We start from the raw sequence: 111487 nt of genomic DNA, 5'->3' as shown, positions 1-111487 counted from the left end.
CTGGTGTGCGTGCTCTACCTTCCCAACGCCGCGATCGCCACGCTCGCGGTCCTGCTCGGCGGCGCCTTCGAATATGCCGGCGTGGCAACCTCGCTGTTCGCCACCGGCAACGTGGCGCTGCCCCCGCTGCCGTTGCTTGCTGCGGTGCCTGCGTCCGTCCCGGCGTGGGCACCAGTGGCTATGGTGATCCCGGCGGCAGTGATCGTGGCGTCGCTGTGGAGGGTGCGCCCGAGCCTTGCCGTAGCGGGCGCGATCGGGGCGTGGGGCGGCGTCTACGGGCTCGTGCTTGGCGCTTTTGCTTCCGGCGAGGCGGGTGCCTACGGCACCGTGGGGCCGACCTTCTGGCTGCTCGGTGCCCTGCTGTTCGCGTGGCTGGTGGTCATCGCGGCGCTGGTGTGGTGTGTGGCGTGGGTGCGTGCACGTGGCGTCGACAAGCAAATGGCCCCTGCAGCCGCAAACACCGAGGGCGACTAAGCTATGGGCCGTGAGTAGCCAACCTTTGTCCGTCGTGGTGCTCGTTTCTGGCACCGGAAGCCTGCTGAAGGCGATTTTGGACGATACAGCAAGTCCCTACCGCGTCGACCTGGTCGTCGCGGATCAACTTTGCGCCGGCATCGAGCGCGCGAAAAACGCCGGGGTCCGCACCGCGGTTGTCCCAATGTCCGCCGATCGGGCGGCCTGGGATAAGGAGCTGACCCACACTGTGGCGAAGGTGCGGCCGGATGTCGTGGTTTCCGCCGGCTTCATGCGGATCCTCGGGCCCGAATTCCTCGCGGAGTTTGAGGGGCGCGCCATCAATACTCACCCCTCCCTGCTGCCGGCGTTCCCGGGCGCCCACGCCGTTGATGACGCGCTGAGTTACGGCGTGAAAGTCACCGGTTGCACGGTCCACTACGTTGACGCCGGAATGGATACCGGTGAAATCATCGCGCAGCGCGCGGTGCGCGTAGAGGAGGGCGACACGAAATCCACTCTGCACGAAAGAATCAAACAGGCCGAGCGTACGCAGATCGTGGATCTGCTGCGTCGAGCCTCCATTTCCAACGGGAAGGTAGTCTTCAATGGGAATCCAGATTAAGCGCGCGCTGATCAGCGTCTACGACAAGACGGGCGTGGAAGAGCTCGCCCGCGCGCTGGGCGAAGCCGGAGTGGAAATCGTCTCCACCGGCTCCACCGCTAAGCGCATCGCGGACGCCGGCGTGGCCGTGACCGAGGTCGCCGAGCTGACCGGCTTCCCCGAGGTGCTCGAGGGCCGCGTGAAGACCCTCCACCCGCGCGTACACTCCGGCATCCTGGCGGACCTGCGCAAGGACTCGCACGTCGCGCAGCTCGAAGAGCTGGGCATCGAGCCCTTCCAGCTCGTAGTGGTCAACCTGTACCCCTTCGAGGAGACCGTGGCCTCCGGCGCGGATTTCGACGCCTGCGTCGAGCAGATCGACATCGGCGGTCCGTCCATGGTGCGTGCCGCGGCGAAGAACCATCCGTCGGTGGCCGTGGTGACCAACCCCGCGCGCTACGCTGAGGTGATCGAGGCGGTCAAGGGCGAGGGCTTCGAGCTGGCAGACCGCAAGCGTCTTGCGCTTGAGGCGTTTACGCACACCGCGCAGTACGACGCAGCGGTGTCTTCCTGGCTGGCTGAGCAAATGGATGCTGAATCGGCGGAGGGCGACGCGCTGCGCTACGGCGAGAACCCCCACCAGGCCGCCCGCCTGATCAACGAAGGCTGGGGCATTGCGAACGCCACCCAGTTCGGCGGCAAGGAAATGAGCTACAACAACTACCAGGACGCCGACGCCGCCTGGCGCGCGGCCTGGGACCACGAGCGCGCCTGCGTTGCGATTATCAAGCACGCGAACCCCTGCGGCGTGGCCGTCTCCGACGCCTCGATCGCCGATGCACACGCCAAGGCGCACGCCTGCGACCCGGTCTCCGCCTACGGTGGCGTGGTCGCCGCGAACCGCGAGGTGACCGTGGAGATGGCGAAGCAGGTGCAGCCGATCTTCACCGAGGTCATCCTGGCTCCCTCCTACGAAGAGGGCGCAATCGAGGTGCTCAAGGAGAAGAAGAACCTGCGCATCCTTCAGGTCGAACCGAAGCAGCCGGGCGAGGAGCGCAAGCAGATCTCGGGTGGCTGGCTCGTCCAGGAGCGCGACGCCTACCAGGCCGATGGCGACGCCGCTGAACATTGGAAGCTGGTCGCGGGCGAGGCCGCCGACGAGCAGACCCTGGCTGACCTGGAGTTCGCGTGGCGCAGTGTGCGCTGCGTGAAGTCGAATGCGATTTTGATCGCGGACAACGGGGCGTCGGTAGGCATTGGCATGGGCCAGGTCAACCGCGTCGACTCCGCCAAGCTGGCCGTCGACCGCGCCAACACCCTGGACGAAGGTAAAAACCGCACCAACGGCGCAGTTGCCGCCTCGGACGCCTTCTTCCCCTTTGCGGACGGCTTCCAGCTGCTCGCCGATTCCGGCGTGAAGGCCGTGGTGCAGCCCGGCGGTTCCATCCGCGACGAGGAGGTCATCGCCGCTGCGGAGGCAGCCGGCGTGACCATGTATCTGACCGGCACGCGCCACTTCGCGCACTAAATCGCCGCTTTTCGACGCCGCGTGGCCCACTCCGGGTCACGCGGCGTTTGCATAGGCTGTGTGTCCTTTCCTGCTACCATGCACGTGTCCAGTACTTCTTAAGCAAAGGAGCGGCCCGTGTCTTCCCAGCTCTCTTCCCAGCCCTGGGCAAAGCAGATTATCGCTGCACTGACGGCGATGGGCATTGCCTTGCCCGTGGTCCCGCGCGTGGAGGAGCTCCCCGTTATCGGTGACGCGTACGTGCAGGCCTACAACAACCTGCCGGCAAACATTAAGCAGCAGGTGCCGCCGCAGTTGCGGCCCAAGCAACCGGGGCAGGAGAAGAAAGCCCCGGCAAAACCCGCGCCGGTTGCGCCTGATGCGCAGGCGAAGCTGCATCAGCTGGTCAAAGACGTGGTGGGGCGCCACGGGGGGCGAGCCGCTATTTCTGTGGCGGGTGCGGGCAGGCAGATTACGGTGGGGGACAACCGGGCGGAGCCCGCGTTTTCCACCATGAAGGTGCCGCTGTCGATCGCCGCGCTGCGCCAGAACCCCGCGTTTGCCGGCGACGTGCGCCTGGCCGTCACCGTTTCAGACAACCCGGCGGCGCATCGCATGTTCGCGCAGGTGCCTGCTTCGGCCTACGCCGGCGTGATTGCCGAGGCCGGCTCAAAGACCACTACGCCCGCAGGTTACGAAATGGGCACGCTGTGGACGACCGCAGACCAGGCCCAGTTCGCCTCCGGCTTGCGCTGCGTACGCGGCCATGAACCCGTACTGGACCTGATGGGGCAGATCACCCGCGACCAGCTCTGGGGGCTCGGCCAGATCGGCGGCGCGCGCTTCAAGGGAGGCTGGAATGTGCACGAGGACGGCTACCTTGCGCGCCAGTTTGGCCTGGTCCCAGGGCCGAACGGCGACATTGCCGTAGCAATTACCGCGCACAGCAACGGCGGCTACGCCGAGAGTACGCAGATGCTCAACGAACTCGCACGCGGCATTGAGGGAATGCGCGGCGGTTTACCAACCTCACGCTGCTAACCTCTCCTGAGATCCGAACGGAGACAAGCGCGCTGACGAAGAGCGCGGAGGAAGGCGGTAGCGCGTGGTCGACCCCGAAACGCATCAGGGCGACGATCCGCCTACCGCAGAGCTTCCTGCACTCTCACCTGAGGACGCCAACGAGCAGGATGTGCTGTGGGAGGACGATACGGACGAGGAACCCTCTTCCCTGACCACCGGGGTCTGGGTCGTCGGAGGGATAGTTGCGCTCGCGGCCCTCGTGATTGGCGTACTTCTCGCAGCCTCCGCCACGAGCCTTGCCAAGGGCGGGAAGACACCCGACCCTGTGACGAACACTGTCGTGGTGACGTCTACGCGACTGACTGAAGTAACCACGACGCGAGTCGTGACAACGCAGCCACCAACCTCTTCAAAGACAAGCTCTTCGAAGACACCACCGAAGAAGACAACGGCGAAGAAGGCGAAGAAGAGCGGATCGGCTTCAGCCAAGGCGACGACGACAAGTTCGAAAAAGACCACGACACCGGCGACACCGACGACGACACAATAGCGCACACACCGCATTGCCGGATATTTTTCCGGTAATGTTCATGGAGTGTCCAGGGTTTGGCTATGATCTACTCGTATCCATGTGCAGACATACCCCAAGGCAGTAGCCGGTATCGAGGGAAAGGCCGAGAGTGAATAGCAATTACGGACAGGGCACCCCCAACCCAGACACCGAGCAGTGGGCAGTCCCTGAAGCCGGAGGGCAGCAGTTTCCTTCCCAGGGGTACCCGCCCCAGCAGTACCAAGCGCCCGCCTACGCGCAAAGTCCGTACCCATACCCGCAGCAGACGACCGGGAAGAATGCAACGCCCTGGGTCATTGCGCTCGCTGGTGTGCTCCTCGCGGCGCTCGTGGGCGTGCTCGCATACATGGGAGGCGCCGGGCTTTTCAGCCGTGGCGGTGGTGACAGTCAAGAACCGGTTGTTGTCACTGAGGTTGAGACACAGACGCTGAATCAACAGGTGCCGGCACAGCAGCAGGCTCCGGCTCCCGAACCTGCCCCAGCGCCTGCGCGGTACTCCTACGGGAACTACTCCGCAGCATCCAGCAAGACCTCGGGGCCATTTGCCGCGAATGTCTATAGCGCATTCGTGGACGCGTATAACAGCACCGGGAGCCCGAATGTGACCGTGGATGTGTATAGCCCGGTGACTGGCAATACCTATACCATGTCGTGCAGCGGCGGCAGCACAGTGTACTGCACTGGCGGTAACAACGCACGCGTCCGGATCTGGTAACGGATGCGTCGCGCGAGCGCAGTAGCGCTGGCCGCAGCGGGGTGCGTGCTCTCCGCCTGCGGCCCCTCTGAGGCACCACCAACAATCGTGGTGACATCAACTGAGTTCGTCGCGCCCCAGCCTGAGTCAGCCCCGTCGCGTACCGGGGCGCCGGAAGTACCTGCCGCCACAGATGCACAGGCGCTTGCCGACGCCGCGGTGCAGGCCGCATCTGTCTGGGGTACAGCCGGCATCGCCGTCGGTGGAGGTGACGGTATCGTCGCCGCTGGTTTCCAAGATGCGAGCCCTGCGTGGTCAACAATCAAGGTGCCAATCGCTATCGCGGCGCTTCGGGTCGATCACACGGTTGCTGCCGATGCGGTAGCGGCGATCACCTTCTCCGACAACGAGGCTGCGCAGCGACTGTACAGCGTGGCAGGTTCGCAGGGGACGAACAGCGTCATGGCGGAAGCAGGCCTTTCCACCCAGGTCAATACCGCTCCCGTCCGCCCCGAGTTCTCCACGTTTGGGCAAACGGCGCTGAGTGTCCGCGACGAGGCGCTCATGGCCAACGTACTCGCCTGCGTCTCAGGAGCGGGGCAAGTGCTCCAACTCATGGGCCAGGTCGATCCCGCACAGTCCTACGGCTTGGGGACGGTAGGCGGCATGTTTAAAGGCGGCTGGGGTCCGGATACTGCAGGGATGTATCAAGTGCGACAATTCGGTTTCATCCCGCGTACCGACGGCACGTACGCGCCCGTGGCCCTCACAGCGCTGCCGGCAGATGGCAGCTATGAGTCCGGCCAGCGCATGCTTACTGCGATGGCGCAGACACTGGGGGAGCAGCTCGATGTGCTGACGCCGGCAGGTTGCCAACCGTAGCTGTTAACGCTTCGTCTGACTCGTCTCGCCGCTGACCCTCGCAACCAACTCGAGGGTGCGCTCGCCGCGGCAGGAGGGGAGCTCGGCGTGCAACACGTCGAGGACGGCATCGGCGATCATGACGGAGGGGGCCGGCAGCGCATCGTCGACAAGCGGGTAGGGCGCAATGCCAGTGTTATCGCGCATCTCGATTGCCGCGAGCGTCATGTGGAAGGGCAAGTCAATGCGCGGGTCGTCATCGCCGACGATCTGCGCCGCCAAGTCGCGGTAAATACCCTCCAGCTTCGCACGCGCCTCGTGGTACTCCTGGAACTCTTCCGATTCCAGCGTCGGCAGCTGGTAGAGGCGGCCGATATTCCAATTGGAGGACAAAAGGATGCGCGTCTCCGCAGCGCACAGCGCCCAGAGCTTCAGCGCGGGTGAGGCGTCCGACTCCGCGAGATCTGAAGCCAGATCCAGCGCCGGCTGGATTGTGCCCTTGAGCAGCGTGAGGAAGATGTCGTTCTTGGAGGGGAAGTGGTAATAGAGCGAGGCTTGGCGGATGCCGACGGCCTCCGCGATCTGGTGTGTGGAGGTGGTGGAAAAGCCGCGGCGCGTAAACAACTCCGAAGAAGCGTCGAGGATCTCCTCGCGGGCCGTCTTCCCCCGGCGGCGTGGTCGGTTCTTGCGGGGGCGCCCAACGGTACGCGTCATGCGCTGTTCCTTTTCCATCCAGTCTTCCCTTCAGGTGCCGTATGTGCGTGCCTAGTTTACTGCATGCACACCTTTCATTCGGTTGAAAGGTAGTTTTGCGAGTAAAAGGGCGAGGGCGTGAAAAACGTCCGCCCCGTACGAAAATGTGTACGGGGCGGACGTGTAAGTCGAAAAACTCTACGCTGCTGTCAACCGCTGTTTAGCGAGTGGTGAACGGCAGGAGAGCCATCTCGCGCGCGTTCTTGACTGCGGTAGCAACCTGACGCTGCTGCTGCGGGGTCAAGCCGGTGACGCGGCGGGAACGGATCTTGTGACGATCCGAGATGAACAGACGCAGGGTCTCTACGTCCTTGTAATCGACCTTCTCAATGCCCTTGGCCTTGAGCGGGTTCTTCTTCGGGCGGCGGGACTGCTCCATGCGCGCCTTGCGGTGATTATTGCGCTTCATTGGTCAAATCCTCCTTACCACGAAGACTTACGAACGCCAGGCAGCTCACCACGGTGAGCCATCTCGCGCATACGGACACGGGACAGACCGAACTTGCGGAGGTAACCGCGCGGACGGCCGTCGTGGGAATCGCGGTTGCGCACGCGCGCGGGGGAAGCGTCACGGGGCTGACGGTTCAGCTCGAACTGTGCTTCCAGGCGATCCTCGTCCGAGGTCTCGGGGTTGCGGATGATTGCCTTGAGCTCGTTGCGGCGCTCTGCGTAGCGAGCAACGATTTCCTTGCGCTTCTCGTTCTTAGCGATCTTGGACTTCTTCGCCATGACTTATCGCTCCTCGCGGAATTCGACGTGCTTGCGCACAACCGGGTCGTACTTCTTCAGCGTGATGCGATCCGGGTTGTTGCGCTTGTTCTTGCGGGTGACGTAGGTGAAACCGGTGCCCGCAGTGCTCTTCAGCTTGATGATCGGGCGAATATCGTTACGTGCCATTAGATCTTCTCACCTCGTGCGCGGATCTTTGCCACGACGGACTCGATGCCGTCACGGTCGATGATCTTCAGACCCTTGGTAGAAACGTTCAGAGTAATGGTACGGCCCTCGGAGGGCAGGTAGAACCGGCGCTTCTGCACGTTGGGGTTCCAACGGCGCGAGTGGCGGCGGTGCGAGTGCGAGACGGTCTTGCCGAACTGCGGCTTCCGTCCCGTGACCTGGCAATGTGCCGACATGGGTTGACTTCTTTCTCTTCTGCCGCCCACGCACTGATCACTTGTGAGGATGACGCCACTGACAAAGCGGTGTGAGGGTCCGCGAGAGCGTCGAGTGCAATCGGTTGACGTAGGCGTAAACGTGTACTTCGACAACAGCGAGAGTCAACAATACATGTTTAGTGCCAAATCTCCTAATCTCAGGCGACCGCGCTACCCAGCCACACAGCGAGTGGGGCGAGCACCCACCCGAAGGCGATATACACGCGCCACGGGATGTGTACCCCAGCGCGTGTGAGCTGGCTGTGCCACAGCAGTGTAGCCAGCGAGGCCCAGGGGGTGACCAGCGGGCCGAAGTTCACGCCGACGAGCAGCTGCATCGGTGCATCGGCTTCGAGGAGAAGGTACGCCGGCAGGTTGTTGACCAGGTTCGCAGCAACCGCGCCCGAAAGTGCAGCGGGAGCGTTGGGGTGCAGCGGCGGCAGCAGGGCTACGGCAGATGAGATGGCGACCACGAGCGCCAGCGACTGCCAAGGCACAAGCTCGCTGCGCTTCTCGACGCCTACCGTCAACGCCATCGCCACAGCCCCGACCAGGCTGGTCGCCCAAAAGGGGATTGGAGTGAGTAGTGCGATAATGGTTAGCCCGAGAATCCACATTGCAGCTCCGGGGTTGGGCGGAATACTCGGGGAGTGCTGCTGCTTTTCCGCGGCAAAGATGAAGCGCGCCACGTAGGAAGCGGCGACTGCCACCGCGATGCCGACGAGGGCTGGCCTCCAGGATGCAGCGACAAAGTCGTATGTGCCCGAGTAGTGCTTCAGCGCCAAAAGATTGGTCAGGTTGGAGACGGGGAGCAGCATTGAGCCGAGGTTCGCGATCCACACCACTGAAAGTGATAAGGCCGCAACGCTCAGTCCGTTGCGCCGCGCCACTGCCACCGCGAGCGGCGTGAGCATGATCGCCGTGGTGTCCAGGGAGAGGAAAATGGTGACCAGGACGCACAGGAGGAGAAACGCTGGCCACACGAAGTGGGTGCGCTCGATCCACGCGGCGAGTGCCTCGAACACCCCTGCTTGTGCCGCGAGGTTAACCATCGCGGACATCGCACCGGCAAAAACGAGGACGGGCAGCAGGCGCGCCGTCTCTGTCATTGCGGCAGAGGTGTCCGTCAGTGCCAGGGCGGCGAACAGTACGGCGGCGGCTGCGGGCCAGAATATAGAGGTAAGGCGCACGGTGAAAGAGCTTAGATCCCCAACGCCTTGGCTAGCCTCAAGGCGAGCACCGTACGGTCTCGTGCTTCGAGCTTCCGGAGCAAGGCAGATACGTGGTTTTTCACTGTGCCCTCAGCCAGGAAGAGTGCCCCGGCAATCTCTTGGTTGCTCATTCCTTGTGCGACCATTTCTGCGACGGAGCGCTCAGTCGGGGTAAGGATCGCCAACTGCGGATTCCCCGCAGCGTAGCGGGCGATGCGTGGGTCGAGGACGAGGCCACCTTGGGCGGTAGCGACGATGGCGTTTGCCAATTCTTCCGGGGACACATCTTTCAAGATGTAGCCGGAGGCACCAGCGTCGAGCAGGCTCGCGACCAAGTTCGCGTCGTCAAAGGTGGTGAGTACGAGGACGGGAACGTGAGGGCTGCAGGCGCGCACGACTTCGAGCCCGTCAGTTTTTGGCATGGCGGCGTCGGTGACAACCACATCGACGTCGTAGCGGCTGGCGAGGCTGAGCGCTTCCGCTCCGTCGGTAGTTGTGGCGGCAACTTCAACACGGTCGTCGGTGTCCAAGATGAGCCTGAGGCCGCGCAGGAGCATCTCGTGGTCGTCGATAAGTAGCGCGCGTGTGGTCATGATTTCTCCTTGAGGTGCAATTCGATGCGGAAACCTCCGTCAATGCCGCCGTGGGCGAGCGTATTGATTTCACCACCGAGGCCTGCAGCGCGTTCGCGAAGCGACGTGATACCGAAAGCTTCCGGCCCGGTCATGCCTACTCCGTTGTCGGTCACGGCCAGGGTCCGGCGGTCAAGCACGATCTGTGCCTTCGTTGCGTGCGAATGGCGCAGCACATTGGTCAGTGCCTCTTGGCAAAAGTGCAGCATGAGCATTCGTTCTTCGGTGGAGTACTTCGCCTGTGGTGTGTGAACAGCGTGAGAAAACTCAACGTCCAAAGAAGTGGTGGCGAAAGACTCCGCCAGATGGGACAGTGCGGACTCGATGTCCTCATCGGGATGCGCGGCAGGTTTCATCGCGCGGACCGTCGCGCGCATCTCTTGTAGAGCCTCCGAGACGCTTGCGCGTGCATGCGCGATCTCACTATCACGCTTTTCCGCGTCGGGGATCCGGAGCGCGTAGTCGAGGCTCAGCCCGATGGTGGTGAGGCGGTGCCCGAGGGCGTCGTGAAGCGTGGCCGCGATCCTTTCACGCTCCTTCGCCACCGCCATGTCCTGCTGGTGCGCCTCGTACCAGCGCTGGCGGGAGACCGTGGAGGCAAGATTCAGGGCTGCCGCAGCTGCGGCAGCGCCGGCGAGCGTTTCAAGCGCGATCTTGCTTACCGGAGCTTGGACCTTGAGCTGCGCGAGAAAAGCAGCCGCGACGATCGCACCTGCGTAGACATACGCCGCCCGCTTGCCCAGACTCATGTGCACTGCCACGACTGCGCACCACAGCACAAGGATGCTGATCGGGTTATTCGCCGTGGCGAAGACGGCGAACGCGCATAGGGAGAAGCACACCGCGGCAACCCTGTGTTCTGTCCTGCGCCACGCCACCCACGCCGCGACGGTGAGTAAGGCGACCGCCAGGAGAATTCCCTTACGCGCGAGCGCCGCTGACGTGAAGTTGATATACAGCAAGATGGCGAACACCAAGATGCTGTCCAAAAGGTAGAGGTGGACGCGGTTCATGGGGCCTAACCTACCGGCTGACACCCGTGACTCGGGTCATGGTTTTTGGTGACCGCATCCACTATTCACGTTCGCGTGCACTCCATAAAGTCGTGCACCATGAATCCAAGAATTCCTGTTAACGCATTCGGTCTCTTGCTTCGTGCTCTCATCGCTGCGGGCGTGCTCATGGGCGCAAACTTCGCCAGGGTTCCGCTCGCCTCATACGTGGACGAGACCCTCTTGTTCTGCCTCACACCCGTCCTGGTGGTCGCGTTCGTCGTCGTGTGGGTGCGCTATGTTGAGCGCTCCAGTATCAATTGGAAAGGGGCCTGGGGGCTTGTCGGCGGCACGCTCGTGGTCGCCGTGCCGATGCTCATGGGCTGGGCGGTGCTCGCAGCTCTTCTTGGTCGCGGTCCGGCGGTGCCTGAAGCGGCTGACGCCGGCGGCTACCCGCTGGCCGCAGTCCTGGCGTGGATCCTCGTGCGCGCCTACTTGCTGCAAGGCATCCCCGAAGAGTTGCTCTACCGCGGCTGGCTGTTCGATCTCACGCGGCACCGAGAAACTCTCACCATTGTCTGGACGACTGCCGCCTTCACGTTGATCCACCTGACTTCTTCCGGCGGGCAACAAAGCGCGCTGGACCACCTCGTCTACCTGGCGATGCCCTTCGGGATGTCCATCCTGGGCGCGGCGCTGGTCTACCGCTTTGGCAGCTTCTGGTGGGCTGCAGGCTCGCACGGCGGGATGCACCTCATGCTTGCGGTACTGAGCTTGGCCTATCCGATTGAGCTGGGCAACGTTGCGTGGGTCGTGCTCGGCCTGGCGCAGGCGTTGACTGGGGCGGTGGTGCTGTGGCGTCGAAAAGCGAACATGCGCGATTAGGAAAAAGAGCCTCGGGGAAGTATAATTCTGCAGGTTGTTCAGCAATCGCTGTGCACTTGACCATTTTCGCACCCAACTCAGGCACGATCCCTTATGAAGTAGGGAACCGACCTGAAGTTCAATCCTGAGGGAGACGAAGTAGATGAAGAAGGACATTCACCCGGATTACCACCCGGTGATTTTCCAGGACGCGAACACGGGCCACAAGTTCCTGACGCGCTCCACCAAGACCTCCGACCGCACCGATACCTGGGAAGACGGCAATGAGTACCCGCTCATCGTCGTTGACGTGACCGCTGAGTCGCACCCGTTCTGGACCGGCGCACAGCGTCTCATGGACACCGCTGGCCGCGTTGAGAAGTTCAACCAGCGCTTCGGTGGCATGGCTCGCCGCAAGAAGAAGACCAGCAAGTAAGGCGTAGAAGGAGGATTTGAGAAATGGCTACACCGAAGTTTAAGAAGTCTCGCGCAAACACCCGCATGCGCCGTTCGCAGTGGAAGGCTGACAACGCGCAGCTGCAGGTTGTCAAGATCGACGGCAAGGAAGTTCGCATTCCGCGCCGCCTGGTCAAGGCTGCTCAGGCTGGCCTGATCGACGTCGAGCAGTTCTAGTTAGCGATATACAGCTTTGCAAACGGCCGGATTCCTAGAAAGGGACCCGGCCTTTTGTGATCTTGTGTACGAAAAGATGATTGATAGGCCATAATAGATTCATGAAAATTTTAGTGGCTGACGACGAGCAGGCCGTCCGCGATTCGCTCAAGCGCTCCCTCCGCTTCAACGGGTACGAGGTATGCCTGGCCCAGGATGGGGAAGAGGCGTTGGACATGATCCGTACCGAGGAGCCGGATCTGACCATCCTCGACGTGATGATGCCCAAACTTGACGGCCTCGGTGTGTGCCGTACCCTGCGTTCTTCCGGGTACGACCGGCCGGTGCTCATGCTGACTGCGCGCGACGGAGTTTCCGACAGGGTCGCAGGTCTTGATGCTGGTGCTGACGATTACTTGCCGAAGCCCTTCGCGCTCGAGGAGCTCCTTGCGCGTGTCCGTTCGCTGCTGCGCCGCGCCCGAGCGGACTCGATCGAAGATAACTCGCACGAGTCTTCGTCGCTCAAGTTCGAGGACCTCTCTTTGAACCCGGAGACGCGCGATGTGACCCGCGGGGCCCGCACCATTTCGCTGACGCGTACGGAGTTTGCGCTGCTGCACCTGTTGATGCAGAACCCCCGCCGGGTGCTGTCGCGCCAGACCATCCTGGAGGAAGTGTGGGGCTACGATTTCCCCACCTCGGGCAACGCGCTTGAGGTCTACATTGGCTACCTACGTCGCAAAACCGAGGCGGCGGGCGAGTCTCGTCTGATTCACACGGTGCGCGGCGTCGGTTACGTGCTGCGGGAGACTGCTCCGTGATCTTGCGGCAATCCGCCGAAACCTACAAGCGTGACCAGGACGCTTGGCAGCTTTCCGACGAGGAGATGCAGCCAGCGCAGTTCCGCAACTCGCGCTTCCTCGGCCTCGGCCTTTCCCTGCGCCAGCAGCTGGTGGTACTCACCGGTGTGATGGTGGCGTTTGCCATCTTGGTCACCGCCGTGGTCAGTTACTGGGCCGCGACGACAGCGATCACCAACTCCATGGACAACGAGCTGGGCATGAAAGCTTACGCCATGGCGCGAGATGCGGAGACGAGTACCGAAGCCGAACTCGAGGCGGAGATTGCGGAATTTAAAAAGTACAACCCGGGTATGAAGGCTGCCGCCTCGCCGGCTGGTTCCAATAAATACTTCGGCGACGCCGTGCCGGTCGGCGGTGACTTCCATTCGGGGAAGGAGGGCGAGCAGCTTTCCACCCGCACCGCTGGTGGGGAGCGTATCTTAGTCCTGCGCCTGGAAAGCGGCGCCGCCGTTGCGCTCGCCGAGCAGATCGATCCCTCGCGGCGACTGCAGGGAAGCTCCGGTGCCGCGCTGCTGGTCATTTTGGGCCTGGGCATCATGATGGCGTGGGCGGTGGCCACGATCGTCGCCGCGGCCGCGCTCTATCCGCTGCGACGGTTGCACCGCGCGGTGGACGAGGTCACCCGGACCGGGGAGCTGAAACCGCTGCCCGTGGAAGGTGACGATGAGCTGGCGAAGATCAGCGCCTCGTTCAACGAGATGATGCGTACGCTCCAGGATTCTCGCACGCGCCAAACGCAGCTCGTCGCCGACGCGGGCCACGAGTTGAAGACGCCGCTGACCTCTATGCGGACGAACATTGAGTTGTTCATGATGATGTATAAGTCCGGGCATCAGGACATGATCTCGCAAGAGGAGCGCGACAACCTCGAGCGCGATGTGCTCGCGCAGATGGAGGAGATGTCGACGCTTATCGGCGACCTGGTTGACTTGGCTCGCGAGGACTCTCCGAACACTGAGTTTGTCGACCTGCGCTTGGACGGCATTTTGGAAGAAGCGCTGGACCGCGTTCGTCGCCGTCGCCCCGATGTGACGTTCCAATTCAGTGCGGACCCGTGGATCATGCAAGGCGATCACTTCGCCATGGGGCGCGCGCCGATCAACCTCATCGACAACGCCGCGAAATGGTCGCCGCCGGGCGGCACCGTGCGGATTTCGTTGAAGGCGGCCACGACCAAGGCCGTGCTGATTGTCGACGACTCCGGCCCGGGCATCGCCCCGCGGGAGCGCGAGCGCGTGTTCGAGCGCTTCTACCGCGCCCCTGAGTCGCGTGCGATGCCGGGATCCGGGCTGGGGTTGGCGATTGTCAAGCAGGTGCTCGATCGTCACGGCGCGGAGATTTTTGTGGAGGAATCCGACGACGGCGGCACACGTATGCGCGTCGTCTTCCCCGGACGGCTCCCCGCCGAAGACGAGTAACTTGCCCCAGCGCAGCGTACACAGTAAGTGTTCAGGAAGTGTTACGTTGTGTAGGGTCGAGCCTCAAGTCGGCCTGCAGCGCTAGCACGCATAATGGGGCACATGACTTTTCCGGATCAATCGCGCAACCGTCCCGAGTACGAGGGCAACGCAGAAGGCGCGAATCACACCCAGCAGACTGTCTACCACGTTGCGAACCCGCCGCAGCAGGTCTCGTCCGGGAATCGTTTCGGCGCGGGTGCGCTGATTGCAACGGCCCTGGTCGCCTCGCTTGTAGCGGGCGGCGGGGCCGGCTACATCGCCGGTAGCCGTGGCGCGGAGCAATCGGGTGAGTCCTACAATGCGCTCGAGGCGCAGCCTGAATCGGCACGTGACTCCGGTAGCGACGCACCGAAGGCTCCGAAAGGTTCCGTGGAAGACGTGGCGGCCCAGGTGCTTCCCGCGGTCGTCTCCATCATGGTGCAGACACCACGCGGAGGCGCTGAGGGTTCGGGCTCGATCATTTCCTCCGACGGCTACGTGCTGACAAACCACCACGTGGTCGGCGATGCCCAGAGCCCACAATCGCGCATTCAGGTCACGCTGAATGACGGATCGCGGCACGAGGCGACCTACGTGGCCAGCGACGTGAACACGGACGTGGGCGTGATCAAGATCGAAAATGTGAGCAACCTGCCGACGATGCAATTTGGCAACTCGGATCAGCTCAGCGTGGGGCAGGAGGTAGTCGCGGTTGGCTCGCCGCTCGGGCTCTCGGCAACGGTCACCAGCGGTATCGTCTCTGCGCTGAACCGGCCGGTGCGCGCGAACCAGGGCAGTGGCGAAAGCTCGCTCATGGACGGCATTCAGACCGACGCCGCGATCAATCCAGGCAACTCGGGCGGCCCGCTCGTGGATATGCACGGCAACCTCATCGGCATGAACTCCGTGATTGCCTCCCTGTCCGCAGGCTCGTACGGCGGGCAGCAAGGCGGTTCGATCGGCCTCGGCTTCGCAATTCCCTCGAACTTTGCCAAGCGGATCGCGCAGCAACTCATCGACCGCGGTGAGGCCACGCAACCCATGCTCGGTGTGCGGGTCAATGCGCTTGACGACGGCACCGAGGGCGCCCGGGTTGCCTCTGTGGAACCGGGCAGCCCCGCGGAGAAGGCCGGCCTGCACTCCGGTGATGTGATTGTGAAGCTCAACGACCGGCTCATTGACTCGGCGGACGCGCTGATCGCCGCGACGCGTTCACACGACTTCGGTGAGACCGTCACGCTGCAGGTGGAGCGCTCGGGGGAGGCGGAGCCTGTTTCCGTAGATGTGACGCTGAGTTCCGAGTAAGTTAAGGGCTAAGTTTTAGGGCAACGACTCCGGTGCCCGCCGGAGCGGCACGTCGAGGAAGAAGGCTATGGCGAAAACCACGAGTACGACGAAGACACTGGATGCTTTTGACGGCGCGGAGCCGGATGACTCGTTCCTGCGCGCCGTTGAGCTCGCAGAGTCTGCGCCGGTACAATCTCGCGCGATTGTGGTGCTCGTCGGCGATCACCGCTACGAGGCACCAGGAGACAACACCGACAAGATGATCGCCGAGCTGCTCGGCGAGTACGGCTACCACGTCGATGGGGTTGTGCGGACCAAGTCAAAGAAGTCGGAGATCCGCAAAGTGATCGAGACCGGCGTTGTCGGTGGCGTAGATCTTGTCCTCACGCTCGGCGGCACTGGTGTGGGCCCGCGGGATAAGACGCCGGAGGCCACCCGCACCGTGATCGACAAGATGGTGCCGGGTGTTGCGCAGGCGATTCGCTCCTCGGGGCAGTCCTGCGGCGCGGTGGACGCTGCCACCTCGCGCGGTATCTGCGGTGTGTCCGGATCGACGGTGGTAGTGAACCTCGCGCCGAGCCGCCAGGCCATCCGCGATGGCGTCGCCACGATTGCTCCGCTGGTGGAGCACCTCATCGGCGAGCTCAACAGCTACACGGTGCAATAAGCATGGCGCGGCAACGACGCAGAGCGCGGCGCATCGCGGACGTGGACTACGACCGGGCCGCGGACACTCCGGACGGACCGTTTCGGCGCGAGTCGCGCGGCGCGGATGGCCTGCGTGAGGTCGCGTTAGAAGACGGGGCCGAGCCGGAGCTGACCGGTCTTGCGTTTTACGAAAACGAACGCCCGCCGCACCACGGAGAGTAGGTGCGAGCGGGCGTGCTGCGAAGCGTATGAGCGCTACTTCGCGTCTGGGGTCCCGTCCGTTGCCGGCGGGGTGGAGCTGCCAGCCTGCTGCGGGGTCTGGCCAGCGAGCATGTCGCGGATCTCGGTGAGCAGCTCGGTCTCGGTCGGAGCCGGGGTGTCCTCGGAGATGCCGCGGTGACGCTTCTGCATCTCGTCGAGCTTGTTCATCGGAGCGACGATGAAGAAATAGACCACTGCAGCGATGAGCAGGAAGTTGATGATCGCGGAGACCAGCATACCCAGGTCGAGCGCGGTCTCGGGGCGGCCCGGGATGACCGGGATCTTCCAGCCTTCGCCGACCTCGGCGTCGCCGAAGATGTTCAGCAGCGGGGTGATGATTGCGTCAGAGAATGCGGTGACAACGGCGGTGAACGCAGCACCGATGACCACACCGACAGCCAGGTCGATGACGTTGCCGCGGAGAATAAAGTCGCGGAAGCCCTTGAGCATAGTAAACACTCCTTGTTTGTGTCATGGGGGGGAGAGACAACACCATGGAGGCTTGGTCGTACGATTATCCATGGCAAATGTCAAGACTACGGATTCTAGGCCGAAGTTTCATCCGGAGTCAAAACTACCGCCAAAGGCTCCGACAACGATGCGGCCGCGACGACCGCTGCCTGCGACTGCCTCAGCAAGATGAGCACCGTATCTTTGCCGTTGTTCGCGCCGCCTTCAGCCTCATTGACGGTGACGATGCGGCCGCCTGTTGCGACGGTGCGTGGGCCTTCCGTGACAATTTCCACCCTCGCCCCGTGGTGCAGCATGGGCAAGATGTCGGGCTCGGCGAGCGGGATCGGCACCATAGTGAACGGCTCACCCGCTGGTGCGTCAGCGACGAGGTCACTGACGAGGTCGGGGCCGACCAGGCGCGTGGTGGTGACGATCTCTCCGGCGGCGGCCGCGGCCGCAAGGATATGCGCGTGGGCAAGGGAAGTGTCCGTTAACGCGTTGGCGGGCAGTACCTCTTTGGGGACTCGGACGATCTTGACATCCTCGGCAGCCAAGCGGGTGCCTGCGGGGACATCGCGCGCAAACACGACGGCAACCGGGTCGGTGTGCGAGGCGCGTATGAACGTGCTGCACAGGGCTGCGATGATGAGCAGGGCGGCAAGCACCCGCCGCAGCAGTACCGTGCGGCGATAGCCTGGGGTGCGCAGGCGAGTAGCAATATCCATGCATATTAGACGCGCCCGGTGCCCCCGCGGTTCCCTGAGAAAGGCTAGCGCTTTGCTGCCCACCACCACCCGGAGGGAGTAATGACGGCTTGCACGGGCGTATCGTGCGCGTCGTGGGGTACGCGTTCGACGACGTTATCGTCGTAGACCACTGCCGCAGCCGGGACCTTCGTGTGCGCCAGCGCCCTGTCGTAATACCCGGCACCTTTGCCGATCCGCATGCCGCGCGTGTCTACGCCAAGGGCGGGCACGAGCAACGCGCCGCAGGAGTCGAGCACACGCGAGGTAAAACGCGGGCCCGAAGGCTCGGTAATACCAAGCGCGCCGCGTTGCGCTCGGGCGGGGTCGCACTCTGCCCATCCAAGCACGCCATTGGGCAGGGACAACGGTACAAACACTCGGCGGGCATGGGCTCGTAGCTGCTCAGCAAAGTCCACCGCTCCCGGCTCCGAGGGAAGTGGATTGTACGCCGCGATGTTCGTGCTTTGCGCGCCCACGGCGTGCAGAAACGCTACGGCGTGTGACAGCAGGGAAGCATCGAGCGCGGCCTTTTCCTGGGGACGATCACGCAACGCGCGGCGGGTGTGGGTCAGCCGCGCGCGCAGTGTTTGCTTTGCAGATTGCGTGGACTGCGAGGGCATTGCGGGCGGTCCTTTCCAACTGGAGTGTAGAGGGCGGAAGCGCGAAGTTTCGCGTTGACGGGAGTCGCAACAAAATAGCAGTTACGTGCGATGTAGGCTAGGTATTTATGCGGAATTCTAGCGAAACGACCGCCGCGCCGTCTTTTGGCGCGGTGAAGACAGTTGTTGTGCCGGCGGCAGGTATGGGGACCCGCTTTTTGCCTGCGACGAAGACTGTGCCGAAAGAGCTTTTGCCGGTGGTGGACACCCCGGGCATTGAGCTGATCGCAGAAGAAGCGGCCCAGCTGGGGGCGCAGCGGTTGGCGATTGTGGTCGCGCCTCAAAAAGAGGAGATCATGGCGCACTTCGGCGAGTTTTCCACCCTGCGTGAAACGCTTGCAGCGCGCGGCAAAGACGAGCAGGTGGAAAAGGTTGCGCGCGCGGCTGATTTGATCGACGCGATTTCGGTAACCCAGGACAAGCCGCTTGGTTTGGGTCATGCGGTCGGGTGTGCAGAGGTGGCCTTGGACGATGACGAGGACGTTGTGGCCGTCATGTTGCCGGATGATTTGGTGTTGCCGGCTGGTGTGATGGAAAAGATGGTCAAGGTGCGCCAGCAGTTGGGTGGTTCGGTGCTGTGTGCCTTTAACGTCACGCCTGAAGAGGTGTTTAACTACGGCGTCTTCGATGTGGCTGATGCGGACGCTGAGGTTGAGGGCATTGAGGTCAAGCGGGTGCTTGGCATGGTGGAAAAGCCTGCGGTGGAGGATGCGCCGTCGACGCTGGTTGCCACGGGCCGCTACCTACTTGATCGGGCAGTGTTTGACGCGTTGCGCCGGATTGAGCCGGGTAAGGGCGGCGAGCTGCAGCTGACTGATGCGATCGAGCTGATGATTACGGAGGGCCACCCGGTGCACGTGGTGGTACATGACGGGAAGCGCCACGATCTGGGTAACCCGGGTGGTTATATTCCGGCGAATGTGGACTTTGGTCTGCGTAGCGAGAAGTACGGCCCGGCGCTCTACACTGCGCTGAAGCAGATTATCAGCGACTTCGAAGCAGAGAACCCCGACGTTGTCCGCTAAGTATTACTAGGATTGGCCCAATGCGCAGCGTTGAAGACCAGCGAGCAATGGTGGTTGACGCGGCGGTGACGCCTGAGCCGATCCGCGTCGGAATTCTGGATGCACTCGGCCTCATGTGCGCCGAGGAGATCGCCGCCACCGCACCACTTCCCGGCTTTGCCCAGGCCGCAGTTGACGGTTACGCCGTCCGCGCGGTCGACGTGGGTGGCACCGCTGGCCTGCGCACTACGCGCGAAGTGAAGGAAGTGAAGGACGCAGACGGCGAGGAGCCTTCGCGCCGGGACCGCACCTTACCGGTCGTGGGCGAGGTGGCCGCGGGTTCGCAGAAGCCGCTGCGCCTGCAGCCGCGCCAGGCCGTCCGGGTGGCAACTGGGGCTCCGCTGCCCACGCTTGCCGACGCCGTGCTGCCCCTGGAATGGACCGACCGCGGCCGCAAGCGACTGACTCCAACCCGCACGGTGCGCACGGGCGATTTTGTGCGTAAGCCGGGCTCGGATATTCAACCGGGCGACGTCGCTGTGCGTCAGGGCGCAGTGCTTGGGCCGGCCCAGATCGGGTTGGTCGCCGCCGCCGGCAGGGAGAAGGTGCTGGTCTACCCCCGCCCGCGCGTGACCGTGATCAGCTTTGGCCTGGAGCTCGTGGACGTGGACCGCACGCCCGGCCTGGGGCAGGTGTACGACGTGGCGTCCTACGCCGTGGCCGCGGCCGTCGAAGAAGCGGGTGCGGACGTGGTGCGCGCCGGACTGATCCAGGCGGAGCCACGCCGGCTCCGCGAGACCATCGCCGGGCATGTGACCCGCTCAGAGATGGTGATCATTACCGGCGCCGTGGGCGGTTCAGGGGCCAATGTGATTCAGGACGTGTTGCGCGAGATGGGCGAGATCGACACCCAGCGCGTGGCCATGCACCCAGGCTCGGTGCAGGGCTTCGGGCTGTTGGGCGAGGAACGCACACCAGTGTTCCTGCTCCCGGCAAACCCGGTCAGCGCGCTCGTGATCACGGAGACGATCGTGCGCCCAGCCATCCGGCAAGCGCTGGGCAAGGCCCAGGTGCAGCGCCGCCTTGTGCAGGCGCGTTCGGTGCGCGCCATCGAGTCCATCCCGGGCAGGCGTGCCTTCATTCGCGCACGCCTGATGCGCGACGTAGAAACCGGCGAGTACCTGGTCGAATCGCTCGCCACCGCCGAAGGGGGCGCGGCCCACCTGTTGGCTGGGTTCGCCGAGGCCAACGCCATGATCTGCCTGCCGGAGGACGTCACCGACGTGCGCCCGGGCGATGTGGTCGACGTCGAGTTTTTGCAGCAGCGCAGCTAGCCAGCAATGACCCTGTTGTCCCTGTTCCGCGAGCCAACGCCAGGCTGGCCCGAGCACACCCCGGCGGTGTGCATGCACGATGGTTCGGATGTGCGGCTGCGCCCGCTGAAGTCCGGCGACGGCCGCGTGTGGCGCGAGACGCGCATTCTCGACGAGCAATGGCTCAAACCCGTCGAGCCGACCGTGTCCGGCTCGTGGGAGGAAGCGCACTCCGCGCAGGCCTGGCGCGCCAATTGGCTGAATTTGCGCAAGCTGGCGTGGGCCGGTGCCGTCGTACCGCTGGTGATCGAGGTCGACGGGCACTTTGCCGGTCAGGTCACGCTGGGCAACATCCAGCATGGCGCGGTCGGCGAGTGCTGGATTGGCTACTGGGTGCATTCGCCGTTTATGGGGCGCGGGATCGCGACGGTGGCGTGTGCATTGGGCACGGACCATGCCTTCGGCAGGGTGGGGCTGCACCGGGTGACGGCGACCTTTCTGCCGGACAACCCGGCGTCGAGAAGCGTGCTTGCGGCGAATGGCTACCGCGAAGAGGGTTTCTTTCGCAAGAACCTGCACATCGACGGGCAGTGGCGCGACCATCACTTCGTGGCGCTGAATGCGGAGGACTTTGCGCAGGGCGCGGTCGAGCGTCTGCGGGCACAAGGGCGCGTGCGCTAAATTCTTGCGCCGGCACTCGGCGTGCCTGGCGGGGCCGTGGCGCTGACGCGGTTAGCGTAGGTGCAGTTTCTTGTCTACATTGCCGCAATCAGTCGCGTTGAAAGGTGGCTTTGCCCATGGGCAGCCTGAGCTTGATCATCGTCCTCATCCTCGTCGTGTGGATTATTGTGCTGGCCCCGATGCTGTCAGGGGGAGTGAAGAAGATCCGCCGCTCCGGCGAGGGCTACGAGGAGACGCGCGTGCTGCACGAAGGCGGTAGCGAACCTGTGGTCTCGCGGCGCCGCCCGAAGCTGACGGCCGCGGATGTGCACCAGCACGCCGCGTCGGATGATGACGTGGAGCTCGTTGAAGCCGAGGATGAGCAGGTGCTTATCGACGACGCGCCGCCCCTGCGCAGCATCTTCCGCAAGGATGTCGCCGCGACTGAGGAGACTCCCGTGGTGATCGATGCTGAGCCGGTCGAAGATGCTGAAGACGCTGAAAACACTGAAAATGCTGACAACGTCGACCGCACTGTCGAGGCTGTAGAGACTGAGGACGCGGCTGCCGAGGGCGGCTCGACGCGCGTGGAATTGGATACGGAAGACTCTGCGGACTCTGCGGATGAGGAGCGTTACGAGCTGCGCGAGGCCTACGAGTCCCCGGCCGATTTTGGCTACGTCGATGAAGTCGATGAAGTTGACGAAGCAGAGAAGGCCGAAAGCTCGCGCACCGAGGTAGAAGCACCCGCGGTGCAGGCGCCGGTCGGCGCGGACGCTCTGGAGCCGGACGACAGCGATATCGCTTTCGCGAAGACGCGCCGCGGTCGCGGCGGCTACGATCCGGAACGGGAACGTGCCGCGCGCGCGGAGCGCTTCCGTCGCCGCCAGCGCACCTTCTTGGGCCTCATTGCGTTGTTCGTGGCTACCTTCGTGTTGGCCTTCGTGGCCGGAGGCTGGACCTGGGTGTTGCCGGCGATTGCCGTGGCGCTCAACGTGTGGTTCTTCATTGCTGCCCGTGGCGTGGTGCGGAAAGAACGCGCACTGCACCAACGTCGCGTGCGTCAGCTGCGGCGTGCGCGGATGGGCGTGGACTTGGCGCAGCGCCCACAGTCGGCCCCGGGTGAGCGTCGACGCATCGGTTCCGTCATTTTGGACTTGGACGAGGAGCACCCGGATTTCGAGTCGCTCCCGTCCTACCGCCGCGAGCCGGAGTACGACGACTATTCCGACGACCGGCGCCACTACACTCCGCGTGCAAGCTAGTTGCTTTCACCGCTCCCACCAGCCGATTTCATCAGTTGGTGGGGGAGGAGTAACGTTTAGCCACAGCGCGGGGCTATAGCTCAGTTGGTAGAGCGTCGCGTTCGCAATGCGAAGGTCAGGGGTTCGATTCCCCTTAGCTCCACTGGATGAAACCTCCAGGTCACGTGACCTGGAGGTTTCTTCGTGTGAATGCTGGTAGTGGGGGCACTGGTCTAAATGGAGCTAGCTCCGTTTGGGGAATCTGGTTGAGTGCGACCTGGTGTTTTGTGTCGGGGTAGGCCTAAACGGAGCTAGCTCCGTTTAGGGTGAAAGATACCTGGCACCACGGGACGAAGTACGCACTCACCGGCACAGATACGGAGGGGCTTCGAGTCTTGCCTCACAGGGATACGTCAGCGTATCCTTGCACCGTTATTACCGGCCCGACAGGAGGAAACCTTGACCACTGAGAAGCTTCGCCGCGCGGTGCTTATCGTCGCCCTGTTGAACCTCGCCTACTTTTTCGTGGAGTTTATTGCCGCGCTGGCGATTGGCTCCGCCTCGCTCGCGGCGGACTCCGCAGACTTTCTCGAGGACACGGCCATTAACCTGCTCGTCTTCTTCGCCGTGGCGTGGCCGGCGCATCGCCGCCGCGTGGCGGGCAGCGTGCTCGCGGGGTTGATCCTCATTCCGGCCATCGCGGCGATTGTCATGGTGGTGACCAAGATCATTAACCCGGTCCCACCTTCGCCCGAGGGGCTAACCGGCGTTGCCATCGGCGCACTCGCGGTCAACCTCATTTGCGCGGTGATCCTGCTCAAGCTGCGCGACCAGGGCTCCTCGCTGGCGAAGGGGGCGTGGCTGGCTGCGCGTAACGACGCGCTGGCCAACGTGCTCATTATCGTCGCGGGTCTGCTCACCTTCGTGTGGCCGACCGCCTGGTTCGATATCGTCGTCGGCGCGATCATTGCCGCGATCAACCTCTCGGCGGCGAAAGAGGTGTGGGAGGAGTCCCGCGAGGAGCACGCCTCGGTCGAGGAGGCCTTCGAGGACATGGGTGAGTGCTAGCTGCTCCATACACCTGAGGCACCGCAGCGCCAGGTGCCAACCAAATTGGTGTCGACTATCCCCACCGATTCCATAAGCGCGTACATGGTGACCGGACCGACGAAGGTAAAACCCCGCTTTTTCAAATCTCGCGCGAGCGCCTTCGATTCGGGCGAAGAGGTGGGCACTTCTTCAGCAGTACGGGGACGCGGCGTGGTCTCGGGCTTGTACGACCAGATGAACTCGCCGAGGTGGGTGCCTTCCTCGCGCAGCGCCAGCGTGGCTTTCGCATTCGTGACAGCGGCGTTGAGCTTCTTCCGGTTGCGGATCAGGGCGGGGTCGTCCAGCAGGTGATCGACCGATTCCATCGCGGCGACTGTATCCGGATCAAACCCGAAGAAGGCATCTCGCAGGGCTTCGCGCTTCGCCAGGATCAAACGCCAGGACAGCCCGACTTGGAATCCTTCGAGGCAGAGGCGCTCAAAGAGCGACGCTTCGTCGTAAAGCGGCATGCCCCACTCGGTGTCGTAGTAGGCGCGCAGGAGCGGGTCGGTGGCGGCCCACGATGGGCGCACCAGGCCGTCGTCACAGGTGATGGGCGTGGACTTGGGTACTTTGTTGAAATTGCTCATATATATTTGACTCAATTTATGGCGCTTCGGTTCCATCGGTAGGGTAATTGGCATGAACAGGCCCGCCGTTCGAGACTTCGCCCTCCTGCTGATGCGCCTGGTTGTTGGGGCGGTTTTCATCGCCCACGGCTACCAGCATTGGTTCGCCTCCGGCATGAGCGCAACCGCGCAGCAATTCGCCCACTTCGGGGTGCCGCAGCCCGCCTTAAGCGCCTACGCCACCGGCACGGTCGAGCTTATCGGCGGCACCTTCCTCGTGATCGGCCTGCTCACCACGATCGCTGCCTCGCTGTTGCTGTTGCTCACGATCGCGGCCACCTACTTCGTGCACCTGGGCAACGGCTTCTTCGTCGCCGACGGGGGTGTGGAGTACACGCTGGTGCTCGCAGTGGCGCTGTTTGCGCTCGTGGTCTTCGGGACGGGGCGCGCGAGCCTGGATGGGGTGTTGACGCGTGATTAGCCACGAACAGGTCCAGGCCGCACTCTCCGCGCGCATTGACGGCGAGGCACCGGGCCTCGAGGACTCGCTTATCGACGCCCACCTGGCCTCCTGCGAGGAGTGCGCCGCATTCTGGGAGCGCTCGCTCGCGCTGTCGAAGCAGGTCAGCTTCGCCGAGGTCGACGGCGGGATGGCACCGCCGGGGGATCTCTCCGAGGTGATCCTGGCTGGGGTGGATGAGAAGTGGCGAAAGCTTGCGCAGCGCCGTTTGGTCACCCTGGCAATTGGGCGCATTGCGCTGGTGCTTGCCGCTGTGGTGTGGGCCGTGTGGGCAGTGCAGCCCCTGCTGGGCAGCGGAGCGGCTGACGGGCTGATGACGTCGACGGCCGCGGTGCGCTTCGGCGTCGCCCTAGCGTTGGCGGTGAGCGCCTGGCGCCCACGGCAGATCCCAGGTGTGCTGCTCATCGTGGGCACGATGTTCACGTTTACCGCCGGTTTTGCGGTGCGTGACTGGGTGCTCTCGATTGGCGAGTTCGTGCCCAGCATCGTGCTGATCCCCCTGTTTACGCTGATTGGGCTTGTGTGGACCTGGGTGGCGGACCGCGGTATCGAGATTCGCCGAGCCTGGCACCTGCTCGACGCCAACCCGAGCTAGCGCGCTACTTCCAGCTGGGCAGCCACATGAGCGACTGGAAGTAGTTTTCCGGGATCATGTAGCCGTAGAACAGCGGCGAGAAGTACACAAAGTTCGCCACCACGAGCGCCAGGTAGGCGAGCACCGCCAGCTGCCCCGAGCGCAAGTCTGCTCCCGCGACGCGGCGCACGAAAGCACTGCCGCTCGGCGCGCCCTTTTGCGCAAGATTGCCCAGCGCTAGGCCGAGCAACACTGCGGTGAAGGGGACCAGCGCGGTGGCGTAGAAGAAGTACATCTGGCGGTCAAATGCCGCAAGCCACGGCAAGAACCCGGCCATGAACGCCACCAGCGGCACGATGACTCGGTAGTCGCGGCGGGTGAGCCACACCCACGCTGCCCACAACAGGATCGGGATGGTCAGCCACCAAATCGCAGGCGTGCCGAAGAGGTAAATCATCTCCCGGCACGTGTTGCCGTTGCCACAGCTTAAGTCGGTGTTGGAGTAGTAGAGGATCGGGCGCGAGGCCACGAGCCAGGCCCAGGGCTTGGAATCCCACGGGTGGGAATGCCCGGACGAGGAGGTCAGCGAGCTGTGGAACTCGAGCACCGAGAAGTGGTAGTAGAACCATTCCGCCGCCGGCGAAGGCAAGTGTGTCAGCCACGGCCAGTCAGAGCCTTCCACCGTGCCGTCGGCGACAGCGTGGCGGTACACGGAAGTCTCCGAGGCGAACCACGCGCGCCAAGACCAGAGGTACAACACAGCGGGGACTACCACGATGGAGGCGAGCGCGGACGGCACGTCGCGAAGCAGCGCACCAGCAATCGGCTTTTCGACGCCATAGCGCTTGCGCAGCCACACATCCCAAAACGCGGAGAGCAGGCCGTAGAAAGCGATGTAGTACAGACCCGACCACTTCACCCCAAGCGCGAGGCCGAGCAGCACGCCGGTGGCGAAGCGCCACCAGCGAAAGCCCAGGCGCGGGCCCAGCGGGCCGGACTCGTCGAGCTTGCCAGTGAGGTAGGCGTCGTGCCAGCGCCGGTGCACCTGCTGCATATCGCCGGTGAGGGTCCAGGCAGCGGCGACGACAAAGAAGACCTGAAAGATGTCGAGCATGCCGAATTTGGCGGCGACGAGCAGCACACCGTCGAAAAGCGCGATGGTGCCTGCGAAGATGCCGACGCTGGTGGACTGGCTCAGCCTGCGCGCGATAAGAAAGACAAACACGATCGTCGCCGCGCCGAAAAGCGCAGTACACAGACGCCACCCGAGCGGCGTGTAGCCAAAGAGCTGCTCGCCCCACGCAAGCAGCTGCTTGCCCAGCGGCGGGTGCACCACCAGGCCGTAGCCCGGGTTGGACTCGATGCCGCCGAGCACCGGGTTGATGTAGTCGCGCACCATGTCCCAGGCCTGCGGCACGTAGTGCTTCTCATCGAAGACAGGGGTGCCCTCCGAGGTGGGTTGCGTCAGCCCCAAAAAGCGCGTGAAGAGCGCCAGGACCCCGATCACGCTTGCGGCGATTGTGTCGTGCCGGGACCAGGGCACCGTGATGGGCGCAACCGGTTCGGGGCGTTTCGTTCTCAACGCTTTTGGGGTAACAGGGGACACTTGGGTACTCACGGACAAGGATCTTACTGGGTCGTGCGTATGCTTGAGGTTTATGGTTGCCTCCACAGATTTGCCCCAGGACGCGCTGCCCACACGTGGGGTGGTGCTCGCCGCGACCCCGCTGGGCAACATCGGTGATGCCAGCCAGCGGCTGCGCGACATGTTGGAGCGCGCTGAGGTGATTGCCGCGGAAGACACGCGCCGCACCCGGGCGCTGGCCGCAGCTTTAGGCGTGACTCCACGCGGCAAGTTTGTCTCCAACTTCGACCACAACGAGGCCACACGCGCCGACATGTTGCTGCACGCGGCACGTAGTGGGGTGGTGCTGGTGGTCACGGACGCCGGCATGCCGATTGTCTCGGATCCCGGTCTCGACCTTGTCGCCGCCGCGCACGACGCGGACATCCCAGTGACCTGCCTGCCCGGCCCAAGCGCCGTGACGACGGCACTCGCCCTGTCCGGCCTCAACGTGGGGCATTTTCTTTTCGACGGCTTTGCGCCCCGCAAGCCGGGCCCGAAAGATACCTGGTTGCAGTCGTTGGTTGGGCAAGAGCGGGCCATCTGTTTCTTCGAATCCCCGCATCGCACCGCCGACACCTTGGCGCGCGCCGCAAGGATTCTCGGCGCGGATCGCCGCGCCGCCGTGTGCCGCGAGCTGACGAAAACCTACGAGCAGGTTAAGCGTGGCACGCTCGCGGAGCTCGCGCAGTGGGCAGAAGAGGGCGTGCGCGGTGAGGTCACCGTCGTCATCGAGGGCGGGGCCGCGTCGGTAGAAGAACCTGCAGACCTGGTTGGGGAGGTGCTCGCCCGTGTGGAGCGCGGCGAGCGGATGAAGGACGCGTGCAAGGCCGTCGCCAAGGCGCACGGGGTGAAAACCGGCGAGTTGTATGACGAGGTGCTCGCGGCAAGGAAATAGGAAGGGCTGTCCTTCAGTTCGTGCCTTCAGTTCGTGCTGAGACTTTATTTACGTTAACCTGCAAAAGTCATACGAGTTAGTCAATAAATTTCAAGGAGTGATCGATGTCTCAGCGTGAGACTGGTCTGGATCCGCACGATCCGGACGCAGAGCCGCGGAGCGAAGATCCGCAGATTGAAAACGATTCAACGAACCCCACGCCTTCGGCGGTCGGCGAGCTCGCCTCGTTGCTGGACGCAGACAGCGCTGGCGAACGCGGCAATTACCTCGACCCGGAGGAGCAGGTCGAGCGCAAGGCAGACGCTGCAGAGGCCCCGATCGACTGGGGGATCATCGTCCCGATCGCCGTGCTGGTGGTCGCCATGGTCTCCTGGGGCTTGCTTGCCCCAGAGCATTTCTCCAACTTTGCCGACGTCGCTTTCGGCTGGGTCATCGACAACCTGGGTTGGGCCTTCGTACTCGGTGGGACGGTGTTTGTCCTCTTCGTCATTGTGATCGCTTGCTCGAAATTCGGCACGATCCGTTTGGGAACCAGCGATGAGCGTCCGGAGTTTAAGACCAGCTCCTGGATTGCCATGATGTTCGCCGCAGGTATGGGCATCGGCCTGATGTTCTATGGCGCCTCCGAGCCGCTGTCGATGTACCTCGACGGCGTTCCCGGTCACGAGCCACGCGAAGTGGGCACGGGCATGGCGCAGACCATGTTCCACTGGACGCTGCACCCGTGGGCGGTCTACGCCATTATTGGCCTGGCTATCGCGTACTCCACCTTCCGCCTCGGCCGTAAGCAACTGCTGTCGAGCGCCTTTATCCCGTTGATCGGTGAGAAGGCTGCTGACGGCGTGCCTGGCAAGATTATTGACGGCTTCGCCATCTTTGCCACCATCTTCGGCACCGCCTGCTCCCTGGGGCTGGGCGCGCTGCAGATTAGCGCCGGCCTGGAGGCTTCGGGCTTTGTGGACAATCCTTCCGACACGCTGATCATCGGCATCGTCGCGGTACTGCTGCTCGCCTTCTTGCTCTCCGCGATGTCGGGCGTGTCCAAGGGCATCCAGTGGCTGTCCAATACCAACATGGTTGTGGCTGCCGTGCTGGCCATCTTCGTGTTCGTCTTCGGCCCGACCGTCGCTCAGCTCAACATGCTGCCCACTGCAGTCGGGACCTACCTGCAGAACTTCTTCGAAATGGCTGCCCGCACCGCAGAAAGCGCTAATGGCGAAGCCGGTGAGTTCCTTTCCGGTTGGACCATCTTCTACTGGGCATGGTGGATCTCCTGGTCCCCGTTCGTGGGTACCTTCCTGGCGCGTATTTCCCGCGGCCGCACCATCCGCGAGTTCTGCCTTGGTGTCATGCTCGTTCCGGCCGGCCTGTCCACCGTGTGGTTCGCCATCTTCGGCGGCACCGCGATCAAGATGGAGCAGGAAGGCAATTCCATCTACGGCGAGGGCACCTCGGAGGAGCAGCTGTTTAACCTGCTGCACTCCCTGCCGGGCGGCGTAGTCATGGGCGTGTTTGCACTGATCCTGCTGGCCACCTTCTTCATCACCTCGGCGGACTCCGCGTCCACGGTGATGGCGTCTATGTCCCAGAACGGTAAGTCGGACGCGAAGCCGTGGATCGCTGCGATGTGGGGCGTGGCCACCGCTGGTGTGGGCCTGACCCTGCTCATCTCGGGCGGCTCGGATGCACTGAACTCGCTGCAATCGGTGACCATTGTCGCAGCGACGCCGTTCCTGCTCATTCTCATCCTGCTCATGTTTGCGATTGTGAAGGATCTGTCGAACGACACGATCTACCTCGATCGCAAGGAGCAAGAACGCTTCGCGCGCCAGCTCGCTATCGAGCGTCGCATGCACCGCGACCAGCTCGAGCTGGAGCAGAAGAAGGAGCAAGTCAAGCGCGCTTTGGGTGGCAAGCGAAACTAATCGCGCCACGCTTGGCATTTCCCCAGCGCCCCACACAGTGAGGGGCTGGGGATTTTCTATGCCCGGATTCGACGCTGATTGCAGGTTGATTATGCTTAATTACCATGACTGCATCTGAGAACGTTCTTGTCTGCGTCGCCTGGCCGTACGCGAACGGCCCGCGCCACATTGGTCACGTTGCTGGCTTCGGAGTGCCCTCCGACGTGTTCGCTCGTTACCAGCGAATGTGCGGCAAGAATGTGCTGATGGTCTCGGGCACCGACGAGCACGGCACGCCGCTTCTGGTGCAGGCAGACAAGGAGGGCGTGAGCGTCAAGGAGCTCGCGGACCGCTACAACGCGCAGATCGTGGAGGATCTGGCCGGCCTCGGCCTTTCCTACGACCTTTTTACCCGCACTACCACGCGCAACCACTACGCGGTGGTGCAGGAGCTGTTCAAGGGGCTGTACGCCAACGGCTACATGCTCAAGGAAACCACGAAGGGCGCGATCTCCCCGTCGACGGGCCGCACGCTGCCGGACCGCTACATCGAAGGCACCTGCCCGATTTGCGGTGCCGATGGTGCGCGCGGCGATCAGTGCGACGACTGCGGCAACCAGCTCGACCCCGCGGACCTCATCAACCCGGTGTCGAAGATTAACGGCGAGACGCCGGAATTCGTCGAAACCGAGCACTTCATGCTGGACCTGCCTGCTATGCACGACGCGCTCGCGCAGTGGCTGGATACCCGCAAGGAGTGGCGGCCCAACGTGCTGAAGTTCTCCTTGAACCTGCTGGAGGACATGCGCCCGCGCGCGATGACGCGCGACATCGACTGGGGTATTCCGATTCCGGTGGAAGATTGGCAGGATAACCCGTCGAAGAAGCTCTACGTGTGGTTTGACGCAGTGGTCGGTTACCTCTCTGCCTCGATCGAGTGGGCCGCGCACACCGGTGACCCGGAAGCGTGGAAGACCTTCTGGCAGGATCCTGCCACCGAGGGCTACTACTTCATGGGCAAGGACAACATCACCTTCCACTCCCAGATCTGGCCGGCCGAGCTGCTCGGCTACGCGGGCAAGGGCGCAAAGGGCGGTAAGGTTCACCAGCTCGGCGAGCTCAACCTGCCCACCGAGGTCGTGTCCTCCGAGTTCCTCACCATGTCGGGTTCGAAGTTCTCATCCTCCAAGGGCGTCGTCATCTACGTCAAGGACTTCCTCAAGGAGTTCGGTCCCGATCCGTTGCGGTACTTCATCGCGGTGGCGGGCCCCGAAAACAACGACACCGACTTCACCTGGGACGAGTTCGTCCGCCGCGTGAACAACGAGCTGGCGAACGGCTGGGGCAACCTTGTCAACCGCACCGTGTCGATGGCGCACAAGAACTTCGGCTCGGTGCCGACCCCGGGCGATCTCACCGATTCGGATCGTCGGATCTTGGATTTGGCCCAGCAGACTTTCGCTACCGCGGGCGAGGACCTTTCCAAGGCACACTTCAAGGCGGCAATCACCAAGATCATGCACGTCGTCGGCGAGGCGAATGCGTACATTGCCGAGCAGGAGCCGTGGAAGCTTGCCAAGGAAGATTCCCAGCGCGAGCGCCTGGCTACCGTGCTGTGGACCGCGCTGCAGGTGGTCTCGGACTGTAACGCCATGCTCACCCCGTTCTTGCCACACATCGCGCAGCAGGTCCACGAGACCCTCGGCCGCACCGGCGTGTGGGCCGCCAGCCCGCGTATCGAGGAGGTCACGGACGACGCGGACTACGAGCTCGTCGGTGTAGGCCTGCCGGAGCAGGGGCAGAAGTACCTGACGATTACCGGCGACTACACCAGCCAGCAGGCAGTGTGGCGTCGCGTGGAGGTTGAGGCGGGCACCGAGCTTGCCAAGCCGAAGCCGTTGGTGGCCAAGCTCGACCCGAAGCTGGGCGAAACCGGCCCCGAGTGGGCTCCCGTCCAGTAGTCGATGCCAGCGCAGCCAACGCGTAAGCACTCGCTGGAATTTGGCGGGCGCACGCGCACGTGGATTGAGGTGCCCGGCGAAGACACCGGCACCCTGATCCTGTTTTTGCACGGCTCGCGCCAGTCCGGCAACGTCGCGCGCAACTTCACGGACCGCACCTTCGAGTCGCTGGGGCATACCGTCATCTACCCGGACGGTGTGGGGCGGCACTTCAACGACGCCCGCCGCGGCTTCCAGGAATCGGCGCGTACGCTCGGTATCGATGACGTCGGCTTCCTCACCGAATTGCTCGCGCGCTACCCGCACGAGCGCGTGATCGGCTGCGGCTTCTCCAACGGAGGCCAGATGCTCATCCGCATGCTTCTCGAGGCCCCCTCCGCCCTCAGCGCAGCTGCGCTCTTTGGGGCGTCCATGCCCACCGAGGACAACACGCTGCCTCCACAGAACCCGGAGCAACCGTGGCACCCGACCCCAATCCTGTGCGTGCAGGGCACCGCAGATCCGCTTGTCCCATACGAGGGCGGCATGGCCGGCATCGGCGGCAATAATCGCGGCTTGACTCGTTCGGCCCAGGACTCCGCCGAGTATTTTGCACGGCGAAACGGAGCAACCTTCGAGGGCCGGACGCAGCTAGGCGAGCATGTGTTTACCGACACCTGGAACGGGGATGCCCCAGTCCGCCTGGTCACCATCGAGGGCTTCGGCCACATGGTGCCGTGCGCCAAGGACCTCGACCCGCGCCTTGGCCCGGGGACCCGTGAGGTGACGGGGGCGGGGCTCGTCGAAAAGTTCTTGCTTTAGCGCGTGTGTAGGTAGAGGTCCGTCGCGGTGTCGGACACGAATTCCTCGAAGCCGCCGACTGCCTCGACCTCTGCGGCGCACGCACGCCACACCCGCGACAGCTCAGTGCGCGGGCCCGTGTGGCGGTGGACAAGAGAAGATGTCTGCGCAAAGTGCACCAGCTCGACGCGCTCGTCGCCGGTGTCGCCGGCGAAGGGTTCGACGAGGGGCAAATCCAGATCGTCCACCACGAAGCCGACGCCGACGTCGAAGGTGCCGGCGGGCTCGGAGAGGATGTAGGCGCGCGCGGGTCCGGGCTCCGCGCCGGTGGAGATGAGGAATTCGCGCAGGTTGGGCAGCGCCTCGCGGGTCAGCGCGGCCATTTCGGTGGGGCTGACGGTGTCGCGCACGACAATGGCGGTATGCGCAGGGACGGTTGCGCGATCAAAGGAATGCATGGCTTGAACCTAGCAAAGTGCTCACAAAAATTGCTGCACGAAGGTGGTGAGCTTGCCGGCTTCTTCGTCCTCGAAGCGGGCATCCACGATGACGAGCGGGGCAGCGTATTTGGGCTCGGAGCTTTCCACGTCGCGGGCGACGACGAGGTCGGTGCCGTAGTCGTCGATAAGCAATTGCCACGCGAAGCCATGCTCGCGCACGAGTGCTGCCCCGAGCGCGGTGCCGAAGATGCGGGCGGTCTCGCCGCGCGGGTAGCTGCGGCGCACGTCGGCGGGCAGGGTGAGGTAGTAGGCGAGCGTGTCCTCGAAGCTCTTTACCACGGCGTCGACGTCGCCATTGATACCGCGGCCCGCAGCCTCGGCCAAGTCGCGGTCGAGCTGGGCTTGGGTCTGCGGGTCCAAATCTGTAAATGCCATAGGCTCTACTGTATGAGCAAAAAGAAACCACGCCCCACACCAGTTCCCGCCGAGCGCATCGCCACGCTTGTCGACGCCCACACCCACCTCGCCTCGACCGGCGCCCGTACCCAAGCGGAAGTGGATGCGATTGTGGCTCGGGCGCTCGACGCAGGGGTCGAGCGGATGTGCACCGTCGGCGACGATTTGGAGGAGGCCGAGCTAGCACTGGCGGCCGCGCACATGAACGAGCGGGTGTTCGCCGCGTGCGCGATCCACCCGACTCGCGCCCACGAGCTGGATGAGCATGCGCGCACCCGCCTGCGCGAGATGACGGCGGATGAGCGCTGCGTTGCGGTGGGGGAGACCGGCATCGACACGTACTGGCTGAAGCACGACGCAGAAAAGACTGCCCCGATCGAGGTCCAGGAGGAGGCGCTGCGCTTCCACATTGACTTGGCTGTGGAAAGCGGCAAGACGCTGATGATCCACAACCGCGAGGGCGACGCGGAGCTCATGCGCATCTTGGCGGATGCGCCGGCACCGCGCGAGGTCATGCTGCACTGCTTTTCCTCGCCGGTGGAGGTAGCGCGCGAGGCGATTGAGCGTGGCTACGTGCTCAGCTTCGCGGGCAATGTGACGTTCAAGCGTAACGAGGGGCTCCGCGAGGCGGCGAAACTCGCGCCTGCCGGCCAACTGCTCATCGAGACGGACGCGCCGTACATGACGCCGGAGCCGTTCCGGGGCGCGAGGAACGAGCCGGCGCTGATTGGGCATACCGCGAAGGTGGTCGCAGAAGCGCGCGACATGTCAGTAGAAGCGCTTGCGGAGGAGGTCTCGTCGACCTTCGACCGCGTGTTTAACCTGTGATCAAAGTTGCCTCTGAGGTGCAAGAAGGGTCGTGTGGGGTCATGGTGTGTGATGCGACACGCGGCAAGGTCACAATCTTGTAAACGCCGCGTTGTTATCGTATTGTTACCGCAGTACTACATGGCTGTATCACGAAAAAGGAATGCACCCCGCTTATGTCCCGCACTACTTCTCGCACCCCCGCCGCCAAGCGTGTCGTGGCCAGCACCGTGGCTGGTGCCGCGATCGTCGGTAGCGCGACCGCTGCCGTCGCCGCTCAGAAAGACATCACCGTTGACGTCAACGGTGAAGCCACGACCGTCTCCACCTTCTCTGGTGACGTGGACAAGGCGCTGCAGGCTGCAGGCGTCGAAGTCACTGACGCCGACCTGGTCTACCCGGCACCAGGGCAGAAGCTGGCCAATGGAGACACGGTGACGGTGCGCACCGCGAAGCCGGTCGCTGTCGTGGTCGATGGCGTGGCGCAGGAGCTGACGTCGACGGCCGCCACCGTCGGCGACCTGCTGGACGAGGCCGGGATGGCAGCGAACGCCGCCACGGACGTGGACCGTGACCAGCCCGTCACCGAGGGGCTCAACGTGGATGTGACGACCCCGAAGATCGTCTCGATCAACGATGGCGGCGCAGTGACCTACACCTCGGCTGCGGCGAAGACGGTGGGCGACCTGCTTGCTGAGCGCGGCATTACCTTCGACTCCAACGACCGACTCAACGTGCCGCTGGACGCACAGGTCACCCCGAACATGCAGATCAACCTGGATCGCGTGGAGATTGTCAAGGACCGCGAGGTCGTCGACGTGAAGGCGCCTGCCAAGTACATCGATGACCCGGAGATGGAAGAGGGCACCGAAGAGATCCGCGAGGAGGGCGTCCTGGGTGAGAAGCAGGTCATCCGCCACACGGTGCTGGTCAACGGCCAGCCGGAGGACACTTTCGTTGCCTCGGCACACGAGACCCGCGAGGCGAAGCCAGCCGTGATCGTCCGCGGCACGAAGAAGGCGGAGAAGGAAGGCAACACCGGTGCGGCAGCCCCGGCTGTGGCTGATGGCTCCGTGTGGGACGCGATCGCCCAGTGCGAGTCGGGCGGCGACTGGTCCATCAACACGGGCAACGGCTACCAGGGCGGCCTGCAGTTCAACCCCGGCACCTGGGCTGCCTACGGCGGCACCGCCTACGCCCCGACCGCGGACCAGGCGACCCGCGAGCAACAGATCGCGATCGCGGAGAAGACCCAGGCCGCGCAGGGCTGGGGCGCGTGGCCCGCCTGCACCGCGAAGCTTGGTCTGCGCTAGGCGCGTATGACTTCGTCCCAACTTTTGGGCCCGGTCGAGATTCGTGAACTCGCCGAGGAGCTCGATATCAACCCGACGAAGAAGCTCGGTCAGAACTTCGTCCACGACCCAAATACGGTCCGCCGCATCGTGGCCGCAGCCGAGCTTTCGCCCCAAGACTCCGTGGTGGAAGTCGGCCCTGGTTTGGGCTCCCTCACCCTCGCGCTGCTTGATACCGCAGCGCAGGTGACCGCGCTAGAAATTGATCCTCGCTTGGCGCAGCGGCTGCCAAAAACCGTGCACACCTACGCGCCTGCGCACGCTTCGAAGCTGACCGTGACCAACATCGACGCGCTCACCGTCACGCCCGCCGACGTGGAGGTCGCCCCGACGGCGCTGGTGGCGAACCTGCCGTACAACGTGTCCGTGCCGGTGCTGCTCCACTTGCTCGAGCAGTTCCCCTCCATCCGCCGGGTCCTGGTCATGGTGCAAAAGGAAGTCGCCGACCGCTTGGCGGCCACGCCGGGGTCAAAAATCTATGGCGTACCGAGCGTCAAGGCCGCCTTCTACGGCGACGTGAGCCGTGCCGGCACGATTGGCAAGCACGTCTTTTGGCCGGCCCCAAACATTGCTTCCGGCCTTGTGCGCATTGACGTCACCGCGGACAGCACGCGCCGCGCGTCACGCGAGGCGGTCTTCCCGCTTATCGACGCCGCGTTTTCCCAGCGCCGCAAAACCCTAAGATCCACGCTTGCCCAGGTCTATGGCACCCCGCAGGCCGCCGAAGCAGCCCTCCGCGCGGCCGGCATCGACCCGGGCCTGCGGGGCGAAAAGCTTGGCGTGGAAGACTTCCTCCGGCTGGGCGAGGCGCGCGATGCCTAAGACACCCACGAGCTTTCGCGCCTCGGCACCCGGCAAGGTCAATCTGCACCTCGGCGTCGGCGAGGCCCGCGCGGACGGCTACCACGAACTCGTCACCGTGTTCCAGGCCGTGGACCGGCGCGAACAGGTCACGCTGCGCGTCGTCGACGGTCCGGCTGTGGGGACGGGCAGCGTGGTCCGCGGCATGCACACCGAGTTCCACGTTCAGCGCCCGGCGGAAGACATTGATACCCCGGCAAACCTGGCATGGCGCGCGGTCGACGCTGTCGTCGACGAGTGCCGGAAGTTTGCTCAAGGCTTGCCGCCGGTGCGCATCGAGGTGGAAAAGCACGTCTTCGTCGCTGGCGGCATGGCGGGCGGCTCCGCGGATGCCGCGGCCGCGCTCGTTGCGGCGGCGCGCTACGCGGCTGCGTATACGGGCGTGGAACTCGGTGCCGATCGGCTGCACCAGCTCGGCGCCGAACTCGGTGCCGACGTACCGTTCTGCCTGCGCGGCGGCACGGCCTTGGGTACCGGCCGCGGGGACGAGCTGGTCGATATGCTCACGCGTGGGGATTCACACTGGGTGTTTATTAACCCCAAGATGGGTATCTCCACGGGGAAGGCGTTCGGGTTGCTTGACGACATGCGGCACGACGACCCAGCCCTTGTCCCGCATCTGCGCACCACCGCGCTGAGCCAGACGCTGGCCCGCGGCGACCAAAAGGCATTGGCACAGCACTTGCACAACGACCTGGAGTCCGCGGCGCTGCGGATGCAGCCTCGTTTACAGCACGTGATTCGCGCTGCGGAGGAGATCGACGGGGTGCTGCGTGCGATCGTCTCCGGTTCTGGACCCACGATCGCCGCGCTGTGCGCAGATGCACACGCTGCTGCATCGGCGCGCGCAGCGATGCAGAAGCGATTTCCCGAATATGAGGTAGTTACCGCCGCTGGGCCGGTGCCTGGCGCACAGTAGACTTGGGTTCCTATGGTGAACCTGATCAATCTGGAAAATGTATCCAAGACGTGGGGGCTGAAAACCCTGCTGGACGGCGTGTCGCTTGGCGTGCAGTCCGGCGATCGCATCGGCATCGTCGGCGTCAATGGCGGCGGTAAGACGACCCTGCTCGAGGTACTGACCGGCCTCGAAGCGCCGGACGCAGGCCGCGTGTCCCACAACTCGGATCTGCGCATGGCGGTGGTGACCCAGCGCTTTGACTTAGATGAAACATTGACCGTAGGCCAGGCGGTGGTGGAGCCGCTCGGCCTGCAGACCTACGAGTGGGCGTCGAACGCCAAGGTGCGCGAGGTGCTCAAGGGCACCGGAGTCGCGGAGCTCGGCTTGGATACCCAGGTGGGCAACCTGTCCGGCGGCGAGCGCCGTAGGGTCAACATCGCCGCAGCGCTCGTGCAGGACTTGGACCTGGTGGTGCTGGACGAGCCGACGAACCATTTGGATGTGGAGGGCGTGCAGTGGCTCGCTGAGCACCTGATGGCGCGCAAGGTCGCCGTGGTCGTGGTTACCCACGATCGCTGGTTCTTGGACACTGTCGCCACACTGACCTGGGAGGTCCACGACGGCACGGTGGACGTCTACGAGGGCGGCTACAACGACTGGACGTTCGCGCGCGCCGAGCGCGCACGGCAGGCGGACGCGATCGAGCAGCGCCGTCAAAACCTGGCGCGCAAGGAGCTCGCGTGGCTACGCCGCGGCGCTCCTGCGCGTACCTCCAAGCCGCGCTACCGCATCGAGGCCGCCGAGGCGCTGATCGCGGACGTGCCGGCTCCGCGCGACAAAGTCGAGCTCATGGCCTTTTCCAAGCAGCGGCAGGGCAAAGTCGTCATCGAGCTGGAGGATGCGCGCATCGACGCCCCCGACGGGCGCACCTTGGTCGACCACCTCACCTGGCGGCTCGCCCCTGGAGAGCGAATCGGCCTCGTTGGGGTGAATGGTTCGGGCAAGACCACGCTGCTGCGCACGCTCGCCGGCGAGTACCCGCTTGCGGCGGGCAAACGGATCGAGGGGCAGACCACCCGGATTGGCTGGCTGCGCCAAGAGCTCGACGACCTGGATCCCTCGCGCCGGGTGATTGACGCGGTCGAGGACGTGGCCAATTACGTACACATCGGCAATAAAGAGATTTCTGCCTCCCAGCTGGCCGAGCGCCTCGGGTTTAGCCCGAAACGGCAGCGCACGCCGGTCCGGGATCTCTCGGGCGGCGAGCGCCGTCGCCTGCAGCTGACACGTGTGCTCATGAGCGAGCCGAACGTGCTGCTTCTCGACGAGCCGACCAACGACCTCGACATCGACACGCTCCAGGAGTTGGAAAACCTGCTCGACACGTGGCCCGGCACCCTGGTGGTTATCTCGCACGACCGCTACCTCATCGAGCGCATCGCCGACAACACCTACGCCCTGTTCGGGGACGGGCAGCTGACGAACCTGCCTGGCGGCATTTCGCAATACCTTGAGCGCCGAGCAGCTACCGAGGAAGACACCGGCCCGCTCGACCTGGGGGAGAAGAATGATGCACCGCAGGAGGCCCACCCCGGTCTGAGTTCGCAGGAGGAGCGGGAGCTGCGCAAGAAGATGAAGGCGCTGGAACGCAAGATCGGCAAGGCCGATGAACAGATCGAGGCGGTAGAGGCGGAGATTGCTGCCATGTCGAGTACAGGCGCGCCGGATTTTTCCGCGATTGGAGAGAAAACTCAGCAGGTTGGCGCGTTGAAAGGGGAGCGCGACGAGCTGGAGATGCAGTGGCTGGAGCTCGGTGAACAGCTCGAAGGCTAGCTAAATGGGCTCGCCGTCGTTGATCTTGGCGATGAGCTCGTTGACGATTCGGCCCTGCTCCTCCAACGAGGCCTGGAGGTAGTCGGAGGCTTCCTGGCGGCGTCCCTCGACCAGCATCTCAACAAGGCGTTCGTTGACGGTGATGAATTGGCGGTTGAACGTTGGGGTGCGCTGCACAATTGGGAGCGTGGCCAACCGGAGAAAGGCGTCAAGCTGATCCATCGTGTCGCCGAGGGTCTTTGACCCCATCGCGGAGAGTACGACGTGGTGGAAAGTCTGGTTGATCGCCGCCACGAGGTCATCGTCGTCTTGGGTTATCGCCTCGCGTGCCTCCTCGTTGAGCTCGTGAAGACGGTCCACGTCGAGGTGCTCGCCCCAGAGGAGAGCAGCGGGTTCGATCGCGGCGCGGGCACGATACGTGTCGGTCACAAAGTCTGGGGAGGGTGTGGCCAGGAAGACGCCGCGATTGGGGATGCGTTCACACAGGCCTTCAGAAGTCAGCATGGCGAAAGCCTCGCGCAGAGTGTTGCGGGAGACGCCAAAACGTTCAGCCAGAGCTACTTCGTTGAGCTTCTGGCCGGGCGAAAACTCGCCGCGCGAGATGGCGCGGCGAATTTCAGCGGCGACGTTTTGAGCAAGCATGGCATCCGTGTGTGGTGGGAAACAGGGGCAGTATTGAGTTAGTGCTTTCGCGGGCTAAAAGGCGCAAAGCAATATTGTAACGGTACCTCCGCCCAGTTCTTACTTCTGCTGGGTGTGGTCCGCTCTCAAGCCTATCCCAGAATTGTTCAACGATTGGAATTTCACCAACGTTTGCCGTGCTTCTCCTGCTATGCGTCCAAACTTGTGACAGAATATGACGTATGGGAACTAACGGACATAATTCTTTCAAGTTTCGTCGGGTGCTCGCCGCGACTCTCGGGCTCATGCTCGCCGGCACCGGAGTGGCCGCTGCGGCAGAGGGGTCCAGCGAGCCCGCACCGCTGGTTTCGCTGCAGCTCGATACCCTGTCGTCTTCGAATACCTTCAAGGTGCCAACCGTGGCGCCCATTGAGGTGCCACAGCACGTGCGCGAGGCGGCGGCACGCGCCGGTATCGAGGTGCCGGAGCGCATCGTCGTGGATCCGCGCACCACGGCAGCATCACGCGCCAAGGTCGATGCGCAGCTGGAGGCGGACTCCGAGACGCAGCTGACGCGTGAAGGTCACCACAAGGATGCGCGTGCGGAGGCAATTGCTGCCGAGTGGGCGCAGCAGGCTGTCGACGGCACGGCCACCTTCAACGGCGATGTCGGCCGCGGTACAACGCATGCGGAGGAGGGAACTGGCCAGATCTACCGGCTGGATGATGCGGCAGCACAGCAGCGGCTCGACTTCCTCAACCGCGAGAACGTGGAAACGACCCCGCACCCGCACCCGAGCGGTTTCGGTGTGGCAGTTGCGCGCAGCGAGGACGGCACCACCGCGTACTTGGTGGAGTACTTCCTGCGCTAAACACGCGAGATCGCTAGGGTGGGGCGCATGATTCTTATCAACGTCCGTTTCCGGCCCCTGCCCGAGTACGTCGACAACTTCCGCGAGGTGGTCGCTGAGTTCACCGACGCGAGCCGCGCGGAAGACGGTTGCCTCTTCTTTGACTGGTACCGCTCCACCGATAACCCGGACGAGTACCTGCTCATCGAGGCGTTCAAGGACGATGCTGCGGAGGCCCACGTGAACTCGCAGCACTTCAAAAACGCCCAGGAACTCTTCCCCAAGGTGTTGAAGCAGACCCCGACGATCATCAACACGCTCATTGAGGGCAAGACCGAGTGGGACACGATGGCTGAGTTCCAGGTGCCCGCCCAGGATTAACCTGTACGCACGCTTTGCTTACATGCATAACGCCTGAGTACGGTGAAGTGTATGAGCGAAGAATTTGCGGGGAAGAAGCCGCCGAAGCTTTCCAAGAAGGCCTATGAGAAGGAGCTTTTGCGGCTCCAGGCAGAGCTCGTCCAGATGCAGCAGTGGGTGGTGCGCACCGGTGCCCGCCTGGTCATCGTGATGGAGGGGCGCGACGCAGCTGGAAAGGGCTCCGCGATTAAGCGGATTACCCAGTACCTCAACCCGCGCACCTGCCGTATCGAGGCGTTGCCGAAGCCCACGGAGCGCGAGTCTGGCCAGTGGTACTTTCAGCGCTACGTTGAGCGCCTGCCTGCGGCTGGCGAAATCGTCATCTTCGACCGGTCCTGGTACAACCGCGCAGGTGTGGAGCGCGTGATGGGCTTTTGCACCTCGCAGGAGTACCGCCGCTTCTTACACCAGGCACCGATCTTCGAGCGCCTGCTCGTCGAGGACGGCATCATGCTGCGCAAGTACTGGTTCTCTGTCTCCGACGAGGAGCAGTACAAGCGCTTCCAGTCCCGCAAGGAAGACCCGCTGCGCCAGTGGAAGCTCTCGCCGATGGACTTAGAGTCCATCACCCGCTGGGAGGACTACTCGCGCGCAAAGGACGAGATGTTCGTCCACACCGACATTCCTTCCGCGCCCTGGTACACGGTGGAGAGCGAGGATAAGAAGCGCTCCCGCATCAACGTGATTTCGCACCTGCTGTCCACCGTGCCTTACGAGCACGTGGAGGTGGAGCTGCCGGAGATTCCGGAGCGCCCGGAGATCACGGATTACTCGCGCCCGCCGCGTGAGGAATTCCGCTACGTGCCCGACGCGGCTGCCAAGCTGGAAGAGCGCCACGTCGCGTCGAAGAAGACGAAGAAAAAGAAGCACAAGTAGGTCACAACTTTGGGCGCCCACGCGGGGTGGACACCGTGGGCGCGTTGGGGATCCAAAATCTCAACGGTGCATCGGCGTTCTTACTGATGCCGATGCGCGGCCCCGCAACCCATTCGGGTTCGGCCTCGCGCTCAGTCAGTGTGACCGGCGTGCCGTTGTCTTCCAGGCTCAGGCCCAGTGCCTGCCCCAGATTGCCGGGCCCGCGAGCTAAGTTAGCAAAAGGAATTCGTTTCCGCTCGGGCTTTTGCCTCCGCGAGCGCGCGAGTGTTTCGCCCTCGATGATTTCGCCGCCGCGCATGAGGCAGCCCTGCCCCTGGCCTTCCGGCGCGCACACAATGTTGCCGTTGAGGTGGATGCCGTAGGACAGGTAGACATACAGGGTTCCGCCTGGGCCGAACATCGCCTCGTTCCGCGCGGTTTTCCCCCGGTGCGTGTGCGCCGCCGGGTCATTCGCGCCGGTGTACGCCTCGACCTCGGTCAGCCGCACGGTGACACCGTTGTGGGTAATCAGGCAGCCTAAAAGCTGGGGCGCAACGGCATCAGCGGGTTGGGAAAAGTCGATCATCTGACGGCCCACTGCGCCAGCTTCTCGACGGCCGCGTACTCCCCATTCGTGCCGATCACCTCATCTGCCACCTGCTTGAGTGTCGGGTGCGCATTGCCCATCGCGACGGCGTAACCAGCGGCCTCGAGCATGGCCGAGTCGTTGAGATAATCACCGATCGCGGCGGTCTCGGCGTGCGCGATCCCGAGCGTATCGGCGAGGGCAAGCAGGGCGTTTCCCTTCGAAGCTGCAGGTGGCATGATGTCGAGCCAATGGGCAGAGCTGACTAGTGCGTGCAGCTCGGGGGCGAGCGTGTGCACCCAGGGCAGGCCGAGGCGTTCCGCGCCGCCGTCGACAAAGAGGGCGATTTTGACGATCTCGTGCAGTGGGGCGTCGAAAAGCGAGCGCACTTGCGTGTTGGCCAGGTAGTACTTGTCCACCTCGCGCTGTACCTCAGCGGGGGTTGAGGCGCGCGTGTACGAGGCCTCGGGCGCGCACAGTACCGGGTGGACGATAAACGGTGTGCGCTCGAGCGCCTCCGTGATGCTGCGAACCGTCTCCTCGGGGATCGTGGAGGTGGCGACGATCGTCCCTTTGTGTTCGACGACCGCGCCATTTTCCGCGATGAAGGTATCGGGTGCGTTGCGGGCGAACATGCCGCGCAGGGTGGCAAGCTGCCTCCCGGACGCCGGCGCGACGGTCATACCGGCTGCGTGGGCTGCGTCCAACGTCGGCCAAAACGACTCGGGGATTACCCCCTCGGGGGTGAGCAGCGTGCCGTCCATATCGAGAGCTACGAGACGTGGGATATTCATTGGCTCCAGCCTACCCGTGGAAAATTGCTCGACCATTTTTGTGTGATGTGCAACACTGGTGTGCATGACTGCATTCTTAGACACATCCATACGAGGCACGACCGGCATTATCACGCTTGACCGCCCCAAAGCGCTGAACTCCCTGAACGACGAGATGATCCACGGCATCTACAGCACCCTCAAGGGCTGGGAACGTGACGATGCCGTCACCCAGGTAGTAGTGCGATCTAGCTCCAGGCACTTCTGCTCCGGGGGCGACGTCAAACTTGCGCGCGAGGAGATCCTTGAGGGGAATCGGGAAGATGTGAGCGCCTTCTTCGCCGAGGAATACGAGATGAACCACTACATCGCGAATTACCCCAAGCCCTACATCGCGCTCGTCTCGGGGGTGGACATGGGCGGAGGGATGGGCATCTCTGCGCTTGGCTCGCACATGGTCGTGCAGGAGGGGGCGTTCGCCTCGATGCCGGAGATGAACATTGGCTACGTCACTGACGTCGGGCAGTCCTGGAAGCTGCAGCATTTGCCGCAGCGGCCGTCGCTGGCGCTGGGCAAGTTTTTGGGGCTGACCGGATACCGCTTGCAGGCCGACGACATGCTCGACCTGGGGCTTGCCTCGCACAAAGTGGCAACGCTTGAGGGACTTACGGAACGGATCGTCGAGGAAGGGCTGGGCGTCCTCGACGAGGTCGCGCTACCGGCTGGGAGGAACAGCCTGGAGCAGTGGTTCGAACAGATAGAGGAAGTCTTTGTCGGCTCGTGGGCCGAAATCCAGGCGCGTCTCGACGGCGCGGGTGCGTTCGGCGAAGAGGTGAAAAAGCTCACGTCTCAGGCCTCGCCCTCCGCGCTCGTGGCCGCGGCTGAGCTTTTTGAGGCGAACGCCGCCCTGGGCCTGAAAGGTGCGCTGGAAAACGAGCGCGTGCTTGGAGAGCTCATCCGCCACGAGCCGGACTTTGCGGAGGGCGTGCGTGCCGTGTTGGTAGATAAGGATCAGTCGCCATCCTTTGCGCCGCAGCCTGATCCCGAGAAATATCGGGCGGTGCTTCGCTAGAACAGGAGCATTTCGACTGCGCGCACGATGGAGTCCCACAAGCCGATCACGGAGTGGCTCAAATCGTTGAGTGATGCCTGCCAGGAGGCAGGAAGGAACTCGGTGGCTGGGGTGAACAGGGCGTCACGCAAATCCTGCGCGCCGGAGTGCATATTGGCGTTCAATTGAGAGCTTAAATCCATGGCAATCATGCTACGCCTAAGTAGCGCCGCTCACGCGGGGGCACGCGGGTGTAATTTGGGCGCACTTGAAGCTTGAATATATGGGAAACGCGCTAAGCTAGGGGTCATATGGGCCCTCGGAATGCCCCCGAAAGGCACATTGCTTGTACACCCACGACCGTATTTGAGGATTATAGTGACACAATCGACTACCCCCGCCGCTGACTGGAACCACAAGCTCACCCTTGCGCAGGAAATGCTGCCGCTGATCAGCCAGCTGCACCGCGAGCACAACGCCGTGACCTCCATCTACGGTCGCCTGCTTCTGGGGGCGACCGACATCGACATCATTAAGGCCCACCGCTACGCGCGTCGCATCGTCGAGCGGGAGCTGCCTCTCGACGACACGCTGCCCATCCTGCAGGAACTGGTGAAGATGGACCTGGGCACCGCCTCGATCGACCTGGGGCGCCTGGCCAAGAACTACTCCCGCACCGAGGGCAAGGATCTGCGCGAGTTCCTCGAGGAGGAGCTTTCCGAGGTCGTTGGAACGTCTTCTGAGCTGCAGGCCCGCGACGTGGTGTTGTACGGCTTCGGCCGCATCGGCCGCCTCCTGGCTCGTATCCTCATCGCGCGTGAAGCAGCATACGGCGGCGTGCGCCTGCGCGCAGTGGTTGTGCGTAAGAAGGGCGAGGACGACATCGTCAAGCGTGCCTCCCTGCTGCGCCGCGACTCCGTCCACGGTGCCTTTGACGGCACTATCACTGTGGACAAGGAAAACGAGATTATCTGGGCCAACGGCACCCCGATCCAGATGATTTACGCCAACGATCCGGCAGAGGTGGACTACACCTCCTACGGCATCAACGACGCCATCGTGGTGGATAACACCGGTGTCTGGCGCGACCGCGCGGGCCTGTCGCAGCACCTCGAGTCCAAGGGCGTAGACCGCGTCCTGCTCACCGCGCCGGGCAAGGGCGACATTCCGAACATCGTCTACGGCATCAACCAGGACATGATCGGTGACGAGAAGGTGCTTTCCGCTGCGTCGTGTACTACCAACGGCATCACCCCGGTGCTCAAGGTGATCAACGACCGCTACGGCGTCAACCACGGCCACGTGGAAACGGTGCACGCCTACACGAATGACCAGAACCTGGCCGATAACTTCCACAAGGGCGACCGTCGCGGTCGCGCGGCTGGCCTGAACATGGTGCTCACCGAGACCGGTGCGGCGAAGGCGGTTTCCAAGGCGCTGCCGGAGTTCGAGGGCAAGCTCACCGGTAACGCGATCCGCGTGCCTACGCCGGATGTGTCCATGGCGGTGCTCAACCTCGACCTGCAGAAGGACGTAGAGAAGGACGAGGTCAACAACTTCCTGCGCCGCGTGTCCACCGACTCCAACCTGCGCCAGCAGATCGACTACATCCAGTCGCCCGAAGTGGTGTCCACGGATCTTCTGGGTACCACCCACGCATCCGTGGTCGACGGCCTTGCCACGATTGCTTCCGGCAACCACCTCGTGCTCTACGTGTGGTACGACAACGAGTACGGCTACTCCCACCAGGTCGTCCGCGTCGTCGAGGAGATCGCAGGCGTGCGTCCGACGATCTACCCGGCGCGTAAGGCACCGGAGGATATTAAGTAAAACGATGTTTCGTACCCGAGTCCTTGCCATCGCTGGCGCATTCGCCCTGGCGAGCTGCGCTGCGCATGGCACGGACCTGGGGCTGCAAGACGCCGCGCTCGCTGGAGACTTCGCCGTCGCGGATGTGGCGGGGCCGGGGGTGGAGCGGGCGTACGTGTTCTGCCCGTACACGGACAAGACCGAAGCGCAGCGCCTCGGCTTCAACCCAAACGACGTGCCCGGCATTGACAGCGATTCCCAGGCGTGGGAGACCGCCTCCGGCATCGGTGTGATCGCAGACGGCCGCGCAGATATCGAGTGGTTCGACCCGCGCAAACTCGATGCCTGTGGTCCGGGTGTGACCCCTTACCAGGAAATTGATCCTTCGGCGACAGTGAGGACAGCGACGGAATCCCGCGAATACGAGGGCGGGGAGACCGCCGAGGTCACCGTTTTGCGTTTCGAATAACTTCCTCGTAGTACGTGACCACCTGCTCCGAGGAAGCGCGCCAGGTCCAGCGCTTCGCCTCGGCCCTGGCTGCGGCTGCGAGCCGGTCGTGGGCGGCGTCGTCCCGCAGTACGCGCACAATTTCTTCGGCCCACACGGCATCGGGGGAGTCGGGGTCGACGAGGATGCCGGTTTTCCCGTCGTCGATGACAAATGGCAGGCCACCAGCGTTGGCGGCCACGACTGGAACTCCCGAAGCAAAGGATTCTAAAGCCGCGAAGCCGAGCGTTTCAGTCGTAGACGGGAAGAGCAACACATCGCCGGAAGCATACGCAGCCGAAAGCTCCGCCCCGGAGAGATAGCCGGTAAACGTGGCCCAGTCGGGGGCCTTGTTTCGAAGTGCCTGATACTGTGGGCCTTCGCCAACGAACGCAATGCGTGCGTCGGGGATGCGTTTGCGAACTTCCTCCATGATGGGGATGCAGCGCTCCACGGACTTCTCCGCAGAGATACGGCCGACGAAGAGCACGAGAGGTCCGCCGCCGAGACGCTCACGCATCGACGCGGAGCGCGCCGCGGGGGTAAAGCGTGTTGTGTCCACGGCTTTTGGCCAAAGCTTGACGTTGGGGATCCGGTATTCGGCCGCCTTCTCCATCATTGGCCCGGAAGTGACCAGGTTGATAGCCGCGCGGGAATGGAACGTGCGTAGCCCCCACTTCGCAATGGGTTTGACCCACGGAATGCCCAGCTTGACGCAGTATTCGGGCACGTCGGTGTGGAAAGACGCAAGCATCGGGAAACGGCGCGCGACGACGAGCGTCGACCAGCCCGCGGTCCAAATTGGGTTGACCGCGTGCACGATGTCCGGGTCGAACTCGCGCAGGCGGCGCAACGTCTTCGGCCCCATCATGCCGTGCTTGACCTCTGGGTACACCTTGAGATCTCGCGACGGGATGGAGACAACCTCAAAGCCCGCGTACTCGGCGGGCGGATTGCCCGGCGCAAAAATGAGGACCTCGTGCCCCATCTCGGCCAGTTGATCGAGGTGGCGGGTCAGTCGCGTGACCACACCGTCAATCTTGGGAAGGAAGACCTCGGTGAGGATGGCGATGCGCATTAGCGCTCGCCCGTGGGCACGCCAGCGGCCTGCTTCGCCGTCCACAGCGAGCGCGCCGGGATCTTGGAGCGATCCGCACGCTCGGCGTACTTGCGCGCTACGTCCTCAACCTCGCTGAGCAGGCCTTCGGCCAGCTTCGTCGGCTGCAGGCCAAGACCGATAAACGTGTCGTTTTTCACAAAGAGCTCGTTCTCTGCCGACTCCTTGCGTGGGTTGGGCACCATCTGGACCTCGGCGCCGGAGATCTTCGCCACGAGTGCTGCCAAGTCGCGGACGCGGTGCGTTTCCGTCATCTGGTTAAAGATCTTGACCCGCTCGCCACGCGCCGGCGGGTTTTCGAGGGCGATCTGGATGCACTTGCACATGTCCTGGATGTGGATGAATGCGCGAGTCTGGCCGCCCGTGCCGTGCACAGTCAGCGGGTACCCCACGGCAGCCTGCATGAGGAAGCGGTTGAGTACCGTGCCGTAGTCCCCGTCGTAGTCGAAGCGGTTGATCAGGCGCTCGTCGCGCTGCGTCTGCTCGGTGTGGGTGCCCCAGATGATGCCCTGGTGCAGGTCGGTGATGCGCAGCTCGTCGTTCTTCGCGTAGTAGGCGAACAAGTTCTGGTCGAGCACCTTTGTCATGTGGTACACCGAGCCCGGGTTCGTGGGGTAGAGGATCTCCTGCTCCACGGTGGTGCCCTCGTCCGTGTGCACTGTGATATCCAGGTAGCCCTCTGGGATCTTCATGCCTGCAGTGCCGTAGCCGTACACGCCCATCGTGCCGAGGTGGACGACGTGCACGTCCAGGCCCGACTCCACGATTGCGACGAGCAGGTTGTGGGTGGCGTTGACATTGTTGTCCACCGTGTAGCGCTTCGTGCGCGGGGTCTTCATGGAATACGGCGCGGCCCGCTGCTCGGCAAAGTGAATCACTGCGTCGGGCTTGAAAGAAGTGATGAACTCGAGCAGCCCATCGTAGTCTTTCGCCACGTCGATGTTGCGGAAGCCGATGGTGTTGCCGGAGACTTCCTCCCACGCGGCGATGCGTTCTTCTGTGGACACGATGGGGGTGAGGGACTCAACGCCTAACTCCTCGTCGATGGCGCGGCGGGAAAGGTTGTCTACTACCACCACCTCGTGGCCGAGGTCAGACAGATGCAGCGACGCTGGCCAGCCGCAAAACCCATCTCCGCCGAGTACCGCAATTTTCACGTTGAGTAAACCTTTCCACGTTGAAGCTGTTGCGCGTTACGCGCTTTTATTCACGATACCTACCAATTGCTCGTTGTGCTGGCTATCTACGTCTGAGGAAATATACAGCGGGAACGGAGGGATCATCTAGGAGTGATTATGCGCGTGAATGCGTTGTGACGTGCGTTTTTTGTGTATTTGTAGTTCAATAGTGTGATTAGCAGTGTTAAAAGAATATGAGAGTCTGGGAGTTTGCATGGTGCGTGGTTTCTGGGGCCGTTCTATTGCCATTGCTGCGGTCGCAGCCTGTGCTGCTTCCGGAGTCACTGCGGTGCCCGCCATACCCCTGACTGTCGCCCACGCTGCCGAAAAGTTTGACGTGAACGACGGCGACTTCAGCCTCACCGTCTCTACAGGTGTAAAGGAGTCCATCGCGACGGATTGGCGCGCTATCTTCCGGCTTGCCGACGGCGACTACGAGCCGAAAACTTTCCGCTCCGTGCGACTCTACTTCTATGTCATCGGTGGTGACGGGAAGAACTTCCCGGCCGAGGATACGTACGCGGTCAAGCTTACCCACGGCACAACTGAGGTCGAGGATTTCGGGGAAGTGACGGGCTACGGCCATATCGACGATACGGGCACGCGCTGGATGGACTTTACCTTTGAGAAGGATGTGACGCTCAAAGACGGCCAAACGCTGATTGTGGACAAGAAGGGTGGGGCGGGCACGCTTCCGGTGCGTGGATCTGGTTCGTCGCAAAGCGCAGGCGGAAGAGGTTTCATTGACCCGATCAACCCAAAGCTCGCAACTTTAAGCGGCAACGTCGCCGTCGATCGAGAAAGCGGGAAATTCCCGGAGGGGCTCGAGGTCTCGCTTCTCGACGGTGCCGGCACCGTCACCGACACCACGAAGACAGACAAGGACGGCACCTACAGCTTCAGCAACGTCAAACCAGGCATGTACTCCCTCAAACTCGGCACTGTGCCGGGCTACCTTGCGCCTGAGCCGTTTACTGTTGAAGCCAAAGGCGAGGTTGCAGTCCCAGAGAAGGATCTGATCCCAATTACCGCGACGGGTCGCGTGATTGACCGGGACAATCAGCCGCTCGAAGGCGTCGAAGTGTCCGTCGGGGAGCGCAATGCGATCACCAACGACGAGGGAAAATACACGCTCACCGGCGTTCCGGCGGGTAGTGCGACGCTGAAGGTTGCGGCGTCGGAAAAACACGACACCCGCGGCGATGAAAAGACCGTTGAGATCCATGAGCGGGCGGTCAACGAGTTGGAGGACGTCAATGTGCTCCCTCAGTTCGGCTCGGTCGCCGGCCAGGTGGTCGACGAGTCGGGTGAACCAGTCGCGGGGGTTTGCGTGATCGTCGATGGCGGAGAAGAATGCACTGCCACTACCGATCAGCACGGCTTTTACACACTGGAGAATCTGCTGCCTGGTGTTATCGAAATTACCTTTGCGGAAACCAAACTGACTCAGGCTGCGTTACGGCAGGGCGTTGTGGTCCGCTCCGGCGAGGAGACCACCGTTGACATGCCCCTGAACGCGAAGGAACGCAAGGGCAGTGTGCGATTCCGCGTTGTGGGGGAGGGCGGTGAGTCCCTGCCCCACGCGAAGGCGCACATCACCCCGGGAGACATACGCCTTGTTGCGGACGCCAATGGTGTCTTCACCCCACAGGAACTACAGGAGGGGGAGTACACGGTGCGTTTCGAGGCCGATGGCCACCTCCCAGATGAAGCCGAGTTTTCGATCCGCATGGGCCAGCTCACCGAGGTACACAGGAAGCTTGACCTTGTTCCCGTCCTCACCGTGGAGCCAACCCCCACCCCAACTTCTAGGACAGCACCAACGCCAAAGCCGTCACACACTTCCACACCGACTCCAACTTCAGCATCAACACCAAAGCCAAAACCCACGAAAACTGCAACGACAAAACCAACACCCACACCAGCACCGAAGCCAACCCCGAAACCGGCGGTGTACTTCACATGGGATGCCGTGACTGTGGCTCCGGGCGGTGTCGTGAAAACACGACCGAAGGAAAAAGTGGCTGCAGGGATTACCTTCGGCCAGCCGGTGGTGCAGCGCTCCGGATTCACGATCAACGGCGCCGATTGGGCCACCGTTGACGCGGCAGGCACGGTGGTGATCGCGCCGCCCGAGGTTGTGACCCCAGGCGAGTACCTCATTGAGGTACCTAACTCCACCGCAGGGACGGGCACCGTTGCGGTGACGGTGACAAAGCCTGCCTCCTTGGCTTCGTTGTACAAGGTGTCCTACGCGCCGCGTATCGTGCGGGCGGGTGGAAGCGCCGTGAGCGCGGCACCGATTGCGCGTCGTGGTGCCTACGATTGGCAGCCGCTTCCCGCAGGCACGAAGTTCAAGGTTGAAGGTACCTCCAATGCCACTGCTGATGTGGACGGCAGGGTGACGTTCAGCGCACCGCGCGGTGCGAAGATCGGCGAAATCCTCCCGGTCGATGTCTTCGTGACCTTTCCGGATGATTCCACGCAGACAGTACGTGTGCCCTTTGAGGTCGCCGCGGCGTCCATGTCGCAGGTCACCGCGCCGCGCTATGAGATGGGGGTACTTGTTGGCCCGGGGCAAAGTACAGAGTTGAAAATCGCCAACCCCACCTCTCTGCCAGCGCACACGGAGTTTGCGCTGCTCCCAGGAGACCTCCAGGCCTGGTCGGCGTCGGTGGACGCGACGACAGGTACTCTGCGGATGACCGCGCCGACCGGGACGGCCAAGCCCGTGGTGGTGCCGGTCGAGGCACGCTATCCCGATGGCTCCACGCAGACTATCGAGGCGTACGTGGGGGTAGCTGCGGCACAGGCACCGGCGAAGCGCGATGCACCTAAGTTCCCGGTCTCCGTGGTCAAGGTGGGCAAGACAGCAATGTCTACCCCAACAGGAAAGGTGCCTGCTGGCACCGAATTCACGCTGGCTGATGATGCTGGTCTGCGGGTGAGCGTCGATAAGCACACGGGCAAAGTGCGTGTGGAAATCCCCGACAACGCCCCGGTCGACGCCTCGTACACGGTGCAGATTCGGGTGCAGTACCCGGATGGGTCGGTGACGCTCATGCCCGTCACCGTGCTGACAAACTCGCAGGCGCGTGAGCAGGAGACAGCCACCGCACCAATGGCACCGAAGGGAACAACCTACGGGCTGGCTGGGGACTTTTCCGCCCCGGGTTGGAGCATCAATATCAACGCCGTCACCGGTGAAATAACCGCGCGCGTGGATTCGAGCGTCGCTGAGCACGCCTCAATTGAGGTGCCGCGCGTGGTGACGTACCCGGACGGCTCGCAGCGCACGCAGCGGGTAACCCTTTACGCGAAAGACGCTGCGAGGCCGGCACCTGCGCCGAAGACTTCATCGAGCGCGACGTGGCTGCCCATTGTGCTCGGACTGCTCGCCGCGCTCGGCGGCGCAAGCTATGCTGCCATTGTCAACCAAGACCACATCCGCCAACTGCTGTCCCAGTACGGTATCCGGATTTAAAAGGTAGAAGAAGATGCATTTCTCACTGAAAACCGTTGCCATTGCCACCTGTGCGTCGCTCGCATTCGGCGCTGTGGCTGCCCCGCCAGCAGGCGCTTCTACCACGCAGTCCGAGATCACGGTGAGCGTGACCGGCGAGACTTCGCGGCCAACGGGGGAGCGGATCGACGCAGAGTTGCGCAAGGACTCCCGCTCCCGCTTTACGTTCGTCCACCCGGCCGCGGCCGTGGGTGTGCACGAGTTCAATTTGCACACCGTGATCCGCACCGGAGGATACCGCCTGCCGCCGTTTTGGGGTGCAGATACAAGCACGCACACCGAAGATGGCGCGGACGTGGTGGAGTTCAAGTTCACCGACCCGCGCACCCAGCTTGAGGTCACGCGCACGTTCCGGATTAAGGATGGCACCGTGCGCGCCACCGTGCAGGTGCGCAACGTGAGCGACGCGCCGGCCGACATCACGATCGACCTGGCAAATGAGTTCGTCAACCCGGGTGGGATGCATGCACAGGTAAATGCAAGCGGGGCCTTTGAGGTGGCCGCGGAATCCGAGGGCTACGAAACGACGGTTGCGTTTGCTGATCCTGCGAGCTCTGCCTCCATGAAGGACATGCGCGGGGAGATCGAGGTGGGCAAAACCGGGGTGCTGGGCGGCGATACCCCGCGCTTCCAGATGGCGCGTTGGGAAAACACCCTCGCCCCGGGCGACGTCCTTGAAGGTGGGGTAGACATCGCGGCGGCTGCGCAGGACTCCGCGATTGATACCGACGGTGACGGGCTGCGCGACGAGTGGGAAGTCAAGGGAGTGCGCCTGCCGGACGGCACCGAGCTGCCTATTCACCGTTGGGGAGCCGACCCCAAACGCCCGGACCTGTTCTTGCAGTTGAACTGGATGGAGGCCGAGTGGGAGACGATGCAGTGCTCCCGTCAGCACGCTTTCGCGCCGACTGCGCCTGAGTTTGCTCAGTTTGCGGGCTGCGCCACTGCGAATGTGAACTCGTACCGTCCCACCACTGCCACGCTGCGGGAGCTTGAGGGAGTGTTTGAAAAGAGGGGCATTGCGCTGCATATCGACGCCGGCGACTCCTACCAGTCCGAGTCGCTCGTGGGCTTTGATACACCGCGCGGTGGCAAGACCGAGCCATTTGAGAAGTACTACTTTGACGCAAAGACACAGGGTGAAAGGCTCATCGAGGAGCGCGACCGCCTCCTCGGCGACCGCAAATCCGTCTTCCGCCTCGGCATCATCGGTGACCGCATGGCGGCGAATAACCGCTCCTCCGGCGTGGCACTGGTGAGCGATTCGGCCTTCTACGTGTCGAACCACAAGGATATGACCACGCAGGAGCAGTTGCGCAACACGATCTTCCACGAGTTCGGCCACACTCTCGGGCTGGGGCACTCGGGTCCGCTGGTCCCGGAGAACCCCCTGCGCGGGGATCTCTCGCTGCCGGACTACAAGTCGGTGATGAACTACCAATACCAGTTCGGCAAGCTCTTTGACTACGCGGGTGAGGACACCAAAACCAGGGTGAATGGCTGCCTGCAGTCCGGCGAGTGCGGCGAGCACGACGTGGTCATTCCCGCCGACTGGGCGAACCTCGACCTGCCCGGCTTCAACGTGGGCAAGGGCGACCTGACCACCGGCAGCGGCGAGATTGACGAAGACGAGCATCATGAGAAGGACCCGCGGAGGCTAGCTGCCAACGCGGCCGCGGAAAACTCGGGCCGCGCCGGGTTCTACATGGACACCACCCGCGATGGTGTCAACGGCATCGTGACTTCGCGTTCCGACAACGCGCTGCGGGGCACGATCAGCAACCTGGGCGCGGACGTGGAGCGTTTTACCGTAGAAGCAACGTACCCGGGCGGGCAGCGCCACAGCCAGGTCGTCGAGTTGCCGGCAATCGGGAAAGCCGGCGATGAGAGTGAGATCCGCATCCCAATCAAGAACGCGGCGAGCCTGACCGGCCCAGTGATGCCGGTGCACATCCAGATCACCAACCACAGCGGCGAGCGCGTCTTCGCGGAGCGCTACGAGGTCTCCGTGCTGGACTACACTGCGGAAGAGGCGCGCCGGGTGCTCGACGAGGTGCTCGCCTCCGACGCGAGCCTTGAGGTTAAGCGTCTTGCAAAGTCGAAGCTGGACGGGATCGAGGATCCCGCGGCGGCGAAGCCCACTAACCAACACACCAAACGGGGCGCGGACGGCACGCAGAAGGAGAAGCCTGCTGAGGGGCCCTCCAGTGTGGCAATTGTGATTGCTGTGCTGCTTGCGCTTGGTGGTGTCGGCGCTGCTGGCCTGGGGTGGGCGATGAGCCAGGGCCTTATCTAGGGTGTGAGCAAAATCATAAAAAGGCGTATTTTCCGCGCGGCCCGTGAGGTGTGAAGAGGTCTCTCTTTAGTGTGTGTCACATTACTGTGTTGGGCTGCATAACACTGCTGTGGTGCCCGGACTGTAACCTGAGTGTGCGTTTAGCCTCGCCTGGCTGGTGGGGGCGAGCTTTCTGGGAAAATCACGCCCAAATATGTGAGGCATCAACGTGCCTCTAGCTGGATAATGCCGCAGCGGGTGAATATTATGCAACGAAAGTGGAAAATCATTGCCATGAAAAGTTGGTATACCACTGTCGACGACCGGGCCATTTATTGTTCAACACATTGTTTATTGTGGCGTTTCCGGTAACTTTAAGTTCCAGTAAGCGCGGCCCTCCCTGCATTAAAAGTGCATAAAACTTGAGGTGCGGGGTAAGCGGGCCGTGCATAGTTTTTCGTACAAGGAAGGACGTGCCGCATGAAGAGGCTGGCAAGGGCGTGCACCGCGGCTGCGATGGGGGTTGCGTTGGTGCTCGGTGGGCAGCCAGTCGTTGCGCATGCGGCCGTCCCGACCTCCAAGGTTGAGCTGGATGCCTCCCGTTTGGCCCAGTTGACCTACAAGGATGAGGATTCGGTTGCTGGGAAGCTCTGCAGCACGCTGTACACCGACATCATGGTCGAAGGGGCCCGCAGTATGGCCCCTGCAAACGCTGTTGTCGAGGACAATGCCGTCGAGTACGAAGACGCCGAGCGCCAGGTGCGCGTGAAGAGGGAGATCCACACGCGCGGTAACGTCGTTGACGTCCAGGTCACCGTCACGAACATGGGCGCAGAAGAGCGCTACCTCCAGGTCGACCTGACCAACTCCATCAACACGGACCGGGCGCTCGCTGGTACTTTTGCCGACGGCCGCTTCAGCGTTGTCCCTGAGTACGGCGGCTACGACACCGTCATTGCATTCCCGGGCGCACACTTCTCGGGCGTCGCGCCGACCTTCAATGGTACGACTGCCTCCCGTGAGCTCGGTAGTATCGCCGCGGGGAACGCGCAATTCCAACGCGGACGCTGGTTAGCGCAGGTAGAGGCTGGCGAGACGCTTACCGCAAGCGCGACGTTTACGTTTGAGACCCAGGAGTCCGCAATCGACAGCGATCGCGATGGCCTTCCGGACCTGTGGGAGGAACAGGGGGTCACGCTTGCCGACGGCACGCGCTTGCCACTTCACGAGTGGGGTGCAGACCCGCACCGCCCCGACATCTTCCTGCAGATGAATTGGATGCGTTCCGAGTACGAGACCCTCGACTGCTTTTCCCGCCCCGAGCACGCTGAGTGCTTAGAGGCAAAGACCACCAGCTATCGCCCCGCGCGCAAGAGCTTTGATGAGCTTGTTGAGCGTTTTGGCGAGCACGGCATCGCACTCCACATCGATGCGGGTGAGTACTACTCCAACATTCCGAACTACGGCGCGCGCCACGGTGGCGAAACCGAGGACTACGAGGAGTACTACTTCAAATCCACCATCCCGGGTTTGCGCATGGTCAACAACGTCAACCGCTTGCTGGGGCAGCGCTCCGCCGTATTCCACTCTGGTGTCGTGGGCGGCATGATGAACCCCGGTAACTACTCCGTCGGCGTTTCTCTGCTGGGGGATAATGGCTTCTATGTGGCCAAGCACGAGCGCGTGACAAAAGAGAGCCAGTTGCGCAATACGATCATGCACGAGTTGGGGCACAACCTGGGCTTGAACCATAATGGTGCGGCAGCAGCGGCCGGTCAGGTGCCTGATGTGGACTACCTGCCGAACTACAAGTCGGTCATGAACTACCTCTACCAGTTCAGCTACTTCGACTACTCGGACGAGGAGTCAGTGTCGGGCGGACCACTGCCTGTAGAGTGCAACCGCGCTGGCGTGGACTGCTACACGGGGGACTACCGCGTCCCGGCAGATTGGGACAACATTGCGTTCAACTCCGCGCGCCTCGGCCAGCCTGTGGGCACGGCCGGCGCGAAGGCAGAGCAGGTAGATGCCCGCGCCCTGGAACAGCGTGATGCGCAGATGGCTCTGGCGGAAAGCGAGAACGGCCACGTTGACGTCGACGTCGTCGATGAGGGCGAGCTGACCGCTGGTGAAGCGGGAGAGGTCACCCTGGAGCTGAGCAACCCGGGTCTGGATATTGGCCGCTTCAACGTGGTCGCAGGAGAAACCACCACCCAGGTCGTGCTCGGTGGCGTGCGGACAGGTAATAACACCACGACGATTCGCGTGCCTGTGACTCCGACGGCAGCGGGCAACATGCCGCTGGATGTGCGGGTCAGCACGGTGCATGGGGGAACGGCCTTCGAGGATCGCCTCGTTATCCCGGTGCGCGCCGGTGAAGCGCCCGCGACGACGACGGCGATGCAGGGAGCGGAGCGTCGAGAAGCAACGCCCACGCCGACGCCGAAGGACCAGCCCAAGCAGAGCGAAAAGTCAAGCTCGAGCGCGGCGATCGCGGTGCCGATCGTGCTGCTCCTCGCACTCATCGGCGGGGCGGCGTACGCCTGGACCAATAACCTCATATAAGACATTTCTCACTACAAAGGGGCTTTGCAATGCATTGGATGCCGAACCCTCTCGCGGCACTGACGGTGGCCGCTGCCGTCGCTGTCGCCCCAGTCGCTGTGGCGCAAGAGACCGTGGAGTTCACGCTCAACGTGCAGAAAGCAGGCGACCCCATCGAAGCTGCGGTAGTCGAGGTGGTAAACAACGACGACCCAAATGTGAAGCTGAGCGGGGTCACCGACTATGCGGGGCGAGTCGCCTTCGACGTGCCGCGCGGCACGTACACGTACCGCGTGATTACCGAAGGTAGTGAGCCAGTCATCGGGACCGTGGAACTGAACCGGCCGCAGGACACGACGACAAGGTTTACTGGTCCCGAGCGCGAGGTGGACTTCACCTGGTCAGATTTCACCGTCGTTGCGGGCGGCAGGTCTGCGATCCACCCACAGATCGAGGGGGACGCGAGTGGTGTGACCGTTGAGCAGAAGGCTGGCCCGCAATGGGTGGAGGTCTTTGACGACGGCACGATCGAGGCCATGCCGCCAGCGAGCACGGCACCGGGGGACTACGAAGTCGCTGTGCGTACGTCCGCCGGCCAGGTCAGCACGGTGAACGTGAAGGTGACGGGCCCGGAAACGCTGCGGGCGCTGCAGTACCCCGTGACCTCCGTGGAGCAGGGCCGCAAGGCGACAAGCGCTGCACCGATGGCGACCATCTCGCACCAGGGGAGAGACTTTCCCAGCCAGCCGGTCCCTTCCGGGGTGGTGTTTTCTACGGATGCCACCAACGCGCAAGTGGATGCGCGTACCGGCCGAGTCACGCTGGATACCGCCGGCGTGGACGCGCGGGTGGGCGAGACCATCGAGGTACCGGTGGTTGGCACGCTGCCCAACGGCGAGACAACGACCGCGAAGGCGGCGTTCCACATCACCGCCCTGCCTGCTGCGAAACGCTACACCCCGGGCTGGGGGCCGGTGACGGCTGCCCCAGGCGAGCGCGCTGAGGTGGAGCAGACCGGTGAGCAAACGATGCCAAAGGACGCGGAGTACTGGTGGCTGCGTGCCGATAACCCGGAGCTTTCCGGTTGGCGGATCTCGATTGACCCGGCCACCGGAAGGATCTCCGCGACTCCGAGCCAAAGCGCGCAGGAGGGTGTGTTGAAGGTACGCGTGAGCTACGCGGACGGCTCCCAGTCGCGAGTGAAGGTGCCGCTGAAGCTTGCCGCGCCTTCCGCTCAGCCCCAAGAACGCACAGCGCAAGTGCTTCCGCCAGGGAAGGAAATGGAGATTTTCGACGCGGCCGAGTCCGACGTCGAGATCATCGACAACGGAGGGGTTCGCCTCGACGTTGATAAGGCCACCGGCAAGGTGTCGGCCACCGTTCCCGAGGATGCGATGCGGGGCGCGGACTACGAGGTCACACTGCGCGTCGATGGGCAAGACAAGAAGGTCCGGCTCACCGCGGATACGCCGCAGGACGAGGTTGCTACCTCGAGCGTGCGGGATGCGTGGTGGATTCCGCTGGTGATGGTGGCGATGGCGGCGATAGGCGCCGGTGCCCAGTGGGCCTTGAGCCAGTTAGGCGGTGGAAAGTGAAACACATGAGCAGGCGTGTCGGCGCTGCCGCGCTCACAGCAACAATGCTGATGACGCCAGTACCGACTTTCGCAGCGGTCAAGGACATGCCCTTTGGCGTGCACATGACGCCGAGCGGCGACGAGGAAGGGTTTGCCGTCGTCGACGTGTCGAAGGGGCGCGCCACCACATTCACGTTTGAGCACCCGTACTCGGTTGCCGGTCTGATGTCTGGCAGCTTCGACATGGCGATGCAGGCAGATGGGGTGAAGGTGCGCTACCTCCCCAGCGATACCGCAGTGGAAAAGCACACGCGCGGCGGCGCGGACGTGATCACCTTGACGCACGAGGACAATGCGCGAAACGTGCGGGTCACCCGCGTGTTTACGGTGGAGAAGACCAAGATCACGGTCGATGTCACCTTGGAGAACCTGGCTGATGAAGCACGCGAGTTTGCCGTCGACATGAATTCGCGCCTGATGGACTACGAGGAGCAGCAGGCGCGCTTTCACGACGGCGCGTTTGTCCTCGCCCCGGCCGAAGGCGGCTACGAAACGACGCTGCGCTACCACAACCCCGCTGCCTCCGGCGTCGACAACGTCCAGGAACAGACCACTGCTGCGGGCAAGGTTGGCCACGTCGGGGAAGGGGCGTCCTACCAGCGTGGCTCGTGGAAGGAGACAGTAGCTGCACAAGGTTCGCTCACAGCCACGATGGAGATGGAAGTCACCACCCAGGAGTCCGCAGTGGATTCCGACCGCGACGGCCTTCCGGACGCATGGGAACGCGAAGGGTTTACTACCGCCGACGGCGACCAGTTCCCCCTCCAGCTGTGGGGCGCTGACCCGGAGCGACCCGATCTATTCCTGCAGTTGAACTGGTCGAAGTCGCAGTGGGAAACGCTGGGGTGTGACCGCGATCAGCGTTACGGTGCAGATGCTGAAGGGTTTCAAGACTTCGCCGAGTGCGCAGCCGCGAACGCAAACGTCTACCGCCCCTCTCGGGCCGCGCTGATCCAGCTCGTCGAGCTCTTCGATAGCAGAGGCATCAACCTGCACATCGACGCAGGCGAGATGTACACCAACATCCCGAACTACGGCACTCGCTACGGCGGCGCGACCGAAGACTTTCAAGAGTTCTACTTCAAAGGCGACAACCACAACGCCCAACTCGCGGCCGACCGCGACCGCCTCCTGGGCTCGCGCTCGTCGGTGTTCCGAGTCGGCATGATTGGCGACCGCCTGGAAGCCAACGACTATTCCACCGGCATGGGACTGGTCAGCGATTCCGTCTTCTACGTGGCGAAACACGACTACCTCACCGGCCAGGACCAACTACGCAACACGATCCTGCACGAGTTCGGCCACAACCTTGGCCTCACGCACACGGGCTCCGTACTTTCGCCCACGCGCGTGGAGACCGAGGACCTGCTGAAGAACTACTCGTCGGCGATGAACTACCTCTACCAGTTCTCCAAGTTCGACTACAGCACCGAGACCTCCAAGGGCAGCCGCGAAAGCAGCGTCTGCGGCGAGTACTCCTGCTACACCGGCTCCTATGCTGTCGCCCCTGACTGGGAGCACCTTGACCTTGGCGGCAAGTTCATCGGCAGGGTGAAGGCAACTGCGGGCACGGATGACACAGTTTCCAGCCACAAGGACGTCACCGCCCGCGAGCTGGAGTTGGCCGCCGCGGAGGACAATGATGGGCAAGCGGGCTTTCGGCTTATCGACGCCGAAGTCAACTCCATCATCACCACCCGCAACGACAACACCGTCACGGCCGAGTTGCGCAACCTGGGCCTGGACCTGCACGACTTTGACCTCTCCGTCACCTACCCAGGCGGCGAGTATTCCGAACGGATCCGCGTGCCGGGCCAGCTATCTGCGGACCCTTCTGTGAAGTTCGATATTCCGATCACCGGCGTCGCGGGCCTAAAGGGCGCAACCATGCCGTTGGAGGTCCGCGTCCACAACGCCGACGGCGACGAAGTGTTCACTGAGCACTACGATCTGTCTCTGCTGGACTACTCCAAGTCGGAAGCAACGCGTGTCCGCGAGCAGATCCTCTCCGACCCGAACGCCTCGGCGGAGGTCAAGGAACTCGCGAAGACGAAGCTGGGCGCAGAACTCGGGGAAAGCGAACAGGACGCGTCCCCCCAGACATCGAAGAACCGGCCCGCGAACTCGACCATTATCTTGGCCGTGCTCGGCGCAATCGGCGGGATTGTCGCGCTGCTTGCAGGCGCGGCGTGGGCCTCCGGCATCTTCCCGATGTAGGAAATTCCTTTTGCCCGGTCAAGGGGCCTCCCGATAAACTTGGTGTGGTAACACTAATTGGAGAAAGGGAGGTCGCCCGTGACATCGGCAGCCACAGCACCTGCGTCGCAGGAGCAGGAACAAGGGGACAAGGAGGCGTCGAGAAGCAAGGGCAAGATCATCTCGTTCTTCCTTGCCTTTGTGGCGCTGGCCGCGGTGCTGCTCATCCCCATTGATGGGATCGAGTGGCAGGGGCAAATTGCGCTGGGCATGCTGGCGTTCGCCGTCATTATGTGGGTGACCGAGGCTGTGAGCTACCCGGTGAGCTCGGTGCTCATCATCTCCTTGATCGCGCTGTTGGTCGGGCTGTCCCCGGACCCGGAAGCCCCCGGCGAGGTTTTCGGCACCGGGCCGGCGCTGAGCATGGCGCTTTCCGGGTTCTCGAGCGGCGCAGTGGCGCTTGTGGCCGCGGCGCTCGCGCTGGCCACCGCCATGCAGGCGACAGGGCTGCACCGAAGGATTGCACTCTACGTGCTCAAGGTGGCGGGGGAGAAGACGTCGCGCATCGTTGCTGGCGCGATCATCATTTCCATCATCCTCGCCTTCTTCGTTCCCTCGGCCACCGCCCGCGCGGGTGCCGTCGTGCCGATTCTTTTGGGTATGGTCGCCGCCTTTGGGCTCGCCGTGGACTCGAAGCTTTCGGCGCTCCTTGTCATCACCGCTGTACAGGCCGTCTCGATTTGGAACGTGGGCATCAAGACCGCAGCGGCGCAGAACCTGGTGGCCATCGGGTTTATCGAAGACCAGATGGAGCAGACAGTGTCCTGGGGCCAATGGTTCATGTGGGCAGCGCCGTGGTCCGTGCTGATGTCGATCGCGTTGTACTTCATCATGCGCGCGGCGATTAAGCCCGAAGTCGATCACATCGAGGGTGGTCGCGCGCTCGTCGAGAAGCAGCTGGCTGAGATGGGGCCGATGACGGGCGCGGAAAAGCGCCTCACCGCGATTGCCGTGGTCCTCCTGCTGTTCTGGGCGACGGAGGGCTTCCTTCACCCGATCAACTCCTCGACGATCACGCTCGCCGCGATCGCGATCATGTTGCTGCCGGGCATCGGCGTCATGGATTTCAAATATGCGCAGGACCACATCAATTGGGGCACGCTCATCGTCTTTGCCGTGGGTATTTCCCTGGGGTCTTTCCTCCTGGAAACGGGCGCGGCAACCTGGCTGTCCGAGCGGACTTTCGGTGCGCTGGGTATCGCTTCCATGCCAATTTTGGCGACCATCGCCATCGTGTCGCTGTTTAACATCATCATCCACCTGGGCTTTGCTTCGGCGACGTCGCTCGCTTCCGCGCTGATTCCGGTGTTCATCGCGCTCGCCGCGACGTTGGACGTGCCTAACGGCGGCATCGGCTTCGTGGTCATCCAGCAGTTTGTCATCTGCTTCGGGTTCCTGTTGCCCATCTCCGCGCCGCAAAACATGCTGGCGTACGGCACCGGTGCGTTTAGCACACGCCAGTTCCTCAAGGCAGGCATTCCGCTGACCATCGTCGGATACCTGCTGATCTTGCTCCTTTCCGCGACCTACTGGCAGTGGATCGGTCTGGTGTAGCTCATTCCAACACCAACCCGAGGTGAAGCGAGGAAAATTCGTGCGCCCCGGGCCCCTCCGGTGTTGTCGCAATTTCACGACGAGTCGCCTCAGTGACCGGGATCAGCCACCCAAGCTTCGGGTCGAGCAAAGGGTTCGCCCGCTTCTCGACGGGCACGAACGTCACCGGGCGAGCCCCCACACACACCGCCTGCACCGGTTCAGGTGTCTGCTTGAGCACGCTGAGCAGGGCAGGGGTAGTGGTGATGATGACCAGCACCTCGTCGGTGTCCGGCGACAGGTTCGCAGTGTGCACGTGGAGGCGGGGGACTTCCACGCGCTCGAACTCTTCGGGGTACTCGACGAGCGGGGCCTCGTTGTCTCCCGCAAACAGGGCGCGGATGCGTTCAAGAAAAGCCATGGTGAAAGTCTATCCGGCCGCCGGCAGGGGAAGATTTGCGTCGTCGATGCAGTAGTTATCCGGGTTGTTTTCGAACTCGTAGTCAGGGAACGGGGGTTCCTGATCGTCCGGGGCTTGCTGCGGCACCATGGTTTCAGGGTCCGGGTGGAACTGGAAACGCATGCCGAAGGCTTCTTCCAACTCTGCGAGTGCGAGTTCGCAGCTCACTACGTCGCCGTCACGGTCGTATTGGTCCATGATCGTATGCCCGCGGGCGTTGAATTCCGCCGTCTTGGCCCGATTACGCTTGACTGCCTCCAGAGAAGACATCCACCGCGGGTGTGGAGCGCCGAGTTGGTGCGTGAGGATGCCTTCCGGTTCAGTGATTTCGTAGTGCCCGTCGTCGTAGAGCCAGATAATGTCGCCGGTGTCCGGGTCGGGGACATAAAACGCCCGCTTATCGGTTTTTACGTTGTGATGCTTTTGGCACAGGCAGTGGAGGTTGTCCACGCATGTCTCGCCGCCCTCGTCGAAGGGGATTCGGTGATCCAGCTGGCAGCTCTGCGCGGGCCGGTTGCATCCCGGGTAGATGCAGGTGCCATCTCGCGCTTCTGCAGCGGCGCGCATCGCCGCCGTAGGAACGTAGCTGTCGGTTTTTGCTTCCTTCGCTTGGTCCAAGTCGACGGTGTGGGGCGGGACCGCATCGCAGATCTCGTCGAACGCAACCGTGGCCTCTGGGTCCGTCCACCCAAAGCCGGGGATGAATACGGGCTCGCCGGCTTTGCGGCCTTTGGGTGTGTAGACCTGAATGCTGGCCTTTGCGGCCGGAACGTGGGTCCCGCTGAGTAGCCCAACGACTGCGTCGTGCAGGCTGAGACTGTGCTCTCGTGCTGTTGCCTCCACAAAGGCGCGCACAGAGGACAACGTCGTCGTGTCAGTGGTGAGGAAGAGGACGCCCTTACGCCGGCCACCGAAGGATTCGTGCGTAAACTCTGCGGTGTTTTCTCGTTGCGCCTCACGCTGCCGACGGCGGCGTGGAAGGTAGCTCAGCCCTGGGTCGATGCGGCGGATCTCCTCGCGCAGCTTGCGTGTCACCGCTGCGGGGTCGGGGAAAGGCTGATTCTGCTTAGTCGGGGTAAAGAGTTTGGCAAGGTAGGTGTCGATGTCCGCGAGCAGGCCGGTGTCTACCTCTGTCCCGAGTTCGTCGATCTTGCGATGAATGGCGCGCAGGTGGCCGAGCGAGAGCCGCATGTGGGCATCCTGGAGATCTCGAAGACGGGGTAGATCGGTGAGCCGGTTATAAGCCAGGATCCCGCTGCGAATCACGGTTTTCGCGTGCCCAGTTTGCTGCGCTATGCGGTCGACGGAGAGGTCAAAGTCTTCGATGCACGCGTCGTCCTTGCTGAAGGGGCTGAATAATGCATGCTCGGCTTCCCTCAAGGCGCGCCCGAGCATGCAGTTGGCATCGCCTGGTCTGTCGATTCGAAAATATGGGTCTTTGGTGCGGTCTGGGTCAAAAGTTTTCATGCACCGCACTCTACAAAGCATGTCGGACAAGGGTTCGAAGATTTAGCGCAAATTCGAACAGGCATTCTAAAAATGCATTCGTTGCAGGCGTTTTCTCCAAGTCGTTGTTCGAACTGCCCGCGACTTCCCTGGAATTGGTGCTCGGGGGCGATACGCTTGCAGCATGGATGATGCCGACAAGGGCCCTGAGGGCGTATCGCGCCGCATCGATTTCCTGCTGCCCTACGGCATCGGCGAGCTCGATGTCCCGCCCCCGCCGGAAACAATGCCGAATCCGCTCGACAGAAGCAACCGGCTCACCAAGCCCGGGTGGGTGCTAGTGGGCAAGCGCGTTATCGCCGATTTTTCCAACGACGCGATGGTGGACCGGGGCGCGACCCTGACCTACTACACGGTGCTTTCGCTTGCCCCGATGGTGGTGTCCGCGTACGCGATCGCCACGCTCCTGCTCTCGCGCGACCCGGACGCAGTTGATCAGCTGCTCGTCGAGGTAGTCCAACGGTACGTGCCAGAGGCGCTACGTGGCGAGGCGATGAATTTGCTGGAAACGATTGTTGGCACGCCGTCGCAAAGCACTGTGGCCCTGATTGTTTCTTTGGTGGTATCGCTGCTGGCGGCTTCTGCGTACGTGCGAAGTTTCTCGCGCAACGCGAACTTGGTCTACGGGCGTACCGAAGGGCGGCCCATCGTGGTGACATGGCTGAGCATGTGGCTGATTACCGTGGTGCTGGTCGTCGGTGCGGTGGGGATGCTGCTGGGGGCGCTTCTGACTGAGTCGATCGTGGAGGCGGTGCTCGGGCCGGTGGCGAGGCCGCTGGGGTTAGAGGGGGTGCTGGACTACCTGACCGGGAAGTTCTTGCCGGTGTGGGTGTATCTGCGGCCCTTTGTCATTGCGCTGACGGCGATGATTCTGCTTTCGCTGATGTACTACTTCAGCCCTAACGTGCGACCGGGCAAGTTCCGGCTCCTGACGCTGGGGTCTGCGCTGGCCCTGCTCGTTGGCTTCCTCCTCTGGTGGGGATTCGGGCTGTACCTTTCGGTGACCGGGGTGCGCAGCGCCTACGGGGCCTTCGGCACGGTGCTGGCGGTGCTGGCGCTAGTTTGGGTGATGAACATCGTGCTGCTCGAGGGTGTGAAGATTGACGCGGAGGTGCTCCGCGCGAAAGAGCTGCAGGTTGGTTACGACTCCGAGCGCACCATTCAGGCTCGTCCGCGCTCGAGCGAGGGGGCGAAGTGGCGCCTGAAGGTGCAGCGATGGATCGCGAAAACGGAGCGGGAAGTGAAAGGTGCGCGGCTCGACCTCTTAGGATAGAGCTATGCCAACTGAGCCCGGAATCGACGCCCGCGACGTCGCCCTCATCTTCGAAGGCGGCGGCACCAGGAACTCCTATACGGCGCCTGTGGTGGAAAGGCTCATCGCAGAGCGCGTGCAGTTTGGTTGGGTGGGCGGCGTTTCTGCGGGTGCGAGTCACGTGCTCAACTTCGCGTCGCGCGACGCGTACCGCTCCAAAAGGTCATTTACTGACTTTGTTGGTAACCGCGAGTTTGGCGGTTGGCGCACGGTGGTACGCGGGAAGGGCCTGCTCAACGGCGAGTTTATCTACGAAGGCTACGAGAATCAGCTCCCCTTTGATCTAGAGACCTTCCACCACACGGAAGAGCAGATACACATCGAGGCGGTCCGCGCCGATACGGGCGAGACCGTGGTCTACACACGCGATAAGCTGCGCACGATCGAGCAGATCAACATTGCCGCGCGCACGTCATCGACCCTGCCGCTGGTGATGAAAATGCGCGAGGTGGACGGCGTGCCGTACGTCGACGGGGCGCTCGGCACCTCCGGCGGCATTCTTATTCAGGCCGCGAAGGATGCCGGGTACTCCCGCTTCCTCGTCGTGCTCACTCGCCCGCGCGACTATGTCAAGCCCCCGGAGAAGCGGGAGCGCGCTTTACGACGCATCCTGCGCAAATCCCCCAAAGTCGTCGACGCAATGGTCGCGCGCCCCGCAATTTACAACGAGGCGCGCGCCGAGGTGATGCGTCAGGAAGAAGCCGGCAACGCCTACGTCTTCTTTCCGGAACATATGGGGGTGGAATCCACCGAAATGCGCGTGGAGAGGCTGAAGGCGAACTACGCGGCAGGGGCGGACCAGCTCGAACGTGAGTGGCCCGCCATCCGAGACTTCCTTACTTAGGCCTCGACGGTCTTGAACGAACGGCCGAGTGCGGTGCCGAAGATCGCCAGCGCGATGGTGATGAAGATGTGGCCGAGGTTGTAGATCCAGAAAAATGATGTGAACAGCTTCTGGTTCCGCGAGACGGCGAAGACCTTTTCCAGCGCCAGCAGGTGGGTGTGGGCGACGCCGAGCCGGGTGATTGCTGCCCGGTAGAGGGATTAGATAGCTGTCTCCTTTTTGGCAACAGGATGTCGTTACGTGCACCTACTTTTGTGCCAGAGGGGTAATCAAAAGGTGGAATCTGGGGGTAGGTCTGCCAAGCGGAACCGGGGAAGTGGCTTTAGACTCATGGCCCATGATCGATGCGCGTGATGTGGCCCTGATTATCGAGGGTGGCGGGATGCGCAATTCCTACACCGCGCCCGCCATCGTCCGGCTCATCGAGCGGGTCAGGTTCGGCTGGGTCGGAGGCGTATCGGCCGGCGCGGTGCACGCGCTGAATTACGCGTCCGCAGATACGTATCGAGCCCGTGCGGTGTTTACCGAGCTCGCCGCGCACCCACATTTCGGCGGTGTCCTCAAATTTGCCAAGGGCAAGGGCTACTTCAACTCGGACTTCCTGTACGGGCAGGCAGAAAAGCTCTTGCCCTTCGACTTCGCCACCTTTGCCTCTTCGCCCACGCACGTGCACGTGGAGGCGATGCGCGCGGACACCGGTGCCACGGTGAGCTGGGGTAGGGAGGACTTTCTACGAGACTCTTCACTTGTCGCCCGCGCAGCTCGGGCGTCATCCACCGTGCCGAAAGTCATGCCCATCACGATGATCGAGGGTGCCCCCTTCGTCGACGGGGCGTTAGGGAGCTCAGGGGGCTTGCTTTACGACGCCGCGCGTCAGGCCGGGTATCAACGCTTCGTCCTACTGAGTACCCGCCCCCGCGACTATTGGAAGAAACCCCTGGTGCGGCCGAGCGCAGTGCGTGGGATGTTCCGCCGCTACCCGGAAATTGGCAACGCCTTGCACCTGCGCGCCGGGCGCTACAACGCCTCGAAGCGTGCCATCCTGCGGGAAGAGGCCGCTGGTAACGCCGTGACCTTCTTCCCGGACAACATGCAGGCCGAGTCCATAGAACGTCGGCCGAGCAAACTCCAGCGCAATTACAGCGCCGGCCAGGCCCAATTCGAACGGGAGTGGGAGGTGTGGACGGAGTTTTTGGCCGCCCCCGCTGCTAGTCGGCGATAAGCGGCTCGATGGTGAGCTCGGGGTGCTCCTTTTCCACGAAGGCGAGCTTCCACTTGTCGCCGAACAGGGCGATGAGTTCACCGTCGCTGCGGGTGAAAATCTCCACTCCGCGCTGGCGGCCGAGGGCTTCTGAAGACTCTGCATCGGTACGGCGCGCGACGGAGTAGGGGACCGGCTCCGTGACCGTTTCCACGTTGTACTCCACCTCCATGCGGGCCTGCATGACCTCGAACTGCATGGGGCCGACTGCGGCCATGATCGGTGCGGCATCGCCGCGCACATCGTTGCGCAGGATTTGCACCACGCCCTCGGCGTCCAGCTGGTCGAGCGCCTTGCGGAACTGCTTGTACTTGCCCAGGGACTTGGCACGCAGCGTACGGAAGTGTTCGGGTGCGAACTGCGGCATCGGCGGGTATTGGATGGCCTTGCCCGTGTAGATCGTGTCGCCGGGGGCGAGCGAGCCGGCGTTGACCAGGCCGATAATGTCGCCGGGATAGGCGGTTTCCACTGTGTCGCGGTTGCGCCCGAACACGGTCAGCGCGTATTTCGTGGAAAATGTGCGCCCAGACTGCGCGTGCGTGACCTGCATGCCGCGGTCGAACTCGCCGGAGACGACGCGCATGAACGCGAGGGTGTCGCGGTGATTGCGGTCCATGCCCGCCTGCACCTTGAAGACCACGCCGGAAAACTCGCCGTCGATCGCTCGGTCTTGCTTTGGCTGAGGCGCGGGGGCAATGGCGCACAGCGTGTCCAGGATCTGGTGGACGCCGAAGTTCAGCATCGCGGAGGCAAAGATGATCGGCGAGGTCACGCACTGTTCAAACAGCTCTTGGTTGTGCAGCGCGCCGTCGGCAGCGAGCAGCTCCACCTCCTCGACGGCGGTGTCCCATGCCTCGCCCTCCCTGCTCGAGGCTTCGTCCGGCGAGTAGTGTTCCTCCGGGGCGATGGTGGAACCGCCGGCCGTGCGGATGAAGTGGACGTAGGTGTCCGCCTCGCCCTCGTCGCTGATATGGGCCAGTCCGCGGAAATCGCCCGCCTCGCCGACAGGCCAGTACAGCGGAGTGGGCTGCAAGTCGATCTCGTTGACGATCTCGTCGACAAGCTCGAGCGGTTCGCGGCCGACGCGGTCCCACTTGTTCACCACGGTGACGATGGGGAGCCCGCGGGCCTTGCAGACGCGGAAGAGCTTCAGGGTTTGGGGCTCGAGGCCCTTCGCGGCGTCGATAAGCATGACCGCGGCGTCGACGGCGGAGAGGACGCGGTAGGTGTCCTCCGAGAAGTCGGCGTGGCCAGGGGTATCCACCAGGTTGATCACGTAGGGCTCGCCCTCGTGGCCGGCGGGCGCATACTCGAACTGCAGGGCCGAGGAGGCAATCGAGATGCCGCGATCCTTTTCCATGTCCATCCAGTCAGAGACCGTGGACTTACGGTTGCCCTTGCCGTGGACTGCGCCGGCTTCCGAGATGATGTGCGCGTGCAGCGCCAGCGCCTCGGTAAGCGTGGACTTACCGGCGTCAGGGTGGGCGATGACTGCAAAGGTGCGGCGGCGCGTGGCCTCGGAAGTGACAGAACTCATGGCGCAAAGTCTACGCGGTGGGTCGAACAGGTCTATAGTTCGAGAACGTGAAGCAGTTGCTTGCGAGCCCCGCGCGGCTCACTGCCTTCGGGTTTCTCCTGCTCATCATTGTGGGAAGCGTCCTGTTGATGATGCCCTTTGCGGGAGGCGCCTCGTTTCTTTCTGCCCTGTTCACGGCGACGTCGGCAGTCTCGCTCACCGGTCTTGTCGTGGAGGATACAGCCACGTTTTTCCACCCTGCGGGCCAAGTAATTATCCTCGTGCTGATTCAACTTGGCGGGCTCGGCATTATGTCGCTGGCCTCGCTGTCCGGGTACTTGCTCACCGGCCGCATCAGCTTTAAGGCGCGCAAAACCGGAGCCTACGAAGGGCGGCCGATTACGTCTGGGGGTATTCGTCGGACCCTCATCTTTACCTTCACGTTTACCGCGGTGGCAGAGGCCACTATTGCAGTGGCAATTGGTGCGCGCCTGATGCTTGGGTACGGGTACTCCTTCCCTCAAGCGGCGTGGGAGGGGGTCTTTCACGCCATCTCCGCCTTTAATAATGCGGGCTTTTCCACGCATAGTGACAACCTTGTGTCATTCTCCGCCGACGCGTGGATCCTCCTGCCGCTGGCCGCGGCGCTGATCGGCGGTGGTTTGGGTTTTCCTGTGTGGGCAGAGCTGGTTCGCCGCAAGGTTTCTATGACCGCGCGGATGACGCTGTGGGCCACGGCGATGCTGTTGACGATGGGGATGCTCTTCTTCGCTCTTGCAGAATGGCACGGTGTGCTCTCATCGATGCCGCTGGGGCAGAAGCTGCTGAATGCCTTCTTCGCGTCAGCTTCACCTCGCACGGCGGGGTTTAACGCCGTGGACTATGGGCAGGCGCACCCGATCACGCTCATGGGCACGGACATGCTCATGTTCTTGGGCGGAGGGTCAGCAGGTACCGCGGGCGGGGTCAAGGTGACCACGTTTTGTGTCTTGCTTGCCGCGATGGCCGCCGAGTTTCGTGGGCAAACCGTGACTACTATCGGGCACCGCAGCGTGCCGCACACGGTGACCCGGCAGGCGCTCGCGTTGAGCGCGGCCGGCGTGGCGGTGGTTGTCGTGGGTGTGGCGACGTTGCGCATTTTTGACCCGCAGTTTACGGCGGACCAGGTGACCTTCGAAGTTATCTCCGCCTTTGCTACCTCTGGGCTGTCCACGGGTATTACCGCGGAGCTTTCGGCAACGTCGAAAGTCGTGCTCTGCCTGATCATGTACCTGGGCCGAGTCGGCCCAACCACGCTGGTGGCGGCGTTGGCGGCGCGGACAGTCGACCGGCGCTTCAGCTACCCCGAAGAAAGGCCCTTCATTGGCTAAATTTCTGCGCAACCGCGCACTCATCGATATTCCCCCTGTCGCGGTGATCGGTCTTGGAAGGTTTGGCACTGCGCTGGCTCGCGAACTGATGGACAACGGCGTCGAGGTCCTCGGCATCGACATCGGAGAAAAGGAGGTTCGCGAGCAGGCTTCCGCGCTGACCGAAACACTCATCGCCGATACCACCGACCCGGAGGCCCTCAGGCAGTTAGGTATCGAGGAAGTCGAACGCGTCGTCGTGGCGATCGGCTCGCACTTGGAGGAGTCGATCCTGACCGCCTCCAACCTGGTCGAGATGGGGGTCAAGGACATTTGGGCGAAGGCGGACTCGGAGGCGCATGCACGCATCCTCGCCCAGATCGGTGTGCACCATGTGGTGCGCCCGGAACGCGACACTGGCCGGCGCGTGGCGCACCTGTTAAGCGGGTACTTCCAGGATTTCGCGGAGATTGCGGAGAACTACGGCGTAACGAAGCTGTGCCCGCCGGCTGCAGTGGTGGGAAAGCCCCTCGATCCCGCCCAGGTGTGGAGAGCCTTCCACGTCCAACTGGTTTCGGTGCGGAAGGCAGAAGGGCAGTGGGTTCCACTTGCTGCCGGCGTCGAGCTCAGCCGCTCCGATCTCATCGTCGCCGCGGGCAGCCCGGCAGACCTGGAAAAGTTCTCACGGTGTTAGACTGGGCTTGCACCCAATGTAGACACGTCAACAAATGTCTGGTGAAGGAGAACAATGATGAAGATCGGTGTCATCCTCGGTTCCATCCGCAAGGGACGCGCAGGTGAATCCGTGGCCAAGTGGGTCATGGACAACGCAGCAGGCCGCGAGGGCTACGAGTACACACTGCTCGATCTCGCAGAGTTCCGTGTCCCGCTGCTGGAGGCGGAAACAGTTCCCGGGGCGGCAAACAAGCAGTACGCTGACGAGGCCACGACCGCATGGTCGGCTGCAGTGGACGCCTGCGACGGCTTCATCTTCGTCACCCCGGAATACAACCACTCGGTGCCGGGGCCGATGAAGAATGCGTTTGATTCCCTGGGCGGGGAGTGGGCCGGCAAGCCCGTGGCCTTCGTCGGTTACGGCGCTGACGGGGCCGTGCGCGCAGTGGAGCACTGGCGGCAGATCGTCGCCAACTTCTCCATGTTCGGCGTGCGCAACCAGGTCGCCCTTTCGCTTTTCGACGACTTCCCAACCCCGCGCAGCCAGAAAAACAAGGACTTGACCACGGTGCTCGGCGACATCGAGCAGGCGCTGGCCTAACTCCTCGCGTGGATCTCGTTTTGGGCTGAACTTATACCCCGCGAGCACACGAGGCGGGCCGCCTCGGCGGCGGTCTCGATCGCCTCTTTGCCGCCTAGGGGGCCAAGCACCCAATCGGGGACAGGGACTCCCTTCGGCGGACGGCCGATCCCGACGCGCACGCGCACGTAATCGCGGGTGCCCAGGTGCTCGGAGATGGACTTGAGCCCGTTATGCCCGTTTTCGTTCCCGCCGAGCTTAATGCGCACTGTGCCAGCGGGAAGATCGAGCTCGTCGTGGATCACTACGATGCACTCCGGCGCGACCCCGAGCTGCTGTGCGAGGGGGCCGACAGCCTCGCCGGAAAGATTCATGAACGTGGTGGGCCGCACCCACGCGACGTCGCCAATATGCTGCACCGTCGCCTTGACGCCCCGCACCGGGGCTAAGTTTTTGGCAGACTGGTCGACAGCGAGGGCACCGACGTTGTGCTTGGTGGTCTCGTACTCGGGGCCAGGGTTGCCCAAACCAACCACGAGCCACTCGGTCGCGGGAGACGGAGAGCGGAAACGCTTGAGAAAATCGAACACGAGGACAAGCATAACCATGGAACTTCCACGCATCGTCGCCGCACCAATGGCCGGAGGCCCAACCACACCAGCGCTGGTCAACGCCGTGACCTTCGGCTTCTTGGCGCTGGGCACCTGCACCGTCGACCACGCCCGCACGTGGCTGAGGCAGTGCGAGCCGCCTTTTGGTGTCAACCTCTTCATGCCGCAGCCGGAGCCCTCGCTTATCGACGTCGAGATGGTCGCCGCCGAGCTCGGCGCAAAGGTCCCACAGGCCGATGTCACCAGCGGTTTCGAGGAGAAGTTCGAGCTCGTAGTTGAAACGGCACCACCGATCGTGAGCACGACCTTCGGGCCACTTCACCCGGAGCACGTCGAGCGGCTGCACTCGGTGGGTTCGGAAGTCTGGGTGACGGTGACTCGCATCGAGGACGCGCGGGAGGCGATGGGCGATCTGTGGAACGCCGACGGCCTGATCGTGCAGGGGCTGGAGGCCGGCGGGCACCGCAGCACCTGGTCGCCGGAAGAGGTGCCGGACACGCTGTATCTGGACACCATCGTGGAGGAGGTCGCAGAGCTGGGCGTGCCATTCATTGCCGCGGGCGGGGTGCGTGGGCCGGAGGACGTGGAGCGGCTCCTTGGTTTGGGGGCTGATGCTGTTGCTTGTGGCACGGCGTTCCTCTTAGCTGATGAGGCAGGCACGAGCCCGCGCAACCGGGAATTGCTGCGCACTGATCGACGCACCGTGGTGAGTCGGGCTTTTTCCGGGCGGCCTGCGCGCGGGATAGAGAACGAGCTAACCCAGCGCTACCGTGACATGCCGCCGATCTACCCCTACCTGCGTCCGATGACGCCCGACGCGGACTACTGCCTGGTGGGCAAGGATCGCGGCGAGCTCATGGAAGCCCCGGCGAAGGAGATCGAAGCCTACTTGGCCGGGTAGACGCGGGTGGTGTTCTCGATCGCGCCGAGGCCCTCGATCTCCACTCGTACGGTGTCACCGTCGGCGAGGTAGCGCTGCGGGTTTCTCGCATGCCCCACGCCCGCCGGGGTGCCGGTGGCAATCACGTCACCGGGCTCAAGCGGGTAGAGATGCGAGATGAACTCGATGAGCTTCGCCGGCGAGAACACCAGGTCGTCGGTGGGGGCCTGTTGCATGATCTCGCCGTTGACGGTGGTGGTGAGCAGGGGGCCGGGTGCCCACTCGGTGTCCAGCCAGGGGCCGAACCCAGCAGTCTTTTCGAGGGATTTTCCCTGGTGCCACTGTTTGGTGCGCTTTTGGATGTGGCGCTGGGTGTAGTCGTTGATGAGTGAATATCCGGCGATATGTGCGGATGCCTCAGCCTCTTTGACGTGGCGGGCATATTTCCCAACCACCACGGCGAGCTCGCCCTCGAAATCGAGCGTGTCGGCGTTGAAGCTCGGCACTTCAGTGTCGTCGTAGGGGCCGATGAGTGCCTCGGGGAACTTGATGAACAGGGTGGGGACGTCGGGGCGCTCATGTCCCATTTCCTCGATGTGCTTGGCGTAGTTGAGGCCAACGCAAATGATCTTGCCCGGCCGCGGGATCACGGGGGCTAGCTGCTCCAGGGTGAACTCGACTCGCTCGCCTTCCTGCCACGCCGAGCTGTCGCCGGCCTTCAGGAGGGCACCGACGTCCGGGTAGCCCGGGAACGTGACAGCGGTGGTGTCGGATTCCACGCGCGCGGCGACGGTGAGATCGTGGTCGGGGACTCGCAGTGTGACTAGACGCATGCCCCTAATTTATACGGATTCGAGCCACAGGTCTGCGGCATCGGCGGCGGCGATTGCGAGATCGATCTGTTCTTTGGCAGAAAAGGGCTTGAGCACGTAGTCGGCAGGGGCCATTCTTCCCGGCGGGCGCCCGATCCCAATCGCCAGTTTGTGGTAGGGCTTGCCGCCCAGGGACTTTGTGACTGATTTCAGGCCGTTGTGCCCGTGGTCGCCACCACCCTTGCGTAGCTTGACCTGCCCCAGGTCCAGGTCGAGTTCGTCATAGGCGACGAACACGTCCTCTGTGTGCACGCGGAAATAGTCGGCAAGGGCTTTGACGGGACCGCCGGAGAGGTTCATGTAGGCGCGGGTGCGCGCCAGGATCACTTGTCGGTTGCGCAGGAGCCGGCCGGCGGCGAGCTCGGCGACCTCCGTATTCGTGCGCTTGTGTGCCGCAAGCTGTGCGGGCATGGGCGTGGCGCGGGAGCACAGCTCGTCGATAAGCGCGATGCCCGCATTGTGGCGGGTACCTGCATATTTCGGGCCTGGGTTGCCCAGGCCAACAACTAAAATAGGGGAGGAAGACACACCCCAAGCATAAAGAAACGCCCACTGCGAAAGCACAGTGGGCGAAACTTCGTAAGGATTTACTCCTCGGAAGCACCTTCCTCGACGGACTCGGCACCGGCCTCGGCGCCGCCCTCCTCGGCCTCCTCGGCAGCCTCCTCGAGCTCCTCATCAACCTGCTCGTAGGTGAAGTTGACCAGCAGGTCCTCCGGGTCGGAGAGCAGCTCTGCGCCCTCCGGCAGGGCAACGTCGCCAGCCAGGATCTGGTCGCCGATTTCCTTGCCCTCGATGGAAACCTCGAGCTCGTCCGGGATGCTCAGGGCGTCGATCTCGATCTCGATGAGGTCGTTCTCCACCAGGACCACAGCGTCCGGGTGTGCCTCGCCAGTGGTGACGACCGGGACCTCGACGTTGACCTTCTCGCCGCGCTTAATGCCCAGGACGTCGATGTGGTCGATATCCAGGCTCAGGACGTTCTGGTCGACGTGCTTGACCATGCAGAGCAGCTTCTCGCCCTCGTACTCGAGCTCGAGAATGGCGTTGACGCCCTCGTTGCGGATGATCGCGGAGATCTCGATGCGGTCCACGGAGAAGTGCACGTTGTCGATGCCGGCCTCGTAGAGGACGCCGGGGATGCGGCCTTCGCGGCGCAGACGGCGCGCGGCACCCTTGCCAAACTCTTCGCGCTTTTCAACCTTGACCAGGATCGGGGTAACAGCCATGTGTGACTCCTTGTACTTTGTAGTATTTGGGCCACAGGAAAAGCCTGCGACCACTTGATCGGAACAGGTGCTCGTCGAGTGATCGCAGGCTTGAAAAATAAGTCTGGATACATATCGCGTCGATAACGGCTTTTAAAGCCCTCGCCGAGACCGTGCAAGTATATCCCACCTGTGCTGCTAGGCCAAACGTTCCGACGTGCGGATCGCCGCCCGGTGTCGAATGCGTGCATAATCCCCGAGCAGCTCCTCGATCGCGTGCGTCGTCTCCAGCACTTTTGTAATCGACATCTGGGCGGGCCAGGTGCCGCTGGCCGCGATCATGTCCCCAACGTAGCCGGCAAGGTATTCCGGGGAATTCGGGCGAATCCCCAGACGCGAGCAGACGAGGTAGGCCACCGTTTCCGCTTCGAGCTCCTTGATCTCCTTCGACAGAAAGAGTCGCTCCCGTTGCTCCGGAGTCCAGCGTTGGGGTGCGCCGGGAGCATCGTTCATCGGGCCGAGGTGCCCGAGAAGGATGTGCGCGAACTCGTGGACCAAGGTGGCGCACTGGACAGCAGGTTCGGCCTGGCTCTGGTAACGGACATAGAAGATGAGCCGAAAATGGTGCTCCACGTGCGTGCGCTTGATGACTCGGGTTCCACGGTTTTCTCGGCGCACGTCACCGCCAAGTCGCTCTCCGACGTGAACCGCGTGGACATCGGCGCCGATGTGGCACGCGTGGTCCACGAGAGTGCGCACAACGTCCGCCGCGTCGACGCCGCCTGCTGTGACTGCGGTAAACGATGGGGGCTGCTCGAGCACTTCGCCATCGAAGTAGGGGATCGGCTCAGTGTCACGGAACTCGTAGACCGGGATGACTGGGGCGAAAGGCTGGAGGATCAGCACGGCTGGCACGTTGGGTTTTGGCTGCCGTCCGTATTCCTGCCACTCGTTCAGTCGTAGCATCGGGCTGGCACCTGGTCGCTGCTGCTCTACGAGGAACGCGTTAAACGGGGACAGTTGCGGCGGGCGAACGATCACTGCGCGCAGCATGTCCGCGTACTTCTCGGCAATGAGCTCTGGGTTGCTTAAGCGGCGAAGCAGGTCTGCGAGGACAGCGTCTACGGTGTCTGTGTTGAAATCCATGGCCGTCAAGGTACTGGAGGGGGCCAACATAGATTCTGCAGTGTTCGAAAGCCCTATCGGTTTCGCTCTGGTAAACCGGTAACAAGACGGTACCTAGTGAAATGAGGAACACTTTATGGACATCCAACACATCTTGGGCGAGGTCAACACGCACCTGTACATCAATGGCGAGTGGCGCGACGGTGCACAAGGCGAGACGTACGAGGTGCTCAACCCCGCCACCGAAGAGGTCATCGCCACGATGGCCTCCGGCACCCGCGAGGACGCGCTCGACGCGCTCGCTGCCGCAGACGAGGCACAGAAGACGTGGGCGCACACGTCGCCGCGCGAGCGCGCCGAGATCCTTCGCAAGGGCTACGATCTGGTCAAGGAGCGCAAGGAAGCATTTGCGGCCATCATGACCACGGAGATGGGGAAGTCCTACACCGAAGCGCTCGGCGAGGTGGACTACGGTGCGGACTACCTGTTGTGGTTCTCCGAGGAGGCCAACCACTTCTTCGGCCACACCAACCGCTACCCGGCGAAGGGCAACCGCATGGTCACGGTGCGCAAACCCGTCGGCCCCTGCCTGCTCATCACGCCCTGGAACTTCCCGCTTTCTATGGCCACGCGTAAGATCGCGCCTGCTTTGGCAGCGGGCAATACCGTGGTGATCAAGCCGGCCAAGCTGACCCCGTTGACCATGCAGTACTTCGTGCAGACCATGGAAGAGGCGGGCGTGCCGGCGGGCGTGATCAACCTCGTCTCTGCGAAGTCTGCTTCCGACGTCTCGGAACCGATCCTGAAAGATCCCCGTTGCCGCAAGCTCTCGTTCACCGGCTCCACCCCGGTCGGATCCGCCTTGATGAAGCTCGCCGCGGACAACGTCGTGAAAGTTTCGCTTGAGCTGGGTGGCAATGCGCCCGCGATTGTGTGTGCAGACGCCGACATCGACGGTGCCGTCGAGGGCGTGAAGGCCGCGAAGATGCGCAACATCGGCGAGGCCTGCACAGCCGCCAACCGCATCCTCGTCCACGAGTCCATTGCGGAGGAGTTTGCCACCAAGCTGGCCACGGCAGTCGGCGAGCTGAAGGTAGGCAACGGCATGGACGAAGGCGTCGATGTCGGCCCGCTGGTGGAAAAGAAGGCGCAGGAGCACATGCAGGTGCTTGTCGACGATGCGGTGGCCCACGGCGGCACCATCCTCACCGGGGGCAAGGCCGTTGAGGGCAAGGGCTTCTTCTTCGAGCCGACCGTGATCACCGGAGCCTCGACGGATGCGAAGGTGTTCCGCGAGGAAATCTTCGGCCCGATCGCCCCGATCTTTACTTTCAGTACCGAGCAGGAAGCCTGGGCGATGGCCAACGACACCGAGTACGGGCTCGCCTCCTATGTCTTCTCCGAGGACCCGGACGTGATGTGGCGCGCCTCCGACCACCTGGAGTTTGGCCTAGTGGGCTACAACACCGGCGTGGTCTCGGATGCCTCCATCCCCTTCGGCGGGGTCAAGGCCTCCGGCCTGGGCCGCGAGGGCTCGCTCGAGGGCATGCTGGAGTACACCGAGGTGCAGATGATCGGCGTGCGCGACCCCTACGCGCGCTACTAGTCCAGTACGCGCTGCAGAGCGCTAAGGAGCGCGTTCGTCTCTTCCTCGTTGGTCACCGTAATGCGGGTGCCTTCGGGGAAGGCGCGCACCAGCACGCCGTGGGCGGCCATGTCGGTGGCAAAACCCTCTGGGGCATTTGGCAGCCACACGAAGTTGCTCTGTGACTCAGGCGTGCCGTACTCCTTGAGCGTATCTGTCAGGCGCGAGCGCTGGGCGCAGGTCTCTTCAACGCGTACCGCAAGCTCGTCACGCGCCTCGAGCGAGGCAATTGCTCCTGCCTGGGCCACCGAGCTGACGGAAAAGGGCACGGCAACCTTGTTGATCGCCTCGATCAGGTCCGCCGGGCCAAATGCATAACCCACGCGCACGCCGGCGAGCCCGTAGGCCTTCGAAAAAGTGCGCAGGCCCACCACGTTGGGGTACTTCAGGATCTCCTCGGTGGCGACCGGGGTGTCGTCCGCGAGGTTGTATTCAAAGTAGGCCTCGTCCAGCGCCACGGTGACATGGCCAGGCACCTTTGCCATAAATGCATCCCACTCGGCGGTGGTGATGGTGGTCCCGGTCGGGTTATTCGGGTTGCACACGAAGATCAGCCGGGTCGCGTCATTGATTGCTCCAGTCATTGCCTCCAAGTCGACGCGGTGCTGTGCATCAAGCGGGATTGGACGCGGGGTCGCGCCGGCGATCTGCACGAAGATGGGGTAGGCCTCGAAGGAGCGCCAGGGGAAGATCACCTCATCGCCCGGCTGCGCGGTCGCGCACACCAGCTGCTGGCACAGGGCCGAGGAACCGGTGCCCACCGCGACCTGCTCGAAGGAGACGCCGAGGTGCGCGGCGAGGGCTTGACGCAGATCCACCGCGCCCATGTCCGGGTAGCGGTTCGCCCCGGCGAGTTCTTTGTTCATTGCCTCCTGCACCGCAGGCAGTGGGCCGGCGGCAGATTCGTTGGAGGAGAGCTTGATCGTCTCTGGGGATGCTTCGCGCGCACCGGGGACGTAAGCGGGTAGGGAAGCGAGGTCGTTTCGAATCATGCCTGCCTATTTTAGGCCGCGTGTGTCCTCGTCGCCCCAATTATGCTCAGGCCAATGACCCAGGCGATCAGCGCGCCAAGCCCCACCCGGTAGTCCGGCAAGAACGCCATGAGCACCAGCACGAGCACGTAAAAGCCTGCGCACAGCCAGTTGGCGTAGGGATAGAGCGGAGCGGCGAAGCTCGATTGACCGCCGTTCGCGCGGAAGCGCAGGTGCGCAAAGCTTATCGACGCCCACGTGATCAGCTCGGAGCCCACGATGATCGCCAGGAGGATCGCGAAGACCTTCCCCTCGAAGAAATAATTGAGGATGACGACGACGCCCATGAGCGCGGCGTCGAAAAGCAGGGCCCTCAGCGGCAGGCCCTTCTTTGTTGTTTCGCCGAAGAACTCCGGTGCCTGGCCGTTGCGCGCCAAGTCGCGCAGCATGCGGCTGCCCGAGTAAGTCATCGTGTTGCACACCGAGGCCACTGCCACCAGGATCACCAGGTTGAGCAGGTGGGCAGCGCCATCGACGCCGACGGCGGTAAGCACCCGGATGAACGGGCTGGCTGAATCGCCCTGCTCGTCCCATGGCGCGAGCAGCAGGATGACGCTCATGCCGCCCAAGTAGAACAGCAGGATGCGCCAGATGACGGAATTGACCGCGCGCGGGATCGTCGTAGAGGGGTTTTCGGCCTCGCCCGCGGCCGTGCCGATTGACATGATGCCGCCGAAGGTAAACGTCACCGCGACTAAAGAGAAGAGCACGCCGGTGGCGCCGTTCGGGAAGAAGCCGCCGTGGATAAACAGGTTCTCCGTGCCCACCGCGGGCTCGGGCCCCAGGCCGAGGACGAGCACGAGCCCCAAGATGATCATCAAGGTCAGAGCGACGACCTTGATAAAGGAAAGCCAGTACTCGGCCTCCGCAAACACGCTCACGCGGGCGGCGTTGATCACCACGACGATGGCCAGGGTGACCAGGGCGGTGAGCCAGTGGGGGATGTCGGGGAACCAAAAGTCTAAGAAGGTGCCCATCGCGGTAAGCTCGATCATACCCACCACGATGGTGGTAAACCACCAGTTCCAACCCACGATGAAACCGGCCCGCGGGCCGATAAAATCGCGCGCGTAGGCGGCAAAGGAGCCGGAGACCGGGTGCGCGACCGCCATCTCGCCCAGCATGCGCATGAGCAGGTAGACGATCGCGCCGACGATGACAAAGCCGAGGAGCACCGCAGGACCAGCGTAGTTGATCGATTCCGCGGAGCCCAGGAACAACCCTGTGCCGATGGACGAGCCCAGGGCGATCATCTGCATGTGGCGGGTTTTCACCCCGCGCTTCAGACCTCCATCGTCGACCGGCGGGGCGGTGAACTCACTCACCTATGCCTGGCCCTCGAAGAGGGTGGTCACCGAGCCGTTTTCGAAGATCTCGCGGATCGTCTTTGCCAGCAGCGGGGCAATGGACAGCACCGTGAGGTTCTTCCAGCCCTCGGTGGACTGCGGCAGGGTGTCGGTGGTGATGACCTCTTCCGCGCCGCACTCGCTCAGGCGCTCACGGGCCGGGTCGGAGAACACACCGTGGGTGCAGGCAATGACGACGGACTTTGCGCCCGCCTCCTTGAGCACGCCGACGGCACCCGCGATGGTGCCGCCGGTGTCGATCATGTCGTCCATGAGCACGCAGTCCTTGCCGGCAACGTCGCCGACGACGCGGTTGGACACCACCTTGTTTGCCGCATCGATGTCGCGGGTCTTGTGCACAAAGGCCATCGGGGCGTCGCCCATCGCGTTGGCCCACTTCTCCGCCGTCTTCACGCGACCTGCGTCGGGCGAGACAACCACGAGGTTGTCCAGGGAGTACTTGGACTTGATGTAGTCCACCAGGATCGGCTGGGCGTGCATGTGGTCGACCGGGCCGTCGAAGAAGCCCTGGATCTGGTCCGTGTGCAGATCCACCGAGACGATGCGGTCCGCGCCAGCGGCGGTGAGCAGGTCCGCGATCAGGCGGGCCGAGATCGGCTCGCGGCCGCGGTGCTTCTTGTCCTGGCGGGCGTAGGGGTAGAAGGGCAGGATCGCGGTGATGCGCTTGGCGGAGCCGCGCTTGAGCGCGTCAATCATGATGAGCTGCTCCATGAGCCACTTGTTCAGCGGCTGCGCGTGCGACTGCATAACGAAGCAGTCTGCGCCACGGACAGACTCCTCGAAACGGATGAAGATCTCGCCGTTGGCGAAATCGCGAGCGGTGGTGGGCACCAGCTCGATCCCGAGCTCCGCGGCCACCCGTTCAGCAAGTGCCGTATGTGCGCGACCAGTGAAGACCTTGAGGTCTTTGTGGCTTTCAGTTGAGTATCCAGTCATTGCGATCCTTTAGTTCTCGCGTGCGTTTTTCGCCGCTTCCGCAGCGTCGGTTCCGGGGCGGCGCTTTTCCACCCAGCCCTCGATGTTGCGCTGGCGGCCCTCCTTGATGGCGAGCGCGCCAGACGGGACATCTTCAGTCACTACTGTACCCGCGGCGGTGTAGGCACCATCACCGATGGTGACCGGAGCGACGAACATGGTGTCAGAGCCGGTCCGGCAGTGGTCGCCGATGGTGGTGTGGTGCTTGTTCACCCCGTCGTAGTTGGCAAAGACGGAGGAGGCGCCGATGTTGGATTCGCGGCCGACGGTCGCGTCGCCAATGTAGGTCAGGTGCGGGACCTTCGAGCCCTCGCCGATCTTGGCGTTCTTGGACTCGACGAAACCGCCGAGCTTGCCGCGGGCGCCCAGCTCGGTGCCCGGGCGGATGTAGGTGAACGGGCCGACGGTAGCGTCCTCGCCGATCACGCCGAGTTCGCCCTGCGTGCGCACGACCTTCGCGCCAGCGTGCACCTCCATGTCGGTCAGCGTGGTGTCCGGGCCGATCTCCGCGCGGTCGCCGATGACGGTGGAGCCCCACAGCTGGGTGTTCGGGTGGATGGTCACGTCCTGGCCGATTTCCACGTCCACGCCGATCCACGTGGTGTCCGGGTCGACTACAGTCGCGCCGGCGCGCATTGCCTGCTCCACGAGGCGGCGGTTGAGTTCCTTGCCGGCAGCGGCCAGCTGGACACGGTCGTTGACGCCGGCGAGCTCGCGGGCGTCCTGCGCGATGAAGGCAGCCACCTTCTTCCCGTCGCCGCGGGCGATGCCCAACACGTCGGTGATGTAGAGCTCGCCTTGTGCGTTGTCCGAGTTGATGCGGGTGAGCGCGTCGCGTAGCACCGCGCCATCGAAGGCGAAGACGCCGGAGTTGACCTCGTGGACCTGCTTCTGTGCTTCGTTGGCGTCCTTTTCTTCGACGATCTCGCGGACGTTGCCCGCCTCGTCACGGATGATGCGGCCGTAGCCAGTCGGGTTGGCAAACTCCAGGGAGAGCACGGTCACGGCGGCGTGGGCCTGCTCGTGCTCTTCGATCAGCGCGTCAATAGTTGCCGGCTGCAACAGCGGCACGTCGCCGTTGGTCACAACCACGGTGCCCTCAAAATCCGGGATCGCCCCAAGGCCGCACTGGACGGCATGGCCGGTGCCGTTTTGCTCCTCCTGCACGGCCTGCAGAATCTGGATGCCCATCTCTTCAGCGATCGCATCGACCGCAGGGGAGACCTGGTCGCGCTGGTGGCCGACCACGGCCACGACGTGCGCGGGCTCGACCGCCGCCGCAGCGTGCAGCGAGTGCGACAGCAGGCTGCGCCCGCCGATCTCGTGCAGCGTCTTCTGCTTCGTCGACTTCATCCGGGTTCCGGCACCGGCCGCGAGAACGACGACGGCGCGCTGAGAGTTGTTGGCCACGCTTAGCTCCTTTAATTCACTACATAAGGGCAGATGTCTTCTTACGTTAACGTATCCACCGCTACGCGGCGCCGCTGGAGACGTCTTTGAGGTTCGCGGCGGAGGCGACGCCGATGAAACCGACGATGGCCAGGAAGATCAGCGTCGTCTGCGGCCCAAACACGGAGATAGCCGAAGAAAGCGCGCCGACGAGCAGCAGCACGACGCCCATCACGGTGTTTGCGGCACCGGTAATCAGAGTGCGTCGGTCGCCATCAGCCATATCCACCAGGTAGGTTTTGCGGCTCACACGCACCGCAGTGTGCGCGAGGTTCACCACGAAAAAGCCGATCGGCATGATCCACGCGTTGGCCGCCGCGGGCAGCAGGTTCGCGCTCGCGACGAGCAGGAGCAAGCTTGTCGACGCCACCCCGGCCGCCCACGCCATCGTCGTCTTCGAAGAACGGTCCGAAAAGACACCGGAAATACGCCCGCCGAGCAGCGCGGCGCCGCCGGAGGCGATAATGAACGCGCCCAGGCTGGACAGATCCGCGCCCTCCGTTTGCGCAAGCACCACGATGAACGGGGTAGACAGCGCGGTGACCAGCATGAGCGAGCGCACGACGAGGAATCGCTGCAGCTGCCGATCGCCCTTGACCAGGTCGTAGGTCTGCTTGGCCCAGTTTTCCTTGGACTTCGGGGAAGGATCCTCTGCGGGCTCCTTGATGGAGCGGAAGACGAGGGAGGCGAACGCCCATGTGGAGGCACCCACAGCAAGGAGCGCCACGATCACCCAGCGAGGCAAATCGTTCGGCAGGAAGGATAAAAACAGGCCGATTGCCAGGGTAAACGCACCTGAGAGCGCGGTGGCGCGGCCCGTGATCACACCGCGGGTGCCTTTCGCGATGGTGCGGCCCTGGACATCTTTGCCCGCAATTGAGCACAGGGCACGGAAGATCGATAGCGCGGCGAGCAGGACGAGGACGATGACGCCGAGCAGGGCGCCGTCGAAAAGCATGGCACTGAGCGCGATGAGCGCGGCCGAAGCTGCCTGGCCCCACGAGCCGATGAGCCAGGCGCGCTTGCGTTTTGCCTGCGCGGTGACCCAGGGGGTAAGCGCGGCTTGCGGGAGCATCGAGCCAGACTCGCGGATCGGCACGAGCAGCGAGGTAAACGCCGGCGGGACGCCAGCTGCGGTGAATAACCACGGCAGCACCGTCTTTGCGGCGACAATCTGATCGCCGATGCCCTGCAGGCCGTTCGACCAGATAAAGCGGCGCGCGTTGTACTCCTGGTGCGGCATTGCCGAATCGGGGGATGTGCTCATAGGCCCAAATAGTAGGGTTGATGCAGAACATGCGCGCGTATTAGGCGCACCAAACTCGCGAATAAGCAGGAGGTAAGGCATGGCACGCGGATTTTCCCGACGCACATTTTTCAAAGGTATGGTCCTGAGCGCCGGAACGGTGCTTGCGGCTTGCTCAAGGAGCGACCAACCCACGCCGAAAGGCGCCGATAAACCTGCGCGGCCGCTGCCCATCCCGCCGTTGTACGAGGGAGAACTCGACGGCAACACCCGTACTTTCGAACTGACCGCGCAGGAAGGCACCCACGAGATCCTGCCCGGAGTGACAAGTAAGACTTGGGGCTTTAACGGCGCTTTCCTCGGCCCGACGCTGTACATGCGCAAGGGCGAGCACATCCGCATGACCGTACGCAACGAGGTCCCCGAGCCGACCGTGGTGCACTGGCACGGCATGCACCTGGCGGCCGACGCCGACGGCGGGCCAGCGTTGACGTTCCCGCCGGGGGAGACCTGGACGCCGACGTGGACCGTGGAGCAGGACGCGGCGACCTTGTGGTACCACCCGCACCCGCACGGGGTGTCCGCGCTGCACGCCTACCGGGGCTTAGCCGGTGGCATCGTGGTCGCCGACGAGGCCTCCGATGCACTCGGGTTGCCGAATACGTACGGCGTGGACGACATTCCGGTGGTGCTTACTGATGCGAAGTTCACCGACGATGGTCAGCTCGACGAGACGATCGACCCCACCTACGGGTTGTTGGGCGATACGCCGCTTGTCAACGGCATCACTAAGCCGGAACTCGAGGCGCAGGCCGGGCGTCTGCGCCTGCGGCTGCTCAACGGCGCGACCATGCGCTTCCACAACCTGAGCCTGGGCGTGCCTTTCCATGTGATTGCCACCGACCAGGGGCTGCTGGAGCGTCCCGTGGAAGTGGATTCCATCCTGCTCAGCCCGGGCGAGCGCGCCGAAGTGATCGTGGACCTTCAGCCGGGCAAGGACCTGGAGTTGCGCTCCATCGGCGTGCCCGACCGTGGGGGACTGCCCGACGAGGAGGGAGCCAACGGCTTCGGGCTCACCGATGTCTTCGACCTCATGCAGATCAAGGTGCCGGACACGCTTGACCAGGAAGCGTCTCCAGCACTGCCGGAGACGGCACCGGTGAAAACGGCCGACGCCGTGGCCGAGCGGGAATTCCGGCTCAACGGCTTCCAGATCAACGAGCAGTCCATGGACATGGACCGCATTGATTTTGAAAAGACGGAAGAAGGCCCAGAAATCTGGACCGTGACCAACGAGAACGCAGACTGGCCGCACAACTTCCACATCCACAACGCGCGCTTTCGCGTGTTGGATGTCGAAGGCGGCGAGGTGGAGTTCACCGAGGGCTGGCACGACACCATCTACGTCCCGCCGCTGTCAACGGTGCGCCTGCACGTGGACATTCCCATGCACCGCAACGACGACTACACGTTCATGTACCACTGCCACATGCTCTTCCACGAGGATGAGGGCATGATGGGCCAGTTCAGAATCCCTACTTCGGCCCCTCGGAGCTGACTTCGGCATCTTTCGGGATGTCCGCGGTTTCTACACCGGCGGGGAAGGCGTTCGACGGTCTGCCGGTTGCTGCGGTGGGCCACATGACGCGGATGCCGTCGAGTGCAGGGACGTACTTGGTTGAGCTGTGAATCGGGCGGGGCATGGACAGCGAACCTTCCAGTGGGGCGATAAACCGATGTCAGTTTAGACGCGCCTGAACATGTAACAGTGCCCGGCCCGCGTACAGCGCGGGCCGGGCACTTGCTTCCCCACCAGGACTCGAACCTAGAATGACGGTACCAAAAACCGTAGTGTTGCCGATTACACCATGGGGAACAGCAGGCACTCATTCTAGCGCATGGTTGCCAAAACCTTAAATACCAGGCCGTGGTGCGCGGTACGTAAGCTGGAATGCATGGCCCGTCAGCGAATGACCGGCGCGCAGCGCCGGGATCAACTCATCCACGTCGGTTGCGCCGCGTTTGCAGAACGCGGCCTCGACGGTATTTCTGTCGAAGAACTCGCCGCGCGTGCGGAGGTGTCCAAGCCCGCCATCTACGAGCACTTCGGTGGCAAGGAGGGCCTGTACCGCGCGGTGATCGAGCAAGAGATGGCCAAGCTGGAGGAGCGCATCTTTACGGTGATCCAGCACGGTCGGTGGCGCGAGCGCATTGAGAAGGGCGTGGTCGCCGTGCTGACGTACGTGGAAGAGGAAACAGACGGGTTTATCATTATTGCGCGCGGTCAGCCGCCGGGGGAGAAGCCGTCGTATGCCACACTGCTCAACCGGGTGACCTCGCAGGTCTCGGCGCTGTTGGAGCAGGCGTTTCGGCAGCGCGGATTAGATGCGTCGGTGGCCATGTTGTACGGGCAGGCACTCGTTGGCACGGTGTCGAATACCGCCCTGTGGTGGCTGGATAAGCGGCAGCCGGACAAGTACGAAACGGCCGCCCACATTGCCAACATGTGTTGGAACGGGCTGCGCGGTTTAGAGGCGCAGCCGCACATCGTGCCGTTTGAGATTGAGCCTACAACGGGAAGTAGTAAGGACGAATAAGTACATGGCAAGCACTGTTGCTTCGGCGCCTGCGCTAGGCGGGCTGCTCACCATGGCCCTGACGGACCCCAAACTCAAGGGGCTGGTGGCCAACATCGGGATGGACACGCTGCACGTGACCGGGATCGACCAGGTGCGTGCCTGGGCTGCCGGCGCGCTGGCGCGCGAGGTGCCGCTGTTGGTTGTCACCGCCACCGGCCACGAGGCGGAGGATCTGAGCGCGGAGCTGGCAGCCCTGCTGGGGCCTGACAAGGTCGCGCAGTTCCCGGCCTACGAAACGCTGCCGCACGAGCGGCTGTCGCCCGCGCCCGACGTGGTTGGTCGCCGCGCCAAGGTGCTGTGGGAGATGCCGCAGGTGATTGTCGCCGCCGCGCGCGCCGCCTGCCAGCCGGTCCTGCCGAAGATCGCCCCGATTCGCGTCGAGCGCGACCACGAGTACGACTTCGAGCAGCTGACCGAGCAGATTGCGCACTACGCTTACGAGCACGTCGATATGGTGTCGAAACGCGGGGACTTTGCCACCCGCGGCGGCATCATTGATGTGTTTCCCACAACCGCCGAGCACCCCGTGCGCATCGAGTTCTGGGGCGATGAGGTCACCGACATCCGCAGCTTCGCGGTCGCGGACCAGCGCACCATCGAGGAGGCCGAGATCGTCGAGATCTTTCCCGCCAGGCAGCTGCTTATCGACGCCACCGTGTCCGAAAAAGCCGACGCTCTCGCCCGGAAGTTCCCCTCCAACCCCACCCTGGTGCAGCTTTTGACCCGCGTGTCCGAAGGCATGCACGCCGACGGGATGGAGGCGCTCATCCCCGCGCTGACCGATCAGCCCTACTCGGTGCTGCCCGAGCTCATGCCCTCCGGCTCCATCTGCCTGGTGACTTCGCCGGAGAAGGTGCGCTCCCGGATCGCGGATTTGGAAGCCACCGACCACGAGTTCCTCGAAGCCGGCTGGGAGGCCGCTGCCATGGGCGCCGAGGGCCCGCTCGCCGTCGAGGGGCTCGATGTTTCTGCGTCGTCGTTCCGCTCCTACGAGTCACTGGAAGTGTCGGCAAGAAACGCTGGTAACGCGTGGTGGACGTTTGCCCCTCCCGGCATGTTCACCGCAGACGACACGGAGACCCTTCCCCTGGAGTTCGAACCCGCGCCAGCACCGAAGGGCGATCCGAAAGCGATCGAGCAGCTCTACGCCACGTTGAAGCTGCATGTGCAGCACAATAACGGCAAGGTCGCCTTTGTTGCACCTGCCAAGGGCACCATCGAGCGGACCGCCGAGCGGCTGCGCGAGCATGGTGTGTCTGCCCGCATCGCCACCGACGGTCTTGAGCCCGTCGAGGGTGCGGTCACCCTCTATCAGGCGCTGAGCCACGCAGGCGTGGTTATTCCCGGGCCCAACCTCGTGGTGGTCACGGAGACTGACCTCACCGGCAACCGCGTCGGCGACATCGCTGGGGCGAAGCGGCGCGCCCCGCGGCGTCGCAACCGCGTGGATCCATTGGCGTTGTCCCCGGGCGATTACGTCGTGCATGACACGCACGGCATCGGCAAGTTCGTGAAGATGGCCGAGCGCACCATCAAGACCGGGGACGAGGACTCGCGGCGCGAGTACATCGTGCTGGAGTACCAGGCGGCCAAGCGCGGCCAGCCCGGCGACCAGCTCTGGGTCCCCATGGAATCGCTCGACCTGCTCAGCAAGTACACCGGCGGAGAAGAGCCGCACTTGAGCAAGATGGGCGGTTCGGATTGGAAGAACACCAAGCGCAAGGCCCGCGCCGCCGTGCGCGAGATCGCCGGCGAACTCATCGAGCTCTACGCCAAGCGCCAAGCCGCGCCGGGGCACGCCTTTGCCCCGGATACCCCTTGGCAGCAGGAGATGGAAGACGCCTTCCCGTTTGTGGAAACCGAAGACCAGCTCGCTGCCATTGAGGCGGTCAAAGACGACATGGAAAAGCCCACACCGATGGATCGCGTCATCGTCGGTGACGTCGGCTTTGGCAAGACGGAGGTAGCGGTCCGCGCCGCATTCAAGGCGGTGCAGGGCGGCAAGCAGGTCGCCGTGCTCGTGCCGACTACCTTGTTGGCCCAACAGCACTACACCACCTTCGCCGAGCGGATGGAGGGCTTCGGCGTGACGGTGCGCGAGCTGTCCCGCTTCACCTCCGCGAAGGAGGCCAAGGAAATCACCGCGGGGTTGGCGGACGGCTCCGTCGACGTGGTGATTGGCACGCACCGCCTGCTGGCCACCGGCGTGCACTGGAAAGATCTCGGCCTGATCATCGTGGACGAGGAGCAGCGCTTCGGCGTGGAGCACAAGGAACACATCAAGGCGCTCAAGAGCCACGTGGACGTGCTCACCATGACCGCGACGCCAATTCCGCGCACCCTGGAAATGAGCCTGACCGGGATCCGGGAGATGACCTCGATTACCACCCCACCCGAGGACCGCCACCCGGTGCTGACCTATGTGGGGCCGCAGGAGGACAAGCAGGTGGCGGCGGCGATTCGTCGTGAGCTGCTGCGCGACGGGCAGGTCTTCTACATCCACAACAAGGTCTCCGACATTGAGAAAACGGCGCGCGCATTGCGCGAGCTTGTGCCCGAGGCACGCGTGGTGGTCGCACACGGACAAATGAGCGAGCAGGTGCTCGAGCAGACCGTGCAGGGGTTCTGGGACCGTGAGTACGACGTGCTCGTGTGTACCACGATCGTGGAAACCGGCCTGGACATCGCGAACGCGAACACACTCATTGTGGAAAACGCCCAGAACATGGGCCTAAGCCAGTTGCACCAGCTGCGCGGCCGCGTGGGGCGCTCTCGCGAGCGCGGCTACGCCTACTTCCTGTACCCGAAGGAAAAGACGCTCACCGAAACCTCCTACGACCGCCTGGCCACCATCGCCCAGAACAACGACCTGGGCGCGGGTATCGCGGTCGCGCAGAAGGACCTGGAAATGCGCGGTGCCGGCAACGTGCTTGGTGCCGAGCAGTCCGGCCACATCGCCGGCGTGGGCTTTGACATGTACGTCCGCCTGGTCGGCGAGGCCGTCGAAACCTTCAAGACCATGTTGGACGGCGGGCCCATCGACGGCACTGACCAGGGGCCGAAGGAGATCCGGGTGGATCTGCCTGTCGACGCCCACATCCCCGAAACCTACGTCAACGCCGAGCGCCTGCGCCTGGAGATCTACCGCAAGCTCGCCGAGGCGCGCGAGGAAGACGACCTGCGCCGCGTGGCAGAGGAAATGGTGGATCGTTTCGGTCCCATGCCGGTGGAGGTCGACCGCCTGATGGCCGTGGCACGGCTGCGCCACCAGGCGCGCAAGGCCGGCATTGCAGACATCTTGGTGCAGGGTACGCGCATCAAGTTCCACCCCGTCGAGCTGCCGGATTCCAAGCAGGTGCGACTCAAGCGCCTGTATTCCGGGGCGAACTACCGCGCCGCCGCGAAGACGCTGCAGGTGCCCATGCCGCGCGAGTCGAAGGCGATCAACAGCCCGAACCTGCGCGACATCGAACTCGTGCAGTGGGTGGCCGACTTCATCTCTGCCATGTTCGACGTCGACACCATCGACGTGAACGGGGTGAAGCAGAAGGAGAAGAAAAAGAAGAAAGTGATCTCGGTTAGCGAGTAAGCAGCAGCGGCAGCACCAGAGCCATGGAGGTACTCCACGTCAGGTGCGCGGCGATTGGGGCGAGGCACCTGCCGGTGCGCGTGGCGAGCACGAAAGCCAGCGCGCCCAACACGCACGCGCCGACGAGTAGGAGCGGCACGCCCATCGCAACGGTGATCAGTGTGTAGAGCAGCGTGGAGAAAATACCCGTGGCGTGAATACCCATAGCCCTGAGTTGGCGCGGCACCATGTCGCGGTAGACCAGCTCCTCGCCAACCCCGTTGAGCACGAGCACGGCAAGGGTGGGCACAAGCCCACCCTTCTGCGTGGTGGCGAGCAGCTCGGTTGCGGGTTCGGCCAGAAACGGGATAAAAGCGACGACGAGTGCGCCGAGGAAGAACACGAGGGCGAGCGCGAGGCCGGATACGACCCCGAGCGCGACGTCGTGAAGCTTGCGCGGCCCGGAAAGCGCCGAAGGATTTCCCCACACCCACCAGGCGAGACCGTAGAGTGCGGCGGTAGCGAGCGTGGCGGCGAAGAAACCGGGGGAGCCGTCGCCTGCGCGGCGGGCGAGGAAGAGCCCGAGCGCGCCGAGGGCGCAGGGCAGAAGGAAGAGCCATTGGCGGGGCATTGGGGTACAGATAGTTAGACCGATAGGTCGAGCGGGAGGTCACCGATATCTCGCAATCGGTTGCCATGTACCAGTGTCTCGAGGAGCTCCTTCGCATCATCGCTGCCTTCATCCTCGATTGCGAGCATCAGCTCATTGAGCGCGACGTGGTACACCATGTCAATGTCGCCGGTGCCGAGGGCAAGGCTAGCGATTCTGCTCATCGTGGGTTCGTTTGTGACAGCGATGATGTGCGGGGATCGTCCTTTCCTGTTGCGGATGAGATTTAGTGCTTCCGCGCGTGTATTTTGGGATCGGTCGCTGCGCATTGTCCACTTGCAGGAAATAACCGCGTGAACGTGCTGGGTTGGAGAATTGCGGTTTGCAGCACGCACTGGGGAAAGCAAACCTGAGTGGTCATCAACTACCTTGAGGTCTTGATTCAAGGTGCTGTCGGGTAAGGCCTCCCGCAGGACGAGGATGTCCGGGGAAATGACGTAGTTATTGCCAAGCGAGGCACCGATTTCGGGGTTTAGACGAATCGCTTCGGCGAGGTCGGCCAGATGTGTGTAAGGCTCATACGCGGAGAGGTGATCTTTTCGCCGAGAGCTACCTACGTTAAGGATTGTCCAATCCCCTGGACGAGCAGATTGCATCTTCGGAAACGTAGCCCGCAAGAAATCGGCGACGATGCGTTCGAATCCTGCACCGGCGGTTTGGCCAGCGCTTTTTACCGCAGTATGCGCATGAAGCTGCTCGGCGACGTGCAAAGCGAGTCGGCGGGAGGTTGCTTGGCTCCGATCAGCATTTGAAGCTACCCGGCCAAGGTTCGTTTCCGTAATGGTCAACGTTCCGCTATCGATTAGCTCCCGGTGGAGGTTCTGCCGCGCAGCGGTGATGAGCGCAGGGTGCATTGTCATGATGAGAGTTCTTCCAAGAGCGGCAGGTCGGGGATAATCGGAGTCGCGGGAGCGAGCTGGGCTAGGGGCTCTTTTCGCAATGCAGCGGCGATGCGAGTACCGATAGCTCGTGCGACCGGTGGCGGGAATGCATTTCCTACTTGCTTCCAGGCGGCGGTTTTGCCGCCCTCCCACTTCCACTCCGAAGGGAAGCCCTGGATTACTGCGCCCATCCTAACAGTCAGGCGAGGAAGCTCCTCTTGGAGATCTGTTGGGAAATCGGCGGTGGGGGACTCTTCCGCGATACTGGTACCACGCACGCCGAGCTTCTTCCAAGCTTCCCGGGCCCGTGACGGGCCAACGTCAGGGCCCCCATGCTTCTTCGAACCGCCAACGAGGGTTGGGCCTATATTGTTGGCTTGCTTTGCCCAGGCCTTTGCGCCAGGCCAGCCATTCTCGGCCATGAGCGGCTCAAGCGCTTCTCCCACTGTTGTTCTGGTGCCAACCGGCTCGGGCCAAGCGAAGTACTCCGCGTATTCTTCTTGTAGCGCGACGAGGATAAAGCGTGGTCTTAGTTGGGGCACCGAATAGTCAGCTGCGGTGATTAGTTCCCAATGCGATTGGTAGCCCAAGTCCGCAAGTTGGTTGACGAGCTGGCTTCGATATGCCTCAAATCGGGGCTGTGCCAAGCCCCTGACGTTTTCAAGCATTACAGCTTTAGGGTGGGCCTCGGCTATCAGCTCAATTGCACGTGGGAAAAGATCGCGTTCGTCGTCCTGGCCGAGCTGCTTACCGGCAATGGAAAAAGGAGGGCAGGGGACACCTCCAGCAAAAAGATCGAGATCTTCGGTGTAGGGGGAGATGTCGAACTCTAAGACGTCCTGGTGGATAACATTCCATTCCGGACGATTGGCGCGAAGCGTTGCAACCGCGTGGTTGTCAATTTCTACAACAGCGCTGTGGTCGAATCCAGCCTGTTCCAGGCCTAATGCCTGACCGCCGGCACCTGCGCAAATCTCAACTGACGTCAGCTTTTCCTTCATCGTGCAACCTACCTTGTATTAACCCGTTTGTTTTAACGCATGAGTGTAATGCGGGCGCAAACATTGGAAGCACTTCAATCGAACAATCATTCGCTTGTTCTTCCGCTGGGTGTGTTTCTACCTTACCCAGGGGGCCGCACGGTGCCGATTCGGGGTGAGACGGTGTGGGCGGGTACGATATTTGCCTGTTGCCCCCATAGCCCAATCGGCAGAGGCAGTCGACTTAAAATCGATTCAGTGTGGGTTCGAGTCCCACTGGGGGCACCAAATCTGCCCTTTTTCTAGTTCAGGGCCGAAACGGTCTCTTCGAGCGCCTGGCGGGCCTCGTCCGGGTCCTGGCCAGAGGTAGAAATGGTCACCACAGTGCTGCCGAAGCGGGCAAACAGCATGCCGCCGCTCTGGCTGAGCGCGCCATCCATGGTCACGTTGTTGGAGAAGGAATCGTCCGCGCCGTCGAGGGAGAGGTCGTTCTTCTCGAAGGTCTGGTGGGCCTCAAACGCGCCCTCGCCCTCGCCGTTCGTGACGGTGATCTCGGAGCACTTGCCGTCGTACAGGTCGCTGCCCTCGAGGTAGGTCTTGGCGTCCTTCTCGTCGGCGAAGTCGTGGATGACTAGGTCGATCGAGGTCGCATCCATCGGGGGAATCCCCATATCGTCCTCGGCAGGTTCAGAGCCGCCCACGGTTGTCGAGACCAGCGTGCCGAAGGAGCGATCGGTGGCCAGCGTATCCAGCTCCTCAGTCTTATCGGAGAAGTCGCACTCCGGCGGGTCCACCTTCACGTCTGGCTCTTCGGGCATCTCCTCGGTGGCCTGTTCCATCTGCGCGTACAGCTCGTTGAGGTCCGTCTCCTCGGCGTCGGGGTAGTGCTCCTTGAACGCGGCGATGAGCTCCTGGGCCTTCTTGCTGTGCTCGGTGGGGGCCTCGCCGGAGTCGTCCTCCTTCGGTGCGGAGGCTTCCGCCGATTCAGCAGTTCCTGCGGACTCTGCAGACTCTGCAGACTCAGGTGCTTCGGCGACAGGGGCATCGTCCTCGGAGCAGCCGGCCAGGGTCAGGCCGATAGTGGTCACAAGCGTTGCGGCAATTGCTGCGTGTCGTTTCATGGGCCCGACCATACTTAAAAATCGGTTGGCAGTGGGCCGGAACTCCTGTCACCCCGCAACCGTTTGAGCACGTTTTCCGCGCTGATCAGGCACATCGGCACGCCCACCCCGGGCACCGTTGTCGCGCCGGCGTAGTAGAGATTCTCCAGCTTCCGGGAGGCGTTGCGCCCGCGCAGAAAGGCCGATTGCCGCAGCGTATGCGCCGGGCCGATCGCCCCGCCGGACCACGCGTGGTAGCGCGCGGCAAAATCGGCCGGCCCAACTGTCTTTCGCACCACGATGCGCTCGTGAAGGTCCGGGATGTAGCACCACTGGGCGATCTGGTCCAGGGCAGCATCGGCGATCGCTTGCACGCTTGCCGACGCCCCCTCGCCGTACGCATCGCCTGCCCCCAGCGCCGCCGAGGACGGAGCCGGAACGAGGACGAACAGGTTCTCGTCACCCGCCGGGGCAGTGCTCGGATCGGTGGCGGAAGGCTTCGACACATAGATCGACTGGGAGGCACCGAGTGGGCGCTCGGTGACAGGGCCGGCAAAGACCGCGTCGAAATCCGTGTCCCATTCGCGGCTAAACAACAAGTTGTGGTGATCCAGCTGGGGGAGTTTCCCACGCACCCCGCACAGCACGAGCACTGCGCTGACCCCGGGGTCGCGCTTGCCGAAGTAGGGCTCGTCGTAGGTGCGCCTGTCCGGCGGCAGCAGGCGTGTCTCGGTGTGGTGGAGGTCGGCGGCGGACACGACGACGTCGAAAAGCAACTGCTCCGTGCCCACCTGCACACCGGTGGCGCGCGAGCCCTCGAAGGTGATCGCGCTGACCTCAGTGCCCATGCGGAAATGCACGCCCTGCTCGCGGGCGATGCGGTAGACCGCCTCCACCACTGCAGCGAAGCCGCCGAGCGGGTAGCGCACGCCCTGGGTGAGATCCGTGTGGCTCATCAGGTGGTAGAGCGCGGGGGTCTTCGAGGGGTGCGAGGAGAGGAAGACGGCGGGGTAGGTGAGCATCTGGCGCAGTCGCGTATCGCGGAAACGGCGGGCGACGAAGCGGTCGAGCGGGGTGGTGAGGAATCTGGCTAAATCCGCGTAGCCCGCGCGCACCTCCGGGGTGAGAAACGCCGCAGGCGAAGAAAAGGTGGTGTAGAGGAAGTGCCGCAGCGCCAGGTCGTAGGTGCGCTGCGCGGACTCCAAATACTCGGTGAGTGCTTCGCCGGCCCCGGGCTCGATCGACTCGAAAAGTTGCGTGGTCTGTGCCGGATCCCGGGGTACTTCGATTGGGGCCTGGCCCTGCGGGAACAGGCGGTAGGCGGGGTCGAGCGGTACCAAGTCCAGGAGTTCCTCGGTGCGGTAGCCGAAGAGCGCAAAGAAGTGGTCAAAGGCATCCGGCATGAGGTACCACGACGGGCCCATGTCGAAGCGAAACCCCGCAAAGGTTTCCTCGCCAGCGCGACCGCCGACAGCATCGAGGCGGTCGATGACTGTGACGTCGTAGCCCTCGCGGGCAAGCAGCGCAGCAGTAGCGAGGCCAGCGAAACCAGCGCCGATGACGGCTGCGCGTTGGGGTGAAGTGGACACAGGATCGCTTTCTAGATGGAGGTGTAGCCGCCGTCGACGAGGTGGTAGGAGCCGTTGATGAACGAGGCTTCGTCGCTGAGCAGGAAGCGCACCAGCGCGGCGACCTCTTCGGGTTTGCCAAGTCGGTCCTGCGGGTGGCGGTGCATCAGCTCCTGGCGCTTCTCTTCACCCAGGCGCTCCAGCAGCGGGGTGTCGATGTAGCCGGGGCCCACGCAGGTGCAGCGGATACCTTTGTCCGCGTAGTCGGCGGCGATAGATTTGGTCAGTCCGATCACCCCGTGCTTGGCGGCGGCGTAGGCGGCGATGCCGCCCTTGCGGGCCACGGATCCGTGGATCGAGGACATGTTCACGATTGCGCACGGCACGCCGTCGTCTTGGTCGAGCATCTGGATGAGCTGGTAGTGGCAGCCGTAGGCCACCCCGTTGAGGTTCAGGTTGATCAAACGATCCCAGTCCTCGAGCTTCTTCTCGGCGAGCGGGACCTGGTCGCCGATGCCCGCATTGTTCACCGCGAGATGCAGCGCGCCGAAGTGCTCCACCGCGAATGCGACCGCGGCGGCGTTGTCTTCCTTACTCGAGGCATCCTGGGCGAAAGGCTTCGCGACGCCACCTCGCTCCGCAATCTGCGCAGCGAGCTTTTCGACGGCCTCAACGTTGATGTCACTCGCCACCACCTTGGCGCCGTGCGCGGCCAGGTCCTCGGCGATAGCCTTGCCGATGCCGGAACCTGCACCCGTCACCAGTGCGACCCGATTGTCAAAGATGCCCATGGGGTGTCCTTTCCTCTGCGTGATCCTTCTCCACCAACTCTAAAAGCTCCGGCGCTTACGTGCTGGTGTCTACCACGTGCAGCGTCAGCGGTGCGCTGACAAAGGAATACTTGCCCGGACTCGCGTCCAACGTGGCCAGCAGTTCGTTGCGCAGCGTGTCGGGGGTCTGCACACGCAGGCCCTGATCCTGCGGGGTCAGCGCGGGATCTGCGGCCGGCTCGAAGAGCAGCCACGCGCTGCCGGCTGCCTCCACCAGTGCGAAGCTGCGGCCAAAGGGCAGGCGGTGGCGCATCGCGCGCAGAATCGCCCGTGCGCCGGAGGCGTCGACGTCGATACGCCCGCCCGGCTCTGCACCGAGCAGGCGCACGCTTGCAGCGCCGATGCTCGATCCCTCGGCTTTGGTCGCAGCGATGATACGGTCTGCAGCTTGTGCATCCGCGGCGACGTCGGCACGGTCTGGGTCGCTTAACCCAAGGGGGAAGACGTCGCCGAGCACGCCCGTGAACTTCAGCGGATCCCAGGCAAGCGCTGCGTGCAAATCTGCGGTCGTCAACCCCACCGCGTAGGTGAACTGGGTCAGAGCCAGCGGCCCGTCGACAATCCCGAGGAGCGGGTCGGTGACGAAACTCAGCCCCGTCAGCTGGGAGCCTTGGCGTACCGGTCGGTGCAAGTCCATGTAGTGCCCCTGCTCGATGCTGACGCCGCGCTGCCGGATGTGGCGCACAAGGTGCGCGAGTAACGCAGCGGGCCAGTCCGGGGGTAGGGGAGTGCGACTAACCGGCACGCGAATCGTCAGCTCGGTATGCGTGCCCGCCAGCGGCTGCGAGGATCGCACCGGCGCGAGCCCGAAGGTGGAAAACAACCAGTGGGGCAGTGGCGACTCGACCCGGAAAGCGAGGATTTCCACGTCGCGGTACATCGTGGCAAAAGGATCCGGGTCGCCGGTGCACGCAAGAAGCTGCTCGCGCAACGCATCGCCCACCAACGTGGGGCGAAACCTCTGGGAGCGGGCGCGGGCAAACAGTGCAGGCGCGCCCCAACTGGGCAACTGCATACCAACACTTTAGGCCCGCGTGGGAACTTTCCACGACAGTGGTGCGTTACACATTGTGAACAGGCGCTGATGTGGCGCCAGATACACACGTGAACACGTACACGGAAAGGACTTGACCAAAAGGTGCGAAGTAACAACCCAGTACTGAAGAACTTGCCCCAAGCCGACCAGCAGGGCTACGGCTACCAGAGCCCGCAGGTCACAGACGCCGAGCGCCCGATGACCATCGATGACGTGGTGAGCAAGACCGGCATCACCCTTGCGGTCATCGTCGTCTTCGCGGTTGCGAACTTTATGCTGGGCCTGTCCAACGCGGGCCTGGCCATCATGCTTACCTTCGGCGGTGCCATTGGTGCCTTCATCACCGTGCTCGTGCACGCGTTTTCGAAGAAGTTCGGCTCCAAGACCCTCACGCTGATTTACGCCGCTTTCGAGGGCCTCTTCGTTGGCGGGTTCTCCTTCCTCTTTGCCGGGATGCGGGTCGGCGATTCGTCCGGCAGCATGATCGTCTTCCAGGCGATTGTCGGCACGATCGGCGTCTTCCTCGGCATGCTCGTGGTCTACCGCACCGGTGCCATCCGGGTGACCCCGCGCTTCAACCGCATCCTCACTGGCCTGATCTTCGGCGTGGCGATTATGGCGCTGGGCAACTTCCTCCTCGCCATCTTCACCGGGATTAACCCGCTGCGCGGCGGCGGCACGCTGGCCATCATCTTCGGCCTCGTGTGCGTGGTGCTTGCGGCGCTGTCCTTCCTGCAGGACTTCGATGTGGCCGACAAACTGGTGCGCACCGGCGCGCCGGCTCAGGCTGCCTGGGGCGTGGCACTCGGCCTCGCAGTGACCCTGGTGTGGCTCTACACCGAGATCCTGCGCCTGCTGTACCTCTTCCAGGAACGCTAAGCTAAGGCACGCAAAAGCCCGGTACCTTGCGGTACCGGGCTTTATGCTTGTGGACTAGTTGCCCTCGGGGAAGACCGGGGTGCCGTCAACCGTGATATCGGTGTACGCCAGCACTCCGTTGACCAGCTGCGGGTTGCTCAACGCGATAGCAACCTCGGGCTGCTGCGCGTCCGAGTCCTGCGTGACGCGAGTACCGGTGCCGGTAGCAGACTCAGCGCCCCAGGAATCCCAGGTGATGTTCTGCAGGACGTCATCCTGGCCCTGGCAGTCAAGGTTGAATTCGGTCGGGCGCTCGAGCTCGACCTCGCCGCAGTTCGCGATAGTCGGCGTTGCATCAGCCGGGGCGCTCGAAGCCGCGGTGGTGGCGCCGTAGGACGCCAGGGACTCAGCCTTCTGGCTGGTTGCGGTGTCGATCTTCTGCTCGGAATCGACCTGGTGCGGCGGGTGGCAGGCGGCGAGGGACACAGCTGCCACAGCGATCAGACCGGCAGCGGCGGGGCGGGAAACGGAAATCACAGGATCAGTCCTTCTACGGTTCAACTCAAAACTGGGGGTGTTAAGCGCGCGGCGTCGACGCCTTAACTGAATCATACGGCTCCGCGGAGAGAATCGTCACCGAAATCTCGCGGCCGTTCGGGGCCGTGTAGGTGCGGGTCTCGCCCTCGGAAGCGCCAACCACAGCGGCACCAAGCGGCGAGTTCTCGGAGTAGGTCTCCAGGTCCTTATTGTCAGTGGACGCGGCGCGGGTACCGATGAGGAAGGTCTCCTTATCGTTCTCGTCGCCGTCGTAGTAGACGTGGACGACGGAACCCACGTGCGCGACACCCTCGACAACGCCGGTGCGCTCGGTGGTGGAGTTGGCCAGCAGCTCGGAGATCTGCTTGATGCGGGCCTCTTCCTGGTCCTGCTGCTCGCGTGCCGCGTCGTAGCCCGCGTTCTCCTTCAGGTCGCCTTCCTCGCGGCGCTCGTTGATCTCGGCTGCGACGACCGGGCGGTTATCAATCAGCGCCTGCAGCTCTGCCTCGAGCTTGGCCTTCATCTCTGGGGTGATGTACTGCTTCTGCGTATCAGCCATGCGGTTTACCCTTCCCTCATACGTCAAACGAGCCCGCCTGGTATGCAGATCGGGCCCAGTCCGACGGAACAATTACGTGCTCGTACAAATATACAGGCGGGATTTTAGCACACCTGCCAGGCACTACCGCGCAGAGTAAAAGGCGCTCTGTGCATCCATGTAGGTCGGTATCTCATCCGCGCAGCCATAGACGCGGCCGGAAGCGAGATCGCCACTGACCGGCATGTCTACCGCGATACGCTGCATTTCCTCACCACCGGCGGGCAGTACCACCTCGCGGCGGCCGATTTCTGCGTGTTGGTAGTCCACGGCGATGACGATGCAGTAGGCCGGAGCCTCCGGGTCGTCACGGGTCACGTCAATCCACAGGCGGGAGGTGTCATCGTCGATGCGCTCTTGGGAGATGAAGTCTGCGCTGATGGGCTGCGCCGAGCGGTCGCTCACCACGCGTGCGACGGCGAAGATCATGAACCCCACGAGCAAGATGGCGGCGATCGCCATGATTCGCCCGGGAAGGTTTGAGGGCTTTGTTGCCTCTGAGCCGTAGCGCTGGCGGGCGGAGGGGGAAGAAGGTTGCGAACTCGAGCTAGACACTACGGTGACCTCACAAACTGCTGCAGGCGTGAAAGATGACTTCGCCCCTGATCGTACTAAGATGGGCCGGAGTTAACGCACTGCCCCCTACAAAAGTTGGAGTTTCTCAGTGACTGGTTTGCGGTTATTGGCAATCCACGCGCACCCGGACGACGAGTCGTCCAAGGGAGCGGCGACGATGGCGCGGTACGCCGCTGAAGGTTACCGCGTCAAGGTGGTGACCTGCACCGATGGGCGGCGCGGCGATATCCTCAACCCAGCGATGGACCGGCCGGGGGTACTCGACAACATCATTGCCGTGCGCGAGGAGGAAATGGCGCGCGCGGTGAGCGCGCTCGGTGTCGAGCACGAATGGCTCGGCTACCAGGACTCCGGGCTACCCGAAGGGGATCCGCTCCCGCCGTTGCCGGAGGGGTCCTTTGCGGTGCAGGACCCGGTGCAGGTGACCGAGAAGCTGGTGGCGTCGATACGCGAGTTCCGGCCGCACGTGATCATTACCTACGATGAAAACGGCGGCTACCCGCACCCGGACCACCTTATGGTGCACACAATTTCCATGCTTGCCTGGGAGAAATCGGGGGATCCCGAATTTGCGCCTGAGGCTGGCAAGCCGTGGACGCCGTTGAAGCTGTACTACAGCCATGGCTTCATCTTGCAGCGCATGAAGCTGCTGCAAGAACGGCTCATTGCCCAAGGCAAGCCCAGCCCCTACGAGCTGATGATTGCCCGCTGGGAGGAAAACAAGGCGGACGTGATGGGCCGGGTGACTACCCGCGTCGAATGCAGTGAGTATTTCGCGCAGCGCGCCGAGGCGCTGCGGGCGCACGCCACCCAGATCGACCCGGCCGGCGCGTTTCTGGCAAGCCCGGTCGCTGACCAGCAGGAAGTATGGCCGACCGAGGAGTTTGAGCTCGCGCGCAGCCGCGTGGAGACCGAACTGCCAGAATGCGATCTGTTCGCCGGCATACCCACCGCAGAGAAGTAACGAAGTGAAGGACACCTAGTAACAATGAGCTCGATGTTTTCCACGCTGGCCGCCTCCGCCACCAACGCCTCCAGCTACGTCCTCGCCCAGGCACCGGCGGAAACACCGGTTGGGCCCGACTTCGGCAAGGCCTCACCAGTGGGCCTGCTGATCATCGTCGTGCTGGCCGTGGCGATTCTTGCCCTCGGCTTCGCTTTCCACCGGCGTTTCTCTCGTTTCCGGCGCCGTCAGCAGTTTGCGCAGGCGCACGGCATTGACCCCTTTGATACGCAGGCCCTGGACCAAGCAATGCAGGAAGCCGGCGTGCTCGACCGGAGCAAGAAGCACATCTTCTAGGCGTACGTGCCAAGGGTAAGGTGAGTGGCGTGACTGTGCTGGAAAAAATCCTGTACCCGCTATACGAGTACCGTTTGCGGCGTGAGCTGCGCGGAAAGAAGCGGCCGAAGCACATCGCCGTAATGGCCGATGGCAACCGCCGCTGGGCCCGCGAGGCCGGGCTCAGCGATATCTCGCAGGGGCACCGTGCAGGGGGCGCAAAAATCGGTGAGCTCGTTCGGTGGTGCGCCGAGATGGACGTGGATGTGGTCACGCTCTACTTGCTGTCCACTGAGAACCTCCAGCGCACCTCCGAAGAGGTCGAGCTGCTTTTCGACATCATCTCGGACGTCATCGACGGGCTTGCCACCGAGCACTACTCGTGCCGCGTGCGCCTGGTTGGTCACCTCGACCTGCTGCCGCCCGACGTCGTCGAGCGGATGCAGCGCTCCGCGGCCTCGACTACCGGCAAGGCGGGGCTGACCGTCAACATCGCGGTGGGCTACGGCGGCCGACAGGAGATCGTCGACGCGGTGCGCGAGCTCATCGGTGACCAGGCGGCAAAAGGTGCGAGTGCTGCGGAGATCGCAGAGGCGGTTACGGTCGATTCCATCTCCGAGCACCTTTACACCTCCGGCCAACCCGATCCGGACTTGGTTATTCGGACTTCGGGCGAGCAGCGTCTTTCCGGCTTCCTGCTGTGGCAGGCCGCCTATTCGGAGATCTGGTTCACCGACACGTACTGGCCGGCGTTCCGCAAGATCGATTTCTTACGCGCGCTGCGCGAGTACTCGCAGCGTTCGCGGCGGTTCGGGAAGTAAGCCTTAAATTTTGCGCATGCGGACTCGCTGCACAGTGTGGTCGAAGTCCTTGCGCAACACGAGCGAGGCCCGCACTTTCGTCGGCAAGATGTTTTCCACCAGGTTAGGCAAGTTGATCGACTGCCACAGCTCGCGGGCTTCCCGCGACGCCGCGGCGTCGTCAAGGCCCGCATAGTTGGCAAAGTGCGCACCCGGCTTTGTAAACGCCGTGTTGCGCAGCTTGAGAAAGCGCGAAATGTACCAGTGCTCGATGTGCTCGGTCGCGGCATCCACGTAAATAGAAAAATCGAAGAGGTCCGAGACCATCAAGGTTGGCCCGGTCTGCAGCACGTTGAGGCCCTCCAAGATGAGGATGTCTGGCTGGCGGACCTCGATAAATTCGCCGGGCAAAATGTCGTAGGCGTTATGCGAATAGATCGGGGCTTTCACCACCGGCTTTCCCGACTTGACCTCGGTGACAAAACGCATGAGGTTGCGGCGGTCGTAGGATTCCGGGAAGCCCTTTCGCGCCATGAGGTTGCGCTCCTCCAGGACTTCGGTGGGGTAGAGGAAGCCGTCGGTGGTAATGAGATCGACCCGCGGGTGCGAATCCCATCGCTGCAGCAGGACCTGCAGGACACGCGCGGTCGTCGACTTTCCCACCGCAACGGAGCCCGCCAACCCGATAATGAAAGGCACGTGCCCCGGGTCGCCGCCGATGAAGGTCTCCGTGGCGTTGGTCAGCTTCTGGCGCGCCCGCACCTGTAGGTGGATCAAACGCGACAGTGGCAAATAGATGTCCGCGACTTCCTCGAGGTCCAGGTTCTCGCCGATACCGCTGAGCTTTTCCACCTCGTCGGCGGTGAGCACTTGCGGCATTTTCGCGCGCCGCTTGCGCCAATCATCGCGGTGAAAATCCAGATACGGGCTGGAATCGAAGCCTCGTGCGCCTTGAGCCATGCCAGCCATTGTTCCATCCGCGTATGCGGGCGGGTGAATACAGGTGGCCCCGCGCGTCGCCTTAGCCGTTTATACTGCTAGCCAGCGGCCCAAATCACACGGCTGCGCAGAAATGCTATCGAATACAAGTGAAAGGACCCGGAGCACGTGTCTGAAGACTTCCGCTACCAGGATCTCGCCACCTTTGACCCCGAGGTGCACGACGCCATTGTCAACGAGCTGAGCAGGCAGCGCAATACTCTGGAGATGATCGCCTCCGAGAACTTCGTGCCGCGTGCCGTCCTGCAGGCGCAGGGCTCCGTGCTGACGAACAAGTACGCTGAGGGCTACCCGGGGAAGCGCTACTACGGCGGTTGCGAGCACGTCGATGTGGTCGAGGACCTGGCTATCGCCCGTGCCAAGGAGGTCTTCGGCGCGAAGTACGCCAACGTGCAGCCGCACTCCGGCGCGCAGGCGAACGCGGCCGTGCTCATGGCGCTCGCCGAGCCGGGCGACACTATTTTGGGTCTGAGCCTCGCCCACGGCGGGCACCTCACCCACGGCATGAAGATCAACTTCTCCGGCCGCCTCTACAACGTCGCCGCCTACGAGGTAGAAAAAGACACCCACACCATCGACATGGCGAAGCTGCGCGAGCAGGCGCGTGAGGTGAAGCCGAAGGTGATTATCGCCGGCTGGTCCGCCTACCCGCGCCACGAGGACTTTGCAGAATTCCGCTCCATCGCCGACGAGGTCGGCGCCTACCTGTGGGTCGACATGGCGCACTTCGCCGGCCTCGTCGCCGCTGGCGTGCACCCGTCTCCGGTGCCGCACGCCCACGTGGTGTCGTCGACCGTACACAAGACGATTGGCGGACCGCGCTCCGGCTTCATCCTCACCAACGACGAGGACCTGAACAAGAAGCTCAACTCCGCGGTCTTCCCTGGCCAGCAGGGCGGTCCGCTCATGCACGTCATCGCGGCGAAGGCCACTGCGTTCAAGATCGCGGGGATGCCCGAGTTCAAGGATCGTCAGGAGCGCACGCTCGAGGGGGCACGCATCCTCGCCGAGCGCTTGACCCAGCCGGATGCCAAGGAGGCCGGCGTGGACGTGGTGTCCGGCGGCACCGATGTGCACCTGGTGCTCGCGGATCTGCGCAATTCCGAGATGGATGGCCAGCAGGCCGAGGACCTGCTGCACAGCGTGGGCATCACCGTGAACCGCAATGCCGTGCCCTTCGACCCGCGCCCGCCGAAGGTCACTTCCGGCCTGCGTATCGGCACCTCTGCGCTGGCGACCCGCGGGTTTGGCAAGGAGGATTTCGTCGAGGTCGCGGAGATCATCGCCGAGACCTTGATCAAGGGGGAGGCTGCCGACGTCGAGGCGCTGCACGCCCGCGTCGACAAGCTGGCGCAGAAGTACCCGCTCTACCCGGAGCTGGAAGACTGGAAGATGCTCTAAGCCTCTTCTGCGTCCCCGCGTTGCGCGGCGTGCGCCGCGCGGGCTTCGCGCAGCCAGTCGGGCTGATCCTTCAGCAGCTCGCTGATTTCCTCGGTGGTCAGCGGGCGGTCCATGTCGTGCTTCTTCAGCGCGGTGATTGAGATACCGAGCTTGCGCGCCACCTCCGGGCGCGGGTGAGGCCCGTGCAGCCGCAGCTCTTTGAGCCACTCCGGCGGGTTGTGCTGCAGCTCGCGCAGCTCAGCGTGGGTGACCGCCCCCTCCTGGAACTCCTGGGGGGTAGCGGGCAGGTACACGCCCAGCTTCTTGGCGGCGGTTTCCGGCTTCATGGCCGTGCTCGACGGCATCTTCTGTGTCATGGTGCACACGGTAGCATTCTGTCCATGCTCTCTTTCGCCTTCGTCACCGGCTCCGCGCCGGGGAAGTGGATCCGCCGTTACCAGCAGGCCACCGGCAAAAGCATCGAGGCGGTCGATTCGCCCGACCCTTGGGCCCTGCTTATCGACGCCCCGTCGTCCCCACCTCCCGTCGCCCTCATCCGCCTGCCCGATCCGCGGCTTGACAAGGCGAGCGAAGACTTTCACGTGGTGCGCCTTTACGAAGAGACGCCGGGGGTGGCTGTCCCGAAAGACTCTGTCTACGCCGAAGTGGGGGAGAAAGTAGCGGAGCGCGACTTGGAAGGCGAGTACGTCAACCTCGCGTTCGCGCAGCGCCCGGATGTCGACGCGGTGCGGGAGGCGCTGCAGGTGGTGGCCGCCAATGTTGGCATTGCCTACGGCCCGTTGCCGCTGCTGACGCACCTTTCGAAGAAACAGGTCGTACCGCTTGAGGTGTATGGGCCATCCGTGGAACCCACGCCGGTGGCGCTCGTGTGGCGAAAAGCCGATGACTGCGACGCAATTCAGGACTTTGTCGGTATTACCAAGGGGCGTTCCGTGCGCTCTTCGCGGACCACCCAGTCCGCGAAACCGGACAAGAAGAAGGCCAAGGCGTATAGCGGTGCTCCGCGCAAGAGAGGGACGCGAAAACACCCCCGTAAGGGTGGGGGGCGGCGGCGTCGATAAGCAAAGCTTGCATAATGGGGACGTAATAGATCAGTACAAAATAGTATGAAGGGGTTTTCTTTTTATGACTATCTCGCGCAAGCTTGCCGCATCCGCAGCAGTCCTTTCCCTGGCAACCGGGCTGGTGGCCTGCTCCTCCGATGATGCGGACAGTACCGACGAGACTGCCGTCGTCGAGGAGACCGCGACCGAGGTCGAAACCGCTACCGAGACCGCGGCAGAAGAGGCTGAAGGTGCTGAGGGCGCAGAGGGCGCTGAGGGCGCAGAGGGCGATACCGCCGAGATCGCTACCGCCGACGGCGAGACCGTGATGGCACCGTCTGGCCTGGCAGCCGCGATGGACAAGTACGCCGACCCGGCCTGGGGTGAGCCGGTAGCAGTGGAGGAGACCGAGAACGGCTGGATCGTCTCCTACGACGGCGAGCACTACGTCACGTGGAACGAGAACACTGGTGGCGCACCGATTTGGGGTGAAATCGCCAACGAGTGGATCAACGGTAACCACGAGTCGACTCTGGGCTTCCCCAAGGAGGCGGAGACTCCGCTGCCGTCTGAGTCCGGCTGGATCCAGGAATTCGAGCACGGCACCATTGAGTGGACCCGTGGCGAAGACGGTGCTTTCGCGCCGATTATCAACGAGGCGTAAGCCACGTTTTTGCACCTCACCCGCCGCGGTGAAACGAAGCCCTCTGCGCAGTTTGCGCGAGGGCTTTTTGCACATGAGAATGGAGCGCATGACCAAAAACGGTTTCAACATTCGCCCGATGCTCCCAGAGGACTACCCGCAGGTCAGGGCGATCTATGAGATGGGCCTGAGCACAGGAAACGCCACCTACGAAACACGCGGCCAAACGTGGGAGGAGTTTTCCCGCGGCAAGATCATTGAGACCGCTTTCGTCGCTGCAGACGCCGAAGATGACCAGAGGATTCTCGGTTGGGTCGCTGCCGCGAAGGCGTCGTCTCGCAGTGTCTTCCACGGCGTGGTCGAAGACTCGATCTACACGCACCCGGACTCGCGCGGGATGGGTGTCTCCGGCGCGCTGTTGGACAAACTCATCGCAACCTGTATTGATCTGGACAAGTGGTCCATCCACTCGTGGATCTTCCCGGAAAATACCGGTTCGGCGGGCCTGCATATCTCGCGTGGGTTTGAAAAAGTCGGCACTTTCCATCACATGGCCAAGATGACCTACGGCGAAAAGGCTGGAGAATGGCGCGACTCCGACATCTACGAACTGCTGCTTCCTAAGCCCGACCAGAAGTAGGGCGTCACGGCAAATCAGCCGATCGGTCGATGCGGGTGATGCAGATGCGGGCCTACTGTCGGAATCGTCGAAAGAGGCTCGGGGACCGCATAGGCCGCCGCGGCGAGGACGTCGACGGCCTACTCACCTCTGCCATCGGCTTCGGCCTCATTGTCTTCGGGCTGATCGAGGCGCCCACACTCGACTGGTGGACCAAGAAGGACAACCTGCAGATCGGAGGGTGGTCGTGGCCGGAACGGTAGCCGATCTCGCCGGTGCCACTGGCCATTGGGGTCGGCCTCGTCTTCATCGGCCTGTTCATCCGCTGGGAGCTTCACCGCGCACGCAACGGGCGCGACGCGCTATTAGACCTGAACCTGTTCAAGGTCGGCACGTTTTCCTGGGGTAACCTCACCGCCGCTACCGTGGCAATTAGCGAGTTCTCGCTGATGTTCGTTCTCCCGCTCTTCTTCGTCAACTCGGTTGGCTTGTCCACGCTGCTCACCGGCCTCGTGCTCGCCGCGATGGCGCTGGGCGCGTTCGCCTCCGGCGCCGCTGCCCGGCTGACCGCGCCCGGTGTGGTGGTGCTCGGTCTCGGTCTGGCGTCCGCGCAGCTCACCTCGACAGTGCTTGGCGACATTCCGCCCGAAATGTCCGGCGCGGGTTCCGCGACCCAGTCGACGGTCCGCCATCGCCGGTTCGCCCCTCGCCGCCGCGATGACGCGCTCGATCCCGCAGATGCTCGAAGGCATCGTCGGGGTGCCCTCACAGCTTCTCGGCGCCGCGCCTGAGGATTCGATGGTCGCCCCGCTTGGCGACGCCCGCGATGCCATCGTGACAAACCTCTCCGCCGCCTTCGCGCACTCCGCGGCGTGGTCGATCGGTTTCTCTGCGCTTTTCCTCATCCTAGGCCTGCTTGGCTCGCTGATGGTGCTACGCCAATCCAGAAAAGGCCATCTCCATTAGACGTGTGTTTCGACTCGTTGGTTCCGTTTCGGGCCGATATTGGGTTCATTCTCACATGTGCTTGTTTGTGCAGGTAAGCGTGGTTTATTCTCGGGTGCATGACAGATTTGGATGCACTCGCCATGTTCGACCGTTGCGGTTTCGACTTCGTTCACGCTGCGGCCGGATACACGCCTGCCCAGCTGCAGGCACACGGCATCCAAAAAGACCGCGCGAAGCAACTGCACGCCACAGCTTCGGTGTTGTGCGGGCCGACCTCGCACACGAAATACCAGGCCCGCGCCGAAGAAGGCGCACGCATCAACGGCCACCGGTTGGAGACGTTGGCCTATATTGTGAGGTCTTCCCGCGTACTACGCGATGCCACCGCGCGCTGGCGCTATATCGAGCAGTTGTGCAACACGGCAGGGGATCTAGTGCGCATCCGCCATGTTGCCGCCGACTTGAAGGCTGAGCTGCAAACACCGGAGCCGCGTGTTCCGCGGGCGAGGGTGACCCACCACGGCGACGGACTAGCCACCCTGCGACTGACCGGGCCGGCAGCAGACCTGCAAGGCGTGTATGACGCGGCGAAGCACGATGTGGCCGGGTGGCTCGGTGGTGGCTGCCCGAAAGCAGACTACGTGGTGCGGGTGACCGCCAACCTGGATCTGGGTGACTATGTGCGCATCATGGCCGGCGAGGGCGATGATGTGCGTGTCCACTTCGATAATGGGGTGATTGTCTCCGGTGAGGAGTTTGTGCGCATGCAGCTCGAAGAGTTGGGTTCGATCATCCTGGTTGGGGTGATGGATGGGCCGGTCAACGCGTATCACGCGCGGTTTGCCCACCCGAAGCACCGGGAAGTCATGCTTGCGGACTCCACCACCTGCACGTGGAAGGGCTGCACACGTCCCGCGTCCGAGTGCGATGCGCACCACATGGAAGAGCACCAGCACGGAGGCGAGACCACACCATCCAATCTTGGGTGGTTGTGTAAGTACCACAACTCCCAGGCCGCACGCGGTACCCGCGGGCACACCGAGCGGCGCGACGGCCAGATCGTGTATGTCTCACCGTATGGGAACGTCACCGCCACCGGCACCGACCACAAAGCCCGCGCCGAACACCGAAAACCAGACCCGCCTTAATCCACCGTTTCCTTCAATGGGTCCTCCACGATGGGTACGAGCAGGAGGAATGCGAGAACCGCAAGCGGGACAATCATGAGAAAGACGGGGGTCAGCCCATCGTTGTAGCTCGTCAGTACTGCCTCTTTGACGGCGTCGGGAAGCTGGGCAACCTGGTGAGGGGTGAGGTTGCTGGAGCCGCCGTCGAAAAGCGGGCCGACGGTTTGCATCTGCTCAGGCGGCAGTTTCGCGATCGCGTCAGGGAGCCGCTCTGCCATGTTGTCACGCATGTTGTGGATGAACAGGGAGCCGACCAGCGATGCACCGATCGCGGAGCCGAGCTGGCGGAAGAAGTTGTTCGTCGCGGTTGCCGTGCCGACCATGGAAACCGGGAAGGAGTTCTGGACGATAAGCACCAGCACTTGCATAACCAGGCCGAGGCCGAAACCAAAGACGAACATGTACAGGCCCAACATGGTTAGTGACGTCTCGACGGTCAGGGTGGAGAACAGGTACATGCCCACGGCGGTGATCGCCATGCCGACGAGCGGGTAGACCTTGTAGCGGCCGGTCCGCGAGATCACGAAGCCGACGGTCATGCCGGTGCCGAGCATCCCGAGCACCATGGGCAGCATCATGAAGCCTGCCTCGGTCGGCGTCATCTCGTGCACCATCTGCAGGTACGTCGGCAAGTATGCGAGGGCGCCAACCATCGCCATGCCGAGCACCGTGCCCGCCGCTGTGGTGAGCACCATGTTGCGGCGAGTGAACAGCTGCATGGGGATAAGCGGGTTCGTGGCGCGCAGCTCAACGAAGACAAAGGCGATAATGCCCACAACCGCAATCGCAGCGGTAGTGAAGATGGTGGGGCTGGTCCATTCGTATTGGGTGCCGCCCCACGTAGTAGTGAGGATAAGGCTGGTGGTCGAGACGATCATCAACGCCATGCCAAGCCAATCCGCGTTGAGCGGTCCGGGGGTGCCGTGGCGCAGGCGCAGGACGGCGGTGCAGATGGCCATGGCGAGGATGCCGAGGGGGATGTTCATCCACAGGCCCCAGCGCCAGCCGGGGCCGTCGGTAAACCAGCCCCCGAGGCCTGGCCCGAGGACGGAGGAAACACCGAAAACCGCGCCCATCACGCCCATGTATTTGCCGCGCTGGCGGGCGGGGACCACCTCGGCGATAATGGCCTGCGAGTTGACCATCATGCCGCCGGCGCCGAGCCCCTGGATAGCGCGCCCGATGATCAGGAGCGTCATGGTGTGAGCGAACCCGCCGATCGCGGAGCCGATCACGAACAGCCCGATGGAGCCGATGTAGAACCACTTGCGGCCCAGTCCGTCGCCGAATTTGCCGTTGATCGGCATCGCGATGGTCATCGTGATGAGGAATGAGGAGATGACCCAGCTCATGTGGTCGACGCCGCCGAGCTCACCAACGATGGTGGGCAGTGCGGTGGAGAAGATCATCTGCCCCAGCGAGCTCATCAGCATGGTGAGCAGCAGCGCGGAGAAGATGAGTCCGACGGGCTGTGTCGCCTTTACGCTGTCGTGTTCCATTCAAGCTCCTTTGTCAGTGCGGTAAACGTGGCACCTGCGTTGAGCAGGTGTGAGGTGGTGGTGCCTTCTTCGGGTTGGGGGAGGTGGAGGTAGCGGGAGATGGCGCAGAAGACGATTTCCACGATGGCATGGATCTCTTCTTCGACCGGGCCATGCAGCTTCCTGTCGTGCGGATACTTCGCAAAATGCTTCTCGACGGCCCGCCACACCGCTCGCAGCGCCTCCCGCTTCCGAATCAGCGCGGCGCTTTCGAGCTCCATGTTGGCCTGGATGAGCGTCCGCTGCCGGGCAATGGTTGCCCGGTCGGGTGCTGCGGGGTCCTCCTCAAGCGAGGTGAGAATGAGCTCGGGGAGGTTGTCCGACTGCGTGGTGGCGATTGCCTCGAGGCCGGCATCGGTAAGCCGAACAGGCAGGACGCCGAAAATTGCGTGGTCCTTGGAGTCCATATAGTTGAAGAACGTGCGCCGCGAGATGTCCGCGGCGTGGCAGATGTCCTCGACCGTGGTGTTGTCGAGCCCGCGCTCTTCGACGAGGTCCATTGCGGCCTCGTGGATCCGTTGCCGGGTGCGCTGCCGTTTGGTTTCCCGTGTGCCTCCAGCATCTCTGTCATTTTGCACGGGGTGCAATATTACACCCAGTGCAATATTTGGCAACTTGCCCGTTTACTTCTGGTCTGTGTCCGGAATGCCGCGGGAAAGGGTACCGCCGGCGACGGCCGTATCGC

General features: G+C 63.2%; 116 protein-coding genes and 2 tRNA genes (2 of these 118 running past the window's edge). 68 read left to right on the top strand and 50 right to left on the bottom strand.

Annotated features, from left to right (window positions below; all coding sequences use genetic code 11):
- From M3G14_RS07300 to M3G14_RS07270, 7 genes are all read left to right on the top strand, one after another.
- On the top strand, positions 1–474 hold the final stretch of the coding sequence (locus tag M3G14_RS07300; RefSeq protein ID WP_259925848.1) for a DUF6350 family protein. 729 nt of this gene lie to the left of the window's left edge; the window shows 474 of its 1203 coding nt (coding positions 730–1203); the start codon falls outside the window, past its left edge; its stop codon occupies positions 472–474.
- Positions 475–484: 10 nt separating this feature from the next.
- Positions 485–1078, top strand: coding sequence for a phosphoribosylglycinamide formyltransferase (purN, locus tag M3G14_RS07295; RefSeq protein WP_259925847.1), 594 nt, complete (start codon positions 485–487; stop codon positions 1076–1078).
- A complete protein-coding gene (gene purH / locus M3G14_RS07290) occupies positions 1062–2585 on the top strand; it encodes a bifunctional phosphoribosylaminoimidazolecarboxamide formyltransferase/IMP cyclohydrolase (protein ID WP_259925846.1) in 1524 nt (507 codons plus the stop codon). The genes purN and purH overlap by 17 nt, the downstream gene beginning before the upstream one ends.
- 117 nt (positions 2586–2702) lie before the next feature.
- The gene (locus M3G14_RS07285; protein ID WP_259925845.1) at positions 2703–3605 is read left to right on the top strand and encodes a hypothetical protein; all 903 of its coding nucleotides are present in this window, start codon (positions 2703–2705) and stop codon (positions 3603–3605) included.
- A gap of 64 nt (positions 3606–3669) precedes the next feature.
- Positions 3670–4137: a hypothetical protein gene (locus M3G14_RS07280; RefSeq protein WP_259925844.1), complete on the top strand. Its 468-nt coding sequence runs from the start codon at positions 3670–3672 to the stop codon at positions 4135–4137.
- A 130-nt stretch (positions 4138–4267) separates the two neighbouring features.
- A complete protein-coding gene (locus M3G14_RS07275; protein WP_259925843.1) occupies positions 4268–4873 on the top strand; it encodes a hypothetical protein in 606 nt (201 codons plus the stop codon).
- Between the two features lie 90 nt (positions 4874–4963).
- A complete protein-coding gene (locus tag M3G14_RS07270) occupies positions 4964–5734 on the top strand; it encodes a hypothetical protein (RefSeq protein WP_259925842.1) in 771 nt (256 codons plus the stop codon).
- Positions 5735–5737: 3 nt separating this feature from the next.
- Here M3G14_RS07270 and M3G14_RS07265 read toward each other — a convergent pair whose 3' ends face one another.
- The 8 genes from M3G14_RS07265 to M3G14_RS07230 all read right to left on the bottom strand — a co-directional run bounded on the left by M3G14_RS07265 (position 5738) and on the right by M3G14_RS07230 (position 10476).
- The gene (locus M3G14_RS07265) at positions 5738–6427 is read right to left on the bottom strand and encodes a TetR/AcrR family transcriptional regulator (protein WP_259925841.1); all 690 of its coding nucleotides are present in this window, start codon (positions 6425–6427) and stop codon (positions 5738–5740) included.
- 199 nt (positions 6428–6626) lie between these two features.
- Complete coding sequence (gene rpsR, locus M3G14_RS07260) at positions 6627–6875, bottom strand: 30S ribosomal protein S18 (protein WP_259925840.1); 249 nt, start codon at positions 6873–6875, stop codon at positions 6627–6629.
- Between the two features lie 14 nt (positions 6876–6889).
- Positions 6890–7195 carry a 30S ribosomal protein S14 gene (gene rpsN / locus M3G14_RS07255; RefSeq protein WP_038589196.1) on the bottom strand — a complete coding sequence of 102 codons (306 nt, stop codon included), beginning with the start codon at positions 7193–7195 and terminating at the stop codon, positions 6890–6892.
- 3 nt (positions 7196–7198) lie between these two features.
- The gene (gene rpmG, locus M3G14_RS07250; protein WP_006841072.1) at positions 7199–7363 is read right to left on the bottom strand and encodes a 50S ribosomal protein L33; all 165 of its coding nucleotides are present in this window, start codon (positions 7361–7363) and stop codon (positions 7199–7201) included.
- Positions 7363–7599 (bottom strand): 50S ribosomal protein L28, encoded by a 237-nt coding sequence (gene rpmB, locus M3G14_RS07245; RefSeq protein ID WP_259925839.1) that lies wholly within the window; start codon positions 7597–7599, stop codon positions 7363–7365. Before rpmB ends, rpmG begins: the two co-directional genes overlap by 1 nt.
- A 179-nt stretch (positions 7600–7778) precedes the next feature.
- Positions 7779–8810 (bottom strand): SLC13 family permease, encoded by a 1032-nt coding sequence (locus M3G14_RS07240; RefSeq protein WP_259925838.1) that lies wholly within the window; start codon positions 8808–8810, stop codon positions 7779–7781.
- A gap of 11 nt (positions 8811–8821) precedes the next feature.
- Entirely contained in the window at positions 8822–9424 is a 603-nt protein-coding gene (locus M3G14_RS07235) for a response regulator transcription factor (protein ID WP_259925837.1), read from the bottom strand.
- Positions 9421–10476 (bottom strand): sensor histidine kinase, encoded by a 1056-nt coding sequence (locus M3G14_RS07230; protein ID WP_259925836.1) that lies wholly within the window; start codon positions 10474–10476, stop codon positions 9421–9423. Before M3G14_RS07230 ends, M3G14_RS07235 begins: the two co-directional genes overlap by 4 nt.
- 135 nt (positions 10477–10611) lie before the next feature.
- Here M3G14_RS07230 and M3G14_RS07225 point away from each other — a divergent pair, with 135 nt between their 5' ends.
- The 8 genes from M3G14_RS07225 (at position 10612) to M3G14_RS07190 (ending at position 16390) form a co-directional block, all read left to right on the top strand.
- Positions 10612–11340 (top strand): CPBP family intramembrane glutamic endopeptidase, encoded by a 729-nt coding sequence (locus M3G14_RS07225; RefSeq protein ID WP_259925835.1) that lies wholly within the window; start codon positions 10612–10614, stop codon positions 11338–11340.
- A gap of 142 nt (positions 11341–11482) precedes the next feature.
- Positions 11483–11755, top strand: a complete 273-nt coding sequence (locus M3G14_RS07220; protein ID WP_259925834.1) for a type B 50S ribosomal protein L31 — start codon at positions 11483–11485, stop codon at positions 11753–11755.
- 23 nt (positions 11756–11778) lie between these two features.
- Positions 11779–11952 (top strand): 50S ribosomal protein L32, encoded by a 174-nt coding sequence (rpmF, locus tag M3G14_RS07215; RefSeq protein ID WP_239246867.1) that lies wholly within the window; start codon positions 11779–11781, stop codon positions 11950–11952.
- A 101-nt stretch (positions 11953–12053) separates the two neighbouring features.
- Positions 12054–12752, top strand: coding sequence for a response regulator transcription factor (locus M3G14_RS07210; protein WP_259925833.1), 699 nt, complete (start codon positions 12054–12056; stop codon positions 12750–12752).
- Positions 12749–14212, top strand: a complete 1464-nt coding sequence (locus M3G14_RS07205; RefSeq protein ID WP_259925832.1) for a HAMP domain-containing sensor histidine kinase — start codon at positions 12749–12751, stop codon at positions 14210–14212. The genes M3G14_RS07210 and M3G14_RS07205 overlap by 4 nt, the downstream gene beginning before the upstream one ends.
- A 102-nt stretch (positions 14213–14314) precedes the next feature.
- Positions 14315–15538 carry a S1C family serine protease gene (locus M3G14_RS07200; protein ID WP_259925831.1) on the top strand — a complete coding sequence of 408 codons (1224 nt, stop codon included), beginning with the start codon at positions 14315–14317 and terminating at the stop codon, positions 15536–15538.
- Between the two features lie 67 nt (positions 15539–15605).
- The gene (locus M3G14_RS07195) at positions 15606–16187 is read left to right on the top strand and encodes a molybdenum cofactor biosynthesis protein B (protein WP_259925830.1); all 582 of its coding nucleotides are present in this window, start codon (positions 15606–15608) and stop codon (positions 16185–16187) included.
- A gap of 2 nt (positions 16188–16189) precedes the next feature.
- Complete coding sequence (locus M3G14_RS07190) at positions 16190–16390, top strand: hypothetical protein (protein ID WP_259925829.1); 201 nt, start codon at positions 16190–16192, stop codon at positions 16388–16390.
- Between the two features lie 33 nt (positions 16391–16423).
- Here M3G14_RS07190 and mscL read toward each other — a convergent pair whose 3' ends face one another.
- The 3 genes from mscL to M3G14_RS07175 form a co-directional block, all read right to left on the bottom strand.
- Positions 16424–16879 carry a large conductance mechanosensitive channel protein MscL gene (mscL, locus tag M3G14_RS07185; RefSeq protein ID WP_259925828.1) on the bottom strand — a complete coding sequence of 152 codons (456 nt, stop codon included), beginning with the start codon at positions 16877–16879 and terminating at the stop codon, positions 16424–16426.
- A 95-nt stretch (positions 16880–16974) separates the two neighbouring features.
- Positions 16975–17607, bottom strand: a complete 633-nt coding sequence (locus M3G14_RS07180; protein ID WP_259925827.1) for an SAF domain-containing protein — start codon at positions 17605–17607, stop codon at positions 16975–16977.
- Positions 17608–17651: 44 nt separating this feature from the next.
- A complete protein-coding gene (locus tag M3G14_RS07175) occupies positions 17652–18248 on the bottom strand; it encodes a 5-formyltetrahydrofolate cyclo-ligase (RefSeq protein ID WP_259925826.1) in 597 nt (198 codons plus the stop codon).
- 107 nt (positions 18249–18355) lie between these two features.
- Here M3G14_RS07175 and M3G14_RS07170 point away from each other — a divergent pair, with 107 nt between their 5' ends.
- The 6 genes from M3G14_RS07170 to M3G14_RS07145 all read left to right on the top strand — a co-directional run bounded on the left by M3G14_RS07170 (position 18356) and on the right by M3G14_RS07145 (position 23576).
- On the top strand, positions 18356–19312 hold the full coding sequence (locus M3G14_RS07170; RefSeq protein ID WP_259925825.1) for a UTP--glucose-1-phosphate uridylyltransferase: 957 nt from the start codon (positions 18356–18358) through the stop codon (positions 19310–19312).
- 20 nt (positions 19313–19332) lie between these two features.
- The gene (gene glp, locus M3G14_RS07165; protein ID WP_259925824.1) at positions 19333–20625 is read left to right on the top strand and encodes a gephyrin-like molybdotransferase Glp; all 1293 of its coding nucleotides are present in this window, start codon (positions 19333–19335) and stop codon (positions 20623–20625) included.
- Positions 20626–20631: 6 nt separating this feature from the next.
- Positions 20632–21285, top strand: coding sequence for a GNAT family N-acetyltransferase (locus tag M3G14_RS07160; protein ID WP_259925823.1), 654 nt, complete (start codon positions 20632–20634; stop codon positions 21283–21285).
- 116 nt (positions 21286–21401) lie between these two features.
- Complete coding sequence (gene glpR / locus M3G14_RS07155; protein WP_259925822.1) at positions 21402–22529, top strand: gephyrin-like molybdotransferase receptor GlpR; 1128 nt, start codon at positions 21402–21404, stop codon at positions 22527–22529.
- A 69-nt stretch (positions 22530–22598) separates the two neighbouring features.
- A tRNA-Ala gene (locus M3G14_RS07150) sits at positions 22599–22671 on the top strand.
- Positions 22672–22967: 296 nt separating this feature from the next.
- Entirely contained in the window at positions 22968–23576 is a 609-nt protein-coding gene (locus tag M3G14_RS07145; protein WP_259925821.1) for a cation transporter, read from the top strand.
- Here M3G14_RS07145 and M3G14_RS07140 read toward each other — a convergent pair.
- Entirely contained in the window at positions 23573–24187 is a 615-nt protein-coding gene (locus tag M3G14_RS07140) for a DNA-3-methyladenine glycosylase I (protein WP_259925820.1), read from the bottom strand. The two genes, M3G14_RS07145 and M3G14_RS07140, sit on opposite strands and share 4 nt — an antisense overlap.
- Positions 24188–24239: 52 nt before the next feature.
- On the opposite strand from M3G14_RS07140, the gene M3G14_RS07135 reads away from it, so the two are divergent.
- Together M3G14_RS07135 and M3G14_RS07130 are read left to right on the top strand one after the other, a co-directional pair.
- Positions 24240–24647 carry a DoxX family protein gene (locus M3G14_RS07135; RefSeq protein ID WP_259925819.1) on the top strand — a complete coding sequence of 136 codons (408 nt, stop codon included), beginning with the start codon at positions 24240–24242 and terminating at the stop codon, positions 24645–24647.
- Positions 24640–25281, top strand: coding sequence for a zf-HC2 domain-containing protein (locus M3G14_RS07130; RefSeq protein ID WP_259925818.1), 642 nt, complete (start codon positions 24640–24642; stop codon positions 25279–25281). The genes M3G14_RS07135 and M3G14_RS07130 overlap by 8 nt, the downstream gene beginning before the upstream one ends.
- A gap of 4 nt (positions 25282–25285) precedes the next feature.
- Here the strand turns inward: M3G14_RS07130 and M3G14_RS07125 are convergent, their stop codons facing one another.
- Positions 25286–26842, bottom strand: a complete 1557-nt coding sequence (locus M3G14_RS07125) for a dolichyl-phosphate-mannose--protein mannosyltransferase (protein ID WP_259925817.1) — start codon at positions 26840–26842, stop codon at positions 25286–25288.
- A 76-nt stretch (positions 26843–26918) separates the two neighbouring features.
- Between M3G14_RS07125 and rsmI the strand changes: the two genes are divergently transcribed.
- From rsmI to M3G14_RS07105, 4 genes are all read left to right on the top strand, one after another.
- The gene (gene rsmI, locus M3G14_RS07120) at positions 26919–27782 is read left to right on the top strand and encodes a 16S rRNA (cytidine(1402)-2'-O)-methyltransferase (RefSeq protein ID WP_259925816.1); all 864 of its coding nucleotides are present in this window, start codon (positions 26919–26921) and stop codon (positions 27780–27782) included.
- A gap of 104 nt (positions 27783–27886) precedes the next feature.
- Positions 27887–29707, top strand: coding sequence for a BCCT family transporter (locus M3G14_RS07115; protein WP_396122208.1), 1821 nt, complete (start codon positions 27887–27889; stop codon positions 29705–29707).
- Positions 29708–29811: 104 nt separating this feature from the next.
- Positions 29812–31647 (top strand): methionine--tRNA ligase, encoded by a 1836-nt coding sequence (gene metG, locus M3G14_RS07110; protein WP_259925815.1) that lies wholly within the window; start codon positions 29812–29814, stop codon positions 31645–31647.
- A 3-nt stretch (positions 31648–31650) separates the two neighbouring features.
- Complete coding sequence (locus tag M3G14_RS07105; protein ID WP_259925811.1) at positions 31651–32448, top strand: PHB depolymerase family esterase; 798 nt, start codon at positions 31651–31653, stop codon at positions 32446–32448.
- Here M3G14_RS07105 and M3G14_RS07100 read toward each other — a convergent pair.
- The gene (locus M3G14_RS07100) at positions 32445–32885 is read right to left on the bottom strand and encodes a hypothetical protein (RefSeq protein ID WP_259925810.1); all 441 of its coding nucleotides are present in this window, start codon (positions 32883–32885) and stop codon (positions 32445–32447) included. The two genes, M3G14_RS07105 and M3G14_RS07100, sit on opposite strands and share 4 nt — an antisense overlap.
- A 21-nt stretch (positions 32886–32906) precedes the next feature.
- Positions 32907–33302: a DUF3806 domain-containing protein gene (locus tag M3G14_RS07095; protein WP_259925809.1), complete on the bottom strand. Its 396-nt coding sequence runs from the start codon at positions 33300–33302 to the stop codon at positions 32907–32909.
- 12 nt (positions 33303–33314) lie between these two features.
- On the opposite strand from M3G14_RS07095, the gene M3G14_RS07090 reads away from it, so the two are divergent.
- From M3G14_RS07090 to M3G14_RS07070, 5 genes are all read left to right on the top strand, one after another.
- Positions 33315–34151 carry a TatD family hydrolase gene (locus M3G14_RS07090; RefSeq protein ID WP_259925807.1) on the top strand — a complete coding sequence of 279 codons (837 nt, stop codon included), beginning with the start codon at positions 33315–33317 and terminating at the stop codon, positions 34149–34151.
- Between the two features lie 155 nt (positions 34152–34306).
- Positions 34307–35443 (top strand): resuscitation-promoting factor, encoded by a 1137-nt coding sequence (locus M3G14_RS07085; protein ID WP_259925806.1) that lies wholly within the window; start codon positions 34307–34309, stop codon positions 35441–35443.
- 6 nt (positions 35444–35449) lie between these two features.
- Positions 35450–36304: a 16S rRNA (adenine(1518)-N(6)/adenine(1519)-N(6))-dimethyltransferase RsmA gene (gene rsmA / locus M3G14_RS07080; RefSeq protein WP_259925804.1), complete on the top strand. Its 855-nt coding sequence runs from the start codon at positions 35450–35452 to the stop codon at positions 36302–36304.
- Positions 36297–37262, top strand: coding sequence for a 4-(cytidine 5'-diphospho)-2-C-methyl-D-erythritol kinase (locus M3G14_RS07075; protein WP_259925803.1), 966 nt, complete (start codon positions 36297–36299; stop codon positions 37260–37262). Before rsmA ends, M3G14_RS07075 begins: the two co-directional genes overlap by 8 nt.
- Positions 37263–37274: 12 nt before the next feature.
- Positions 37275–39077, top strand: a complete 1803-nt coding sequence (locus M3G14_RS07070; protein WP_259925802.1) for an ABC-F family ATP-binding cassette domain-containing protein — start codon at positions 37275–37277, stop codon at positions 39075–39077.
- Here the strand turns inward: M3G14_RS07070 and M3G14_RS07065 are convergent, their stop codons facing one another.
- Positions 39078–39719, bottom strand: coding sequence for a GntR family transcriptional regulator (locus tag M3G14_RS07065; protein ID WP_259925800.1), 642 nt, complete (start codon positions 39717–39719; stop codon positions 39078–39080).
- A 221-nt stretch (positions 39720–39940) separates the two neighbouring features.
- On the opposite strand from M3G14_RS07065, the gene M3G14_RS07060 reads away from it, so the two are divergent.
- From M3G14_RS07060 to ppk2, 3 genes are read left to right on the top strand one after another with little or no spacing between them, the layout of a single operon-like run.
- On the top strand, positions 39941–40570 hold the full coding sequence (locus tag M3G14_RS07060; RefSeq protein ID WP_259925799.1) for a hypothetical protein: 630 nt from the start codon (positions 39941–39943) through the stop codon (positions 40568–40570).
- 27 nt (positions 40571–40597) lie between these two features.
- Positions 40598–40930, top strand: a complete 333-nt coding sequence (locus M3G14_RS07055) for a putative quinol monooxygenase (protein WP_259925798.1) — start codon at positions 40598–40600, stop codon at positions 40928–40930.
- A gap of 51 nt (positions 40931–40981) precedes the next feature.
- Positions 40982–41845: a polyphosphate kinase 2 gene (ppk2, locus tag M3G14_RS07050; RefSeq protein WP_259925797.1), complete on the top strand. Its 864-nt coding sequence runs from the start codon at positions 40982–40984 to the stop codon at positions 41843–41845.
- Position 41846: 1 nt separating this feature from the next.
- Here the strand turns inward: ppk2 and M3G14_RS07045 are convergent, their stop codons facing one another.
- Positions 41847–42410 carry a DNA-3-methyladenine glycosylase gene (locus M3G14_RS07045; protein WP_259925869.1) on the bottom strand — a complete coding sequence of 188 codons (564 nt, stop codon included), beginning with the start codon at positions 42408–42410 and terminating at the stop codon, positions 41847–41849.
- Positions 42407–43204: an HAD family hydrolase gene (locus tag M3G14_RS07040; protein WP_259925796.1), complete on the bottom strand. Its 798-nt coding sequence runs from the start codon at positions 43202–43204 to the stop codon at positions 42407–42409. The genes M3G14_RS07045 and M3G14_RS07040 overlap by 4 nt, the downstream gene beginning before the upstream one ends.
- Positions 43205–43268: 64 nt before the next feature.
- On the opposite strand from M3G14_RS07040, the gene M3G14_RS07035 reads away from it, so the two are divergent.
- Positions 43269–44255, top strand: a complete 987-nt coding sequence (locus M3G14_RS07035) for a 3-hydroxyisobutyryl-CoA hydrolase (RefSeq protein ID WP_259925795.1) — start codon at positions 43269–43271, stop codon at positions 44253–44255.
- Here M3G14_RS07035 and M3G14_RS07030 read toward each other — a convergent pair.
- Positions 44252–44437, bottom strand: a complete 186-nt coding sequence (locus M3G14_RS07030) for a hypothetical protein (protein WP_259925794.1) — start codon at positions 44435–44437, stop codon at positions 44252–44254. The two genes, M3G14_RS07035 and M3G14_RS07030, sit on opposite strands and share 4 nt — an antisense overlap.
- Positions 44438–44606: 169 nt before the next feature.
- Here M3G14_RS07030 and M3G14_RS07025 point away from each other — a divergent pair, with 169 nt between their 5' ends.
- Together M3G14_RS07025 and M3G14_RS07020 are read left to right on the top strand one after the other, a co-directional pair.
- Complete coding sequence (locus M3G14_RS07025; protein ID WP_396122210.1) at positions 44607–46064, top strand: glyceraldehyde-3-phosphate dehydrogenase; 1458 nt, start codon at positions 44607–44609, stop codon at positions 46062–46064.
- A gap of 4 nt (positions 46065–46068) precedes the next feature.
- Positions 46069–46512, top strand: a complete 444-nt coding sequence (locus tag M3G14_RS07020; RefSeq protein WP_259925789.1) for a hypothetical protein — start codon at positions 46069–46071, stop codon at positions 46510–46512.
- On the opposite strand, the gene M3G14_RS07015 is transcribed toward M3G14_RS07020, so the two are convergent.
- Both M3G14_RS07015 and M3G14_RS07010 read right to left on the bottom strand, forming a co-directional pair.
- A complete protein-coding gene (locus M3G14_RS07015; protein ID WP_259925787.1) occupies positions 46490–47608 on the bottom strand; it encodes a glycosyltransferase family 1 protein in 1119 nt (372 codons plus the stop codon). The genes M3G14_RS07020 and M3G14_RS07015 overlap by 23 nt on opposite strands.
- The gene (locus tag M3G14_RS07010) at positions 47608–48804 is read right to left on the bottom strand and encodes an NAD-dependent epimerase/dehydratase family protein (protein WP_259925785.1); all 1197 of its coding nucleotides are present in this window, start codon (positions 48802–48804) and stop codon (positions 47608–47610) included. Before M3G14_RS07010 ends, M3G14_RS07015 begins: the two co-directional genes overlap by 1 nt.
- A gap of 235 nt (positions 48805–49039) precedes the next feature.
- On the opposite strand from M3G14_RS07010, the gene M3G14_RS07005 reads away from it, so the two are divergent.
- The 6 genes from M3G14_RS07005 to M3G14_RS06980 all read left to right on the top strand — a co-directional run bounded on the left by M3G14_RS07005 (position 49040) and on the right by M3G14_RS06980 (position 62613).
- Positions 49040–52309: a Rib/alpha-like domain-containing protein gene (locus tag M3G14_RS07005; RefSeq protein ID WP_259925781.1), complete on the top strand. Its 3270-nt coding sequence runs from the start codon at positions 49040–49042 to the stop codon at positions 52307–52309.
- Positions 52310–52322: 13 nt separating this feature from the next.
- Positions 52323–54644: a hypothetical protein gene (locus M3G14_RS07000; protein ID WP_259925780.1), complete on the top strand. Its 2322-nt coding sequence runs from the start codon at positions 52323–52325 to the stop codon at positions 54642–54644.
- Positions 54645–55103: 459 nt separating this feature from the next.
- Positions 55104–57188 (top strand): zinc-dependent metalloprotease, encoded by a 2085-nt coding sequence (locus M3G14_RS06995; protein WP_259925779.1) that lies wholly within the window; start codon positions 55104–55106, stop codon positions 57186–57188.
- Between the two features lie 38 nt (positions 57189–57226).
- Positions 57227–58762, top strand: coding sequence for a Rib/alpha-like domain-containing protein (locus M3G14_RS06990; protein ID WP_259925778.1), 1536 nt, complete (start codon positions 57227–57229; stop codon positions 58760–58762).
- A 5-nt stretch (positions 58763–58767) separates the two neighbouring features.
- Positions 58768–61020 carry a hypothetical protein gene (locus M3G14_RS06985; protein ID WP_259925777.1) on the top strand — a complete coding sequence of 751 codons (2253 nt, stop codon included), beginning with the start codon at positions 58768–58770 and terminating at the stop codon, positions 61018–61020.
- A gap of 78 nt (positions 61021–61098) precedes the next feature.
- Positions 61099–62613 (top strand): anion permease, encoded by a 1515-nt coding sequence (locus M3G14_RS06980; protein WP_259925776.1) that lies wholly within the window; start codon positions 61099–61101, stop codon positions 62611–62613.
- Between the two features lies 1 nt (position 62614).
- Here the strand turns inward: M3G14_RS06980 and M3G14_RS06975 are convergent, their stop codons facing one another.
- Both M3G14_RS06975 and M3G14_RS06970 read right to left on the bottom strand, forming a co-directional pair.
- Positions 62615–63013, bottom strand: coding sequence for a hypothetical protein (locus M3G14_RS06975; RefSeq protein WP_259925775.1), 399 nt, complete (start codon positions 63011–63013; stop codon positions 62615–62617).
- Between the two features lie 9 nt (positions 63014–63022).
- Positions 63023–64519 (bottom strand): HNH endonuclease signature motif containing protein, encoded by a 1497-nt coding sequence (locus M3G14_RS06970; protein ID WP_259925774.1) that lies wholly within the window; start codon positions 64517–64519, stop codon positions 63023–63025.
- Between the two features lie 163 nt (positions 64520–64682).
- Between M3G14_RS06970 and M3G14_RS06965 the strand changes: the two genes are divergently transcribed.
- From M3G14_RS06965 to M3G14_RS06955, 3 genes are all read left to right on the top strand, one after another.
- Positions 64683–65831 (top strand): YihY/virulence factor BrkB family protein, encoded by a 1149-nt coding sequence (locus M3G14_RS06965; protein WP_259925773.1) that lies wholly within the window; start codon positions 64683–64685, stop codon positions 65829–65831.
- Positions 65832–65835: 4 nt separating this feature from the next.
- Positions 65836–66714, top strand: a complete 879-nt coding sequence (locus M3G14_RS06960; protein ID WP_259925772.1) for a patatin family protein — start codon at positions 65836–65838, stop codon at positions 66712–66714.
- Positions 66715–67051: 337 nt separating this feature from the next.
- Complete coding sequence (locus M3G14_RS06955) at positions 67052–67936, top strand: patatin family protein (RefSeq protein ID WP_259925771.1); 885 nt, start codon at positions 67052–67054, stop codon at positions 67934–67936.
- Here the strand turns inward: M3G14_RS06955 and M3G14_RS06950 are convergent.
- Complete coding sequence (locus M3G14_RS06950; protein WP_259925770.1) at positions 67923–69512, bottom strand: peptide chain release factor 3; 1590 nt, start codon at positions 69510–69512, stop codon at positions 67923–67925. The genes M3G14_RS06955 and M3G14_RS06950 overlap by 14 nt on opposite strands.
- A gap of 47 nt (positions 69513–69559) precedes the next feature.
- On the opposite strand from M3G14_RS06950, the gene M3G14_RS06945 reads away from it, so the two are divergent.
- Genes M3G14_RS06945 through M3G14_RS06935 form a run of 3 tightly spaced genes read left to right on the top strand, consistent with a single transcriptional unit; the run spans position 69560 to position 72116 of the window.
- The gene (locus tag M3G14_RS06945) at positions 69560–70861 is read left to right on the top strand and encodes a TrkH family potassium uptake protein (RefSeq protein WP_259925769.1); all 1302 of its coding nucleotides are present in this window, start codon (positions 69560–69562) and stop codon (positions 70859–70861) included.
- Complete coding sequence (locus tag M3G14_RS06940; protein ID WP_259925768.1) at positions 70854–71534, top strand: TrkA family potassium uptake protein; 681 nt, start codon at positions 70854–70856, stop codon at positions 71532–71534. The genes M3G14_RS06945 and M3G14_RS06940 overlap by 8 nt, the downstream gene beginning before the upstream one ends.
- 54 nt (positions 71535–71588) lie before the next feature.
- Entirely contained in the window at positions 71589–72116 is a 528-nt protein-coding gene (locus tag M3G14_RS06935) for an NADPH-dependent FMN reductase (RefSeq protein WP_259925767.1), read from the top strand.
- Here the strand turns inward: M3G14_RS06935 and pth (M3G14_RS06930) are convergent.
- Positions 72113–72697: an aminoacyl-tRNA hydrolase gene (pth, locus tag M3G14_RS06930; RefSeq protein WP_396122209.1), complete on the bottom strand. Its 585-nt coding sequence runs from the start codon at positions 72695–72697 to the stop codon at positions 72113–72115. The genes M3G14_RS06935 and pth (M3G14_RS06930) overlap by 4 nt on opposite strands.
- 4 nt (positions 72698–72701) lie before the next feature.
- Between pth (M3G14_RS06930) and M3G14_RS06925 the strand changes: the two genes are divergently transcribed.
- Entirely contained in the window at positions 72702–73607 is a 906-nt protein-coding gene (locus M3G14_RS06925) for a nitronate monooxygenase (RefSeq protein WP_259925764.1), read from the top strand.
- Here M3G14_RS06925 and M3G14_RS06920 read toward each other — a convergent pair.
- The 4 genes from M3G14_RS06920 to M3G14_RS06905 all read right to left on the bottom strand — a co-directional run bounded on the left by M3G14_RS06920 (position 73592) and on the right by M3G14_RS06905 (position 76812).
- A complete protein-coding gene (locus tag M3G14_RS06920; RefSeq protein WP_259925763.1) occupies positions 73592–74419 on the bottom strand; it encodes a fumarylacetoacetate hydrolase family protein in 828 nt (275 codons plus the stop codon). The genes M3G14_RS06925 and M3G14_RS06920 overlap by 16 nt on opposite strands.
- Before the next feature lie 9 nt (positions 74420–74428).
- Entirely contained in the window at positions 74429–74986 is a 558-nt protein-coding gene (gene pth, locus M3G14_RS06915; protein ID WP_259925761.1) for an aminoacyl-tRNA hydrolase, read from the bottom strand.
- Between the two features lie 59 nt (positions 74987–75045).
- Positions 75046–75687 carry a 50S ribosomal protein L25/general stress protein Ctc gene (locus M3G14_RS06910; RefSeq protein ID WP_259925759.1) on the bottom strand — a complete coding sequence of 214 codons (642 nt, stop codon included), beginning with the start codon at positions 75685–75687 and terminating at the stop codon, positions 75046–75048.
- 177 nt (positions 75688–75864) lie between these two features.
- Positions 75865–76812 carry an ImmA/IrrE family metallo-endopeptidase gene (locus M3G14_RS06905; RefSeq protein WP_259925757.1) on the bottom strand — a complete coding sequence of 316 codons (948 nt, stop codon included), beginning with the start codon at positions 76810–76812 and terminating at the stop codon, positions 75865–75867.
- A 115-nt stretch (positions 76813–76927) separates the two neighbouring features.
- Here M3G14_RS06905 and M3G14_RS06900 point away from each other — a divergent pair, with 115 nt between their 5' ends.
- Positions 76928–78397: an NAD-dependent succinate-semialdehyde dehydrogenase gene (locus M3G14_RS06900; RefSeq protein WP_259925756.1), complete on the top strand. Its 1470-nt coding sequence runs from the start codon at positions 76928–76930 to the stop codon at positions 78395–78397.
- On the opposite strand, the gene hisC is transcribed toward M3G14_RS06900, so the two are convergent.
- From hisC to M3G14_RS06875, 5 genes are all read right to left on the bottom strand, one after another.
- Positions 78394–79428: a histidinol-phosphate transaminase gene (gene hisC, locus M3G14_RS06895; protein ID WP_259925755.1), complete on the bottom strand. Its 1035-nt coding sequence runs from the start codon at positions 79426–79428 to the stop codon at positions 78394–78396. The two genes, M3G14_RS06900 and hisC, sit on opposite strands and share 4 nt — an antisense overlap.
- Positions 79429–79439: 11 nt before the next feature.
- Positions 79440–80792, bottom strand: coding sequence for an amino acid permease (locus M3G14_RS06890; protein WP_259925754.1), 1353 nt, complete (start codon positions 80790–80792; stop codon positions 79440–79442).
- Positions 80793–81770, bottom strand: a complete 978-nt coding sequence (locus tag M3G14_RS06885) for a ribose-phosphate diphosphokinase (protein ID WP_259925753.1) — start codon at positions 81768–81770, stop codon at positions 80793–80795.
- A gap of 9 nt (positions 81771–81779) precedes the next feature.
- Positions 81780–83219: a bifunctional UDP-N-acetylglucosamine diphosphorylase/glucosamine-1-phosphate N-acetyltransferase GlmU gene (gene glmU, locus M3G14_RS06880; protein ID WP_259925752.1), complete on the bottom strand. Its 1440-nt coding sequence runs from the start codon at positions 83217–83219 to the stop codon at positions 81780–81782.
- A 61-nt stretch (positions 83220–83280) separates the two neighbouring features.
- Positions 83281–84525 (bottom strand): MFS transporter, encoded by a 1245-nt coding sequence (locus M3G14_RS06875; RefSeq protein WP_259925749.1) that lies wholly within the window; start codon positions 84523–84525, stop codon positions 83281–83283.
- Positions 84526–84745: 220 nt separating this feature from the next.
- On the opposite strand from M3G14_RS06875, the gene M3G14_RS06870 reads away from it, so the two are divergent.
- Positions 84746–86062, top strand: coding sequence for a multicopper oxidase family protein (locus M3G14_RS06870; protein WP_259925748.1), 1317 nt, complete (start codon positions 84746–84748; stop codon positions 86060–86062).
- Here the strand turns inward: M3G14_RS06870 and M3G14_RS06865 are convergent.
- Positions 86040–86207: a hypothetical protein gene (locus M3G14_RS06865; RefSeq protein WP_259925746.1), complete on the bottom strand. Its 168-nt coding sequence runs from the start codon at positions 86205–86207 to the stop codon at positions 86040–86042. The genes M3G14_RS06870 and M3G14_RS06865 overlap by 23 nt on opposite strands.
- A 252-nt stretch (positions 86208–86459) precedes the next feature.
- Between M3G14_RS06865 and M3G14_RS06860 the strand changes: the two genes are divergently transcribed.
- Positions 86460–87101, top strand: coding sequence for a TetR/AcrR family transcriptional regulator (locus M3G14_RS06860; protein ID WP_259925744.1), 642 nt, complete (start codon positions 86460–86462; stop codon positions 87099–87101).
- Positions 87102–87105: 4 nt separating this feature from the next.
- Positions 87106–90732, top strand: coding sequence for a transcription-repair coupling factor (gene mfd / locus M3G14_RS06855; protein ID WP_259925743.1), 3627 nt, complete (start codon positions 87106–87108; stop codon positions 90730–90732).
- Here the strand turns inward: mfd and M3G14_RS06850 are convergent.
- Genes M3G14_RS06850 through M3G14_RS06840 form a run of 3 tightly spaced genes read right to left on the bottom strand, consistent with a single transcriptional unit; the run spans position 90722 to position 93263 of the window.
- Positions 90722–91342, bottom strand: coding sequence for a CPBP family intramembrane glutamic endopeptidase (locus M3G14_RS06850; protein ID WP_259925737.1), 621 nt, complete (start codon positions 91340–91342; stop codon positions 90722–90724). The genes mfd and M3G14_RS06850 overlap by 11 nt on opposite strands.
- 14 nt (positions 91343–91356) lie before the next feature.
- A complete protein-coding gene (locus M3G14_RS06845) occupies positions 91357–92241 on the bottom strand; it encodes an NgoMIV family type II restriction endonuclease (protein ID WP_259925736.1) in 885 nt (294 codons plus the stop codon).
- The gene (locus M3G14_RS06840; RefSeq protein ID WP_259925735.1) at positions 92238–93263 is read right to left on the bottom strand and encodes a DNA cytosine methyltransferase; all 1026 of its coding nucleotides are present in this window, start codon (positions 93261–93263) and stop codon (positions 92238–92240) included. Before M3G14_RS06840 ends, M3G14_RS06845 begins: the two co-directional genes overlap by 4 nt.
- A gap of 190 nt (positions 93264–93453) precedes the next feature.
- Here M3G14_RS06840 and M3G14_RS06835 point away from each other — a divergent pair.
- Positions 93454–93530, top strand: a tRNA-Leu gene (locus M3G14_RS06835).
- Between the two features lie 14 nt (positions 93531–93544).
- On the opposite strand, the gene M3G14_RS06830 is transcribed toward M3G14_RS06835, so the two are convergent.
- From M3G14_RS06830 to M3G14_RS06815, 4 genes are read right to left on the bottom strand one after another with little or no spacing between them, the layout of a single operon-like run.
- Complete coding sequence (locus M3G14_RS06830) at positions 93545–94363, bottom strand: hypothetical protein (protein WP_259925734.1); 819 nt, start codon at positions 94361–94363, stop codon at positions 93545–93547.
- A 14-nt stretch (positions 94364–94377) separates the two neighbouring features.
- Positions 94378–95931, bottom strand: a complete 1554-nt coding sequence (gene crtI / locus M3G14_RS06825) for a phytoene desaturase family protein (RefSeq protein ID WP_259925733.1) — start codon at positions 95929–95931, stop codon at positions 94378–94380.
- A gap of 11 nt (positions 95932–95942) precedes the next feature.
- A complete protein-coding gene (locus M3G14_RS06820) occupies positions 95943–96701 on the bottom strand; it encodes an SDR family NAD(P)-dependent oxidoreductase (protein ID WP_259925732.1) in 759 nt (252 codons plus the stop codon).
- 55 nt (positions 96702–96756) lie between these two features.
- Entirely contained in the window at positions 96757–97755 is a 999-nt protein-coding gene (locus M3G14_RS06815; protein WP_259925731.1) for a suppressor of fused domain protein, read from the bottom strand.
- A gap of 123 nt (positions 97756–97878) precedes the next feature.
- On the opposite strand from M3G14_RS06815, the gene M3G14_RS06810 reads away from it, so the two are divergent.
- Positions 97879–98655: a Bax inhibitor-1/YccA family protein gene (locus M3G14_RS06810; protein WP_259925730.1), complete on the top strand. Its 777-nt coding sequence runs from the start codon at positions 97879–97881 to the stop codon at positions 98653–98655.
- A 54-nt stretch (positions 98656–98709) separates the two neighbouring features.
- On the opposite strand, the gene M3G14_RS06805 is transcribed toward M3G14_RS06810, so the two are convergent.
- The 3 genes from M3G14_RS06805 to M3G14_RS06795 all read right to left on the bottom strand — a co-directional run bounded on the left by M3G14_RS06805 (position 98710) and on the right by M3G14_RS06795 (position 100324).
- Complete coding sequence (locus M3G14_RS06805) at positions 98710–99171, bottom strand: hypothetical protein (RefSeq protein ID WP_259925726.1); 462 nt, start codon at positions 99169–99171, stop codon at positions 98710–98712.
- Positions 99172–99211: 40 nt separating this feature from the next.
- Positions 99212–99730 carry a transcription elongation factor GreA gene (greA, locus tag M3G14_RS06800; protein WP_259925725.1) on the bottom strand — a complete coding sequence of 173 codons (519 nt, stop codon included), beginning with the start codon at positions 99728–99730 and terminating at the stop codon, positions 99212–99214.
- A gap of 123 nt (positions 99731–99853) precedes the next feature.
- Positions 99854–100324, bottom strand: coding sequence for a DUF4307 domain-containing protein (locus tag M3G14_RS06795; protein ID WP_259925724.1), 471 nt, complete (start codon positions 100322–100324; stop codon positions 99854–99856).
- Between the two features lie 109 nt (positions 100325–100433).
- Here M3G14_RS06795 and mca point away from each other — a divergent pair, with 109 nt between their 5' ends.
- Genes mca through M3G14_RS06780 form a run of 3 tightly spaced genes read left to right on the top strand, consistent with a single transcriptional unit; the run spans position 100434 to position 102445 of the window.
- The gene (mca, locus tag M3G14_RS06790; RefSeq protein WP_259925723.1) at positions 100434–101309 is read left to right on the top strand and encodes a mycothiol conjugate amidase Mca; all 876 of its coding nucleotides are present in this window, start codon (positions 100434–100436) and stop codon (positions 101307–101309) included.
- Positions 101310–101342: 33 nt separating this feature from the next.
- Positions 101343–101645, top strand: a complete 303-nt coding sequence (locus tag M3G14_RS06785) for a hypothetical protein (protein ID WP_396122205.1) — start codon at positions 101343–101345, stop codon at positions 101643–101645.
- A 29-nt stretch (positions 101646–101674) separates the two neighbouring features.
- Positions 101675–102445 carry an isoprenyl transferase gene (locus M3G14_RS06780; protein WP_259925719.1) on the top strand — a complete coding sequence of 257 codons (771 nt, stop codon included), beginning with the start codon at positions 101675–101677 and terminating at the stop codon, positions 102443–102445.
- Positions 102446–102448: 3 nt separating this feature from the next.
- On the opposite strand, the gene coaA is transcribed toward M3G14_RS06780, so the two are convergent.
- Entirely contained in the window at positions 102449–103384 is a 936-nt protein-coding gene (gene coaA, locus M3G14_RS06775) for a type I pantothenate kinase (RefSeq protein WP_259925716.1), read from the bottom strand.
- 147 nt (positions 103385–103531) lie between these two features.
- Here coaA and glyA point away from each other — a divergent pair, with 147 nt between their 5' ends.
- Entirely contained in the window at positions 103532–104824 is a 1293-nt protein-coding gene (glyA, locus tag M3G14_RS06770) for a serine hydroxymethyltransferase (protein WP_259925712.1), read from the top strand.
- Here glyA and M3G14_RS06765 read toward each other — a convergent pair.
- Entirely contained in the window at positions 104821–105180 is a 360-nt protein-coding gene (locus M3G14_RS06765) for a DUF5997 family protein (protein WP_259925711.1), read from the bottom strand. The two genes, glyA and M3G14_RS06765, sit on opposite strands and share 4 nt — an antisense overlap.
- Before the next feature lie 24 nt (positions 105181–105204).
- Between M3G14_RS06765 and M3G14_RS06760 the strand changes: the two genes are divergently transcribed.
- The 7 genes from M3G14_RS06760 to M3G14_RS06730 all read left to right on the top strand — a co-directional run bounded on the left by M3G14_RS06760 (position 105205) and on the right by M3G14_RS06730 (position 109225).
- Positions 105205–105885, top strand: coding sequence for a LysR family transcriptional regulator (locus tag M3G14_RS06760; RefSeq protein ID WP_259925708.1), 681 nt, complete (start codon positions 105205–105207; stop codon positions 105883–105885).
- A 64-nt stretch (positions 105886–105949) separates the two neighbouring features.
- Complete coding sequence (locus M3G14_RS06755) at positions 105950–106531, top strand: LGFP repeat-containing protein (protein WP_259925707.1); 582 nt, start codon at positions 105950–105952, stop codon at positions 106529–106531.
- A gap of 88 nt (positions 106532–106619) precedes the next feature.
- Positions 106620–107150, top strand: coding sequence for a GNAT family N-acetyltransferase (locus tag M3G14_RS06750; protein WP_259925706.1), 531 nt, complete (start codon positions 106620–106622; stop codon positions 107148–107150).
- A 44-nt stretch (positions 107151–107194) separates the two neighbouring features.
- Positions 107195–107392, top strand: a complete 198-nt coding sequence (locus M3G14_RS06745) for a hypothetical protein (RefSeq protein ID WP_259925704.1) — start codon at positions 107195–107197, stop codon at positions 107390–107392.
- 12 nt (positions 107393–107404) lie between these two features.
- Positions 107405–107920 (top strand): hypothetical protein, encoded by a 516-nt coding sequence (locus M3G14_RS06740; protein ID WP_259925703.1) that lies wholly within the window; start codon positions 107405–107407, stop codon positions 107918–107920.
- Complete coding sequence (locus M3G14_RS06735; protein ID WP_259925702.1) at positions 107889–108095, top strand: hypothetical protein; 207 nt, start codon at positions 107889–107891, stop codon at positions 108093–108095. Before M3G14_RS06740 ends, M3G14_RS06735 begins: the two co-directional genes overlap by 32 nt.
- Positions 108096–108193: 98 nt before the next feature.
- Positions 108194–109225: an HNH endonuclease signature motif containing protein gene (locus tag M3G14_RS06730; protein WP_259925701.1), complete on the top strand. Its 1032-nt coding sequence runs from the start codon at positions 108194–108196 to the stop codon at positions 109223–109225.
- Here M3G14_RS06730 and M3G14_RS06725 read toward each other — a convergent pair.
- The 3 genes in view from M3G14_RS06725 to M3G14_RS06715 are tightly spaced (at most 45 nt apart) and all read right to left on the bottom strand, a layout consistent with a single transcriptional unit that may run on beyond the window.
- A complete protein-coding gene (locus M3G14_RS06725; RefSeq protein ID WP_259925700.1) occupies positions 109222–110763 on the bottom strand; it encodes an MDR family MFS transporter in 1542 nt (513 codons plus the stop codon). The two genes, M3G14_RS06730 and M3G14_RS06725, sit on opposite strands and share 4 nt — an antisense overlap.
- Positions 110745–111380, bottom strand: coding sequence for a TetR/AcrR family transcriptional regulator (locus M3G14_RS06720; protein ID WP_259925699.1), 636 nt, complete (start codon positions 111378–111380; stop codon positions 110745–110747). Before M3G14_RS06720 ends, M3G14_RS06725 begins: the two co-directional genes overlap by 19 nt.
- Positions 111381–111425: 45 nt before the next feature.
- A protein-coding gene (locus M3G14_RS06715; protein WP_259925697.1) for a hypothetical protein crosses the window boundary here: on the bottom strand, positions 111426–111487 show its 3' end. 478 nt of this gene lie beyond the right edge of the window; 62 of the gene's 540 nt are visible here — the last part of the coding sequence; its start codon lies off the right edge, out of view; its stop codon occupies positions 111426–111428.

Origin of the sequence: Corynebacterium sp. p3-SID1056 (genome assembly GCF_025152525.1) — a bacterium.
In the GTDB taxonomy this organism is placed as follows: Bacteria; Actinomycetota; Actinomycetes; order Mycobacteriales; family Mycobacteriaceae; genus Corynebacterium.
This window is presented reverse-complemented; position numbering and strand designations above follow the sequence as displayed.

Excerpts from the sequence above, each read along its gene's own strand:
- M3G14_RS06935 (WP_259925767.1), top strand. The coding sequence starts at position 71,589 with ATGATGAAGATCGGTGTCATCCTCGGTTCCATCCGCAAGGGACGCGCA.
- M3G14_RS06910 (WP_259925759.1), bottom strand. The coding sequence starts at position 75,687 with ATGGCTGTTACCCCGATCCTGGTCAAGGTTGAAAAGCGCGAAGAGTTT.
- M3G14_RS07265 (WP_259925841.1), bottom strand. The coding sequence starts at position 6,427 with ATGACGCGTACCGTTGGGCGCCCCCGCAAGAACCGACCACGCCGCCGG.
- pth (WP_396122209.1), bottom strand. The coding sequence starts at position 72,697 with ATGCTTGTCCTCGTGTTCGATTTTCTCAAGCGTTTCCGCTCTCCGTCT.
- coaA (WP_259925716.1), bottom strand. The coding sequence starts at position 103,384 with ATGGCTCAAGGCGCACGAGGCTTCGATTCCAGCCCGTATCTGGATTTT.
- M3G14_RS07070 (WP_259925802.1), top strand. The coding sequence starts at position 37,275 with ATGGTGAACCTGATCAATCTGGAAAATGTATCCAAGACGTGGGGGCTG.
- M3G14_RS06760 (WP_259925708.1), top strand. The coding sequence starts at position 105,205 with ATGCTCTCTTTCGCCTTCGTCACCGGCTCCGCGCCGGGGAAGTGGATC.
- M3G14_RS06840 (WP_259925735.1), bottom strand. The coding sequence starts at position 93,263 with ATGAAGGAAAAGCTGACGTCAGTTGAGATTTGCGCAGGTGCCGGCGGT.
- M3G14_RS07235 (WP_259925837.1), bottom strand. The coding sequence starts at position 9,424 with ATGACCACACGCGCGCTACTTATCGACGACCACGAGATGCTCCTGCGC.
- M3G14_RS07100 (WP_259925810.1), bottom strand. The coding sequence starts at position 32,885 with ATGCATTCCTTTGATCGCGCAACCGTCCCTGCGCATACCGCCATTGTC.
- M3G14_RS06865 (WP_259925746.1), bottom strand. The coding sequence starts at position 86,207 with ATGCCCCGCCCGATTCACAGCTCAACCAAGTACGTCCCTGCACTCGAC.
- ppk2 (WP_259925797.1), top strand. The coding sequence starts at position 40,982 with ATGAGCGAAGAATTTGCGGGGAAGAAGCCGCCGAAGCTTTCCAAGAAG.
- M3G14_RS07170 (WP_259925825.1), top strand. The coding sequence starts at position 18,356 with ATGCGGAATTCTAGCGAAACGACCGCCGCGCCGTCTTTTGGCGCGGTG.
- M3G14_RS06730 (WP_259925701.1), top strand. The coding sequence starts at position 108,194 with ATGACAGATTTGGATGCACTCGCCATGTTCGACCGTTGCGGTTTCGAC.
- metG (WP_259925815.1), top strand. The coding sequence starts at position 29,812 with ATGACTGCATCTGAGAACGTTCTTGTCTGCGTCGCCTGGCCGTACGCG.
- M3G14_RS06920 (WP_259925763.1), bottom strand. The coding sequence starts at position 74,419 with ATGCGTCTAGTCACACTGCGAGTCCCCGACCACGATCTCACCGTCGCC.
- rpsN (WP_038589196.1), bottom strand. The coding sequence starts at position 7,195 with ATGGCGAAGAAGTCCAAGATCGCTAAGAACGAGAAGCGCAAGGAAATC.
- M3G14_RS06975 (WP_259925775.1), bottom strand. The coding sequence starts at position 63,013 with ATGGCTTTTCTTGAACGCATCCGCGCCCTGTTTGCGGGAGACAACGAG.
- M3G14_RS06955 (WP_259925771.1), top strand. The coding sequence starts at position 67,052 with ATGATCGATGCGCGTGATGTGGCCCTGATTATCGAGGGTGGCGGGATG.
- mscL (WP_259925828.1), bottom strand. The coding sequence starts at position 16,879 with ATGCTCAAGGGCTTCCGCGACTTTATTCTCCGCGGCAACGTCATCGAC.
- M3G14_RS06815 (WP_259925731.1), bottom strand. The coding sequence starts at position 97,755 with ATGCAGTTGCCCAGTTGGGGCGCGCCTGCACTGTTTGCCCGCGCCCGC.
- M3G14_RS07000 (WP_259925780.1), top strand. The coding sequence starts at position 52,323 with ATGCATTTCTCACTGAAAACCGTTGCCATTGCCACCTGTGCGTCGCTC.
- M3G14_RS06950 (WP_259925770.1), bottom strand. The coding sequence starts at position 69,512 with ATGAGTTCTGTCACTTCCGAGGCCACGCGCCGCCGCACCTTTGCAGTC.
- rpmF (WP_239246867.1), top strand. The coding sequence starts at position 11,779 with ATGGCTACACCGAAGTTTAAGAAGTCTCGCGCAAACACCCGCATGCGC.
- M3G14_RS07045 (WP_259925869.1), bottom strand. The coding sequence starts at position 42,410 with ATGATCGACTTTTCCCAACCCGCTGATGCCGTTGCGCCCCAGCTTTTA.
- M3G14_RS07030 (WP_259925794.1), bottom strand. The coding sequence starts at position 44,437 with ATGGATTTAAGCTCTCAATTGAACGCCAATATGCACTCCGGCGCGCAG.
- M3G14_RS07090 (WP_259925807.1), top strand. The coding sequence starts at position 33,315 with ATGAGCAAAAAGAAACCACGCCCCACACCAGTTCCCGCCGAGCGCATC.
- M3G14_RS07195 (WP_259925830.1), top strand. The coding sequence starts at position 15,606 with ATGGCGAAAACCACGAGTACGACGAAGACACTGGATGCTTTTGACGGC.
- M3G14_RS07180 (WP_259925827.1), bottom strand. The coding sequence starts at position 17,607 with ATGGATATTGCTACTCGCCTGCGCACCCCAGGCTATCGCCGCACGGTA.
- M3G14_RS07210 (WP_259925833.1), top strand. The coding sequence starts at position 12,054 with ATGAAAATTTTAGTGGCTGACGACGAGCAGGCCGTCCGCGATTCGCTC.
- mfd (WP_259925743.1), top strand. The coding sequence starts at position 87,106 with ATGGCAAGCACTGTTGCTTCGGCGCCTGCGCTAGGCGGGCTGCTCACC.
- M3G14_RS07115 (WP_396122208.1), top strand. The coding sequence starts at position 27,887 with ATGTCTCAGCGTGAGACTGGTCTGGATCCGCACGATCCGGACGCAGAG.
- M3G14_RS07065 (WP_259925800.1), bottom strand. The coding sequence starts at position 39,719 with ATGCTTGCTCAAAACGTCGCCGCTGAAATTCGCCGCGCCATCTCGCGC.
- rsmA (WP_259925804.1), top strand. The coding sequence starts at position 35,450 with ATGACTTCGTCCCAACTTTTGGGCCCGGTCGAGATTCGTGAACTCGCC.
- M3G14_RS06900 (WP_259925756.1), top strand. The coding sequence starts at position 76,928 with ATGGACATCCAACACATCTTGGGCGAGGTCAACACGCACCTGTACATC.
- M3G14_RS07135 (WP_259925819.1), top strand. The coding sequence starts at position 24,240 with ATGAACAGGCCCGCCGTTCGAGACTTCGCCCTCCTGCTGATGCGCCTG.
- M3G14_RS07085 (WP_259925806.1), top strand. The coding sequence starts at position 34,307 with ATGTCCCGCACTACTTCTCGCACCCCCGCCGCCAAGCGTGTCGTGGCC.
- M3G14_RS06845 (WP_259925736.1), bottom strand. The coding sequence starts at position 92,241 with ATGACAATGCACCCTGCGCTCATCACCGCTGCGCGGCAGAACCTCCAC.
- M3G14_RS07200 (WP_259925831.1), top strand. The coding sequence starts at position 14,315 with ATGACTTTTCCGGATCAATCGCGCAACCGTCCCGAGTACGAGGGCAAC.
- glpR (WP_259925822.1), top strand. The coding sequence starts at position 21,402 with ATGGGCAGCCTGAGCTTGATCATCGTCCTCATCCTCGTCGTGTGGATT.
- M3G14_RS07190 (WP_259925829.1), top strand. The coding sequence starts at position 16,190 with ATGGCGCGGCAACGACGCAGAGCGCGGCGCATCGCGGACGTGGACTAC.
- rpsR (WP_259925840.1), bottom strand. The coding sequence starts at position 6,875 with ATGAAGCGCAATAATCACCGCAAGGCGCGCATGGAGCAGTCCCGCCGC.
- M3G14_RS07005 (WP_259925781.1), top strand. The coding sequence starts at position 49,040 with ATGGTGCGTGGTTTCTGGGGCCGTTCTATTGCCATTGCTGCGGTCGCA.
- M3G14_RS06885 (WP_259925753.1), bottom strand. The coding sequence starts at position 81,770 with ATGACTGGATACTCAACTGAAAGCCACAAAGACCTCAAGGTCTTCACT.
- M3G14_RS07060 (WP_259925799.1), top strand. The coding sequence starts at position 39,941 with ATGGGAACTAACGGACATAATTCTTTCAAGTTTCGTCGGGTGCTCGCC.
- rpmG (WP_006841072.1), bottom strand. The coding sequence starts at position 7,363 with ATGGCACGTAACGATATTCGCCCGATCATCAAGCTGAAGAGCACTGCG.
- hisC (WP_259925755.1), bottom strand. The coding sequence starts at position 79,428 with ATGATTCGAAACGACCTCGCTTCCCTACCCGCTTACGTCCCCGGTGCG.
- M3G14_RS07160 (WP_259925823.1), top strand. The coding sequence starts at position 20,632 with ATGACCCTGTTGTCCCTGTTCCGCGAGCCAACGCCAGGCTGGCCCGAG.
- M3G14_RS06725 (WP_259925700.1), bottom strand. The coding sequence starts at position 110,763 with ATGGAACACGACAGCGTAAAGGCGACACAGCCCGTCGGACTCATCTTC.
- rpmB (WP_259925839.1), bottom strand. The coding sequence starts at position 7,599 with ATGTCGGCACATTGCCAGGTCACGGGACGGAAGCCGCAGTTCGGCAAG.
- M3G14_RS06850 (WP_259925737.1), bottom strand. The coding sequence starts at position 91,342 with ATGCCCCGCCAATGGCTCTTCCTTCTGCCCTGCGCCCTCGGCGCGCTC.
- M3G14_RS06820 (WP_259925732.1), bottom strand. The coding sequence starts at position 96,701 with ATGGGCATCTTTGACAATCGGGTCGCACTGGTGACGGGTGCAGGTTCC.
- M3G14_RS06905 (WP_259925757.1), bottom strand. The coding sequence starts at position 76,812 with ATGGATTTCAACACAGACACCGTAGACGCTGTCCTCGCAGACCTGCTT.
- M3G14_RS06925 (WP_259925764.1), top strand. The coding sequence starts at position 72,702 with ATGGAACTTCCACGCATCGTCGCCGCACCAATGGCCGGAGGCCCAACC.
- M3G14_RS06985 (WP_259925777.1), top strand. The coding sequence starts at position 58,768 with ATGAGCAGGCGTGTCGGCGCTGCCGCGCTCACAGCAACAATGCTGATG.
- M3G14_RS06990 (WP_259925778.1), top strand. The coding sequence starts at position 57,227 with ATGCCGAACCCTCTCGCGGCACTGACGGTGGCCGCTGCCGTCGCTGTC.
- M3G14_RS07105 (WP_259925811.1), top strand. The coding sequence starts at position 31,651 with ATGCCAGCGCAGCCAACGCGTAAGCACTCGCTGGAATTTGGCGGGCGC.
- M3G14_RS07140 (WP_259925820.1), bottom strand. The coding sequence starts at position 24,187 with ATGAGCAATTTCAACAAAGTACCCAAGTCCACGCCCATCACCTGTGAC.
- M3G14_RS07055 (WP_259925798.1), top strand. The coding sequence starts at position 40,598 with ATGATTCTTATCAACGTCCGTTTCCGGCCCCTGCCCGAGTACGTCGAC.
- M3G14_RS07015 (WP_259925787.1), bottom strand. The coding sequence starts at position 47,608 with ATGCGCATCGCCATCCTCACCGAGGTCTTCCTTCCCAAGATTGACGGT.
- M3G14_RS07095 (WP_259925809.1), bottom strand. The coding sequence starts at position 33,302 with ATGGCATTTACAGATTTGGACCCGCAGACCCAAGCCCAGCTCGACCGC.
- M3G14_RS06875 (WP_259925749.1), bottom strand. The coding sequence starts at position 84,525 with ATGAGCACATCCCCCGATTCGGCAATGCCGCACCAGGAGTACAACGCG.
- M3G14_RS06970 (WP_259925774.1), bottom strand. The coding sequence starts at position 64,519 with ATGAAAACTTTTGACCCAGACCGCACCAAAGACCCATATTTTCGAATC.
- M3G14_RS06755 (WP_259925707.1), top strand. The coding sequence starts at position 105,950 with ATGACTATCTCGCGCAAGCTTGCCGCATCCGCAGCAGTCCTTTCCCTG.
- greA (WP_259925725.1), bottom strand. The coding sequence starts at position 99,730 with ATGGCTGATACGCAGAAGCAGTACATCACCCCAGAGATGAAGGCCAAG.
- M3G14_RS07175 (WP_259925826.1), bottom strand. The coding sequence starts at position 18,248 with ATGCCCTCGCAGTCCACGCAATCTGCAAAGCAAACACTGCGCGCGCGG.
- rsmI (WP_259925816.1), top strand. The coding sequence starts at position 26,919 with ATGGTTGCCTCCACAGATTTGCCCCAGGACGCGCTGCCCACACGTGGG.
- M3G14_RS06750 (WP_259925706.1), top strand. The coding sequence starts at position 106,620 with ATGACCAAAAACGGTTTCAACATTCGCCCGATGCTCCCAGAGGACTAC.
- M3G14_RS06960 (WP_259925772.1), top strand. The coding sequence starts at position 65,836 with ATGCCAACTGAGCCCGGAATCGACGCCCGCGACGTCGCCCTCATCTTC.
- M3G14_RS06830 (WP_259925734.1), bottom strand. The coding sequence starts at position 94,363 with ATGAAACGACACGCAGCAATTGCCGCAACGCTTGTGACCACTATCGGC.
- M3G14_RS06745 (WP_259925704.1), top strand. The coding sequence starts at position 107,195 with ATGCGGGCCTACTGTCGGAATCGTCGAAAGAGGCTCGGGGACCGCATA.
- M3G14_RS07035 (WP_259925795.1), top strand. The coding sequence starts at position 43,269 with ATGACTGCATTCTTAGACACATCCATACGAGGCACGACCGGCATTATC.
- glp (WP_259925824.1), top strand. The coding sequence starts at position 19,333 with ATGCGCAGCGTTGAAGACCAGCGAGCAATGGTGGTTGACGCGGCGGTG.
- M3G14_RS07040 (WP_259925796.1), bottom strand. The coding sequence starts at position 43,204 with ATGAATATCCCACGTCTCGTAGCTCTCGATATGGACGGCACGCTGCTC.
- M3G14_RS07230 (WP_259925836.1), bottom strand. The coding sequence starts at position 10,476 with ATGAACCGCGTCCACCTCTACCTTTTGGACAGCATCTTGGTGTTCGCC.
- M3G14_RS06965 (WP_259925773.1), top strand. The coding sequence starts at position 64,683 with ATGGATGATGCCGACAAGGGCCCTGAGGGCGTATCGCGCCGCATCGAT.
- M3G14_RS07075 (WP_259925803.1), top strand. The coding sequence starts at position 36,297 with ATGCCTAAGACACCCACGAGCTTTCGCGCCTCGGCACCCGGCAAGGTC.
- M3G14_RS07020 (WP_259925789.1), top strand. The coding sequence starts at position 46,069 with ATGTTTCGTACCCGAGTCCTTGCCATCGCTGGCGCATTCGCCCTGGCG.
- M3G14_RS06860 (WP_259925744.1), top strand. The coding sequence starts at position 86,460 with ATGGCCCGTCAGCGAATGACCGGCGCGCAGCGCCGGGATCAACTCATC.
- purH (WP_259925846.1), top strand. The coding sequence starts at position 1,062 with ATGGGAATCCAGATTAAGCGCGCGCTGATCAGCGTCTACGACAAGACG.
- M3G14_RS06765 (WP_259925711.1), bottom strand. The coding sequence starts at position 105,180 with ATGACACAGAAGATGCCGTCGAGCACGGCCATGAAGCCGGAAACCGCC.
- M3G14_RS07220 (WP_259925834.1), top strand. The coding sequence starts at position 11,483 with ATGAAGAAGGACATTCACCCGGATTACCACCCGGTGATTTTCCAGGAC.
- M3G14_RS06785 (WP_396122205.1), top strand. The coding sequence starts at position 101,343 with ATGTTTTCCACGCTGGCCGCCTCCGCCACCAACGCCTCCAGCTACGTC.
- M3G14_RS06995 (WP_259925779.1), top strand. The coding sequence starts at position 55,104 with ATGAAGAGGCTGGCAAGGGCGTGCACCGCGGCTGCGATGGGGGTTGCG.